The organism is Stenotrophomonas lactitubi (assembly GCF_002803515.1).
GTDB classification, from domain to species: Bacteria; Pseudomonadota; Gammaproteobacteria; order Xanthomonadales; family Xanthomonadaceae; genus Stenotrophomonas; species Stenotrophomonas lactitubi.
Map to the genome: position 1 here is coordinate 788,696 of NZ_PHQX01000001.1, position 113,407 is coordinate 902,102.

The window sequence follows — 113,407 nt, forward strand, 5'->3', positions numbered from 1 at the left end:
GGAACAGCACCTGTCCAGCCTGCACGCGATCGCCCTCGCGCACCTTCAGTTCGGCCACGCGCGCCGTGATCTTGGCCGACACGTTGAGGGTGTCGGCGTCGGCCATGCCCTGGATCTGGTCGGCGGGGCTGCGCCAGGCCAGCCACAGGCCCAGCACCACCGCCACCAGCAGCACCACCAGCAGAATCGGCCCCAGCCGGCGCTTGCCCGGGGGCGTCGTTGCTTCGTCGTGCAACACATCACTCATGATCGATCACCTCGTCTGCACGCCGCCGATAGTCTTCGAAGCGGTCCATCTGTCCACTCACCTCGAGCAACTGCGCCAAGGCGATATCGTATTGGTAGGCCGCCTGCGCACGTTCGACGCGGGCGCCGCCGAGGCCGAGCCGCGCATCGATCACGTCCAGCGAGGTGGCCTGGCCTTCGCGGAACGCCAGCTCCTGCAGGCGCAGGTTCTCGTCGGCCTGGGCGATGCTGCTGTCCAGCAGCACGAACTGCTGTCGCGCGGTTTCCAGCTCGTTCCAGGCCTTGCGCACACCCAGTGCCACCTGGTTCTCGGCCTCGCGCAGGCCTGCCTCGGCCTGCTCCTGCTGCGCGCGTGCGGCGCTGATCTGTGCCGGTCGCGAGTTCGGCGACAGGAAGGTGTACTTCAGGCCGATGCCGAACGCCCAGTCCGGATCGGTCAGCATTTCGTCGCGGCGCCGGAAGTCGTACTGGCCGAACAGGAATATCGTTGGCTTGAGCTTGGCCTGCTGCACGCGCACGCCCTGTTCGGCCTGCGCGACGATCGCCCGCAGGCGCGCGATCTGCGGCTGCCGTGCCTGCGCGGTGCGCTCGAAGCTGGTGACCGGTTCCAGCGCGGTGCGCTGCACGAACAGCGGAGACAATGGCTGCACATCGCCGCCGCTGCGCAGCAGGGTCGCCAGCGCAGCCTTCAGCGTGGCCAGATCATTGAGGGTCTTCTGGTATTCGCGCTCGGCCTTGTCGCGGGCGACGGTGGCCTGCAGGCGCTGCGCTCGGGTGGCGAAGCCTTCGCGTTCCAGCTTTTCGGCATCCGACAGGTGGCGATTGAGGCCATCGCGCACATCGCGCCGCACGACTACAGCCTGCTCGGCCAGGCGCTGGCCAAAGTAGGCCTGGGCCAGCTGCACGGTCAGTGACTGTCGCTGCGCTTCGCGCTCGGCGCTGGCCTGTTCGCTGGCCGCGCCGGCAGCACGCTGCGCGGCGGGAATCAGGCCGCCGGTGTACAGCGGCAGCACGGCGGTGACCACCGGCCGCGTGCGCCAGTCGCGTTCGGTGAACGACAGCGGCGAGTCGATGCCATAGGCCTCGGCCACCGGTGCCAGTGAGCCCAGCGGCAGGGTCAGGGTCTTCTGGAACTGCAGCCGGCGCACTTCGCCGGTGATCTCCGGCAGGCGCAGCAGGCGGGTGGCTTCCTGCAGTTCTTCCTTGTTGCGCACGCCGGCATCAGCAGCGGCCAGTGCGTCGGAGACCTGTTCCAGCCGCTGCCGCGCCTGTTCCCATTCCAGCGCTGGAGGCGCGCTGGTCTGTGCCGCTGCGGCCAGCGGCAGGCTTGCCAGCAAGGCCAGGCCGGCAGCGCCGAGCGCGCGGTGCATCCTTGTCCGTGGGCAGCTCAGGCGCATGCCGTTCCTGTAGTGAAGAAGTGGGCAAACGGTAGTGGTCCGCGCGTGAAGCCGGGGTCTGCGGTGGTCTGGATCATGCTCTTTTCAACGTAAGGTGTTGCCAGCGGCGGTGCGCAGCGCCTGGGTGATGTGCTGCAGCGTGCTCGAACGCACGGCGGCATGCTGCCAGAACAAGGGTACGTCGAGCCAGCGACGAGCTTCCAGCACCACCACCTGCCCGGCCTGTACCGCTGGCGTAACCAGGGCCTCCGGAGCAAGGCACCAGCCGAGTCCACGCGCGGCAGCATCGACGAAGCCGGTGGAGGAGGGCAGGTAGTGGACGGGCGGTTGCAGGCGTGCACGGGTCAGCCTGCGCAGGAAGCGCCATTGCAGTTCATCCTTGCGGTTGAACACGATCATCGGCGCCGACGCCAACGCGTCGGCCTGCATGCCCTTGCTGAAGTGGCGCCGCGCAAAGACCGGTGAGGCGATGGCGTGGTAACGCATCGCGCCCAGCGGATGCACGTTGCAGCCCTTCAGGGGGTTGCGTTCGGCGGTGACCGCGCCCAGCACGCTGCCGTTGCGCAGCAGTTCCAGGGTGTGGTCCTGGTCGTCCATGTGCAGGTCGAACAGGTAGCCGTGGCGCTGGTGCAGCTCTGCGATGGCGGCGACGAACCAGGTATCCAGCGAATCGTCGTTGACCGCCAGCGGGATCGGCGTGCGGGTGGCATCGCTGCCGCGTTCCGGCAGCAGTTCGGCCAGCGCTTCGGCCTGCAGGGCCTGCATCGGCCGCACCCGCCGCAGCAGCACTTCACCGGCAGCGGTAGGCCGGCACGGCGCCTGCCGCACCACCAGCACCTGGCCCAGCCGGTCCTCAAGCGCCTTGATCCGTTGCGACAACGCCGACGGGCTGATCGACAGGCGGCGTGCGGCGGCCTCGAAGCTGCCTTCTTCGAGCACCGCGGTGAAGGCGCTCAACTGCGGATGTACCAGGTCCACGCGATGCCTCTTCAGTTTTTCTGCACAGGATAAAGAAAAACCAGCTGGCCTTAACGGGTCCGTTGGTCGCACCCTGCGCCTCCTTTCACGGTGGAGAGCGTCGGATGTGGATTGCTGCGGCCTTGGCTGGCCTGTTTGCGGGTGCTGGCCTGATCATCGCCATCGGTGCGCAGAACGCCTTCGTGCTGCGGCAGGGGCTGCAGCGTCGCTACGTGGGCATGGTGGTGCTGGCCTGCATGGGCGCGGACATCGCGCTGATCCTGGCTGGCGTGGGCGGCATGGGTGCACTGGTGCTGCAATGGCCGCTGCTGTTGCAGGTGCTGCGCTTCGGCGGGGCCGCCTTCCTGCTGTGCTATGGCCTGCAGGCCGGGCTGCGCGCATGGCGAGGTGGCAGCGCGCTGGCCGCGGCCGATGCCAGTGGTGGCAGCCGGCGGCAGGTGCTGCTGGCCTGCCTGGCCTTCACCCTGCTCAACCCGCACGTCTACCTGGATACGATGGTGTTGCTGGGCAGCCTGTCCACGCGCTATCCGGGTGAGCTGCGCTGGGCGTTCGCGGCGGGCGCCTGCGTGGCCAGCGTGCTCTGGTTCTGCGGGCTGGGATTCGGCGCCCGGTTGCTGCAGCCGGTGTTCCGCAACGCGGCAGCGTGGCGGGTGCTGGATGCAGGCGTGTCGGCCTTCATGCTGTGCCTTGCGCTGCTGTTGCTGCTGCGTCCGCTCTAGGCCGCGTCCACTGCGCACAACGGGGTTTCATCGGGGCGCAGGGTCAGCACGCGCACACCGGTACGGGTCACGGCTACGGTGTGCTCGAACTGCGCTGACAGCTTGCCGTCGCGGGTGTACACCGGCCATTCGTCGGGCTGCTGGCGGATCGCAGGCTTGCCCTGGTTGAGCATCGGCTCGATGGTGAACACCATGCCTTCCTGCAGTTCCATGCCGGTGCCGGCATGGCCGTAGTGCAGGATCTGTGGCTCCTCGTGCATTTCCTGGCCGATACCGTGGCCGCAGTATTCCTTGACCACGCTGTAGCCGTGGCTGCGGGCATGGCGGGCGATGGCGTGGCCGATGTCGCCCAGGCGCGCGCCTGGCCGCACAGCGGCGATGCCCTTCCACATGGCCTGGTAGGTCACCTGCACCAGCTTGCGCGCGGCGTAGTCGACTTCACCCACCAGATACGTGGTGCTGGAATCGGCGATGTAGCCGTGCTTCTCCAGCGTGATGTCGAGGTTGACGATCTGGCCATTGCGCAGCACATCGTCGGCCGACGGCATGCCGTGGCAGATGACGTTGTCGATCGAGGCATTGAGCACGTACGGGAACCCGTACTGCCCTTTGCTGGCGGGCCGTGCCTGCAGGTCGTCGACGATCATGCGTTCGACGATGTCGTTGATCTCCAGCGTGCTGCGGCCCTGCAGCGGCAGCGCGTCAAGCATCGCGAAGACCTGCGCCAGCAGTCGTCCGGACTCGGCCAGGCGGTCGATCTCGTCGGGGCGCTTGATCATGGCCATCGGCTCAGGCCCGCCCGGGCGCAAGCAGCTGCGGCTGCACGCCGGCGGCGCGCAGTTCGCTGGCGACGACGTCCTGGAAGCTCAGGGTCGGGTTCATCTCGCACAGCATGCCGACCCGGATCCAGAACGTGGCCTGGGCATTGATCGAGCGGTTGGAGACGGTGCAGGCACGGCGCAGCTGGTCGTGCAGGGTGTCATCGATGTTGACGATGCCCATGGGAGTTCTCGACAGGGAATATACGAAGCGTATACGAAACGTATATCACCTCTCAAGCCCGTGGCATTCAGCCAGCATCCGTGGCGAAGCGCAGGCGGTTGCCGTCCGGATCGACGATCAGCATTTCGCGGCTTCCCCAGTCCGTATCGTGTGGCGGCTGCTCGATGGGTACCCCCGCAGCGCTGAAAGCACGATGCAGGGCATCGACGTCGTTGACGATGAAATACACCGCGCCGCCCACTTCGCAGTCGCCGGTGTGTTCGGTCAGGAAGATCGTCTGGCCCTCGCGGGTGAGCTGGGCGAACAGCGGGAAGCCGGGTTCGAAGCGGTGCTCCCAGTCGATGAGGAAGCCCAGGCCCTGTACGTAGAACGGCAGGCTGGTATCGGCATGGCGCATGCGCAGCTGCGGGATGACGGTCTGGGGCATGACGGCGGCTCCGGGGCGGGAGTCCAGTGTAGTGCCGAGCCATGCTCGGCTATCGCCATTTGTACAGTCGAGCCATGCTCGACTCAGGGGACCGCGAACAGCAGCCGAGCATGGCTCGGCTCTACAAAAAAGCGCTCAGCAGGCAGTCGGTACTGCGGCCATCGCCGCCAGCAGTTCGCGGTTCACCTGCTGGTGCTGCTGCTGCCATGCCGGCAGATCATCGGCGCTGATGTCTGGCTGGGCATCCAGCGACGACAACCAGCGCTTGAAACGGCTCTGGTAGCTGGGCAGCGACACCTCGCCGGTGATGTCGCTGCCCACCAGTCCACCGGTGCGCAGCGCCTCGATCACCATCAGCGCATGTTCAAGCTGGAAGCGGCCCTGGTCCCAGTTGCTGCGCGCTACCTCTTCAGCGAACACGTCCTTGTCGATCGACAGATAGGTGGGCCGCGGCGCCTGCGCCTGTTCGGCGGCGAACGCGGCAACCAGCGCCTCGGGATGTTCGAAGCGACGGAAGGCGCCTGCCATGCCCATGCGGCTGGCCCAGCCCACATCCACGTCCATGCACCAATAGGTCAGCCGTCGCCCCAGCAAGGGCCGCCAGTGGTTCTCCCACGCGTGGCCCACGCCGATATCGGTCGAGGTGATGCCCAGTACATGCACATGCGATACCTGCGGCAGCGCAGCGGCGGCATTCACCCAGGAACCGCAGTGCATGCCGAAGGGAAAGCGCATGTTGTCCGGATGGTTGTCCAGCACCACCAGCTGGAACGGGGCGCGCGTGTGCAGGCGCTGCAGCAGTGGCAGGCTGAGATGGTGGAAGTCGCCGCTGCCGAGCATCACCGTGCCGAGTTGTGCCGGCAACGGCAACAGAACGTCATTGGCGAAGCGCGACAGCGTGGTGTTGCGGCAGGCAAAACGCAGCGGGTCATGCCAGTGCTGCAGCGCGAGCGTGCGTGCCTGCGGCAACGGCAGTACGCCACCATCGAGGTCGAGGATCAGCGGGGGACGCAGCTGCATCGGTCAACCCCCTCCATCCGGCTCAGCCTGCAGGTGCGGGGCCAGCCTGCGCAGGGCGGCGCGCAGCAGCGGCGAACGCGCATGCACCGCATGCACAGTGGAAGTGAAGCGGGCACCCAGTTCGGCCTTGATGCGTGAATCGGTCCAGCCGGCGACGTAGTGGCTGAGGCCGTGTTGCATCGCGTACTCCAGGTTGTGCATCCAGCTGACCGAGTACAGGTTGTGGTCGCGCGACTGCGGATAGGACAGGCCGATGTACTTGTCCACCAGCTTGCCGGCGTGCACGTAGCACAGGTTCCAGCCGATCAGCTCGCCATTGTGGCGGTAGAGGAACAAGCGCCCCTGGCCCTGCGTGTCTGCCAGCAGGTGCTGGAAGAAGGGCAGGTCGAGCTGGTCGAAGTGCACGGCGCTTTGTGCATACACCTGCAGGTACAGCGCGTGCAGTTCGGCCTGCAGCCGTGGCTCGGCAAGGGCGGGGTCGCCGGTAGCGATGCAGTCGATCTGCAGGTGGGCACGCGAGCGCAGCTTGCGCCGGATGTTCTTGCGCCGCGCCGTGGACAGACGTGCCAGGTAGGTATCGATGCAGTCGAAATCGATCGCCACCCATGCCAGTGGCATGCCTTCCAGCTGGATGAAGCCGCGTTCCAGCAGCGCCTGCAGGAAAGCGTGGCTGTGCGCGTTGGCGGCATCGTCCAGCAAGGGGGAATCGATCGCCAGATCCTTGACCACCAGCAGCCGACTGTCACCGACGCCGTGACGCAGCACGTCGTCGGCCAGTGCCGCCGCCGACACATGTGCCGGCAACGGTGTGTACTCGGTGCTGGTGGCGCCGATGAACCGCGTCTGCCAGGTCAGCCACGGCTGCCACAGGCGCGACAGCGGCAGCCCCAGCAGGCGCGAGCGCAGTGCATCGTCCAGGGTCGTGGTCAGATCCAGCGGCGCACGGAAGCTGGGCAGGCCGCTGGGCAGGCGGCTGGCATCGAACCCCAGGGGCGGGTGGGCCAGGAAGCCCTCCAGCAGCGCGGCCGGCTCCAGCGCGGTGCTGGATACACGCGGAATCATGTCCATGCGGGGCACGGGAACCGGCAGCGCATTGCAGCTCAGCCCTTGGCCTTGGTCAGCAGCTGGTCCAGCAGGGTGATCGCCAGATCGATCTCTTCGTAGGTGATGTTCAACGAAGGCGCGAAGGTGATCACGTTCTTGTACCAGCCACCGACATCGAGCACGAGGCCCATGCGCTTGCCGTCGTGCAGCAGGTCACCGGCCAGGCCGATGTCGACCATGCGGTCCAGCAGCTCACGGTTCGGAGTGAAGCCATCGGCGGCGCAGATTTCCGCACGCAGGGCCAGGCCGAGGCCGTCGACATCACCGATTTCCGGATGGCGCTTCTGCAGGCCGCGCAGGCCGTCGAGGAAGTAGGCGCCCTTTTCCGGCACGGTACGCTCGTAGTCCATCTCCTTGCCCAGCTTCAGCACTTCCAGGCCCAGGCGCGTACCCAGCGGATTGGAGTTGAAGGTGGAGTGGGTGGAGCCCGGCGGGAACACGGTCGGGTTGATCAGCTCTTCGCGCGCCCACAGGCCCGACAACGGGTTGAGGCCGTTGGTCAGCGCCTTGCCGAACACCAGCACGTCCGGAGTGACATCGAAGTGCTCGATGGCCCACAGCTTGCCAGTGCGCCAGAAGCCCATCTGGATTTCATCGACGACCATCAGGATGCCGTACTTGTCCAGCACGCGCTTGAGGCCCTTGAAGAAGTTGCGCGGCGGAATGACATAGCCGCCGGTGCCCTGGATCGGCTCGACATAGAACGCGGCGTACTCGGCCTGGCCGACCTTGGGATCCCACACGCCGTTGTACTCGCTTTCGAACAGGCGCTCGAACTGGTGCACGCAGTGGTCGGAGTATTCGTCCGGGGTCATGCCCTTCGGGCGACGGAACGGATACGGGAACGGGATGAACATCGCGCGTTCGCCGAAGTGGCCGTAACGACGGCGGTAGCGGTAGCTGGATGTGATCGACGAGGCGCCGAGGGTTCGGCCGTGGTAACCGCCTTCAAACGCAAACATCAGGCTCTTGCCGTTGCGCGCGTTGCGGACGATCTTCAGCGAATCCTCCACCGCCTGCGCACCACCGACGTTGAAGTGCACGCGGCCATCGAGGCCGAACTTTTCGTGCATGTCTACCGCGATGGTCTTGGCCAGTTGCACACGCGTCGGGTGCAGATACTGGCTGGCGACCTGCGGCAGGGTGTCGATCTGGTCCTTCAGCGCATTGTTCAGCCGCTGGTTGGCGTAACCGAAGTTGCAGGCCGAGTACCACATCTGCAGATCGAGGTACGGGGTGCCGGCGGCGTCGAACATGTAGCTGCCTTCGCAGCGCTGGAAGATCTTCGGCGGATCGACGTAGTGCACGGTGTCGCCGAAGGAACTGTAGCGGGCTTCGTCTGCCAGCAACTGCGCATCGGTGATGGCGGCATCGGCGTTCTTGTCAAAAATATTCATCGGTTCGGTTCCGGAGAGGGCATTCGAAGGAAGCAACGGGCGGAGCGATCAGGCGGTGGCGAGCAGCCGCGGAAGCGAGGGCTGCAGCAGGCTGCCGTCGAGCAGGCGCGGCAGCAGCGCAGTAGCGTCGTGGAAGGTGTCGATGGCGGCGTGGGGAATGCCGGCGTCGGTGCAATGGGCAATGAGGCGACGCTTGGCGAATACGAAGTCGGCGTGTTCGGATACGCAGAAATCCGAGGCACCATCACCGATCATCAGCACGCGGGGTGCTTCGTCGGCACGTGCCTGCGCCGCGCAGGTGCACTTGCAGGTGCCGCTGCGGCAGCCTTCGGCCTGGTAGGGGGATTCCAGTTGCCAATGACCGTCACACCAGCGCAGGTGGTTGGCCACTACAGGCAGCGGTGGCAGGCCATGGTTGGCGAGGATGCGATGGATCGCGTAGTCCAGACCGTCGCTGACGATGCGCAGAGGCAGGCCCAACGCGTGTGCGCGATTGACGAAGGCGGCGAAGCCCGGATCGATGCGTACCTGGTCCAGGTGTGCATCGAGGGTGGCCGGATCCAGCTTCAGCAGGCGGACCTGGCCCTGCATGCATTCACGCGAGCCGATCTCACCCGAACGCCACTGATCTTCCAGCTGCTGCCAACCGGGCTGGCCGAATTTTTCCAACAGTGAATCGATGACGTCCTCGAGGCTGATGGTGCCATCGAAGTCACACAGGATGCTCCATTGCATGGGCAGCTCCGTCGATGAAGAGAGGCCTTGGCACGATGCCGGCGACGGGGCCAATGTAGGCAGGCCGTCTTTCTCGTTCCTTTCCGCCTGAAAGCTCGAATGGAGGCGCTCGGGAAGCGTTCAGCCAGTGACGCGGAGCAGGCCTCGCCTGGCTTCAGCGACTACTGGCGCGCCAGTACCTTCACGATCTCGCGGGTGTCTTCATGGCTCAGCCAGGGGCTGTTGCCCACGGTCAGGCAGCGGGCGGCGAAGTCGCGGGCATTGGGTACGGGCGCGTCTGCAACGATGCCTCGCAGATAGGCGTAGTCCGGCAGGGCATGGATGAACATGCGGCTGACACCCAGGCCGCGCTGCCACAGCGCGGACAGTGCTTTGTCACGTGCACGTTCGCTGGGCAGCATCAGCATCAGCATCGGCCAGGTGCCCTGGGTGCCTGGCATTCCGTCCACCACCTCAACGGCAGGCAGCGACTCCAGCTGCACGCGCAGCTGCAGCGCACGCAGGCGGGCTGCCTGCAGGAAGGCGGGCAGACGCTGCGCTGCGCGTGCACCGACGTTCTGCCGCCAGCGGCTGACGCGATGCTGCGGAATATCCAACGGAAACACATCACCCACCGCAGCTTCCAGGTCGCCGCTGCGCAGGGCACGCCGCAGCGGGTTTCCATACACCAGCGACAGCAGGGAAGGGCGGTAGCAGGCTGCCAGGCCCAACAGCTGCAGGCTGCGGGTCAGCTCCCAGCGCAGGCTGAAGGGCGTGTGTCCTGCGGCCTGCTCGATCATTGCCGTACGCAGTGCTTCGTCATGCGTCAGCAGCAGTCCGCCCTCATGCAGGCTCAGGCCTTTGCCGGCGGCCAGGCTGAAGAAACCGATGTCGCCGCGCAGGCCGACGCTGTTGCCGGCCACGCGTGCCCCCAGCGCCTGCGCAGCGTCCTCGATCACCCATGCACCGACGCGGTGCGCGATCGCACATGCGCGATCGACATCGGCGATGCGCCCGCCCAGATGTGTGGGAATGATCGCCAACGTGCGTGCATCGGCTGCGGCGTGCAGTGCTACCGGGTCGAAATCGAAGTGGTCGCGGCGGGTATCGCACAGCTGTATGCGCAGGCCGAGGCTGTGCACGGCAATCGGCACCAGTGGGCAGGTATAGGCCGGCAGGATCACCGTATCGCGGTACGGCGCGCGCCTGCGCAGGGTGCGCAGGGCGATCAGCAGGGCGTGGGTGCCCGAGCAGGTCAGCTGCAGTGGCGGCGTGCCCAACTGCTCGGCGAGAATCGCGCACAGGTCGCCGCCGCCGGGAAGGAAATCGCCGGCCTGCAGTGGCAGACCGGCGGTGGGCGGCAACTCGCGCGACAGCAGGCTCACGGGGATGGTTCAGTTGCAGCGTGCGGATCATCCGCTTCGGCACGACCCAGGCAGATGATGCCGGCCACGATCAGCACCGCACCGATCAGGTGATGCAGCGTCAACGGTTCGTGCAGCAGCCACGCTGACAGCAGCAGCACGCTGATCACTTCCAGGTGCGAGGCCGCGAACGCAGGGCCGATCGGCGCGTGCCGCAGCAGGCTCATCCAGGTGAAGAACGCGCCGACGTAACCGAGCATCGCGCCGTACACCCAGGGCTGCGACAGCACGCGCAGCAGCCACGCGGTGTTGGCCTCGACCGGCAGCGCGGCGTCGCCGGCATACTTGAAGCACAGCTGGGCCAAGGTGTCGAAGGCCATCAGCAGCGGAAAGCCGATCAGGTACAGCCGCCTCATGTTCCGGCTCCAACCACGGCAACGCCGGCGCTGACCAGCAGCATGCCGGTCACCCGCAACGGCGTCAGCCGCTCGCGGAACAGGAGGCGGCCGGCAACCATCAGCGCGACGATGTTGATCGAGCCGAGCAGCACGCCCTGCGACAACGGTACCAGCGACAGGAAGGCGATCCAGGCGACGAATTCAAGCACGTAGCAGGCGATGCCCAGCCACAGCCAGGGACGGCCGAACATGTGTTTCCAGCGCTGCAGGCCTTCGCCGTCCTGCGGGTCGCTGGCGGCGGCCTTGAAGGCCAGCTGGCCGCCGGTGTCGAGCACCACGTTGACCAGCCACAGCAGGGTGGCAAGCGATCCCATCTCAGGCGACCGCCTGCAGCACGCCCGCACGTTCGCCGATGTCGCTGAAGAAGCGCGCGCTGCGGCGGATCACCTCGCGCCGTTCGCGATCGATGGTGATCATGTGGTAGCTGTCTTCCAGCACCACCAGTTCGGTCGGTCCGCTGACGCGCGAGATCACCAGCTCGGCATTGCCCATGCTGGCCACGTCGTCCTCGCGGGCGTGCATCACCAGGCACGGTGCCGTGACCTGGTGCAGGTGACGGCGGGTCCAGGTGCTCAGTGCACGCATTTCGGCCAACGCATGCCACGGATTGCCCGGCAGGCCGGCAGCGGCACTGTCACCGGACAGCATGGCGGCGCTGACCTGCGCGCGCAGGCGCTCGTCGCGCAGGCCATACGGCGGCTCTTCCATGAACATGCGGTCGCGGCCGATGCCCAGGCGTTTGAACCACGGCAGCAGGAACGAGAAGCGCGCAACCGCCGGAATATTCCAGCCGTCGTAGCGGAAGGTGGCGCCGTACACGCCCACGCCGGAGACCCAGTCCGGCCGGCGCGCGGCCAGTGCCAGCGCCAGCACCGCACCCATCGACAGCCCGCCGACGAACAACTGGTCAACCTTGCCGCGCAGGTTCGCGGCCGCATCTTCCACGCCTTGGTACCACTCTTCCCAGCGGGTCTGCAGCAGGTCCTCGACGCTGCCGCAGTGGCCTGGCAGCTGCACACCGTGCACGCTGAAGCCGGCGTTGTTCAGCCCTTTGCCCAGCATGCGCATCTCGGCCGGCGTGCCGGTCAGGCCATGGATCAGCAGGACACCCTGCGGGCCACCGGGAAGAAAGAACTCATGGGATGCGGACACCAGTCGGCTCCAGCGCGGCAGTCGGGATGGCCAGCATCGCAAGCGCGATTTTCGGCAACCTTTCAGCGGACCGGCTGGATCAAGGGCCCTTCAGCAACGGTATGGTGATGGATACCTTCAGGCCGCCACCGGGACGGTTGAGGTAACCCAGGCGCCCGCCCAGATGCTCGACGGCCTCATGGGCGATGGCCAGGCCGAGGCCGGTGCCGCTGGCGGCAGTGCCGGGCGCGCGGAAGAAACGTTCCCCCAACCGCGACATCACGTCCTCGGGTACGCCCGGGCCGTTGTCTTCGACGTACAGCTCGACATCATTGTCGTCGAGGGTCTGCACGCCCACCGTGACGGTCGCATCCACGCCGGCGTAGCGCAGGGCGTTGTCGATCAGATTGTCCAGCGCCTCGTGCAGCAGGGCGCCGTTGCCCAGTATCCGCACCGGCTGCTGCGGACCCAGATAGCCCAGGTCGATGCCATCGCGGATCGCTTCGGGCACGCGCATGCCCACCCATTGCGGCACCAGCTCGGACAGGTCCAGCGCCTCCACCGTCTCCGGCACGGTCTGGGCACGGCTCAACGCCAGCAGCTGGGTGCTGACGCGGGCGGTTCGCTGGTTGAGCCGGCGGATGTTCTGCAGCGCTTCGCGCACGGTCTCAGGATCGCCGTGGGCCAGTGCCTGGTCCACGTGCAGTGCCATGCCCGCCAGTGGCGAGCGCAACTGGTGCGCGGCATCGGCAATGAAGCGGTTCTGCAGCGTGATCATTTCCGCCTGCCGCGCGAACAGGCCATCGATGGTGCTGATCAGGGGCTGGATTTCCTCGGGCACGTCGGCGTCGGAAATCGGTGCCAGCTCGCCGCGGCGCTGGGCCAGGCGGGAGGTCAGCGGCGTCAGAATACGCAGGCCGTGGGTGACGCCGAACCAGACCAGTGCCGCCATTCCCAGGGCCAGCATGGCCATCAGTGGAATGACGATCATCAGGATCTCGCGTGCACGCTGGCGGCGGTCGGCCATGCTTTCGGCCACGGTCACCGCCAGCTGGTCCTGTGGATCGTTCATCGCCTGGGTGCAGACCGTCGACATGCGCACCTGCTGGCCATTCAATTCACCTTCGTACAGTGCCGGGTGCATGCCGCTGCAGTCCTGCGACGGTGCATAGGCGCTGAAATCGGCGTTGCCGGCGATGGTGCCCAGGCGGCTGCTGTCGACGTTGAAGTAGCGATGACCATCGGGGTCGTACTCGATGAGAAAGCGTGCCTGCGGGGACAGGTCGCTGCTGACCGGCATGGTGCTGAGCATCTGTGCGAACGATACGGTGTCGTCGGTCAGGTTGCGGTCGTGGATGCGGTTGGAGTAGTCCAGCGCCACGTAGTACGCCAGCAGCGTGTTGAAGGTCAGCAGGCCCAGCATCGGCAGCGCCAGGAAGGCGAGCAGACGCCGTCGCAGGCTGGGCGGTCCGCTGATCACGCGCCGGCGTCTTCCAGCATGTAGCCCAGCCCGCGCACCGTGCGGATGCCCATGCCGCCCGGCTGCAGCTTGCGGCGCAGGCGATGCAGGGCGATGTCCAGGCCATTGTCGGTCAGGTCCTGGCCCCAGTCGCACAGGGCCTCCACCAGCTGCGCACGGGAGACGATGCGCTCGGCACGCACCGCCAGGGCGGACAGCAGGCCGAATTCGCGCGCGGTCAGCTCCAGCGTCTGCTCGTCTATCCACACCCGGTGCCCGGTCAGGTCCAGGCGCAGCCGGCCGATGCGCAGGTCGGGGTTGCCGTTGCTGGTGACCCGGCGCAGCTGCGCGCGCACGCGCGCTTCGAATTCGTCCAGCGCAAAGGGTTTGACCAGGTAGTCGTCGGCCCCCAGGTCGAGCACGCGCACGCGCTCGGCCAGGCCATCGCGTGCGGTGACCACCAGCACGGCCAGGCCATCGCCGCGCTGGCGCAGCCGTTGCAGCACGTCACGGCCATCCAGCTGGGGCAGGCCAAGATCCAGCACCAGCAGTGCGTACTGGGTGGAATTCAGTGCGGCATCGGCATGCGCGCCGTTGTCCACGTGGTCGACCACGTGGCCCTGCCGGCGCATCGAGGCGCACAGGCCGGAGGCGATGTCGGGGTCGTCTTCTGCGATGAGAACGCGCATGCGCGGGGCTCCTGGGGGCGGATGGGCCGCCCGCTGGACAGGGCGGGCCTCTCGGCTGCCGAGGGTAGCGGCAAACCGGGTGCAGGTGGCGGGCGTGGGGGACCTGGGCCGGCCCGGCGCTGGCCCTTCGTTCAGTCCTGCAGGCCGGGCTCGCCCTTGGCCAGTGGCACCCGCGAACCGTCCAACAGGCCGCGGCTGAGCTTGCCGCCCTCGATGAACAGCAGCTCGCCGTTCTCGCCATTCTTGATGCTGCTGTCGATGGCGATCACGCGGCCGTCGTGGAAGCTGCTGACATGTGGCATGGAGGTGTGGCCGACCACGATGCGCTTGAGCTGGAGGCGGTCGAGCACCGCCTGCACGCCCGGGGTGTCCAGGCGTCCGTCGAAGTAGCCGCGGTACCAGATCGGGCTGGTCTTGCCGTCGTACAGCGGTGCAGTGGCGGGGTCTGCCTTCACCTCGGCCTTGGGGATGCCCAGCGAGGCCTGGTAGGCGGCGTTGGTGCGGGCCGGGTCCAATGCCATCTGCACGGCATCGGGCGAGATGCCGCCGTGCAGGAACAGGGTATCGCCGATCTGCAGCAGCACCGGGCGCGTGCGCAGCCACTGGCCGATCACCGAGTCGGCACCATACAGCTGCGGATAGCTGCGGCCGAGCAGCTGCGCGCTGCGCAGGTACTTCGGGTTGACGTAGCGCAGGTCGTCGTAGAGCACCATGGTCTCGTGGTTGCCGAGCACGAAATGCACCGCGCCACCGGCCGCCGCCGCCTGCTGCTGCAGGCCGTACAGCAGCCAGAACGCTTCGGTCACCTGTGGGCCGCGATCGAACACGTCGCCCGCGATCACCAGCGTGTCCGTGCCCAGTGCCCAGCGGTCCTGCGCGTCGATCACCCGGTTGGCGCGCAGCAGGCGGACCAGCAGCTTGTACTGGCCGTGGATGTCGGACACGGCGACGATGCGCGGCACGGCGGGCAGCACGGATACCGACGGCGCATTCGGCGGCAGCACATGCACCGCATGCGGGTAGCCGCAGTGCGCGGCAACATCCGCGCCTGCGGTGCCGGCGCGCACGGTATGGGTTTCCACCTGGTCCTGGCAGATCCACTGCGCTTTCAGTTGCGCGCCTTCACGGAACACATAAGGACCATCGGTGTCCACGTGTTCTGCAGGTGCTGCCACGTCGCGGGCCGAGGCCAGTGGTGCGGCCAGCAGCAGGGCCAGCGGCAGCAGGATCGAAACGGTTCTGGCGTAGTTCGGCATCGGCGGCATTCAGCGGCAGGAGACCAGCGATGCTAACTGCCCGGGGACGTCGCCGGTGTGCGTGAACGGGCGGATCAGGCCCGGCTGTCTCCTTCCTTGAGCTTGCGTACGCGGGTATCGGCGGCGTGCAGGGGCTGGCCATCGCGTCCGTGCGGTTGCATGTAGGGCAGCGGCCGGCGGCTGCTGGATTCGATCAGCTGCGAGTGTGCCTCGCCAGCAGCGAAGCGATGCCGTTCTCCCCATTGCCGCAGGGCGACCAGCAGCGGGAACAGGTCCTGGCCGGCCGCGGTCAGTACATAGTCCTGGTACGCGCTGCCATCGGCGGCAGGCTGCTGCACCAGCAGCCCCGCCTCGACCAGTCGCCGCAGGCGGTCGCTGAGGATGTTGCGCGCCGCGCCCAGGCTGCGCTGGAAATCGCCGAAGCGGCTGATGCCATCGAAGGCATCGCGGATGATCAGCAACGCCCAGCGGTCGCCAAGCAGATCGGCGCTGCGGGCCACGGGGCAGGGGCTGTTGGCGTGCATGGGGAATGTCCTCGATTGTGGTTGCAGTTTAAAACCAGTGGCGCTATCGTGCACGTAGTTTCAAATTGCAACCACCATGATGATGCCTTCGCTGTCCCGCCCGTTGTTGGGCCTGCTCGCCATTGCTGCCGGTGCCAGCGTGGCCAACGTCTACTTCGCGCAGCCGCTGCTGGAGCGCCTGGCCCACGATTTCGCCCTTGATGCCGCGGTGGCCGGTGCACTGCTGGCTGCCACCCAGGCTGGCAGCGTGCTGGCCCTGCTCGGATTGCTGCCGCTGGCCGACCGTGGCGACCGTCGCCGACTGCTGCGGGTGCAATTGCTGGCGCTGGTGGTGGCGCTGCTGTGGCTGGCCGCCGCCCGCAGCACCGTGTGGTTGTTGTCGGGCATGCTGCTGGCGGGGTTGTTGGGTACGGCGCTGACCCAAGGGTTGATCGCCTACGCCGCCAACCTCGCTGCACCGGAGCAACGCGGGCGGGTGGTGGGCATGGTCCAGGGCGGCGTGTTCATCGGCCTGCTGTCGGCACGCGTGGTGTCCGGCGCGGTCGCCGCCGTGGCGGGATGGCGCGCGGTATACCTGCTGTCGGCACTGTTGATGGCAGCGCTGGCGCTGCTGCTGTGGCGGCGGCTGCCGCACGTGCCGGTGCCTGCAAGGCCGCCGGCGTGGCGCGAGCTGCTGCGTTCCATGGTCCAGATGCTGCTGCAGGATCGGGCACTGCGCGAACGTGGGCCTTTGGCACTGCTGTTGTTTGCCGGTCTCAATGTGTTCTGGGCGGCGGTGCCACTGCCGTTGTCGGCGCCGCCCCTGAGCTGGTCGACCGCTGGCATCGGCGCGCTGGGCCTGGCTGGCATCATCGGCGCGCTGCTGGCGGCGCGGGTCGGGCACTGGATGGATCGTGGCTTTGCCCATCGGGTGAGCCTGGGCGCGCTGCTGTTGATGCTGGTCGCCTGGGCGCCGCTGCTGGGCCTGCCGCAGTCGCTGGCGCTGTTGCTGCTGGGCGTGGTGGTGCTGGACCTGGGCGGGCAGGCATTGCATGTGTCCAACCAGGCACTGCTGCTGCGCGCACCGGCCGAACAGCATGGGCGCCTGGTGGCGCTGTACATGCTGTTCTATGCGGTGGGCAGCGGTGTGGGCGCTGCCGCAGGCACCTGGATGCAGGCGCGCTACGGGTGGCCGGCGGTGTGCGCGCTGGGAACGGGAATCGCCCTGCTGGGCTTGGCGTGGTGGGCGGCGTGGCGTATTCCGCGCAAGGCCGCCCGGTAGCGCCGACGCTGTTCGACGCCCTACCGCGCGCGCTGCAGGCTCAACGTTGCAGCGCGCGTCGCCCGGGTGCCTCGGGCAGTGCTTCGTCGGCCACCACCACACGGTTGCGGCCTTGTCGCTTGGCGGCATACATCGCCGCATCGGCGCGCGCCATCAGCCGCTCGTAATCGGGATGCCCATCGTGTCCGGCCACGCCGATGCTGGCGGTCAGGCCCAACGTCTGTCCATTCGGGAGAGAGATCGGCAATTGTGCGATCTGCCGACGCAGGCTTTCCGCGATCACCTCCGCCTGCGACTCGCTCGCCGCCACCAGCACCACCACGAACTCCTCGCCGCCATAGCGGAACAGGTAGTCGCTGCCTCGGGTCTGCTGGCCGAGCAGGGCGGCAACGTGCTGCAGGGCGCGGTCGCCAGCGTCGTGGCCGTGGCCATCGTTGATCGCCTTGAAATGATCCAGGTCCAGCAACAGCAGCGAGAATGGCGTGTGGTTGCGCGTGGACAATTCGATCTCACGGCGCAGCACGGTCGGCAGGAAGCGCCGGTTGAGCAGGTTGGTCAACGCATCGCTGCCCGCATCCAGTTCGCCGATGCGTTCGAACAGCAGGGTCATCAGGTTGCGGATGGTGGCGAGGTCTTCGCGGATCGCCGGCAGGGCCGCCAGTCGCCGTGCCGGATCTTCATCCGTGGCGCGCTGCAGGTTGCTGTCGATGCGTGCCATCAGCTGGGCGACCTGCTGTGTCTCGCTGCTTTCGCCGAAGCTGGGAATACCCTTGTGGGTGAACCACAGGCCGAATTCCGAGGTCGCCAGACTGGCGTTGTCGGCGCCTGTCGCATGGCCAGCGAGCGTGTACAGCAGGCTGTTTTCCCAATCCAGCAGCAGGGCGCGCTGGCGCTCGCGCTCGGTGCTGACGTTCTGCACCAGCGAGAACAGCCGGTACGCTGCATCGGTGCGCGACGAGCGCTCACGTGCATGCGTATAGGCCAGGGTCATGCCCTCCATGGCGATGTCCATGATCGCGCTGAGGCAATCGATGGCGGCGAAAGCGGTGTCGCTGTCATCGGCGTCGGCGCGCAGGCGCACGAACAGTTCGTGCTTGAGTACGCGTGCACCGCGTGCCACCAGGTCAACCGGAATACCGACCCGTGCATGCACATCGCCGATCACCCGCTGTGCGGCGACCGTAGCGGCAATTCCATCCGCATCGGTGGTCAGCAGCTGGGCCAGCCAACGCTGCATCGCCGGTTGCAGGCGTTGCTTGACCTGTTCATGGGACAGGAAGCGGCGCGCACGCGTGTCCTGCAGCAGCACCTCGTAGAAGCGCTGCGCCAGCATTGGCGGTGCGTCGGCGGCCACGGCATGCAGCAGTGCGGCGGCGGCGGGGCCGGCCTGCAGCAGGCACTGCTGCCAGGCCTGAGCCAGCGGTTGGCTGGCTTCGTCCAGTTGGGGTGTATCCACGTCGATCTCTAGCGGCGCACAACAGACCACGGTATCGGCCGCAGCTGTCGACGGTTGATGGCAGGTAAGCCGTCCAGTTTAAGCGCCATGCAGGCCGAAAAACCCGGGCAGAGCACATGCCGGCCGATGCCGCAATGCGTTGACGCATTTGAGAATCACTCGCATTTATGAAAAAATGACGTCAGGAACCGACCTGCGGGCATCCCGCAGCGATCGTTCCGCCTCCCCCGTCGCCGCCTCGTGCCCTATGCCAGAGGCTTCCGCTGCCCTGCCAGAAGGTCCAGAACATGCCTGCAAACACTCTTTCACCGCGCCCGCTGGCGCTCGCCGTCGCCGCGCTGCTGGCCGGCGCTGCGGTTACCGCGCATGCGGAAACCGATGCCACCGATATCGATACCGTGCATGTCACCGCCTCGCAGATCGCGCGGCAGGCGCTGGGCACTTCCACCATCACCGCTGAAGACATCGCCAAGCGACCGCCGGTCAACGACATCGCCGAACTGCTGCGTACGATGCCCGGCGTCAATCTGACCGGCAACAGTGCGTCGGGCCAGTACGGCAACAACCGGCAGATCGATCTGCGCGGCATGGGCCCGGAAAATACCCTGATCCTGATCGACGGCAAGCGCGTGGGTGCACGCGACGCGGTGCGCATGGGTCGCAGTGGCGAGCGCAACACGCGCGGCGATACCAACTGGGTGCCGGCGGAAATGATCGAACGCATCGAAGTGCTGCGCGGCCCGGCGGCGGCGCGCTATGGCTCGGGTGCATCCGGTGGCGTGGTCAACATCATCACCAAGCGCCCCACTGGCGACCTGACCGGTGCGGTTGATCTGTACGGCCTGGTGCCCGAACACAGTGCCGAAGGTGGCAGCGAGCGCGTCGGCCTGCAGCTGAGCGGGCCGATGACCGACACGCTGTCGTTCCGGCTGTACGGCAACCTCAACAAGACCGATGCCGATTCGCTGGATCTCAACCGCAACTTCGCCACCGGCGCCAATGCGGTACCGCCGGCGGGCCGCGAAGGCGTCAAGAACCGCGATGTCAACGCACTGCTGCGTTGGGACGTGACCGCCAACCAGGTGGTCGAATTCGAGGCCGGCACCAGCCGCCAAGGCAACATCTATGCCGGCGACCGTGCGGTCAGCAACACAGGCACCTCCACCGGCGTTGATCTCGGTGCGCTGGCCGAGCAGCAGGCCGAGACCAACCGCATGTACCGCAGCACCGGCGCGATCACCCATCGCGGACGCTGGGGCGATGTCAGCTCGCGGCTGACCGCAGCGGTGGAAGGGGTCAACAATTCGCGCATCAACGAGGGCCTGGCCGGTGGCCCGGAAGGCAGCTTCAATGGTGCTGACTGGTCGACCTCGCGCCTGCGCAACTACCAGTTGGACGGCGAGGTCAGCTTCCCGACCACCCTCGGCGGCGCCGAGAACGTGTGGACGCTGGGCTTCGAATACCTCGACAGCCGGCTGACCGATCCGTATTCCATGAGCCAGTCGAGCAGCAGCGGTGGCGGCATTCCGGGCCTTTCGGCCGACCGCGCACGCGGCAAGTCCGATGCACAGACCACCGCCGTCTACGTGGAAGACAACATCTACCTGGGTGAGCGCTGGATCGTGACCCCGGGCCTGCGCTTCGACCATCACAGCCAGTTCGGCAACAACACCAGCCCGAGCCTCAACGCGCAGTTCCGGCTCAACAGTGATTGGGTGGTGAAGGGCGGCATCGCACGCGCGTTCAAGGCGCCGAACCTGTACCAGTCCAACCCGGACTATCTGTATTACACCCGTGGCAATGGCTGCCCGAACGCATTGCCGAGCCCGGGTGCCGGTTGCTACATGCAGGGCAATGCGGATCTGAAGGCAGAGACCAGTTTGAACAAGGAACTGGGCGTGGAGTGGGCACCGCAGAGCGGCTGGCAGGCCTCGTTGACCTACTTCCACAACGACTACAAGGACAAGATCCAGGCCGGTTACACCCAGATCGGCCTGACGGCCGACAGCAAGGGCCGCATCTTCCGCTGGGAGAACGCACCCAAGGCCATCGTGCAGGGGCTCGAGGGCAACCTGGTGATTCCGCTGCTGGGCGAGCAGGGCGACCGCCTGAAGTGGAGCAACAACTTCACCTACATGGTGGAGAACGAAAACAAGAGCACCGGCCAGCCGCTGTCGGTGATTCCCAAGTACACCGTCAACACCATGCTGGACTGGCAGGCCACCGAGCAGTTGTCGCTGCTGCTGACCGGCACCTTCTACGGCAAGCAGGAGCCGGCCACGGCCAACATCAACAACGATCCGCGCTGCACGGCCAACTGCGATGCGTCCACGGTGCTGCAGACCCGCGGCGCGTACAACGTCTGGGGCGTGAGCGCGCGCTACAAGGTGACCGATACGGTCAGCGTGGGCTTCGGCGTCAACAACCTGGCCGACAAGCGCCTGTTCCGCGAGGCCAACAGTAGCGATGCCGGTGCGGCGACGTACAACGAACCAGGCCGCGCGTACTGGGCCAGTCTGCGTTTCGGGTTCTGATCGTCAGGCGGTAGTGCCGGCCGTTGGTCGGCACCCTCCTCGTTTGCGCCGGCCGGGCAGGCCGTGCAGGCCTGAAATGTTATAAACACCGTGATAGTTTCCCAACGCCCGCCGGCGTAGCCTGCCTCCATCGCAAAGGAGCTGTTGCCATGGGTCACGACCACGATCACCTGCCATCCGAGATCCGCCACGAGAAACCCTTGTGGTGGGCGCTCGGCCTGACCTCCACCTTCCTCGTGGTGGAGGTGGTCGGTGCGTTCTGGACCAACAGCCTGGCGCTGCTGTCCGATGCCGCGCACATGGCCACCGACACCCTGGCGCTGATGATCGCGCTGGTTGCCGTGCGGCTGAGCCGGCGTCCGCCGGATGCGCGCCGCACCTACGGCTATGCACGCCTTGAGGCACTGGGTGCGATGATCAACGGCGCCATGCTGTTCGTGGTCGCCGGCTACATCCTGTGGGAAGCCATCGGTCGCTTCCGCCAACCTCAGGAGATCGCCTCCACCGGCATGCTGGTGATCGCCGCGGCCGGGTTGGTGATCAACATGATTTCCATGCGCCTGCTGCAGGCCGGCAGCGGCGAGAGCCTCAACGTGAAGGGGGCCTACCTGGAAGTGTGGGCCGACATGCTCGGCTCGGTGGCGGTGATTGCCGGCGCGCTGCTGATCCAATGGACCGGTTGGAAGCCGATCGACCCGATCCTGGCTGTGCTGATCGGTCTGTGGGTGCTGCCACGCACGTATGTGCTGATGCGCGAAGCGGTAAACGTGTTGCTGGAAGGCGTGCCCAAGGGCATGGACGTGGCCAAGGTACGCGACCGCCTGTTCCGACCATGACGCGGTGCTGGACGTGCATGACCTGCACGTATGGGCGCTGGCGTCCAGCACGCCGGCACTGACCGCACACATCGTGATGCGCGAAGGCGACGATGCCGATCGCCTTCGTCGCGAACTCGGTGATCGCCTGCACGATGATTTCGGCATCGAACACGTGACCCTGCAGATCGAGGCCGACCATTGCGGCGAAGCCTGTGGCCAGCCGTCAGCGGCCAAGGACGACGATCACGCCGGGCACGATCATGCAGCGACCGATGCGCAGGGCCATCGCGGTCACGTGCATCGCTGAGCGGGTGTGCCGGGCTGTGCCCGGCGTCACTGCTGCTCGTCGCGCCGCGAGGCCAGCCGATCCGCCAACCGGGTCGGCTCGGGCAGGCGATAGCCGCGCAGCGTGCGCTGCACCCAGGCCAGCGCGGTATCGGCGCTGACCCGATGTCCGCCGGCGACGAACAGCGGCTTGCAGCGCAGCTTGCTGCGCAGCACCCAGCCGAGCTGTTCGCTGCCATCCAGCAACGGCGTATGCGCGCCTGCCTCGGCGCCCGGCTCGATGAAGCGGCCAACCAGCTTCGACTTGGCCACGCCGATGCTCGGCAGGTCGGTCACCACGCCCAGGTGTGCGGCAATGCCCAGGCGGCGCGGATGGCTGATGCCGTGGCCATCGACGAACACCAGATCCGGCGTTCGCGGCAGCAGTGCCAATGCCGCCAGCAGCGCCGGCAGTTCGCGGAAGCTGAGCAGGCCCGGGATATAGGGCATGACGGTCGGGATGCGGGCGATTTCCTGCGCCACCGGCTGCAGGCTCTCCGCGTCGAGGAGTACCGCCGCAGCGCGGGTGATCGCACCGTCTTCCTCGAAGCCGACATCCAGTCCCGCCAGCCAGCGCACGGTGGCGGGCAGCCGGTCCTGGCGCTGCACGCGGGTGGCCAGCTGCTTCTGCTGCTCGCGTGCGGCACTGACGCTGCCTTCCCAGCGCCCGGGGTCGATCACGGTATTCATCGGCCACAGGATGACATCCGCACCGCCACGGCGCGGTGAGCGGGCGCCGGGGCTACAATGGCCGCCTGCCTTTCCTCGCGTTGGAGACCCTGCAGTGACCCGTAAACTCGTACTGTTGCGCCATGGCCAGAGCCAGTGGAACCTGGACAACCGCTTCACCGGCTGGGTCGATGTCGACCTGACCGAGCAGGGGCGCCGGGAAGCGGCTGCCGCCGGCCGCCTGATGCGCGAGGAAGGCCTGCAGTTCGACGTCGCCCACACCTCCGTGCTCAAGCGCGCCATCCACACCCTGCAGGGTGCGCTGGCCGAGCTTGATCAGGATTGGCTGCCGGTGAACAAGTCCTGGCGCCTCAACGAGCGCCACTACGGCGGCCTGCAGGGCCTGGACAAGGCCGAGACCGCCGCCAAGCACGGCGAAGACCAGGTCAAGGTGTGGCGTCGTTCGTACGACATCCCGCCGCCGGCGATGGACCTGGAAGATCCGGGCCATCCGATCCATGACCGTCGCTACGCCGGCCTGGACCGCAACGCGCTGCCGGGTACCGAATCGCTGGCCACCACCCTGGACCGCGTGCTGCCGTACTGGCACGACGCCATCGCGCCGCAGCTGAAGGACGGCAAGACGGTGCTGGTCACCGCCCACGGCAATTCGCTGCGCGCGCTGTACAAGTACCTCAACAACGTGTCGCGCGAGGAAATCCTCGAGCTGAACATCCCGACCGGCATCCCGCTGCTGTTCGAGTTGAATGACGACCTCACCGTGAAGTCGTTCCGCTACCTGGGTGACCCGGAGGCGGCGCGCAAGGCCGCTGAAGCCGTGGCCAACCAGGGCAAGGCGAAGTAAGAACGAAGGGCCGGCGCACGCCGGCCTTCGCTTTTGTAGAGCCGAGCCCACGCTCGGCTGATGCATTGCCGACGTTTTCAGAAAGCAGCCGAGCATGGGCTCGGCTCTACAGGCGCACTCCTGTGACCTTTGGCCGGTCCCCACCATCGCTGCAGCGGCTACGCTGGACGATTCGCCGTTGGAGACACGCCATGAACGTCCGCAATCTGGTCCCGCTGGGCCTGACCATCGCCATCGCCGCCTCGCTCGCCGCCTGTGGCAAGAACGAGACCGCGCCCGCTGCCGACGCTGCCAAGCCGGCGTTCGACCAGTCGCAGATCAAGACCGCGCTGATTAGCCTCAACAGTGCCGATCTGGATCCGTCCATTGCTGCATGCACCGACCTCAACGGCTTCGTCAACAGCAAGTGGCTGAAGGCCAACCCGGTGCCGGGCGACCAGACCACCTGGGGCAGCTTCGAGATCCTGCGTGAGCGCTCGCTGGAAGTGCAGCACGCGCTGGTGCAGCAGGCCGCCGCCAGCCAGGCCAAGGCCGGCTCGGTGGAAGCCAAGATCGGCGACATCTGGAAGACCGGCAACGACGAAGCGAAGATCGAGGCCGCCGGCCTGGCGCCGCTGCAGCCGACGCTGGACAAGATCACCGCGCTGAACGACACCGCCGCCATCACCCAGTACCTGCGCGACAGCCAGGCGCAGGGCCAGGGCGTGCTGTTCTCGCTGTTCGCCAATGCCGACTACAAGGATTCGGCGAACGTCATCGCCTACGTCGGCCAGGGCGGCCTCGGCCTGCCGGAGAAGGGCTATTACTTCGACGAGTCGCAGGCCAAGATCCGCGACGCCTACGTTGCCTATATCGCGCAGGTGCTGACGCTGTCCGGCGTGGACGCCGCGCAGGCTGCCGAACAGGCCAAGGCGGTGATGGCGTTCGAGACCCGCCTGGCCAAGGCCTCGATGTCGCGCATCGAGATGCGTGACCCGGCCAAGCGCTACAACCCGCTCAGCGCCGCCGACGCGGACAAGCTGACCCCGAACTTCAGCTGGACCGCGCTGTTCGACTCCCTGAAGGTGCCGGCCGCACAGAAGTTCTCGCTGGCCCAGCCGGGCTTCTTCAGCGAGATGGACAAGATGCTGGCCGACGTGCCGGCCGCCACCTGGCAGTCCTACCTGCGCTTCCACACCATTGATGATGCCTCGCCGTACCTGAGCAGCCAGTTCGAGAAGGCCAACTTCGAGTTCTATGGCAAGACCCTGCGCGGCCAGCAGGAAATGCAGCCGCGCTGGAAGCGCGTGCTGGAGTCGGTCAACGGTGGCATGGGCGAAGCGCTCGGCCAGCTGTATGTCGATGCGGTGTTCCCGGCCGAATCCAAGGAGGCCATGCAGCACCTGGTGCAGAACCTGTCGGTGGCGCTGAAGGCTCGCCTCGAGCAGCTGCCGTGGATGGGCGAGGAAACCAAGAAGAAGGCGCTGGAGAAGTGGGCCAGCTTCACCCCGAAGATCGGTTACCCGGACAAGTGGCGCGAGTGGACGGGCCTGCAGACCAACGGTGACAGCTACCTGGGCAACATGCAGGCCGCGCGCGCGTTCAACTACCGCTACATGCTGGACAAGGTCGGCAAGCCGGTGGACAAGACCGAGTGGGGCATGACCCCGCAGACGGTCAATGCCTACTACAACGCCACCAAGAACGAGATCGTGTTCCCGGCGGCGATCCTGCAGGCGCCGTTCTTCGACGCCAAGGCCGATCCGGCGCTGAACTACGGTGGCATCGGTGCGGTCATCGGCCACGAGATGATGCACGGCTACGATGACTCGGGCAGCCAGTTCGCCGCCAACGGCAACTTCGACAACTGGTGGACCGACAGCGACCGCAAGGCCTTCACCGAGCGCACCGATCAGCTGGTCGCACAGTTCGACGGCTACGAGTCGGTGCCGGGCGTGTTCGTGAAGGGCAAGCTGACGCTGGGCGAGAACATCGGTGATCTGGGTGGCCTGACCGTTGCCTACGATGCACTGCAGATGGCGCTGAAGGAGAATCCGAAGGCGAACGTCGAAGTCGACGGCCACAGCCAGGACCAGCGCTTCTTCATGAACTGGGCCACCGTGTGGCGTCGCAATTTCACCGACGGTGAGCTGCGCGTGCGCCTGAACACCGATCCGCACGCACCGGCGAACTTCCGTGCCAACGGTGCGCCGTCGAACATGCCGTCCTATGCCGCTGCGTTCCAGTGCAAGGCCGGTGATGCGATGGTGCGCGCAGACGACAAGCGCGTGGTGATCTGGTAACCGATTGCCCGCAACGTGCAAAGCAGAAGGCCCGGCGCAAGCCGGGCCTTTTCATTGGCAACCACTACAACCGGCTGAGGCTCAGCCCGGGCATTTCAGGTACTGCGACAACGTCGCCTGCCACGCGCTGGCCGGGTCGAAGCCTGGCACCAGACCGCCACCCGTGCCGGTGAAGTTGGACATGCCATGGGCCAGCATGTAGGTGGGGGTATACGAGGGCGGCCCCACGCGCTTGCTGAAGGTGCAGATGCCAGCGACATAGGCGGGTGCCTTGTCGGGGGTCAGCTGCGCCTTCAATGCGCTGTCGAAGCGGCCGAGATTGTCCTCGCCCATGGCCGAACCCGCCATCGACTTCAGCGCGTTGTAGGCACTGTGTCCGGTCTCGTCAGCGACCCGCTGGCGATCGAAATGGGCGAATACGCCGGCGATGTTGTAGAGATCGATGGCGTCCTGCATGCGCCCATCCTGCACGCAGCGGGGCAGGGCGTTCATCAGGGCGGCGGGCGAGGTGCCGGCGGTGATCTGGCTGCGCGACAGGCAGGCGGCAGCGGGCGCGTTGCTCTCCTGCTGGGCCTGCGCGAACGGCGCCAGGGCCAACAGCAACAGTCCCAGCGGTGCGGCGATGCGGGTGTTTCCTTTCATGGGTGGTACTCCTCGTAAGCAGGCGACCGTCTTTGGCCGACCATCAGCTTGCGAGGATTGCCGTGGCTGCGCAAGCAAGGCGCAGCCCAGCATGTGAATGCTCAGGCCAGCGCCGGCTCGTGCTTGAGCATGCCGTGGAAACGCTGCAGCACGTATGGATCGATCAGGCCACCGGCCTGCTCATCGAGTATCCGCAGCACCGTCTCATGCTCCATCGCCGCGCGATAGGGGCGTGCACTGGTCATCGCATCATAGGCATCGACGATGGTGACGATGCGTGCGCCCAGCGGGATGTTCTCGCCCTGCAGGCCATCGGGATAGCCGCTGCCGTCGAACGCTTCATGGTGGGCGCGGATCAGGCGCGCGACCGGCGCCGCATCGCTGCGACCAGTGGCCAGGAAGATATGTTCGCCACGTACCGGATGCTCGCGCATGATCGCGCGCTCCTCATCGCTGTGCCGGCGTGGGCTCAGCAGTACGTCGTCGGGAATGCCGATCTTGCCGATATCGTGGAAGCGTGCGGCCAGGGCGACCTGCGCGCAGGCTTCCTCATCCAGGTCGCAATGCAGGGCAAGGTGCTGCGCAAGAAGGCCCACGCGGTCGCAGTGGTGGCGGGTATAGGCATCACGCATCTGCAGCGACATCGACAGGGCGTCGATCAGGCAGGCCTGCGCGTGCAGGAGGTCGGGAGGTCTGGGCAGGGGCATCGGAACTGGCGGCGCGGCGAAGCCGCGCAGGAAACGGAAAGGCCCGCAAGAGCGGGCCGGGGCGGCGCATAGGGTACCCGCATCGGTGTTGCGCGGGGCGCATCGACGGTATCGCGTGGGGCCGTGCGTTCAGTCGTGTACAGCGTGTCATCGCCCCGGCCGCATCGGCAACCGGGGCGGCGTGGCTCAGCCGGTGGTCTGCAGGTGGATGCGATGGGCTTTGGCGAAGGCATCCTGCGCGTCGCTCAGGGTCTGCATGTCTTCGTCCATTTTGGTCACGGCTTCATCCAGCGTCTGCAGCAGCGGGGTGACCTGTTCTTCGCTGTAGCCATCGGGCAGGGCAGCCAGCTGTTCCATCACCGCGAACATCTGTTCGGTGCTCTTCAGGGAGTCGAGCAGGTTCTGGTGCAGTGCATCGGCGTCCTTGCCATGGGTGAACTGCTGGACGAAGACCAGCCGGTCGGCGATCTCCTTGTGCGCGTTCTTCAGGCCGAAGCGATGCTGCTGCATGCTCTTGCCATCCTGCAGCGACGCATGGAAGGACTCGCCGTTCGGGCCGTTGGTCCATTGCTCGACCATGCTGACCGTGCCGTTCCAGCTGGCGACATTCTCAAGCAGGTAATCACGGTTGCTCATGCCGTTGTGGCAGGCGGCCAGCAGGCCCAGGCTGGTGGCGAGCAGAAGGGGGGCGAAACGATTCACGGCAACACTCCTTGTCGCGGGCGCAGTAAACGGAAAGGGCACCGGTCTGCCGCCCGCGGCGGACCGGCGCCTTGGAGATCGATCAGCGCAGGGCCAGGGTCAGCAGCAGCGCGCGTGCGGCATTGAAGCGGTCTTCGGGCAGCGGCAGCGGATGCTTGACGCGCAGCTTGTCCGGACCGTCCATGGCATAGAGGTTCGGTTGTTTCTGGATCAGCTGGATCACCGCCATCGGGTCGATGTTCGGCTTGGATTCGAACACGATGCGGCCACCATTCTCGCCCAGGTCCAGCTTGCGGATGCCCAGCGTGCTGGCCTGCAGCTTCAGCTCGGCGATGGCGAACAGGTTCTTGGCCGCATCCGGCAGCAGGCCGAAGCGGTCGATCATCTCCACCTGCAGCTCGCGGAGCGCATCGCTGTCGCGCGCGCTGGAAATGCGCTTGTACAACGTCAGGCGGGTGTGCACGTCCGGCAGGTAGTCGTCCGGAATCAGCGCCGGCACATGCAGTTCGACCTCGGCGCCACGCGCTTCTTCGCCGGCATCGATGTCGGGCAGATGGCCCTGCTTGATGCTGCGCACGGCACGTTCCAGCAGCTCGGTATACAGGCTGAAGCCCACTTCGGCCATCTGCCCGCTCTGGTCTTCGCCGAGCAGTTCACCGGCACCGCGGATTTCCAGATCGTGCGTGGCCAAGGTGAAGCCGGCACCCAGTTCGTCCATCGAGGCGATTGCTTCCAGGCGCTTTTCCGCGTCGGGCGTGATCGAGCGACGGTCCGGTACAACCAGGTAGGCATAGGCGCGGTGGTGCGAACGACCGACGCGGCCACGCAGCTGATGCAGCTGGGCCAGGCCGAAGCGGTCGGCACGGTTGATGATGATGGTGTTGGCGTTGGGGATGTCGATGCCCGATTCGATGATCGTGGTCGACAGCAGCACGTTGAAGCGCTGCTTCTGGAAGTCCAGCATCACCTTTTCCAGCTCGCGCTCTGGCATCTGCCCATGGGCGATGCCGATGCGCGCTTCGGGCACCAGCTCGGACAGCTCGCGTTGCATGCGGCCGATGCTTTCCACGTCGTTGTGCAGGAAATACAGCTGGCCACCGCGTGCCAGCTCGCGTTGGAAGGCTTCGCGCAGCAGCGCGTTGTCCCACTGGGTGATGAAGGTCTGCACCGCCAGCCGGTTCGGCGGCGGGGTGGCGATGATCGACAGGTCGCGCAGGCCGGCCATGGCCATGTTCAACGTACGCGGGATCGGCGTGGCGGTCAGGGTCAGCAGGTGCACGTTGGCGCGCAGTGCCTTCAGCGCCTCCTTCTGGCGCACGCCGAAGCGCTGCTCCTCGTCGACGACGACCATGCCCAGATCCTTGAACTTCACGTCCGGCTGCAGCAGGCGATGGGTGCCGACGATGACGTCGATGGTGCCAGCGGCGACCTTCTCCAGCTCGGCCTTGATCTCCTTGGTGCTCTTGAAGCGCGACAGCACTTCGACCTTCATCGGATAGTCGGCGAAGCGGTCGCGGAAGTTGCGGTAATGCTGTTCGGCCAGCAGCGTGGTCGGCACCAGCACCGCCACCTGCTTGCCGGCGCTGGCGGCGGCGAATGCGGCACGCACCGCGACTTCGGTCTTGCCGAAGCCCACATCGCCACAGACCACGCGGTCCATCGGCTGGCTGCTGGCCAGGTCACGCAGGGTGGCGTCGATGGCGGCCAGCTGGTCCGGGGTTTCCTCGAACGGGAAACCGGCGGCGAACGGCTCGTACATCGCGCGGTCCACCTGCAGTGCCAGTCCGGCACGCGCCTGGCGGCGGGCCTGGATCTCCAGCAGTTCAGCGGCCACATCGCGGACCTTCTCGGCAGCCTTGCGCTTGGCCTTGCTCCACTGCTCGCCACCCAGCGAATGCAGGGGTGCGGTCTCGGCCGAGGCGCCGGAATAGCGGCTGATCAGATGCAGCTGCGCGACCGGCACGTACAGCCGGTCGCCCTTGGCGTATTCGATTTCCAGGAATTCGCCGGGCATGCCACCGACGTCCATCGCGATCAGTCCGCGATAGCGGCCGACACCATGGTCCTCGTGCACGATCGGCGCGCCTTCGGTCAGCTCGCCGAGATCGCGGATGATCGCTTCCGGCTCACGTCCGGCGCGGCGCGTGCGGCGTGTGCTGCCGGCGCGCTCGGGGAACAGCTGGCGTTCGGTCAGCACCGCGATGTGCGGCGCATCCAATGCGAAGCCGTCTTCCAGCGGCGCCACGGCAATGGCGAAGCGTTCGTCGCTGGCCAGGAAGGACAGCAGGTCGGCCACCACCGGCGGCTTCAGCTCGGCCGCCTGCAGCACTTCCAGCAGGGCCTCACGGCGGCCGGGTGAATCGGCGGCAATCAGCACACGGCCAGGGTAATGGCCGAGGAAGGATTTCAGTGCGTCACCGGCCGGTGCCTCGCGTGCGGCCACCGGCAGCGGCGGCAACGGCTGGTCGCCCAGCGCATGCGCCTCGGCAATGCGCGCGTGATCGGCAGCCCATACCTCGATGCGCGGTGCGTCGTTCAGCCGCTCGCGCAGCAGGTCCGGCGACAGGTACAGCGCCGACGGTGGCAGCAGCGGCCGTTCAACATCATGGCGGCGTTGCTCGTAGCGCTCGCCGGTCTGCGTCCAGAAGGTCTCTGCCGCTTCAGCGGCACCGACGCAGACCACCGGCAGGCTGCCGGCAGGCAGGTAGTCGAACAGGGTGGCGGTGCGCTCGAAGAACAGCGGCAGGTAGTACTCGATGCCAGCCGGCGCCAGGCCCGATTTCAGATCCTGGTACAGCGAACTGCGACGGGTATCGACGTCGAAGCGCTCGCGCAGGGTGGCCAGCACCCGCGCGATGCTGGCGTCGTCCATCGGCACTTCGCGACCGGGCAGCATGTGCACCGCCTCGACCTTGTCCAGCGAGCGCTGGCTTTCCGGATCGAATGCACGGATCGAATCGATGTCTTCGTCCAGCAGCTCCACCCGCAGCGGCTCGTCGGCGCCCATCGGGTAGACGTCAAGCAGGCCACCGCGCACGGCGAAGTCACCCGGGTCCATCACCTGCGGCACGTTGCGGTAACCGGCGCTTTCGAGGCGACGCTTCTCCGCTTCCAGGTCCAGGCGCTGGCCGACTTCAAGGTTGAAGCTGCCGCCGATGACGTAGCTGCGGGGTGCCAGCTGCTGCAGAAGGGTCTGCACCGGTACCACCACCAGGCCACGCTTCAGCGTGGGCAGGCGGTGCAGGGCCGACAGGCGCTGCGAAATGATGTCCGGGTGCGGGCTGAAGCGGTCGTAGGGCAGCGTTTCCCAGTCCGGGAACGCCACCACCGGCAGGCTCGGGTCGCCTCCCAGCAGGGTATGCAGATCCGCTTCGATCTGGTTGGCACCGTGGTTGTCACGGGCCACCACCAGTACCGGGGCATCATGCGTGCGCGCTGCCTGGGCCAGATACCAAGCCAGGGCAGTGGGCGAGGCGGGGGCGCGCCACCAGGCGCGGAGCTGGCCGGCACGTGGCAACGGCGGGGCGGGGAATGGAGTACGCGACATGAACCGCGGATTTTAGCAGAAGCCCCCGCCGGGCCCATGATCGTTACGTGACCGGGGTAGCGCCGGGCCATGCCCGGCGAGCGCAGCGGTCGGATCAACATCGCCGGGCAGGGCCCGGCGCTACCGTCAGTTGTCCAGTTCCAGCACCATCCGCACCAGGCCTTCGGCCCCGTTCGGGTGTGGTACCGGCTTGAAGCCCAGCGAGGCGGCCAGCTGCTTCATCGGCTCGTTCTCGGCGGCAACATCGCCGTACAGGCGGTCCAGATACTTGCCGCGGCCCCATTTCACCAGCTTGCGCATCAGCTGGCGGCCCAGGCCCTGACCGATCAGGAACCGGCTGATCAGGATCGCGTACTCGGCTTCACGGGTACCGGGGATGATCGAGGCACGGGCCACCGCGCCGACCACGGCCTCACCGGCCGGCAGCGACTCGGCGGCGACCAGGGTGATCTCGGTCTTCGGATTGGGGTGGGTCAGGCGCTGGGTGGTTTCCGGCGACAGCTCGGTCACCGACTGCAGGAAGCGGTCGCGGATTTCTTCCGGCCCGAACAGGCTGAAGGCGGCCTGCAGCGGCGCGCCATCTTCCGGGCGGATGGGGCGGATCAGCAGCTCGTGGCCGCTGGGAGCCTTGAAGATCTCATGCCAGGGCGGCATGCGGTTGCGAGTGGCCATACCGGGTGATTCCTTGGTGGTCCATCGATTGTGTCATCACCGGGGCTGCATTCCGTGAACGAAAGGCTCACGGTCGTACAGCCTCGTGAAGGCCCTTATTCGGCCGTCTTCAGCCAGTCCAGGCGGGTGCTGGCACCGGGTTCGCCCAGATGCTGGCGCAGCGCCGGCAGGGCCGGGCCGACCACGCGGTCGAACTGCCAGGGTGCATTGAGCACCAGCATGCCACTGCCGTTGAGGCGCAGCGGCGAGTCGTCCGGGCGCACCAGGAACTCGATGGTCACGGCCGACTTCACCGGCAGTGCGGCGGCCTTGCGCAGGAAATGCAGGATGGTGCGGCGCTGCTTGATCGGGAACCAGACCGCACAGGTGGCCTGCGGCCAGCGCGCCAGGGTCTCGGCCAGCGCAGCGAGGACCGCCTGGTACTCGGCGTCCTGGGCCTCGTAGGGCGGGTCGATCAGGACCAGGCCGCGGCCGATCTTGGCGCCGTTGGCCTTGGGCGGCAGCAGCGAACGCAGCAGCGCGTAGCCGTCACCGGGGTGTACGCCGACGCGGCTGTCATGGGCGAACAGGGTCTTCAGCGAGGCGGCTTCGTCCTCCTGCAGCTCGCACACCGCCATGCGGTCCTGCGGGCGCATGGCCTGCGCGCTCAGCAGCGGCGAGCCTGGGTAGGAGATCATCGCGCCGACCGGATTGTCGGCCTGTACCGCCTTCAGGTAGCGCTCGACCACCTCCGGCAGTTTGGGCTGGGCCATCAGCCGCATGACCCCGGATTCGGCCTCAAGGGTCTTGCGGCTTTCTTCGCTGGCCAGCAGGTAGCGGCCGGCACCGCCGTGGGTGTCGAGCACGAAGAACGGGCTGTCCTTGCGCTTGAAGCTGTCGATCAGGGCCAGCTGCACGATGTGCTTGAGGACATCGGCGTGGTTGCCGGCGTGGAAGGCGTGGCGATAGTTCATGGGCGGCAGTGTACGGGGCGAGGGCCGCAGCGGCTATGCTGCGCGCCATGACAGCGCCTGTTACCCATGTCCTGGTGGTTGAAGACGAAGCGGCCATCGCCGAAACCGTGCTCTATGCGCTGCGCAGCGAAGGCTATGCGGCCAGCCACAGCCTGCTGGGCGGGCAAGCCCTGCAGCAGCTGCAGGCCGGCGATATCGACCTGGTGGTGCTGGATGTCGGCCTGCCAGACCTCAGTGGTTTCGAGGTCTGTCGCCGGCTGCGCGCCCTGCCGGGGCCGGTGGCGCAGGTGCCGGTGATCTTCCTGACCGCACGCAACGACGAACTCGACCGCGTGCTGGGCCTGGAGCTGGGGGCCGACGACTACATGGCCAAGCCGTTCTCGCCGCGCGAGCTGGTAGCGCGGGTGCGTGCCCGGCTGCGGCGTGCCACGCCCGCTCCGGCCGCCTCGGGTGCCGAGACCGGCTGGCAGGAACATGGTGCCTTCGCCATCGATCGTGAAGGCCGCCGCATCCGCTTCCAGGGCCACGCGCTGGACCTGACCCGCTATGAATATGCCCTGCTGGAAGCGCTGCTGCAGCGCCCCGGCGCGATCCTCAGCCGCGCCCAGTTGATGGACCGTGGCTGGGACAGCGCCGCCGACAGCGCTGACCGCACCGTCGACACCCACGTCAAGACGTTGCGCGCCAAGCTGCGGGCGGCCGGCGCCAGCGGTGAGCCGATCCGCACCCATCGCGGCCTCGGCTACGCCCTGGAGGTCTGACGGGTGCGTCTGGTCCTGAAACTGTTCCTGGGCTTCTTCCTGATCGTGGGCATCGCCGCGTTCTTCGTGATGCGCGTGTTCGTCAATGAAGTGAAGCCGGGCGTGCGCCAGGCGATGGAATCGACCCTGGTGGATGCGGCCAACGTGCTGGCGGAGATGGCCGCCGCCGACGTCAAGGCCGGCACCATCCGCAACGGCAGCTTCACCCGCAACCTGGCCAAGGCCCGGCAGCGCGACCTGAAGGCGATGGTCTGGCGCTTCCCCAAGCGTGCGCTGGACTACCGGGTGACGATCACCGACGCCAAGGGCATCGTGATCTACGACTCGTTGGGCCGCGACGTGGGGCGCGACAATTCGCGCTGGAACGATGTCTATCGCACCCTGCGCGGCGAGTACGGCGCGCGCTCCAGCCCAGAAACGCCGGGCGATGACAGCAACACGGTGATGCACGTGGCCGCGCCGGTGTACGACCCGGTCGATGGCAATACCCTGATCGGCGTGCTCAGCCTGGCCCAGCCCAACCGCAGCATCGATCCGTTCATTGCCGCCAGCCAGCGCGCCATCATCGAACGCGGCGCGTGGCTGATCGGCCTGTCGGCGCTGGTGGGTGTGCTGGTGACGATGTGGCTGACCAACGGCCTGGGCCAGCTCAGTCGCTACGCGCGGGCAGTCAGCGCCGGCGAACCGGTGCCGCCGCCGAAGCGCCGCAACGATGAGATCGGCGAGCTTGGCCAGGCGCTGGAGACGATGCGGCGCAAGCTGGAAGGCAAGGCGTACGTCGAACAGTACGTGCAATCGCTGACCCACGAGATGAAGAGTCCGTTGGCGGCGATCCGCGGTGCGGCCGAACTGCTGCAGGAGCCGATGGCCGACGCCGACCGCGCGCATTTCGCACGCAGCATCGTCGACCAGCAGGAGCGGCTGACCGAAACCATCGACAAGCTGTTGGCGCTGGCCGAGGTCGAGCAGCACGGCTGGTTGCAGACCCGTGATCCGATTGCCTTGCCCGCGCTGCTGCAGGAAGCCGCAACGGCAGCGCAGGTACGCGCGCAGGCCGCCGGTGTCGAGCTGCATATCGAGCAGGTGCCCGACCTGCGCGTGCAGGGCGATGGCTATCTGCTGCGGCAAGCCCTGCACAACCTGATCGACAACGCCATTGCGTTCTCGCCGCCCGGGACACAGGTGCAGTTGGATGCACAGCTGGACGGGCAGGGCGTACGCCTGCAGGTTGCCGACCGTGGCGCGGGCATTCCCGATTACGCGCGCGAGCGCGTGTTTGAACGCTTCTATTCGCTGGCCCGACCCGGCACCGGCCGCCGCAGTTCCGGCCTCGGCCTGCCCTTCGTGCAGGAAGTCGCGCGCCTGCATGACGGCCGCGCCAGCCTGCAGCCGCGCGAAGCAGGCGGCACCGTGGCCAGCCTGTGGCTGCCGCTGGCGATACCAGGGCAGCGTCCGCGGCGCTGACTTCACACTCGCTTCAAATTCGCCACAAACCCTGCTCACCGCAGCGATCCATCCTGCAGTCCTCTCCAACGAGGACGGACGATGAAATCCCTGAAGATGCTGCTGCGGTTCGCCATTGTCGGCGGCCTGATCCTGCTGCTGCTGATCCCGCTGTTCCTGATCCGCAGCGTCATCACCGAGCGCAGCGCCTATCGCGAAGAGGCCTATTCGCGGGTGGCCGAAAGCCGTGCCGGTACCCAGCGCGTGGTCGGGCCGGTGCGCGTGGTGCCGTGGTCCAAGCGCGAGCTTGTGGAAGTGGTCGATGCGCAGGGCAACAAGAAGACCGAGCTGCAGACCACCCAGGGCTACTGGTTGCAGCCGCCGGCCACCCTGCAGATCAGCGGCGAGCTGCTGCCAAGCCAGCGTTCGGTCGGCCTGTTCAAGGTGCCGGTGTACAGCTGGAATGGCCAGCTCAAGGCGACCTTCAGCGAGGATGACTACCCGGAGCACGATGGCACGACCTATGGCGAGGCGTACATCGCGCTGGGTGTGTCCGACGCGCGCGGCCTGGTCGGTACGCCGAATCTTCGGGTTGATGGGCAGCAGGTCAAGCTGCTGCCGGGCGTGGCCGGCGCTTCCGCACTGGGCCGTGGGCTGCATGCACCGATCGCCGGCGTCGCCCGCAGCGGAGGCACCCTGGCGGCCAGCAGCGTGGAACTGGAGCTGCAGCTCGATGGCAGCCGCTCGCTGTCGGTGGTGCCGGTGGGCGATGACAACCAGATCGCGCTGCGTTCCAGCTGGCCGCACCCGTCGTTTGCCGGTGCGTTCCTGCCGAACGAGCGGCGTGTGGATGCGCAGGGCTTCGATGCACGCTGGGCCGTGTCCTCGCTGGCATCGGACGCACAGCAGCGACTGCGCGAGGGCGATGACCTGGACGCGCAGGCGGTGCAGGTTTCGCTGGTCGACCCGGTCGATACCTATACCCAGGCCGATCGCGCTTCCAAGTACGGCGTGCTGTTCGTGGTGCTGACGTTCGTTGGTTTCATCCTGTTCGAGCTGATCAAGTCGCTGCGCATCCATCCGCTGCAGTACCTGATGGTCGGCCTGGCGCTGGCGATCTTCTTCCTGCTGCTGATCAGCCTGTCCGAGCACATCGCCTTCTGGCAGGCCTACCTGGTCTCCGCGCTGGCCTGTATCGGCCTGCAGGCGGTGTACCTGGCCAATGTGCTGGGGCACTGGAAGCGGGGCCTGGGCTTCGCCGCGATGCTGACGGTGCTGTACGGCGCGCTGTATGGGCTGCTGGTGTCGGAGAACAATGCGCTGCTGATGGGCTCGCTGCTGCTGTTCGTCATCCTCGCGCTGGCGATGTGGGTGACCCGTCGGGTCGACTGGTACGCCCTGGCCGAGCAGAAGTAAGGAGCACGCCATGGGTTGGCGCCAAGGATTGCAGCAACGGGCACGACAGGGCATTCCCGCTCTGCTGGAAGTGGATGCGCTGCTGCAGGCGCATGGCGTTTTGGCGGCGTTGCCGGGGGCACGGATCGCGCCCGGCCTGGTCCGCTTCCAGCTGGCCGCCATCACCTGCGAGGGACTGCAGCGGCGTGGGCTGGACTGGCTGCGGGAGGCGCGGCACGGACGCGGCGCGCTCGCGGGCAAGGTGCCCCGTTACCGGCCATGGAAGGCCGGGGCGGCGGCATTGTCGGAGATCGGCATCGACGGGCTGCCCGCGGACTGGCCGGAACATGCTGCCGTGTTCGGCTGCAGCAGCATCGACCAGCGGCATTGGCTGCTGCTGTTGCCGGAGCGCGCGCAGCTGTGGCTGGGGTGGAAGGGGTGACAGCCGCGCGAGACCCCATCCACGCATGGCGTGGATCTACCAGATGCCCATGACCGATGGGACGGGGGCCAGGCGCACTGGCTGGCTAGACTCGACCGGTTGATGATCGAGCCGAAGGGCAGGAGTGCGATGTGCTGAAGTGGGGCGTGCTGGCAGTAGCGCTGGCGATGGGTGGCAATGCGGTGGCGCAGCAGCGCGAGCCGGTGGACCTGGACATGGTCGGCAAGATCCGCCAGCAGGCGTTCCACAAATCGCAGGTGATGGACACCTTCAGCTACCTCACCGAACGCATCGGGCCGCGCCTGACCAATTCGCCGGCGATGGGCCGCGCCAACGCCTGGACCCGCGGCAAGTTCAGCGAATGGAAGCTGGACAATGTCCACGACGAAGCCTTCGACGAATTCGGCCGTGGCTGGGAGTTCACTTCGGCCAGTGTGGAGATGCTGGGCGATCGCGTGCAGCCACTGCATGCCCTGCCCAAGGCGTGGACGCCGGGCACCAGGGGCCCGGTCGAGGGCGAGCTGCTGCAGGTGGACATCAAGAAGCCTGAGGACATCGAGAAATATCGCGGCAAGCTGCGGGGTAAGATCCTGCTGCTTGGCGAAGCACGCGAATACAAGCGTGGAACCGATGCCGATTCGCACCGGCACGACGCCACCTCGCTGGAAGGCCTGCAGGAGTTCACCCTGCCCAAGGACAAGGACGTGGCCGCCGACCGCGCCAAACGGGTCAAGGAATACCAGGAGAAGCAGGCGCTGGCGGCGAAGGTCAACGCGTTCTTCGTCGAAGAAGGCGCGCTGGCCTCGATCAGCATCAGCAGCTGGGACAACGGCATCATCCGCGTGGCCGGTGGTGGCTCGCGCAAAGCTGGCGAGTCGGTCGGCATTCCCGAACTGGCGATGATCGCCGAGCACTTCAATCCGCTGGTGCGCGCGTTGGAAGCCAAGCAGAGCGTGCGCCTGCGCGTGGATGTGGCCGCTCGCTTCACCGATGAAGCGGACCAGCCCGGCTACAACACGCTGGCCGAGATCCGTGGCAGCAGCAGGCCCGATGAAGTGGTGATGATCGGTGCGCACCTGGATTCCTGGCACAGCGGCACCGGTGCAGCCGACAACGCTGCCGGCGTGGCGGTGATGATGGAGGCCATGCGCATCCTCAAGGCCAGCGGCGCCAAGCCCAAGCGCACCATCCGGGTTGCGCTGTGGAGTGGCGAGGAGCAGGGGCTGATCGGTTCGCAGGCATACGTGGCCAAGCACTTCGGTCGATTCCCCGAGCCGACCGACCCGGCGCAGAAGGCGCTGCCAGCCTCGCTGCGCGAACCGACCGGTGCCCTGCAGAAGACCCGTGACTACGGCAAGTTCCAGGTCTACTTCAACATGGACAACGGCTCGGGCCGTTTCCGTGGCATCTACGCACAGGAAAACCTGGCGGCCATGCCGATCTTCGAAGCCTGGCTGGCCCCGTTCCATGACGTGGGCGCGACCACCGTGGCCACCCGCAACACCGGCAGCACCGACCACATCAGCTTCGACCGCATCGGCCTGCCGGGCTTCCAGTTCATCCAGGACAAGCTGGACTATTTCAGCAACGTCCACCACAGCCACCTGGACACCTGGGACCACGCGGAACCGGAAGACCTGAAGCAGGCCGCCGCCATCGTCGCCTCCTTCGCCTACCACGCCGCCATGCGCGAGCAGCCCTTCCCGCGCAAGCCCGAGCCCTGAAAAGGGGACGGAGGGGATTAAGTCGCATTTCCCCTCCGTTGCCCGCGCATCCCCGCAGGAGCGGGGGAATAGCGACTTAATCCCCTCCGTCCCCTTTTTCCGCAGGGGGCGGAGGGCTGGTAAAATCGGGGGATACCCGTTCCTCGAGCCCTCCATGACCTGCCGCACCCGCTTCGCCCCCAGTCCCACCGGCTACCTGCATATCGGTGGCGCCCGCACCGCGCTGTACTGCTGGCTGGAGGCCCGCCACCGTGGCGGCGAGTTCGTGCTGCGCATCGAGGACACCGACCGTGAACGCAGCACCCAGGGCGCGATCGACGCCATCCTGGAGGCGATGGAGTGGCTGGGCCTGGGCTACGACGAAGGTCCGTTCTACCAGACCGAGCGCGTCGCCCGGTACAAGGAAGTGGCCGAGCAGCTGATCGCCGACGGCAAGGCGTACTACGCCTATGAAACCCGCGAAGAGCTGGATGCCATGCGCGAGGCCGCGATGGCCAAGCAGGAAAAGCCGCGCTACAACGGCGCCGCGCGCGAGCAGGGGCTGCCGTACCGGGACGACCCGAACCGCGTCATCCGCTTCAAGAATCCGCTTGAAGGTACGGTGGTGTTCGATGATCTGATCAAGGGCCGCATCGAGATCGCCAACAGCGAACTGGATGACATGGTCATCTTCCGTCCGGACGGCTACCCCACCTACAACTTCGCGGTGGTGGTGGACGACTGGGACATGAAGATCTCCGAAGTCATCCGTGGCGACGACCACATCAACAACACCCCGCGCCAGATCAACCTGTACGAAGGCATCGGCGCGCCGGTGCCGAAGTTCGGCCACATGCCGATGATCCTGGACGAGCAGGGTGCCAAGCTGTCCAAGCGCACCGGCGCGGCCGACGTGATGCAGTACAAGGACGCCGGTTACCTGCCCGACGCGCTGCTGAGCTACCTGGCCCGGCTGGGCTGGTCGCATGGCGACCAGGAACTGTTCAGCCGCCAGGAGCTGATCGACCTGTTCGACGTGAAGGACTGCAATTCCAAAGCCTCGCGCCTGGACATGGCCAAGCTGGGCTGGGTCAACCAGCACTTCCTGAAGACCGAGGAACCGGCCGCGATCGCGCCGCACCTGGTCTACCAGCTGCAGAAGCTGGGCCTGGACGTGGGCGCTGGCCCGGCGCCGGTGGACGTGGTGATCGCCCTGCGCGAGCGCGTGCAGACCCTGAAGGAAATGGCCGAGAAGGCCGTGGTCTGGTACCAGCCGCTGAACGAGTACGATGAAGCGGCCGTGGCCAAGCACTTCAAGGCCGGTGCGGAACTGCCGCTGGGCAAGGCCCGCGAGCTGCTGGCAGCCCTGCCGGAGTGGACCGCCGAGGCTGTTGGCGTGGCCCTGCACGATGCAGCTGCGGCGCTGGAAATGGGCATGGGCAAGGTCGCCCAGCCGCTGCGCGTGGCCATCACCGGCACCCAGGTCAGCCCTGACATTTCCCATACCGTGTACCTGGCTGGCCGCGAGCAGGCCTTGAAACGCATCGATGTGGCCATCACCAAGGTAGCAACGGCCTGAGCCCACCGGCCCACGCCCGAACTGGAGAACGCGCATGTCCGCCAAAACCGCCTGTACGGCCCCGCACCATCATGTCCACGACGCTTCGGATTTCGTGGCGGTGGTCGAGCGTGTCTCGCGTGAGCGCGGGCTGCGCCTGACCCCGATCCGCGCCAACGTGCTCAAGCTCATCGCCGAGGCCGGCAAGCCGGTCAAGGCCTACGAGTTGCTGGAGTGGGTTCGCAACGGCAAGGGTGTGGGCGCTGATGCCCCGCCTACCGTGTACCGCGCGCTGGATTTCCTGATGGCCAATGGCTTCGTGCACAAGCTGGAATCGGTCAATGCCTTCGTGGCCTGCCACCATCCCAGCAGTGCGGCCCATTCGGTGCCGTTCCTGATCTGCAACAGCTGCCACAGCGCAGTGGAACTGGAAGACCGCGAGATCGTGACCCAGCTGGAGAAGCGGGCCAAGGAACTGGGCTTCCAGCCGCAGGCACAGACGCTGGAAGTGCACGGCCTGTGCGCACGCTGCGCCGGCTGACGGAACGGTAGTGCCGGCCGCTGGCCGGCATCCTCGCGATTGGGGTCAGATCCCTTTGCCAGTGGCAAAGGGATCTGACCCCATTTCACGGCTGCTTGCGCAGATGCTTCAGCACTGCCTTGCGTGCGGCGATCAACTCCGCATCCTCAAGCACCAGCGACTGCACCCAGTCCAACGCTTCGGCCACGCGTGCGCCGCGCACGGCATATAGGGCCAAGCACTGGCGTTGCGGCGTCGGCGCTTGGCTCCACGCGCGCTGCACCCGCTGCAGCAATGTCTGTTGGATATCCGTAGACACCGCCACACCCTTGTCGAACGACAGCAGCACGTTCAGCGCAGCCAACGCCCGCCACGGCGCTGACCTTGGATCATCCTGGCTGAAATCGGCCTGTCCGCAGAACGCCAGCAGGGCCGCAACCGAAGCCTCGCTGCGCACCTCTTCCAGCACCCCGATCACATAGGTCGCCATGCGCGGCTGATCCAGCAGCGGCGGCATCGCCGCCACGCCGCCATGGCCGAAAGCCGCACAGGCCCTTGCCCACGGCGCCATCGGCGCGAAATGCGTGCCATCGCCGTTGTACTGGAACTCCTCGCGCCAGCCATGCAGCGCGCACAGACGTTCAATCTCGGCCGCACCTTCGACACCATGCTCAAGCACGAAGCCGATCAGGTCTTCCACCTCGACCGCACCGCCATGCTCCAGCGGCGCAGGACCTTTGGCCGCCTTACGGGCCAGTGCGTTGAACTTCATCGTTGTCGTCTGTTCCTGCAGCAAAGCAGTCGAGCATGGCTCAACACTACAAAAAAGCGGAGCCGCGCGCTTTTGCTTTTGATTTTCATCCTTTGATTCACGTGGCTGACGCGCACGGAACCTGTCCGTGGCCGGGTGGGTGGGGTAGGCGGGACCGCAGGCGCCATGGATGGCGCCTACGAGTCCCCAGGGATGGGTTCACGGCGTGTCCCGCCTGCCTCACCCACCCGGCCAATCCCGCCAATCCAACCGCAACGATCAGCCACGAGGGGCTCCGCCGTTCGCTGTCTTCGACGAAGCCGCGCAGTCAAGCAGGCCCGCGCCTAGTCCATCGGCTTCGTCGCAGTATCCACCCGCACGATCACCGACATGCCCGGCCGCAACCGCGCCGCCAGCTGCTGCTCCCCGTTGATCGAGATCCGCACCGGCAACCGCTGCACCACCTTGGTGAAATTACCGCTGGCATTGTCCGGTCGCAGCACGCTGAACTCCGATCCGGTGGCCGGCGCGATCTGCTCCACCCGTCCGCGCAGCACCTGGCCCTGGAACGCATCCACCGAGAACGATGCCGGCTGCCCGATCGCCATCTGCCAGGTCTGGCCTTCCTTGTAATTGGCCACCACCCACAATGCATCGGGCACCAGGAACAGCAGCTGCGAACCGGCCGCCACGTACTGGCCCACGCGCACGCTGGCTTCGCTGATCTGGCCATCGCGCGGCGCATGGATCACCGTGTTGGCCAGGTCGATGCGTGCCAGTTCCAGCTGCGCCTGCGCACTTTCCACCTGCGCCTCCAGGCTCTTGCGCGAGACCTGGGTGGAGACCAGGGTCTCCTCGGAGATGCGGATCTGCGCCTGCGACTGCTGCACGCTGGCCTGTGCAGAGGCTTGGCTGGTGCGGAACTTGTCGCGGTCGTTGATCGACACCAGCTGCTGCGCCGCCAGCTCCTCGTAGCGCTTGGCCTCATTGCGGGAGCGCTGCAGCTCAGCCTGTCCCGCCGACAGCGTGGCCTGCGCCGAAGCGATCTGCGCGCGGTTCTGCGCCTGTGACTGGTCCGAATTGGCCAGCGCCGCGCGCGCGCTGTCCAGCGTCGCCTGGGCCTGCGCCACCCGCTGCGCATAGATACGGTCGTCGATGCGCAGCAGCGGCTCGCCCTGCTTCACGTGCTGGAAATCCTTCACCAGCACATCGGTCACGTAACCGTTGACCTGCGGCGCCATCACCGTGATCTGCCCGCGCACATAGGCGTTGTCGGTCACCATCACGCTGCTGGTGAAGGGCCACAGATGCCAGGCGCGCAGGATCAGCGCGATGCCCAGCAACGCCACCACGACCATCACCACCACGCTGCGCGAACTCGGTTTCAGGTACTTCGGTGCGGCGGCCGGCGCGGCTGGCGTCGCCGCAGGCGCCGCATCGGTGGGCGGTGGCGGGGTGACGTTCTCGGCGGCGTCGGTGTCGTCTGGACGGGGCGGGACGGGAGGCATGGCGATGGACTCAGCGCGGTGCCGCGGTCGCAGCCGCAGCGGGGGAGGAAGGATGGCGCTTGCGCCATTGTTTGCGCACGGCGGTACGCAGCGACAGCAGCAGCAACCAGCACAGGAAACCGATCGCCAGCCAGCCGCTCAGGGTGAACACATCATTGAAGCCACGCACGTTGGCTTCGCGTCGGGTGGTCTGCGCCAGCTGCGCGCTGCCCTGTGCGCTGCGCAGCACCGGGTCGGTGATCTGCGCTGCGTACAGCTGCTGCTGGATGCGCAGGCGCTGCGCCACCACCGGGTCGGCGGGATCGAGCTGGCTGGTCAAGGCGCTGGAATACAGCTGTTCGCGATGCAGCTGGAACGTTCCCAGCACGGCCGAGCCGGCCAGTCCGCCCAGCGTCTGGGTGATCGACAAGGTCACCAGGAAGGTGATCATGTGGTCCACACCCTGTTTCAGCGCGGCGGAAATGCCGAGCATGATCAGCGGGCCCATGAACATGCCGGCGCCCACCGAGGCCAGGAACTGGCTGACGTAGAAGTCGTGTGGTCGATCCATGCTGGTGCGGTGCTGGTCGAAGAACGCGGCTGCACCCAGCAGCAGGATCGCCATCAGCAGCTGCGCGATCAGCCGCTTCGGGCCGAAGGTGATCGCCGCGCCGGCGATGCCGGTCACCACGCCGGCCAGGATCACCACGAACAACGGCCGCATCTGGTCCGGCCCCATGCCCAGGGTGCGCATCAGGTTGACCACGCCGTAGGACTGTTCGGTGGTCAGGAAGCGGATCAGGAAGGCGCCAACGATGAAGTGCATCACCGGCAGGGTCGACAGCCAGCGGATCTGCAGCAGCGGATTGCGCCGGTAGTGTTCGATGATCAGCGCGGTGGTGGTCAGCGCGATGGAGGCGATCAGCGCCCAGCCCAGCCACGGCGTGTTCAACCACCAGCGCGTGTAGCCCTGCGCGAGCACGATCACCAGCAGGGCGACGGCAGGCGCGAGCAGGGCGAAGGTGAGGAAGTCCAGAGGTTCGAAGGCCTTGACCTGGATGCCGGGCGGCAGCTTCAGCACCACCACGGCAGCAAACGCGCACAGCGCCAGCCCTGCTTCGAACGAATACAGCTGGTGCCATTGACCGGTATCGACCAGGCCCGGCGAGACGATCCAGGCAATCGGCACCGCCAGCTGCGACAGGCCAACGCCGACCACCAGCAGGTTGCCGGTGAAACGCCGCGGCAGTGCCTGCAGCATGTACAGCGTACCCAGCGTCGAACATGCCGCGCCGGCGAAACCGCTGGCGGCGCGGGTCAGCATGGTGGTCTCGAAGCTGCCGACGAACAGGTGCAGCACCGCCAGCGCCGCATACAGCCCCAGGCCGATCTCGGCGAACAGGCGGATGCCGTACTGCTGGCGGAACTTGAAGGCCAGCAGGTTGGCGGTCACGTTCACCATGGCGTAGGCGGCGACCAGCCAGCTGCCCTGGGTGGGAGTGAGTGCCAGTTGTCCCTGCAGGAAGGGCAGGTTGGCCGTTACCAGCGCGTTGCCAAGGCCGCCGGTGATGGCCACCAGCAGCGACACCAGCGCATAGGCTGCACGCCGATAGGGTGGGTGCCACGGCATCGACGCCGAACCGGGCATGGTCGGCTTCTCGTGCTCCTCCCAATCCGGCACCGGCTTGAGGTACGGCTGCACCATCAGCGTTCCCCGCTGGCTGCTCCCTGGAGTCCCCCGCGCAGCAGCTGCAGGGCACGCCCGGCCAGCTGGGCACGCTCATCGCGGGTCTTGCCGCGCAGGGCCGCACCCAGCATGCCCGAGATCAGTGAAATATCCGTCTTCTCCAGATCGGGCCGGCACAGGCCAGCGGCTTTGGCACGGGCGATAGGCGCTTCCAGCAGGTCGCGCACGGTCTCGCGTGCGGTGCGCATGGCCGGAACATCCGAATCGACCGCGCGCCAATAATCGGCCAGCGCAGGCGAATCGACGATGCGCTGGGCCATGCCTTCGAACACCTCGAACAGGGCGTCGTCGCGGTCGCCAAGCTGCTCGACCTGGCGGCGGATGCGGTCGACCGTGCGCTGCAGCAGCGCCTGGATCAGCGCGGTACGGTCGGGGAAATTGCGGTACAGGGTGGCGCGACCGACTTCGGCACGCTCCACCACCAGGTCCAGCGGCGCGGTAACGCCATGTTGGCCGAACACATGGTCGGCGGCATCGAGGATGAGGGCTCGGCGGGCAGCAGCATCGGCACGTTGGGTGGTCATGGCTTCATTTTCGGACAAACATGTCCGGATGGCGAGAGACGAATGGCGACGGGATTGTCCGCTTGTTGTCGTACGCACATCTTTGTGACGCCTGTGTGAGGGGCGGCTGGGAGCGTAAAAAAAACGGGGGGCCACCTGGCCCCCCGGGAGAGAACGACAGCACGTAGCCATCAAAGTCGGTAGCTCCACGCCATGCGTGGATGCACTTACCCTTAGATCCACGCCATGCGTGGATCCATTTCCAGTAGATCCACGCCATGCGTGGATGCCCCATCAGAAGAACGCGCGGATCCCGAAAGCGACACCACGGCCCGGCAGCGGCGAGTAATCCTTCAACAGCGAGGTGTGCGGACGCACTTCGCGGTTGGTCAGGTTGCTGCCGTCCAGGAACAGCTCGTAGCTGTTGCTGTCGCTGCGGTCCCAGCGGTAGGCCAGGTGCGCATCGACCAGGGTGTAGCCGTTGCTCGGCGCCTCGTTCTGCGCCACGTCCTTCTGCCGGCTGTAACGCACCGCGCCCACCGAGGCACGCCAGCCATCCTTCGCCCAGCGCAGGTCGGCGCCGACACGGGCCGGTGCGATGCGCGGCAGGTAACCGGTGTTGGCCAGTTCCACGCTGTAGTTGTGGTTGTGGTCACCGTGCGGCACGGCGATGTCGAGGGTGCGGCTGCCGTTGCCGTCCAGCTTGGCCTGCACGTAGTCGCCGAATACGCGCAGGTCCCAATCGCCGGCACCGCCTTCGAACAGGTGCACCAGCGCTTCGGCCTCGGCGCCCTTGAACACCGCGTCCTGCTGGGTCCAGGCACGCACCGGCAGGCTCTCGGTCACGCCGGTGTCAGCCAGGTAGATGAAGTCCTTGAACTTGGTCTGATAGATCGCGGCGGAGAAATCGAGGCGTTCGCTGTGGGTGTGGATGCCCAGTTCGATGCGCTGGCCGCGCTCGGTCTTCAGGTTGGCATCACCGATTTCCAGCGAGCGGGTGGCGATGTGTGCGCCAGCGGCGTACAGCTCTTCATTGGTCGGCGCGCGCTCGGAACTGTCCACGCCGATGCGCAGGTCGACGGCATCGTTGAGCTTCCAGATGCCGGCGGCCGACAGGTTGGTCGCATCGAACTTGCGGCGCTGGTAGTCGCCGGTCGGGTCCAGCTTGACCTGGTCGTGGCGGCCGCCCAGTTCCAGCTTGAACGGACCGAACTGCTTTTCCTGCAGCACGAACACGCCGATGTTCTTGGTGCCGGTATCCGGCACGAAGGCTTCTTCGCCCTTCGCGCCGAAATCGCTGTTGCCGACCTGCAGGCCGAAGGCGCCGTCCCAGCCGCCGATCTGCTGCTGCACCGCTTCCAGGCGGCCTTCGATGCCGCGGTTGGTGAAGCGGGTGGACGGCGTGCCGGCTTCCAGTTCCACGTGCTCGTAGTCGGTGTAGGCCACACGCGCGTTGATGTTCTTCAGGAACGACACCGGGTTGTAGATGCCGGCCTTGGTCTCGAAGCGGTTCTGCACCATGTCGATGCGCACGTCATGCTCTTCACCTTCCTCCTCCTCGCCATGGTCGTGGTCGTGACCATGGTCGTGGTCATCGCCGTCGGCATGCACATGGGCGCCGTTGGGAATGCCGTAGTTGGTCCGGTAGGTGCTGGCAGAGACGCCGAAGTAGCCGCCTTCACCCAGCCAGGTGGCGCCGACACCGCCGGCGCGGGTGCGGATGGAGCTGTTGTCCAGGCGGCCGCGACGCGGCTCTTCGCCTTCCTCGCCTGCGTGGTCGTGGTCATCGTGGTGGTCTTCCAGGCCGTCGATCACCGCGTAGCCGGGAATGCGGAAGTCGTCGCCATTGCGCACCAGGCCATCCACGTGCAGCACGACATTGCCGCTCACGCCGTCAAGGCGGAACATGCCGCTGCGCTCGTCGTTGACCGAGTTGCCGCGCAGTTCGGCGCGGCCGCTGAGCGGACGGTCCGGCAGTTCGCGCGCGATGCGGCCATCGACCACGTTCACCGCGCCGCCGATCGCGCCGCTGCCGAACAGCAGGGTCGCGGGGCCTTTCAGCACTTCGATCTGGTCGGCCAGGAACGGCTCGATGCTGGTGGCGTGGTCGGCGCTGACGGTGGAGGCGTCCATGTTGCCCATGCCGTTGGACAGCACGGCCACGCGCGGGCCTTCCTGGCCGCGGATGATCGGGCGGCCGACACCGGGGCCGAAGAAGGTGCTCTGCACGCCGGGCAGCTTGGCCACGGTGTCGCCGAGGGTGCCGGCCTTCTGCTCGTCCAGGCGCTCACCGGCCAGCACTTCAACCGGGCGTGCCAGCGATTCGGCATCACCCTGCAGCGGCGACGCGGTGACCTGTACCGAGGACAGTTCGGTCAGGTGGCGGTCACGATGCGAATCATCGTCGGAGGCCGCAAAGGCGACGGACGGCAGCAGCGCAGCGAGCGCCAGGGCCAGGGAATGCGGCTTGAAACGAGGGTGGTGGGAGGGCATGGGCGGTCCTTTGTTACAATGTATCAATCGGGTGGCGCACGAATCCCGTCGGCGGGACAGGGGCAGGGAAACCGTGCGGGTCGGGGATCGATGTTATATTATTCCATAACGATTCGCCGCCCTGCTGGAAGTCATGCCTTTGCCCTCACGCCTGCGCCACCTGCTCGATCGCTTCGGCGCCACCGGTTCGATGCTGTGCGCGGTGCATTGCGCGGTGATTCCGCTGCTGCTGGCAGCGGCGCCCTCGCTGGGCCTGTCTTTCTGGCTCAGTGATGGCGTGGAAAAAGCGCTGGTGGTGTTCGTGACCCTGCTGGGCTTGTTCAGCCTGGTCTGGGGCTATCGGCGCCACGGCGCGCTGCGTGCGCTGGCGTTCCTGATTCCCGGCCTGGTCGCTTTGTGGGCCGGTGTGCTGTACGACCCGCTGCACCACAACGCGGTGCCGCACGCAGTGGTGATGACGCTGGGCGGGCTGCTGGTCGGCATCGCGCATCTGGTCAATCTGCGCCTGAATCACGGGCACGTGCACGACGCAAGCTGCGCGCACTAGGCCCGGCGTGCTAGGATTTCCGATCGTGCGCGGGGGCGTCCAGCAAGACGGTCCCGCCAAACCCGTGTCAGAACGGGGTAACCAGATTTCATACTTGAGGAGTTGATGACATGGGTAAGGGTGACCGCAAGACCGCCAAGGGCAAGCGCTACAACGCCAGCTACGGCAACGCCCGTTCGCACACCGCGAGCAAGGTCGCTGTAGGCACCGCCGCCCCGGTTGCCAAGAAGACCGTGGCCAAGGCTCCGGCGAAGAAGGCTGTGGCCAAGAAGGCAGTGGCCAAGGCCGGCTGATCCGCCGACCGACCGGTCCAAAGAAAACGCGGCGCTCGGCGCCGCGTTTTTTTTTGCTCATTTTTGTAGAGCCGAGCCCAGGCTCGGCTGGCGCAATGCAGCCGAGCATGGGCTCGGCTCTACAACGTATTCAACGCAGGGTCTGCTTCAGCGTTTCCGGATTGCCATCGTTCGCCGCTTCCGGCACCTGCAGCAGGTGCGCCAGCAGCGGATAGAGATCGACGTTGTCGAAACCGTCGATCACCAGGCCTTGCCGGAATGAAGGGCCACGAGCCACGAACACGGCGCGCATCGACGGCAACGCGTTGTCGTAGCCATGCGAGCCGCGATCGGCGTGCTCGCGCTTGGCGATCTTTTCGCGCGTCAGTGCGTCCCAGCCCTCATCCATCTGGCAGACGATCGCCGGCACGCGCGGATGGCTGCCGTAGTGCCAGCGCGCCGGCAGGTTTTCCTTCTTCCAGCATTCGTAGTGGGCATGACGGCCGAGCAGGGCGCGCTCGGCCTCTGCCTCATGTCCCGCCACCGGCGCGAAGCCGACCGACTGGCCCGGGCTGACGTTGCGCGCGATGCTGGGATCAACCATCGATTCGAGGGCGATCACCTGGCCCTCCGGCACCGACGCCATGCCATGGTCGGAGACCACGATCACGTTGGTGGTATCGGTCAGGCCGTGCTGCTGCAGGCCATCGAGCACCTGGCCGACGATCCGGTCGGCCTGCACGATGGCATCGGTGTATTGCCTGGATTCCGGCCCAAAGTTGTGGCCGGCCTTGTCCACATGTTCCATGTACAGCGTCGTCAGGCGCGGGGCATCGGCATCGGTCTGCGACAGCCAGTCGAGCACGGTCTGCGCACGCTGTTGCAGGGGCTCCTTGGCGTTGTAGATGCGCCACTGGCTGGGGCGCGTGCCCTGGATCTCGGCTTCGCTGCCTGGCCATGAAGTGGTGGCGGTGCGCACACCGACTTTCTCGGCACCCACCCAGATCGGTTCGCCGCCCCACCATCCGCTGTTGGTCACCGCGGTGCGGTCGTGCAGCGCGAAGCGCCCCAACGCAGCGTCGTCCATGCTGTTGTTGATGATGCCGTGGTGGTCCGGGCGCAGGCCGGTGACCAGCGTGTAGTGATTGGGGAAGGTGAGTGACGGATAGGAAGGCGTCATCCAGCGCGCACGCACACCACCGTCGATGATCCGCTGCAGGTTCGGGGTGAGACCGCGATCCAGCGCATCGGCGCGCAGGCCGTCGATGGAGATCAGCAGCAGCTTCGGCGGCGTGGCCGGGGTCGCATTCGTGCCGCTTGCCGCAGCGATTGTCGAAGGCGAAGGCGTGGTGGTGCAGGCGGCCAAGGGCAGCAGCAGCGCCAGCGTGCAGGTCAGGCGTACGGATGTCATCCGCCCATGATAATCCGCGGCAATGACGTACCAAAGACACGTGGCGCTCTTGGGCGGCGCGTGTCCACGCATTTTTCCTGTTCCCCGTGCCTGTCGGCAGACAGATTGCGGATGCTTCCATCCACGCATGGCGTGGATCTACCGTCACCGGGAACCTGTCAGGGGTGGGATGGATCGGGTATGCAGGACCGTTGGCGCCATGGATGGCGCCATCGAGCCCCCACGGACGGGTTTACGGCGTGTCCTGCATACCCGATCCATCCCACCAACTCTCAGGCAATCCAGAGCCGGCTGTTGCTTCGGCGGTTGCTGTTGCTCCGGCCTCGGCGGGTGCCGGGCGCAGCCCGGCCAGCAAACCTCATGCAAACAACGGCGCCTGTCGCTGCTCCAGCCGCAGCAACGCCGCCTTGGTTTCAAGCCCGCCACCGAAGCCCGTCAACGTGCCGTTGCTGCCGATCACGCGATGGCAGGGCAGCACGATCGGCAACGGATTGCGGCCATTGGCCGCGCCAACCGCACGGGTCGCGGTGGGCTGGCCCAGCTGCTGCGCCAGCTGCAGGTAGCTCCAGGTCTGGCCGAAGGGAATCAACGCCAGCGCATGCCAGACGCGCAGCTGGAACGGCGTGCCATGCGGTGCCAGCACCAGGTCGAAATCACTGCGCTCACCATGCAGGTACTGCAGCAACTGTTCGCGCGCCTCCGGCAATGCACCCGGCGCGTAATGCCAGTGCTCGCGGCCGCGCGCAGGATGGCGGTTTTCCGGGAACAGAACGTGGGCCAGGCCATTGTCATCCCCGGCGATGGTCAGTTCACCGATCGGCGTGTCGAAGCGATCGAACAACAGGTTCATGAGGGTTCTCCAACGAAAGTGCCGGACAGGTGCCACAGATGCAGCACGGCATAGGCGCGCCATGGGCGCCACGATTGCGAACGCGCTTCGGTGGCGCGTTCGCTGAGGCGCTGGCCCTGTGCGTGGCCCAGCACCTGCTGCAGCACCAGATCACCGGCCGGGAAGGCATCAGGCTGGCCGAGCCCGCGCAGGGCAATGTACTGCGCTGTCCACGGGCCGATGCCGGGCAGTGCCACGCAGCGGGCGACGAAATCTTCCAGTGCCTGGCCCGGCCCGAAATCGAGCTCGCCGGTGGCGCAGGCCGCGGCGAGGGCGCGCACGGTGGCCGTGCGGCTGCGTGGCAGACCGATCGATTCCAATGGTGCTTCGGCAAGCACGTCCGGCGCCGGAAATTGACGGTCGAATTCAGACGGCATGCCGGGCAGGTGCGCACCGTAGGCATCGACCAGCCGCCGCGCGAACGTGGTTGCCGCCGCCACGCTTACCTGCTGGCCCAGCACCGCGCGTACGCCCACCTCGAAGCCGTCCCAGCCGCCCGGTACGCGCAGGCCGGGGCGCTCGTCGATGCCTCGTGCCAGCAACGGCTCGTCGCCCAGTGCTGCGTGCACCTGCTGCAGGTCGGCGTCCAGGTCGAACACGCGACGCACGCGGCGCACGATGTCCGGAATCAGGCGCGGGTCGACCGCGCCCAGCTGCAGGCGCAGCTCGGGCCGCTTCGGATCGGCGGTGACGCGCAGCAGGGTGGGGCGCTCGGCCGTGCCGAGTACGCGCTGGTAACTGTCTTCACCGATCAGCTCGATGCCGGGCAGGCTGCGCTTGCGCAGGAACGACAGCATCCGCGGGAAATCCAGCGGCGGTCGATAGCCCAGGCGCAGTACCAGCCCGCCATCGTCGGCGGCCAGTGGATGGTGTTGGCGGCGCAGTGCGGTGGGCGCCATGCCGCAGCCCTGCAGGAATGCCGTATTGAAGCGGCGCAGGCTGTTGTAACCGGCTGCCAGCGCCACGTCGGTCACCGGCAGCGTGGTTTCGGTCAGCAGCTGCTTGGCCAGCAGCAGGCGATGGGTCGCGTGGATCTGCCCTGGCGTTGCGCCCAGCCGTTCGACGAACAGGCGTTGCAGCTGGCGCGCGCTGAGGCCGATCTTCCCGGCCAGGTCGGCCACCGGCTGGTCCTGCAGGAAGCCCGCATGGATCAGCGCAAGGGCGCGTTGCACGGCCTGTCCGGCCAGCGCCTGTTGTGCCAGCGGGGCCAGTTCGGGGCGGCAGCGCAGGCAGGGACGATAGCCGGCCGAGGCGGCGGCAGCAGCCGTGGGGTAATAGGTGATGTTGCGCGGCTTCGGCGGCGGCGCCGGGCACACCGGGCGGCAGTAGATGCCGGTGCTGCGGACGGCGGTGAAGAACACGCCGTCGAAGCGCGCATCACGGGCCAGGCGGGCGCGGTCGCAGGCGGCGGTGTCGAGGGCGAGTGCGGTATCCATGGCGCCAGTCTAGGCGTGTCCGGGGGACAGTACTCGCCATATTCGGACATGGATGCTGGGGGAGGTCGGCCGGGCTGCGCCCGGCACCCGCGGGGGGGCAACGGCGACGTCAACAGCAACAGCAACGTCAAAAACCTGCATTCCTTGGGATGGCGGGGTGGGTCCGGTTGCGGGGGACGCCGTAAACCCGTCCATGGGGGCTTGGCCGCGGCATCCATGCCGCGGACACCCCCGTAACCGGACCCACCCCGCCTTCGACAGTTGGCCGCGATCTGTTGGAACGGCGTTCTGTGCTGCTGGTAGGTGTCGACCTTGGTCGATGCGTAGATCCACGCCATGCGTGGATGGGAAGGTGGAAGACACTGGAACGGGAAATGACAGGGCCTGAGGGTCAGAGGAGGTTCAGTGGCGCGCGCTGAATGCGCGCCATGGGCAGGTAGACTGTGGTTCTTATCTGTCCGAATTCCGGTTGCCCGATGTCCGCCAAACTCCGCTGGTTGCCCTTGTTGTGCCTGGCCCTGGCGGGCTGCAGTCAGTTGGAGAATCCCGGCAACGTCACTGCCGCCGACAAGGCCACGCGTGCCCCGGCCAGCGATGGCGAGAACATGGTGTCGATCAATGCCGCCGATGCGCCGGCGCCACCGCCGCAGGCGCGCAGCAGGGCCGACCGGCCCTGGCCGCAGACCCAGCTGGACAATGGCAAGGCGTGGATCAGCTGCAGCACCGACTACGCCGGCGAGGGCGGCGATGGCCTTGAGCTGGAAGGCCTGCAGCGCGAACAGCTGAAGCAGGCGCTGGCGCCGTGTGCCGAGCGTGGGCTGCTGCGCGTGCGCTACAACGGCAAGATCAATCCCGGGTTTGCCGAGATGATGTGGCGGCTGGCGGTGGTTGCCGACGAACTGCAGATCCACAAGCGCATCCTCGACCTGGATTCCAGTGGCGGCCAGGTGGAATCGGCGATCGTTGCCGGTGACAGCATCGGTGAATCCGGCTGGACCATCTGGGTGCGCGAGGGCTCGATCTGCCACAGCGCCTGCGTGTTCGTACTGGCTGCCGGCGACAACCGCCTGCTGACCGGCAAGGTCGGCATCCACCGCATGATGCGCATCAGTTCCAAGGCCACGTCGCGCGCGGAACTCAACCGCGAGCTGCACGAGGTCTATGACAACGTGAAGGACTACCTGCAGCGCAATGGCGTGGCGGTGGGCGTGGCCGACCTGATGATGACCGTGCCCAACCGCAGCCTGCGCCTGCTGACGGCCGAAGAGCTTCGCCAGTACGGCCTGGACGGAACCAACGCGGTGCAGGATGACCTTGAGCGTATCAAGCAGATGCGCGCCTGCGGCGACGATTTCGTGCAACGCAAGGATGCGTTCCTGGTGGCCTTCGACCAGCAGTGCAAGCGCGATGGCGCCGACATGGAATCGATCAACAGCTGTGGCCAGTCGCTGAAGCAACGCTTCGGCTTCCCCGATCCGGTGTGCCCGGAGGAAAGCCCGCTGTCGGAGATCGACGTGGCCACGCTGCCACCGGCACCGCCGGAGCAGCCGCCGGTGGCCGAGCAGGTGCCGGCGACATCGGCTGCACCGGCGGCGCAGGCCGACGCAGGCGCGGTGGAAGGCAGCGTCCAGGCGCGCTGACGGGCCACTCACTGCGCTGGCGTAGACTGCGGTTCTTTCCATCGAACCGGCGGTGTCCATGAAGCGCGTGCTCCTGCTGCTGTCCCTGTTGCCCCTGGCTGCACTGGCGCAAACGCCTGCACCGGCCACGCCCGCGCCGGCCCCGGCGCGCCCCGCGGCGAGCGCCCCGGCCGCCGCGAAACCGGCGACTGCTGCCACGCCGGTGCTGAGCCCGGCGCAGCAGGCGCAGGTGCAGAAACAGGACGCGGAAATGGGCAGCGCCGCATTGAAGGCCGCGCAACTGGTCGACGCCAATCGGGCGGGTGAGTTGTGGGACGGCGCCTCGGCTGTCGCTCGCCGCGCGGTGCCCAAGGCCGCCTTCGTCAGCCAGCTTGCAGCAGACCGCACGCGCCTGGGCGCGATGGCCGGCCGTGGCCAGCCGACCATCACCCGGGTCAAGTACGCTGCCGGCGCCGCCGTGCCCGAAGGGCTGTACATCAACGTCAGCTTCCCGACCCGCTTCGCCAACAGCGCGCAGCCGGTGCGCGAGCTGGTGTCGTTCCGCTTCGATGAAGACCAGACCTGGCGCCTGGCCGGTTACAGCCTGCGCGCATCCAGCCCCTGACGGAGATCGACGATGGCCACCGAACTGACGATGCTGGCGTGGGCGATGCTGCTGGGTTTCGTCTACATCTTCGCCGCCTCCACCGTGGTCACCCGCGAGCGCGGGATGAAATGGAACGCCTCTGCACGCGACGACTCGTCCAAGCCGCTGAGCCCGCTGGCAGGCAGGCTGCAGCGGGCGCAAGCCAACTTCTTCGAGACCTTCCCGTTCTTCGCTGCCGCTGCGATCGCGGTGGTGGTGGCCGGGCGTGGCAGCGATACCACTGCCTTGGTCGCGCAGGTCTACTTCTGGGCGCGTGTGGTGTACCTGCCGCTGTACGCGGCCGGCATTCCCTATGTGCGCAGCCTGGTCTGGCTGGTATCGATCGTGGCAATCCTGGCACTGGTCTGCGCGCTGCTGTGAAGTGCAGCTGATCCAGATCAAGGCCGGTCAGGCACGCGGCGCTATGCTGGCCGCGACTGGATCAACGGCAGGAGGCGCGCATGCGCAGGATGGACGTGGTGGTGGTCGGCGCCGGACCGGCCGGGTTGTGCTTTGCGCGCGCCCTGGCTGGTACTGGCTTGCAGGTGGGACTGGTCGAAGCGCAGCCGCGCCAGGCCTTGGCCGATGCCGCCTTCGATGGCCGTGAAATCGCCCTGACCCATGCGTCGCGGCAGAGCCTGGAACAACTGGGCCTGTGGCAACGCCTGCCCGAGACCGAGATTGCCGAGCTGCGCGACGCGCGGGTGATGAACGGCGGGTCGCCATTCGCGCTGACCTTCGCCAGCAGCCAGATCGATGGCCAGCCGCTGGGCTGGCTGGTGCCCAACCATCTGATCCGCCGCGCGGCCTGGCAGGCGGTGCAGGGCCAGGACGGGCTGGAGCTGTTCGATGGCCGCAAAGTGCAGGCGGTGCGCGCCGACAGCCAGGGCCACGTGGTGCGCCTGGATGATGGCAGCGAACTGCACGCGCGCCTGCTGGTGTGCGCCGACAGCCGCTTCTCCGGCACCCGCCGCATGCTCGGCATCGGTGCGCAGATGCGTGACTTCGGCAAATCGATGCTGGTCTGCAGGATGCAGGTCGAGCGCGATCATCACCACACGGCGTGGGAGTGGTTCGGCTATGGCCGCACGATGGCACTGCTGCCGCTCAACGAAGGCCAGGCATCGGCGGTGATCACCCTGCCACCGCGGCAGATCGAAGAACTGCTGGCGATGGATGAGATCGCGTTCGGGGACGCCATCAGCGGCTTCTTCGAGCACCGCCTGGGACGCATGCAGCCGGTAGCGACGCCGCAGGCCTATCCTCTGGTCGGGGTGTATGCGCAGCGCTTCGTCGGCGAACGTTCGGCGTTGATCGGTGATGCCGCGGTGGGCATGCACCCGGTCACCGCACATGGTTTCAACCTGGGCCTGGCCAGTGCGCAGCGGTTGGCGCAGGGCATCGCCGAGCAGCAGCGGCGCGGGGCGGACATCGCCGCCGCCGGCATGCTGGGCAGCTACCAGCGCGGGCATCGGCTGGCGGCGCGGCCGCTGTATGAGGCGACCAATGCGATTGCCAGCCTGTATACCGATGACCGCCGGCCGGCGCGCCTGTTACGCGCAGCGGGGTTGCGGGTAGCGCAGGGGGTGGCGCCGTTCCGGCAGCTGATTGCCGCCCACCTGACCCAGCGCGTGGCCTGACGGCCGCGCGGTGACTCAAGCGGCGGCCAGCACCCGGATCTGGCTGTCGTTGAACTCGACCACCTGGCCTGCGCGGATCTTGCAGGCCTTGCGCAGCTCGACCTCGCCATCGACCAGCACCAGGCCTTCGCTGATGACCATCTTGGCTTCGCCACCGCTGGTGACCAGGTCGGCCAGCTTGAGCAACTGCTTGAGTTCGACGTAGTCGCCGTCGAGGTCGAATTCGAGGATCTGCATGGAACGGGGTTTCCTGGGGCAGGCGCTGCAGGACAGGGCCCGCAGCGGTAAAATGGGCGCCTATTGTGCGCCACGGCGGGCCGTAACGGCATGCCGGTGGTTTCCTGTACACCTTGTTCAGGAACAGTGCGGTATCATTCCGCTCTGAGCGAGTGAAACCTCAGCTTCAACCGAGCAGCGCCAGGGCACGCGATAAGAAGGGCGCCCAAAGCGCGGAATCCCCCTTTTTTTCGCCTGCCATGCTCGTGGCAGTGCCTTCGGAGTTCCCCATGTCCCAAGAAACCCAAGCGCAGCTGCAGTTCGCGCAGCTCGGCCTGTCCGATTCTGTCATGCAGGCTGTCACTGCCATCGGCTACGAAACGCCGTCGCCGATCCAGGCCGCCACCATCCCGGCGATGCTGGAAGGCCGCGACGTGCTGGGCCAGGCCCAGACCGGTACCGGCAAGACCGCAGCCTTCGCGCTGCCGGTGCTGTCCAACATCGACCTGCAGCAGATCAAGCCGCAGGCCCTGGTGCTGGCCCCGACCCGCGAGCTGGCCATCCAGGTTGCCGAGGCGTTCCAGTCCTATTCCTCGAAGATTCCCGGCTTCCGCGTGCTGCCGGTGTACGGCGGCCAGCCTTACGGCCAGCAGCTGACGGCCCTGCGCCGCGGCGTGCACATCGTGGTCGGTACCCCCGGCCGCGTCATCGACCATCTGAACCGCAGCACGCTGGACCTGTCCGAGCTGAAGACGCTGGTGTTGGACGAAGCCGATGAAATGCTGCGCATGGGCTTCATCGACGACGTCGAAGCGGTGCTGAAGAAGCTGCCGGAGAAGCGCCAGGTGGCGCTGTTCTCGGCCACCATGCCGCCGGCCATCCGTCGTATCGCGCAGACCTACCTGAAGGACCCGGTCGAAGTCACCATCGCGACCAAGACCACCACCTCGGCCAACATCCGCCAGCGCTACTGGTGGGTGAGCGGCATGCACAAGCTGGACGCGCTGACCCGCATCCTGGAAGTCGAGCCGTTCGACGCGATGATCGTCTTCGCGCGCACCAAGGCCGGCACCGAGGAACTGGCCAGCAAGCTGCAGGCCCGTGGCCTGGCCGCTGCCGCCATCAACGGTGACATGCAGCAGGCCCAGCGTGAACGCACCATCGCCATGCTGAAGGAAGGCAAGCTGGACATCCTGGTCGCCACCGACGTGGCCGCCCGTGGCCTGGACGTGGAACGCATCAGCCACGTGCTGAACTACGACATCCCGTACGACACCGAAAGCTACGTGCACCGTATCGGCCGTACCGGCCGTGCCGGCCGCAGCGGTGAAGCGATCCTGTTCGCTACCCCGCGCGAGAAGGGCATGCTGCGCCAGATCGAGCGTGCGACCCGTCAGCCGATCGAAGAAATGCAGCTGCCGAGCGTGGAAGCGGTCAACGACAACCGCATCAACAAGTTCACCTCGCGCATCACCGAAACGCTGGGCCAGGGCGGCCTGGACTTCTACCGCCAGCTGCTGGAGCGTTTCGAATCCGAGCAGAACGTGCCGGCCATCGAAGTGGCCGCCGCACTGGCGAAGATGATGCAGGGTGATACCCCGTTCCTGCTGCAGCCGCCGGTGCGCGCCCCGCGCGAAGAACGTGCCCCGCGTGAGCGTTTCGAGCGCACTGAGCGCCCGGAACGTGGCGACCGCAACGAGCGCGGCCCGCGCTTCGAGCGTGGTCCGCGTCGTGACGATGCCGAGGGTGGCTTCGAGCAGCGTCCGCGCCGTGACGTGCCGCCGCGCGGCGCACCGGAGCAGGGCATGGAGACCTACCGCATCTCGGTCGGCCACCAGCACGGCGTGAAGCCGGCCAACATCGTCGGTGCCATCGCCAATGAAGCCGGCCTGGAAAGCCGCTTCATCGGTCGTATCGACATCCACGACGACTTCTCGCTGCTGGATCTGCCGGCACAGATGCCGTCGGACGTGCTGACCCACCTGCAGAAGGTGTGGGTGTCCGGCCAGCAGCTGCAGATGCGCCCGTTGGCGGCCGGTGAAGAAGTCAATCCGGCGCCGCGTCCGTTCAAGCCGCGCTTCGACAAGCGTGGTCCGGGCGGTCCGGGTGGCCCGGGTGCTCCGCGTCGCAGTGGTCCGGGTGGTCCCGGCGGCGACCGCGACAGCCGTCCGCCGCGTCGTGATGGCTTCAACAAGCCGCGCGGCCCGCGCAGCTTCTAAGCCGCACTGAAGTAGATCAACAACGCCAGCCTCCGGGCTGGCGTTGTTGTTTGTATGGGGGCAGGCCGGCTCGGCCGCCGCTGCCGATCACCGGCCGGGTCCGGTTTCGCATGGCCCACACATCCCCGGTTCTAGGCTGGCCCGGTTCCGTAGGAGATTGTCACCGCAGCACATTCGGGGGATCCAGGATGGGTAGAAGTGGCATGGACCAACAGCGCCGACGGGTACCGATGACCCGCGGGCTGGGGCTGCGATTTGCGCTGTTGACGGGCATGGCGATCGGACTGGTCGCGCTGTCGGCCGTGATCCAGGAGCTGCAGGCGGCATCGACCGCGTGGATCGCAGGGCAGGGCTACTGGTCGCGGGGGCAGCAGGACGCCACCGCAGCGCTCAGCCGTTACCTGGCTCGTGGGCACCTGCTGGATCTGCAGGATGCCCAACGGGCATTGCAGGTTCCGCTGGGTGACCTGCAGGCTCGCAAGGCGCTGGAGCAATCCGAACCGGACGAGGCGACAGCCCGGGCCGGTTTCCTGCGTGGGGGCAACGCCCGCGCCGACATTCCGCGGCTGATCTTCTCGTTCCGCCACGCGCGCAATGTCGGTGCCTTCCGCGAGGCCACCTGGTTGTGGCGGCAGACCGACGCGGACCTGCTGGCCCTGCAGGCATTGTCGGAGGAGCTGCAACGCCGCCATGGCGCGGGACCATTGGACGAGGCGACCGTGGATGAGTACCTGCACCGGCTGCGGGGCATCGACCACCAGCTGCGCGCACAGGCGCAGGCGTTCTCGCAGGCGCTGCTGCGCATGGCCCGCGCGGTGCGCATCGCAACCCTGGCCGTCGGCGGCCTGTCGGTCCTGTTGATCAGCCTGATGGCAGTGGCCCTGGCCCGCCGGGTCGGCAAGGACCTGACCGAGCACGAGAGCCGCTTCCGGGCGGCCTTCTACCAGGCCAACGTCGGCATGCTCAAGCTGGATGCCAGCGGCCGGGTGGTGGAGGCCAACCAGGCGATGGCCGACATCCTCGACCATCGCCGCGACGTGCTGCTGCAGATGTCGCTGGCTGATCTGCTGATGGAGGGCGAGCTGGTCATCGATGGGGGTGGCCGCATCGACTGGGATCGCCAGCTGCGACCGGGCGAACTGCGCTTCCGGCGTCGTGATGGCAGCCTGGTATGGGGACGCTGGAGTGGTACCGGCGTGCGCACCGCCAGCGGTGGCCTGTCGGTGTTCGCCATCGTTGAGGATGTCAGCCAGAACCATGCCCTGGCACGCGAGATCGAGCACCATGCCAGCCACGATCCACTGACCGGCCTGATCAATCGCCGCGAGATCGAGCGCCTGCTGGAGAAGTCGCTGCTGCAGGTCCGCTCCGACGGTGGAACCCACGCACTGGGCTACATCAACCTGGATCACTTCAAGCTGGTCAACGACAGCTTCGGCCACGCGGCCGGCGACCAGATGCTGCGCAGCTTCGCCGAGTACCTGGTCGGCGCGGTGCGTGATGGCGACTGGGTGGGCCGCCTGGGCGCGGATGAGTTCGCGGTGTTCCTCGCCCGCGCCAACCAGGATGAAGCCAAGCGCGTATTGCAGCGGTTGATCCGCAACCTGGGCCAGGCCACGTTCCCGATCAGCGAAGGCAGTCCGCAGCTGAGCTGCAGCGTGGGCGTGGTCGAAGTGACGGCCGAGGCACCGGACGCGAACTGGTTGATGAGCGCCGCCGACAGTGCCTGCTATGCAGCCAAGCAGGCCGGCCGCAACCGCGTGCATTGCTTCAACGAAAACCGGCTGGCCCTGGAAGAACGACGGCTGGAAGCCGAACGCCTGCAGCGGGTCAGCCGTGCCATGGCCGAGAACCGCATGCTGTTGTATGCGCAGCGCATCGCCAAGGTAGGTGATCCGTCCTACCTGCACTACGAAGTGCTGGTGCGCATGCGTGACAGCGACGGCGTGCTGCACCTGCCGGGCCAGTTCATGCCGGCGGTGGAGCGCTACGGCATGGCGGTGGTGCTGGACCGGCACGTGCTCGGCCTGCTGTTCCGCCACCTGCAGGTGTGTCCGGCGCACGTACGCCAGCTCGGCCTGTGCAACGTCAATGTGTCGGCCCAGTCGATCGCCGAGCCGGGATTCCTGGCGTTCGTCTGCGACCTGCTGGAGCGCAACCGCGCACTGGCGTCCAAGCTCTGCTTCGAGATCACCGAAACCGCGGCGATCGGCAACCTGAGCCAGGCACGAGCCTTCATCGACGCGTTCAAGGCGCGCGGATGCCGGGTGGCGCTGGATGATTTCGGCTCGGGCCTGTCCTCGTTCGGCTATCTGCGGCAGCTGCCGGCGGACATGCTGAAGATCGATGGTGCCTTCGTGCGTGACATGGATACCGATCCGGTCAGCCGTGCCAGCGTGCGTGCGATCAGCGAGCTGGGCCGCGAACTGCAGATGGAGGTGGTGGCCGAGTGGGTGGAGACCATTGAAGTGGCCGAGGCGCTGGCCGGGATGGGGGTGCAGGGCCTGCAGGGCTATGCCATTGAACGGCCGCAGCCACTGGAGCGGCTGACCCTGGCTGACCTGCGGCCAATGCGTTTGGCCGGCACGCAGGGGCCATCGGCTGCCGGCTGAAGGTGCTGCGGCCGGGCTGCGCCCGGAACCCGCGGTAGTGCCGGCCGCTGGCCGGCAACCTCAACAGCAACAGCAACAGCGGGGTTCTGGGGGATGGCGGGGTGGGTCCGGTTGCGGGGGACGCCGTAAACCCATCCATGGGGGCTTGGCCGCGGCATCCATGCCGCGGACACCCCCGCAACCGGACCCACCCCGCCTTCGACAGGTTCACGCGGCTGTTGGTGGGTGTCGACCTTGGTCGACGCGTAGATCCACGCCATGCGTGGATGACATCCAATCCATTCAATGATTTCGAAATCGGTATGAACATCCATCCACGCACGGCGTGGATCTACCAGATGGCGGGACACTGTCAGGGGTGGGGCGGTATGGGCGGGCAGGACCGTTGGCGCCATGGATGGCGCCATCGAGCCCCCATGGATGGGTTTACGGCGTGTCCTGCCTGCCCATACCGCCCCGCCCACCTCGGTAGCCCGCTTTCGCTGTTGCTTCGGCTCCGGCCTCTGTGGGTGCCGGGCGGCAGCCCGGCCAGCACCCCCACCACTTTGGTCTACACATCGGCGTTGCCTTCGACTGCGATAATGCCGCCAGGGGCGACGCGCAGTGGGCGCGGACGTAAGCAGTAACAGGACGTGGCGTGGGCGGCAGGCAGGTGCGTTTCGAAACAGGGGCGGTGCTTGTCCTGCTGCTGGTGTGGTTGGCGTTGCCGTGGCTGGGCCATGCGCGCAGCGTCGACGCCGGCCGCGATTACCTTCTGGTCGGCACCGCGACGGCCGAACCTACGCCCCATCGCGCGTGCACGCCGGAGATGCTGGCCGGGCCGCGCCAGCAGACACGGGTGAATGCACCGCCAGAAGGCTGGTCCGGCGAGCCGCAGGCGCTGGATGTCTTCAATGTCTTTGCCGGCGAAGTGCGGCTGCAGCACGGTGACCGCGAGATCTGCGGCAACATGCAGGACGCGCGCACCCGCGATTCACGCTTCCGTGCGGGCATCGGCATGGTGGCGGTACCCGCTGCCGGCAGCCACGAACCCTTCCTGGTCTCCTGGCAGACGCCGCTGAAGGCACGCTGGGTGCCGACACTGCAACTGGGCGCGCCCAGCCCGGTACAGCAGAACGACACTGCCCGGCTGCTGGTGCGCGCCGCCTGCATCGCCGTGGCAATCGCGCTGGCGCTGTCGGCGCTGATGGCCTATCTGACCACCCGCGACCGTAGTTTCCTGATGTACATCGGTGCCACCCTGGTGCTGGTGCTGTGGCAGTCGATCCTCGGTGGTCTCAGCGGCTATCCCGAACCCTGGCTGCGCGTCGGCGGGCGCGGTGACTGGTGGCTGCTGGCGCTGACGGCAGCGACCCAGGCACTGGTGTTGCCGGCGATGTGGCGCCTGAACGGCGGTGACCGCGTGCTGCCACGTTCGCGCGTGGGCCAGCAGTCGGTGCTGTGGTCCCTGCTCACGCTGGCGGCACTGGTGCCGTGGTTGCAGCGCGATGGACTGGGCGTGGTCGCGCAGGTCCTGCAGGGGACCTTCATCGTCGGCTGCGCACTGTCGTTGGCGATGGGCATCTGGGCCCGCCTGCGCGGCGATGTCTGGTCGCTGGCGGGGCTGGCCGCACTGGCTCCGATGCTGGTGCTGATCGTGGCCGACGCCGCCAGTGCGCACTGGCTGATGGAGTACCGGGTGGAGGCCCTGCAGCTGGCAGTCACCTGGCTGCTGATGATGGCGGCCTACGCGCTCAACCTGCGCCTTGGCCGGCTGCGCCAGCAGCGTGATGAAATGCGACAGCTCGCCGAGACCGACATGCTGACCGGCCTGCCCAACCGCCGTGCCGGCCTGCACCAGCTGGCCCAGCATCTGCAGGGCGGCGAGCGTGAGAGGGGCCCGCTGGTGATCGGCTTCCTCGATATCGATCTGTTCAAGGACATCAACGATCGCCATGGCCATGAGATCGGTGACCAGGTGCTGGTGGCCGTGGCGCGCGCGCTTCGCGCCGCTGTCCGCAGCGAGGACCAGGTGGTGCGGATGGGGGGCGAGGAGTTCCTGCTGCTGTTGCCGGGCATGCCGCGGGAGATCGCGGCCGCCCGCCTGGAACGCCTGCGCCAGCGCATCACCGAGGCCTGCCGGGACCTGCAGGTGCCCGGTCTGGAGGTGACCGCGAGCATCGGCCTGGCACAGTGGCGGCCGGCCGAAGATGACCTGGCCGCGCTGCTGCGGCGCGCCGACCACGCCATGTACGTGGCCAAGCGCAGTGGCCGCAACCGGGTGTTCGATGGCGAGACCGAAGATCCATTGACCACGGCATGAGGCGGGAAGGGCGGCGATGCCGGATAATGGGGCGATGACCAGCCGACTCAACAAATACATCGCCGACACCGGCTTCTGCTCCCGTCGCGAGGCCGATCGCCTGATCGCCGCCCGCCGCGTCACCGTCAATGGCCATGCCGCCGGCACCGGCGCAGTGGTCGGCGAGGAGGACAAGGTGCTGGTCGACGGCCAGCCGTTGCGCGTTCGCACTGCCCGCAAGCCAGGCGCCCGCCGCCACGTGTACATCGTGCTGAACAAGCCGGTGGGCGTGACCTGCACCACCGAAAGCACGGTGAAGGGCAACATCGTCGACTTCGTCGGCCATGAACAGCGCATCTTCCCGATCGGCCGCCTGGACAAGGAATCGGAAGGCCTGATCCTGATGACCAGCAACGGCGACATCGTCAACCAGATCCTGCGCGCTGAAAACGGCCACCAGAAGGAATACCTGGTGGCGGTGAACAAGCCGGTCACCGACGAATTCCTGCGCGCGATGGCCCGCGGCGTGCGCATTCATGACCAGATGACGCTGCCGTGCAAGACCTCGCGGATCGCCAAGTTCGGTTTCCGCATCACCCTGCAGCAGGGCCTGAACCGGCAGATCCGGTTGATGTCGGCCGAGTTCGGCTATCGCGTGACGCAGCTGCGCCGCGTGCGCATCGACAACATCAAGATCGGTGCGCTGAAGCCCGGCCAGTGGCGCAACCTGACCGAGCAGGAGCTGCACGGCCTGTTGCCGCAGCAGCAGGACTGGTAAACGACGTGTGTAGAGCCGAGCCTATGCTCGGCTGCCGTTGCCCGGGTGCAGTCGAGCATGGGTGCGGCTCTACATCAGCTAGACTTTGCGGCGACCTGCCGGAACGTGACGCTGCATGATCAAGCCCGACAAGCCCGCCAACGAAGCGCTGCGCCTGGAGGCGCTGTACCGCTACCGGATCCTCGATTCCGAACGGGAACGCTCGTTCGATGATCTGGTCGCCATTGCCAAGGCGGTATGCGGCACGACGATGGCGGCCGTGACCCTGATCGACGTCGAGCGGCAGTGGTTCAAGTCGATACAGGGCATCGATGCGGCCGAGACCCTGCGCAGTGATTCGATGTGTGGCCATGCCATCCTGCAACCGCAGGAGATCATGGTGGTCGAGGACGCGCTGCAGGATGTGCGCTTCCACGACAACCCTGTAGTAACTGGCGACCCGCACGTGCGTTTCTATGCCGGTGCACCGCTGATCAGCAGTGACGGCCTGCCGTTGGGCACGCTGTGCGTGTTCGACGCGCGCCCGCAGCACCTGGCAAGCGACAAGGCCGAAGCGCTGGCCGCGCTGTCGCGGCAGGTGATGCTGGTGATGGAGCTGCGCCGCTTCGCGCTGGACATCCAGAAGCACATGCTCGAGCGCGACGACTACGAGCGGCTGCTGTCGGACTACCACGACCTGCTGCTGGCACAGAATGCCGACCTGGCCGAACAGAGCCGGACCGATGCGCTGACCGGCCTGCCCAACCGCCGCGCACTGGCAGCAGCGCTGGGTGAAGCCGTGGTCGCCGTTGATGGGCAGGCGCGGCAGGCCTGTGTGGCGCTGGTGGACATCGACCATTTCAAGCACATCAATGATTTCCAGGGCCATGCGACCGGCGACCGGGTGCTGGCCGAACTGGGGGCGCTGCTGCGCTCGCACTTCGCCGGGCGCGGCATGGCCGCACGCTACGGCGGTGAGGAGTTCGTCGCACTGATGCCGGACGTGGATCTGCGTACCGCCGAGCTGCAATGCGAGTTCCTGCGCGTGGCGGTGTCCAACCTGCCGCTGGGCTTCCCGGTGACGATCAGCATCGGCGTGGCGCAGCACCGGCCTGGTGAAACCTCCGAGCAGACCCTGGCCCGTGCCGATGCCGCGCTGTACCGGGCCAAGGGCGCCGGCCGCAACCGGGTGGAAGTAGCGCCTTGACCGCCGGGGTGGCTGCGGTGGCTTCACGCGATGCGTGGATGCACCAGTAGATCCACGCCACGCGTGGATGACCGGAGCGTTTCCGGACAGTCGCAACCACTGCGATCCCCGTAGGGCACCCTCAACGTCTCACTGCAAGGACGTCGACCATGCTGCAGACCCTGGCCATCGCCAACTACCGATCACTGCATGCGCTGGTGCTGCCGATGCAGCAGCTCAACGTCGTCACCGGCGACAACGGCAGTGGCAAATCCAGCCTGTACCGCGCGCTGCGCCTGCTGGCGGAAACCGCGCAGGGGGGAGTTGCAGCGGTACTCGCCCGGGAGGGTGGATTGGGTTCGGCGCTGTGGGCCGGTCCGGAAAAGATCGACCGCCGCGTGCTGACCGGCGAGATCCCGCTACAGGGCGGGGCGCGGCAGGAATCGGTGGGGCTCAAGCTGGGCTTCGCCACCGATGAATTCGGCTACGCCATCGACCTCGGCTATCCGCCGCCGAGTCGATCGGCCTTCGCGCTGGATCCGCAGATCAAGGCCGAATCAATCTGGGCGGGACCGTTCCTGCGCAGCGCCAACCTGCTGGTCGACCGCCGCGGTGCGCTGGTGCGGCAGCGGCACCCGCGCGGCTGGGACCTGGTGGACGACCGACTGTCCCTGTTCGACAGCCTGTTCACCCAGGTGGGCGATCCGCAGCGCATGCCGGAAGCCATCACCTTGCGCGAGTACATCCGCCGTTGGCGCTTCTACGACCACTTCCGCAGCGATGCCGATGCACCGGCGCGACAACCGGCGATGGCGACCCGTACCCCGGTGCTGCACCATGACGGCCGCGACCTCGCCGCCGCCTGGGTGACGATTCTGGAAATCGGCGATCCGCAGGCGCTGGCGCGCAGTGTCGAGGATGCATTCCCGGGGGCGACGGTCAGCTTCGGGGAACTGGATGGCCGGCTCGCGCTGCGCTTCCACCAGCCCGGGCTGCTGCGGCCACTGTCGATGGCCGAACTGTCCGACGGCACGCTGCGTTTCCTGTTGCTGGCAGCGGCGCTGCACACGCCTCGGCCGCCGCCGCTGCTGGTGCTCAACGAGCCCGAGACCAGCCTGCATCCGGATCTGCTGCCGGCGCTGGCACGCTTGATCATCGCCGCAAGTGCGCGCAGCCAGGTCTGGGTGGTATCGCATGCCACGCGCTTGATCGCCGCGCTGGAGCAGGCACCGCACTGCCATTCGATGCACCTGTACAAGGAGCATGGGCGGACGCTGCTGGGCGGGCAGGGCCTGCTGGATGCACCGGCCTGGCATTGGCCGCAGCGCTGAGACGGGTACCGGGAAGATCCGCGCAATGCGCGGACACACTCAATCGGCGATGTTGCGCGCTTCGGATGTGCCGAGGATCTCCGGATGCTGCACGCGCTTGCGGCGGTTCAGCAGCGGATGCAGGAACACGGCACCGACGATGATCGCCACGCCCAGATAGAACCACGGGGTGACTTCATGCTGCTCGCGCAGCAGCACCACGGCCAGCAACACGGCGTAGACCGGCTCCAGGTTGGTGACCAGCTGCACGGTGTAGGCGCTGAGGTGGCGCAGCGCGACCAGGGCCAGGGCGAACGGCAGCAGCGTGCAGACCCCGGCCAGCACCAGCAGCAGGATGCCGTCGTGCAGGTCGGGAACGATCCACAACGGGCTGGCCAGCGCCGGCAGCAGGTACGGCATCAGCGGTGCCAGCAGGGTCAGGGTGATGGTGCCGGCGCCCAGCTCCAGCGCAGTTACCGTCAGCGGATCGGCATGGCTGACCATGCGCTTGTTGAGCGAGCCGAACACTGCCACCAGCAGGGCCGAGAGCGCGCCGATCAACACGCCCATGCGCATGCCGTCGGGCACGCCGCCCACCACCAGCGCCACACCGGGCAGCACGGCCAGGCCGAAGGCCAGCTCGCGCATCTGGAACGGGCGTTTGGCCACCCACGGTTCGATGATCGAAGTGAACACCGGTGCCAGGGCGATGCAGGTCGCAGCAACCGAGGCATTGGCCAGCTTCACCGCGCCATAGAACGTCAGCCAATGCAGCGCAACCAGCGCGCCGATGCCGGCATAGCCGGCGACCAGCCGCAGCGGCAACGTACGCAGCCCGCGCCAGACCCGCGGCAGCAGTGCCAGCATCGCCACCACCAGCAGCATCCGCCACCACACCAGCGGCAGCGCGGGCAGGGTGATCAACTTGCCGAGGATGGCGGTGACGCCCCACAGCAGGACACAGAAGTGGATCTGCCAAAGCGCTTTGCGGGTGTCGGGTGTGCTCATCGCCCTATTGTGAGGCAAGGCGCATCGGCGGGCGATGCCTGTGGCATGCTCGCGGCGTTGCCACGAGGGAGCCGTGCATGCCCGCTGCCAGTTTTCTTCTGCTGCGCGGCTGGGCGCTGTTGACCGCGCTGGTCGCGGCAGCATCGCTGCTGCTGCAGTTCGCCCTGCTGATGCGCGGCATCGGCGCCAGCCTGGGCCCCGGCGTGGCGAGTCTGCGCTTCTTCAGCTACTTCACCATCCTCAGCAATCTGGCCGTGTGCCTGGGCTGCGTCCGGCTCTGCCGCGGCCGCGCCCTGCGACCGACGGTGGCCGCCACCCTGGCACTGTGCATCGGCGTCACCGGCCTGATCTATCTGCTGGCGCTGCAGGGGCTGTGGCAGCCAACTGGCCTGCAGTGGTGGGCCGATGTCGGTCTGCACTACGTGGTGCCGCTGCTGTATCTGGCCGGTTGGGCGGGGCTGCTGCCTCATGGTGACCTGCGCTGGCGCGCGTTGGGCGCGGTCCTGCTGGTGCCGCTGGCCTACCTGGGCTGGGCGATGCTCACGGCCTCGTGGCTGGGCAGCGCACCGTATCCGTTCCTGGAAGTGCAGCGGATCGGTTCGCGTGCATTCGGCCTCAGCCTACTGCGCGTCGGCGGGGTGTTCGTGCTGGGCTGGACACTGCTATGGGCCGTGGATCGCTGGCGCCGTCGATGAGCCGCTGCAACGCCATCGCCGCCGCCGGATTGCGTGCCTTGCCGGCGCCGATGCACAGCAGGTAGACCTCGCGCGGCGCGGCCGCGGCCGGTGGGGCCAGGCAGGGCAGGTCGTCCACTATCTCGCCTCCGGCCCAGCACCGCGCGCGCCCGGCCCAGCGCTGCTGCATCGGCAGGGGCAGACCTTCGCTCAGCCTGGCCTGGCTGCGTTTGATCCGTGCATAGACGAAGCCGGCGGTGATGTCACCGTGCAACGGTGACTCGTCGCTGTCTTCGATCACCAGGGCCACGCCATGCCGGCGCGCCGCTTCGACCAGTTCGCTTCCATGGACGCTGGCGTTGCGCACCTCCAGTGCATGCTGCAACACCGTTCCATCCAGCCGCTTTGGCAACTGTGCCATGAAGGTGTCCAGCGCCTCGGCATCGGCCGGGTGCTGCGGGTCGAACTGCCAGAGCAACGGGCCAAGCCGGTCGCCGAGAGCGATGGCTGCCTGCAGGAACGAGCCAGCTGCCTCGACCGTGGACGATAGATCTCGCCGCTGCACAAGATGGCGCGGCGCTTTCATCGAGAAGCGGAAGCCGTCCGGCGTCTGCGCGGCCCATTGCGCACACTGGGTCGCTGTCGGGGTGCGGTAGAAGGTGCCGTTGATTTCGATGCAGCGCAACGCGCGGCTGGCGTAGGCCAGCTCTTCGCGCTGGATCAACCCTTGTGGATAGAAGGCGCCGCCACGCCACTGCGGGTACACCCAGCCGCCGATACCGCAGCGGACCGGCGCCGCAGACGCTGATCGTGCCGTCATTGCGTGTGTTCCGCCCGCCACGGATCGTAACTGCCGAACCACCACAGGTAGCCTTCCGGGTCTGCGCAGGCATAGCCACGCCCACCGTAGGCCTGGTCGGCGATGTCGATGACGATGCGCGCACCGGCGGCCTTGGCCCGTGCATAGTGGGCGTCGGCGTCGGTAACGATCACGCAGGCGCTCTGGGTCTGCCGGCCGTCGACTTCATCGGGCATCACCGCCAGCTTGGCCCATTCGCCGCTGTTGCTGGCAGATCCGAGCATGATCATGCCCTGGCCGAACACCAGCTGTGCGTGGTGCACGGTATCGCCGTCGGCATACACGGCCTGCGCGTGAAAACCGAACGCGCGCTGCAGCCAGTCGATGGCCGCCAGCGCATCGCGGTAGCGCAGGCACGGAATGATGGTGGAGCCGTTGCTGCTCTGGCCGTTCGCACCCATGACACCCCTCCTATGGCACAGGGCAGGCTGCACCCGGGACCGTTACCATCGCGCGAAACCCCGGTGACGGCGTGCACATGGCCGCTACCCCTGTTCGGAGATGGTGCTGGATGAATACCTGGATCGGAGGAGCCGTGCTGCTTGCGTGCACGACCATGGCCAATGCGGCGACGCCGCAGCAGCTGCAGGACCTGGATGCGACCGTCGAGCGCGTGCGCGCGCAGTTCGACGTACCCGGTATCGCCGTGGCCGTGGTCAAGGACGGGCAGGTGGTGCTGGAGCGCGGCTGGGGCGTGCGTGAACTGGGCAAGCCGGCGCCGGTCGAGGCCGACACCCTGTTCGCCATCGCCTCCAACACCAAGGCCTTCACTGCCACCTCGCTGAATCTGCTGGCCGAGGACGGCAAGCTGAAGATGGACGACAAGGTGATCGACCACCTGCCATCGTTCCGCATGTCCGATCCGTTCGTGACCGGGCAGATGACGATCCGCGACCTGCTTTCGCACCGCAGTGGCCTGAGCCTGGGCGCGGGCGACCTGCTGTTCTGGCCGACCACGTCCTACAGCAATGCCGAAGTCGTGCAGCGCCTTGGCCAGGTGCCGCTGAAAGGTGGTTTCCGCGAGCGCTATGCCTACGACAACATCCTGTATGCGGTCGCCCAGCAGGTGGTCGAGCACGTCTCGGGCATGAGCTACCAGCAGTTCCTGCAGACGCGCATCTTCGACAAGGTCGGCATGGCCGGCACGCGTTACAACGCCGATCACCTCAGGGCTGGCGACAACGCTGCGGTCGGTCACGCCAAGTACGATTTCAAGGATCTGCGTACCGTTGCGCCGTTGACCTGGTCGAACAACGCCGGGGCCGGTGGCATCTATTCCAGTGCCCACGACATGGCACGCTGGATGCAGGTGCAGCTGGCCGAAGGCAAGCTGGCCGATGGCACGCCGCTGTTCACTGCCAAGAGCCAGCAGCAGATGTGGCAGATGATCACGCCGCAGACGATTCCGGCGCCGAGCGTGCCGGAGCTGGCGCCGGCGCGGGCCAACTTCGCCGGCTATGGCGAGGGCTGGAGCCTGAGCGACTATCGCGGCCAGAAGCTGGTCTGGCACACCGGTGGCTGGCCGGGCATGGTTTCGCGGCTGACGCTGGTGCCGGGCGAGAAGCTGGGCGTGGTGGTGCTGACCAACCAGGAAGTGGGTGCGGCATTCAATGCGATCACGCTGAGCGTGCTTGATGCCTACCTGGGCGGTGAAAAGCACGACTGGGTGGATGCCTATGCGAAGGGCGTGGCCAAGGGCCAGGACAAGGCCGACGAAGCGTGGGCCAAGCACCAGGCGGAGCGTGACAAGGGCAGCAGGCCGTCATTGCCGCTGGCCGGGTATGCGGCCACCTACCGCGACCGCTGGTATGGCGACATGGTCATCCGCGCGGAAGGCAAGGACCTTCGGCTGCGCTTCGCAAAGACGGCACAGTTGAGCGGCCGCCTGGAACACTGGCAGCACGACACCTTCATCGTGCGCTGGGACGATCGCTCGCTCAATGCCGATGCGTTCGTGAATTTCAGCCTGGACCCGGATGGAAACGTGCGCGAGGTGCGCATGCAGCCGATCTCCGACCTGACCGATTTCAGCTTCGATTTCCAGGATCTGCTGTTCACCCCGGTGAAATAACGCCGCCGGGCGTGGCGCTACTGTTTGGCCGAGCGGATTGGTAGCGCCGGACCACGTCCGGCGAGCGCGTAGCGCGGTTGCAGGGGCCGCCGGGCATGGCCCGGCGCTACCCGGAACCGGGGGCGGTCGTCGGCCGGCGTACACACGCGGCGTGGGATACTCCGTCGGCTATCGATGGCGAGGGAATGCGATGTTCCGTTGGTTTGAATCCCTGATTCCGGTGTTTCCGCCCATTGACGGGCGCATGCCGCCGCGCACCGTGGTGCCGTTCTACCTGCACTACCTGCGACCGGTGTGGCCGGTGCTGCTGGCCACCCTGATCGCCGGCCTGCTGCTGGCGCTGGTGGAAGTGGCGATGTTCGATTTCCTCGGCCGCATCGTCGACATGGTTGCCGAGCAGCCGGGCGCGGGTTTCTTCCAGCGCCACGCCGATACCCTCGGCTGGATGCTGTTCATCACCGTCATCGCGCGCCCGATCCTGGTCGGTCTGCACAATCTGCTGGTCAACCAGGCCATCGTGCCGGGCCTGAGCAATCGCTCGCGCTGGTTGATGCACAACTACGTGGTGCGGCAGAGCCTGAGCTTCTTCCAGAACGACTTCGCCGGCAGCATGGCCAACCGGGTGATGCAGACCGGTACCTCGCTGCGCGAGTCGGCGGTGCAGATGGTCGATTCGCTGTGGTACATCGTGGTCTACACCGGTACCGCGCTGTACCTGTTCGCGCAGGCCGACTGGCGGTTGATGGTGCCGCTGATCCTGTGGCTGCTGGCCTACGTGGTGATCATGATCTACTTCGTGCCGCGCGCGAAGGAACGGGCCTGGATCGCGTCGGAGGCGCGCTCCAAGGCGATGGGACGCATTGTCGACGGCTACACCAACATTCCCACGCTGAAGCTGTTCGCCCATGGCGGCCGCGAGCAGGCCTATGTCGCCGATTCGATCCAGGAACTGGCGGTCAAGCACCGCGCGCAGACCCGGATCACCACCGGCATGGACCTGACCATCGCCATCGTCAACGGGTTCCTCATCGCCGGAACCTGTGGTCTTGCGCTGTGGCTGTGGAACGGCGGACACATCACTGTCGGCGCGATCACCCTGGCGACCGGCCTGGTGATCCGCATCCACAACATGTCCGGCTGGATCATGTGGACCATCAACGGCATCTTCGAGGACATTGGCACCGTGCAGGATGGCATTACCACCATCGCCCAGCCGCTGACCGTGCAGGACCGTGAGGATGCTGTACCGCTGCGTGTGACCCGTGGCGGCGTGCACTTCCAGGATGTCCATTTCCACTACGGCAAGAAGGGTGGCGTGATCGCTGGCCTTGAGCTGGTGGTGAAGCCGGGCGAGAAGATCGGCCTGGTCGGCCCGTCCGGTGCCGGCAAGTCGACGCTGGTGAACGTACTGCTGCGGCTGTACGACCTGGAAAGCGGTCGCATCCTGATCGACGACCAGGACATCGCCTACGTCACCCAGGAAAGCCTGCGCCAGCAGATCGGTGTGGTGACCCAGGACACCTCGCTGCTGCACCGTTCGATCCGCGACAACCTGCTGTACGGCCGCCCGGATGCCAGCGACGAGCAGCTGCGCGCGGCCGTGGCCAAGGCGCGCGCAGAGGCCTTCATCGATACGCTGGTCGACGGCGAAGGGCGTCGTGGCTACGACGCGCATGTCGGCGAGCGTGGCGTGAAGCTGTCCGGTGGCCAGCGCCAGCGCATCGCCATTGCCCGCGTGCTGCTGAAGGATGCGCCGATCCTGGTGCTGGACGAGGCCACCTCGGCGCTGGACTCGGAAGTGGAAGCGGCGATCCAGGACAACCTGGACGAACTGATGGGTGGCAAGACGGTGATCGCGATCGCCCACCGCCTGTCGACCATCGCGCGGATGGACCGGCTGGTGGTGATGGACCAGGGCCGCATCGTCGAGACCGGTACCCATGCCGAGCTGATCGAGGCCGGTGGCCTGTATGCGCGCTTGTGGGCGCGGCAGACCGGTGGGTTTGTTGCTGCCGAGGAGTAGATCCACGCCATGCGTGGATGCACCGCTCGGAAGGCAATGCTCCACAGGGTTGGTTGAAAGGAAACTGGGCTGATTTCTTGCTGCCAAGACCAGGAAAAGGTGCGCCTTGAACATTACCGACTTTCTGCTGATGGACTATGAGGGTGATGAAATCGAAGCGGATGCGCATGGCAGCAACATCGCATTCCTCTGCTTCGACTGCGGGCATCCAGTCCTGGCCAGCGCGTTGGATGAGCAGCGGGGCAGCGACGAGGAGCATCCGTCCAAATGCCGTGGCTGCGGTGCAGAGTATTTTCTCGATGTCCGGCCACACGCGGAAAAACTCTACATCCACATGCTCTGAACCGACGAGCATCCACGCATGGCGTGGATCTACTGCAGGATCCGGGTGGATGGGATGCGCCTGCACACATGGAAATGAAAACGGCCCGGGTCTCCCCGGGCCGTTTGCGTTCAACTCACACCCGACCGATCACTCGATCGGCTGGTCCAGCATCAGCTGGCGCGCGAAGCGCACCGGCGGGGCGCCGTAGGACAGCATCTGGTCGTGGTAGGCCTTCAGGTTGAACTTGTCGCCCAGCTTGTCCTGCATCGCCTTGCGGGTGTCGAAGTGTTCCTGTGCACCGACGAAGTAGGTCGGCAGCTGTGCCGAGGTCAGCTGCGCACGCACCCACTTGCCCGAGGCTTCGCTTTCCTGCTGGAAGGCGTCGTGGGTCATCAGGTGCATCGCCTTCTCGCGATCCCAGTTGTCCACGTGCACGCCCTGGTCGAGGATCGCGTTGGAGATGGTGCGCAGGTAGAACTTCAACTGCACCAGGTGGAACAGCGGGTCGTTGTTGAGGTAACCCTGCTCCTGCATCATGCGCTCGGTGTAGACCGCCCAGCCTTCGGCGAACAGGCCCGAGCGCAGCACGGCGCGCAGGGTGGAGGGGAACTTGGCCGAGTGCCAGCCTTCCAGGTAGTGGCCCGGGGTGCCTTCGTGGATGCTCAGCAGGTGGATCATGCGCGAGTTGTACTCACGCAGGAACGAGTCAACCTGCTTGTCGTTCCAGTCGTCCGGAATCGGCGAAACGGCGTAGAACGTCTTCAGGTTCTTGTCCAGCGGGCCCGGCGAATCGCAGTACGCCACGGCCACGCCACGCTGGAATTCCGGCATCAGGATGATGTCCACCGGCGCGTCGGGCAGGGTCATCAGGTCGTGCTCGCGGACGAACGCGGTGGACTGCTCCAGTGCGGCCTTGGCATCGTCGACAACCTTGTCGCGCGCCGGCTTGTCAGCGTAGGCCAGCTCCAGCGCGGCCTCGATCGCCTTCTGCTGCTGTTCGTCGCTCGGCTGCGCCGGCATTTCCGGTGCGCCCGGCTTGTCCTTCAGCACGGTCTGCGCGATGCCGTACATGTCCTCGCGCACGCGCTTCAGTTCGGCGCGCGCACGCTCACCGATCTCCTGCCGCGACAGCGAGGAATTCAGCGCGAACTTCAGCTTCTGGTCGTACTTTTCCGCACCGATGCGGAAGTCACCCTTGGCGTTCGGCACCAGGGTCTTGTCCAGCCAGGTCTGCTGCTCGTCCACGGCCTTCTTCAGGCCGTCGATGGCGGCCTGCAGGCGCTGCTGGTCGGCCTGCGGCAACTCGCCGATGTGCGGGGTGATGAAGGTATCGACGATGCTGAGGATGCCCTTGTTCTGCTTGGCCACGGTCTCGGCATGGATCTTCGGCACGCGTGCCGGATCCAGGTTCTCGCGGGCCTGGGCGAAGATCGCCGGCAGCTTTTCCATGCGCGCGGTGGCCGACTTCAGGCGCTCCGGCAGCGGCGCGAACTCGCGCGCCATCAGGCCGTAGATCGCGCTGCCGGCAACGCCGTTGTACAGCTGCGGGTCCCACTTGCCGGACTGCATCACCTCGGCATTCCAGATTTCCGACTGCAGCTGGTTGCGCAGGATCGCGGCATCCACCTGATTCTCGCGGCCCAGCTTGGCCACCTCGATCTTGTCCAGTTCGCCAAGCAGGCCCTTGTAGGCGTCCACGGTCTTCTGCTGGCCGGCCGCGCTCAGGTCGTCGATCTCGCTGTCATAGCGGTGGTCGCCGATCTGGGTGGCGCTGACCGGGGACAGCTGCATCCAGGTGTCCAGGGCACGCTTGGACAGGTCGGCGAAGGCGGCATCGACCGCCGCATCACCAGCCTGCTGGCTGGCGGCCGGGGTGGAACCGTTGGTCGGGGCATCGGCCGGCTGGCAACCGGCGAGGGCGGCGACGAGGGCGAGGGCAAGAAGATGCGGGCGCATCGGCATTCCTGTACGGGGTCAATCCCCGAGCATAGGCCCCCGGGGCTGCTTTGTCCCCGTGCCATAGGATTACCATGGGCGCACACAAGGACCCTCCAGCGGAGCGCAGGACATGGAATACCAGGGAAGCTGCCATTGCGGCAGGATCGCATTCACCGTGCAGGCTGATGCACCCATCAAGGACGTCATCGACTGCAACTGCTCGATGTGCCGCCGCCGCGGCAGCCTGCTCTGGTTCGCCCCGCGCGAGGCGTTCCAGCTGGGCACCGACATCGCCGACGTGGCGACCTACCAGTTCAACACCCACAACATCGATCACCATCACTGCCGCGCGTGCGGCACCGCGCCCTACAGCGAGGCGGTGGACCCGCGCAGTGGCCTGCCGATGGTGGCGATCAACGTGCGCTGCCTGCCGCAGGTAGAGCTGGGTGGATTGTCGATCACCTCGTTCGACGGAGCCTCGCGATGACGGCGCCTCGCGTGTGGACGCGTGTGGTTATCGTGCCGGCATTGCTGCTGGCGCTGGCGGCCTGTGCCAAGAACGGTGAGCGAGCGCAGGAGTCCGGCGCAGTCGCTGCCGATGCCGATGCCGCTGTCGCTTCGCCGGAAGGCGCTTTCCTGGCCTACGAGCACGATGTGCAGGTGCAGCTGGAAGCGGCGCAGATCGCGCCGCGCATCCAGCAGGTCGCACAGGCCTGCCAGAACGCGAAGTTCGGAGAGTGCGCGGTGCTGCAGGTGGATCAGCGCAGTGGCGAACAGCCCAGTGGCGAAGTCAAGGTACGCATCGCGCCGAAGGGTGTGGAATCGCTGATCGGCCTGGCCGGCGAAGGCGGCAAGCTGCAGGCGCGCAATACGCGTGCCGAGGACCTGGCCCAGCAGGTGGCCGACACCGCGCTGACCAAGGCACGCCTGGAGAAGGAGCACGCGCGGCTGCTGTCCTACCAGGACCGCGGCGATCTGAAGATCGAGGATCTGATGGCGATCACTACGCGCCTGTCGGAGATCGAGGCGGGTGTGGAGCAGGCCACCAAGGACGCCGCCCAGCAGCGCAGGCGCATCGATACCCAGCTGGTGACGATGCATTTCGACACCACCTCCGGCCAGCGTAGCCGCAGCGAGATCGGCGAAGCACTGAGCGAGTCGGGCAGCATTCTCAGCACCAGCGTGGCATTCCTGATCCGAGCTGCGGCGGCATTGCTGCCGGTGGGTCTGGTGGCGCTGGTGATGGCCTGGATCGTCCGTGCGCTGATCCGTCGTCGCCGCCGCAAAGCCTGATCGATACCGCGCGATGCGCTCGCCGGGCATGGCCCGGCGCTACCGGAATGTGCAGAAGGTAGCGCCGGGCCATGCCCGGCGGCTGTTCACCCTTCGTCGGTCTCGTATTCGACGAACACATCCAGTTCCAGCGCCAGTTCCTGCACCGCATCGCGCACCTTCTGCGCGGTGCTCTCGTTGCCTACTTCCACTTCCAGTTCGTGGGTACCCGGGCCGATGTCGTCGGACAGGCCGGCCGAACTGGAATCATCGTCATCCATGTGCGGCATCAGGTCGTCGGTCTCTTCGACGTGTTCGATGCCTTCCAGGCCGAGCAGCAGGTCGCTGATCGCACGGGCATCGTCTTCAGTTCCGGTAATTCGCAGTCGCAGCAGGGCCATGGCGGAAGCACGTTGTGGGGTTCGCCTGCAGCCTAGCCAGCGCCGGGCAAAGATCGGGTGAGGGCGCAGTCAGCCGGGTGTGCTCGGGCGCCCCAGCAGGCTGTCGGGCAACGCGGGAATAGGCGTGCGTTCGTCCTGCGCCTGGCTCAGCAACCAGTCGATGAACAGCCGCGCGGCGGGGCTGGGCGGCCGCCCTTCGGCATGCACCACGTAATAGGCATAGCGTGCCTTCATTGCAGGACCTGGCAGGCGCACCAGCTCATAGCGCTGCAGATAAGGCTGGGCGACGTGGGTGCGTGCCAGCACCGCGCCCATGCCATACACCGCCGCGCGCATCGCGTCGGTACTGTCGGCGAAGGTGTGCATCGCCGGCAACGGCGACGGCGGGCGCACGCCGGCGTGGCGGAACCAGTCGCGCCAGCCCTGTGGTGACAGATCACTGAGCAGCGGCAACTCAGCAATGCGTGCCGGGTCTTCCAGTACTTCGACACCGGACAATGCCGGGGACGCGACGGGAAAGAGGTTGTCGTCCATCAGGTGCTGCGCGTGCAGTCCGGGCCACTGGCCCAGTCCATAACGGATGCCCACCTCCGGGCCGTTTTCGTCGTAGCGGTCCAGGCCACTACCCGTGTGCAGCTCGATGCGGATGTGTGGATGGGCCTGGGTGAAACGGGGTAGACGTGGCAACAGCCAGCAATACGACAATGAGCGCAGCGTAGCGATCCGCAGCGGCACGCTGTCCGCGTCCGGCTGCAGATGGTGGGCGACGGCGGCCACATCGGTGAACGCGGCGCTGGCGGCGTCGGCCAGCTGCCGGCCTTCGGCCGTCAGTCGTACACCGCGAGCATGGCGCAGGAACAAGCGCGTGGCCAGCACCTCTTCCAGGCGACGCACATGGTGACTGACCGCGCTGGCGGTCAGATGCAGTTCCTGCGCCGCCTGGGCGAAGTTCTGATGGCGCGCGGCGACCGCGAAAACGGCCAGCGCAGGAAGCAGGGAAGGGCGTAGCAGCATGTCCAGCCTCAAGCCATATTTGTGGCTGGCAGCGATACTACGCGCTTGTGCAGCGGGCGTCTGCGGCCGATCCTGTGTGGCCAGACCAGCGCCACGTTGACGGACGGACACAGAAGATGAATGCGATACCCCAGGCGACCGAGCGTGATTGGCGCACACCGCTGGAACTGACCCTGCTCGGCGCGATCTGGGGCTGCTCGTTCCTGTTCATGCGGGTGGCGGTGCCCTCGTTCGGTCCGTTCGCCCTGGTCGAGGTGCGGCTGGTGCTGGGCGCGCTGGTGCTGCTGCCGTTCCTGTGGCGCGCCCGCGCGCAGTTCCCACCGCGCCGGTGGCTGTGGCTGGCACCGATCGGCCTGGTCAATTCGGCGTTGCCGTTCGTGCTGTTCGCGTACGCCGCAGAGCGTGCGCCGGCCGCCATCGGTGCGATCTGCAATGCGATGACCGTGCTGTTTGCCGCGTTGATTGCGTTCCTGTTCTTCGGCGAGAAGATCGGTGTGCGCCGCGCGGGCGCGCTGCTGGTCGGTTTTGCCGGCGTGGTGGTGCTGGCCACGGCCAAGATCTCGGGGTTGAGCATCGGTACGGCCGTGCTGGCCGGTGCGGCAGCCTCGCTGCTGTACGGACTGGGCGTGAACCTGGTGAAGCGGCACATGACCGGTCTGCCCTCGGCTGCGGCCGCCGCTGCCACGTTGTCGTGCGCCTCATTGTGGTTGTTGCCGATGGCGCTCACGCATCTGCCGCAGGGCCCGATTCCGGGCAAGGCCTGGGGCGCGGCGATCGCGCTGGGCGTGGTCTGCACCGGATTCGCCTTCCTGATGTTCTATCGCCTGATCGGCCGCATCGGCCCGTCGCGTGCGTCAACGGTGACCTACCTGGTTCCGTTGTTCGGTGCTGCGTTTGCCTGGCTGTTCCTGGGCGAAGCGGTGACGGTGCAGATGTTGATTGCGGGTGCGTTGATTCTGGGCAGCGTGGCGGTCAGCCAGAAGGGCTGAGGCTCATTGGCGCCCACGCATCGGTAGCGCCGGGCCATGCCCGGCGAGCCCTTTTCCGCGGCTGCGGGGAGGTGTCACTTTCTTTGCTCGTGCAAAGAAAGTAACCAAAGAAACACGCCGCCAAACCGCGAGCCGCCGTGCTTCGCACGTCGGTACCCTGCGCTCCTCGGTCCGCCGAGGGACGACGCGGGAACTCGCTGCGCTCAGACACCCGCGCCTCTTTGCCCTCGCCGGACCTGCGGTGCTCGGCTCGCTCAAGGCGGACCCAGACCAAAGGCTACAGCTGCACCCAGTAGATCCACGCCATGCGTGGATGCATTTGCTGTTGATCTTGCCCTTTCAGTCCGCCTTGAGCGAGCCGAGCATCGCAGGGGACCGACGTGCGAAGCACGGCGGCTCGCGGTTTTGCGGCGCGTTTCTTCTGGTTACTTTTCTTTTCGCGCGAAAAGAAAAGTAACGCCCATGAACAATGAAGCATCTTCAGCACGCGTCATGTGCAGGAAGCCAAGCCACTACCGCACCGGCACCGGGATATTGCACAGGTCGATATGTCCCGCCGGGCGCTTGTAGAAATCATCCACGCGGTTGCGCCGCGCTTCGACCGTATCGGCGAAGGTCTTCGAGTCGGTGCGCAGCACCTGGATCGGCGTGCGCTCGGCCGCGGGTACGTCGCTGACGCGACGGATCGACACGATCGGCGTGCGCAGCTTCGGGTCGGCGTAGAAGCCCATCGGTGCCGGTCCGCGCGGGGTCGCGCTGAGCAGTTCCATGCCCTTCAGCACGCGGCCGACCAGGGTGATGTTGCGGTCCAGCTGGCGCGGCGATTGGCCAGTCACCACGTAGAGTTCTGCACCGATGCTGCTGTCTTCCTCGTTGCTGCGGCCCGCACCCAGCATGCCGTAGCAGTGCGCCAGCCAGGCCTTGCCGGCCTGCGGGTCCTGACCGACCGGGAAGCCGTCGACGAAGCCGGTCTGCGCTGCCCAGCCATCGCGATCCGGCAGCACGCTCACCTTCAAACCGCTGTTGGCACGCTCGAATTCGGCCGGCAGCTTGCGCTGTGCGCTGCCGAACGGTTTGGCCTTGGCGGCATCGTCGGCGTCGGCATCGCCGAACTGCACCACGAAGTTGTCCTGCGAGCGGTAGATGCTGGTGCCGTCCCAGAAGTGCTCGTGGGCGAAGGTCTGGATGTTGCCGACATGGCGCGGGGCGAACTGCGGCGCCAGCTCGATGATCACCCGCCCGGCCGGCAGGTCCATGTACAGCAGGTTGGCCGGGTCCGGCGTGCGCCAGTCGCTGGCCGTGGAGGCATCCAGGATCTGCTGCGGGCTGCGGTAGGGCGTGGCCGCGCTGGCGAGTGCGGGCAGCAGGCAGGCCAAGGCCAGGGTGGACAGGGCAAGACGGCGACGGTGCGGCATGGGATCCCCGGGGCATGAACGAGGCTTCGATTCTGCGCGAGTCGCTGCTGTTGCGCCAATCCTGCAGACTGGCTGTCGCGCCGCCCCTGCGGCACGATGTGCTTCCTTTGCATGGACGCACGAAATGCCAATGCTGGATCCAGGGGCCAAACTGCAGGCGATGGTCGATGGCTATCTGAAAGGCAATATCGATGAAGGCGAAGACGGTGTCTGCTGGCTGCATGCACAGTCGCCACGGATGCTGGTCGATATCGATGGCCGCCGGCGCAGTTGGTGGGCGCCGCGGAACAGTGAGCTGCTCGACTGCCTTCAGGTCAGTCCGCAGGCACCAGCCGCAGTGCAGGCGGCTGCGTTGTTTCTCGCCGGCGCGGACGGCAATGGTCACACGCGTCAGGCGGCGCTGCAGCGGATGGGCGCCCTTGCAGGACGTCTGACGCTTTCCAGTGCGTTGCTGCGCTGCAATGACTGGGTCCCTGAGGTGCGGGTTGTAGCCCAGCAGGTGGTGGAAGTTCTGCTGTCCCGCTGCAGCATCGACGACGTGCTGGCAGCGTGGCCGCTGGCGGTTCGCTTGCAGGATGCGCAACGGGTGGATGCCGATTGGCGCAGGGATACGCTGGAGGGCTGGCTATCGGCGCCCTCGCAGCGGGCAGTGCTGGGTGGCCTGCTCGTCCATCGTGACTCACGTACGCGGCTGAGCGCCCATGCGATCGCCTTCGATGTCCACCCGGAGCGTGTGGCGATCCGTGCGCGCGCGCTGCGGGACAGCGATCCGCGCATTGCACGCATGGCCTTCCAGGACCTTCTCGATGAGGGCGACCCATCGCAGGTGCTGGAGCAGTGCAGCATCGCGCTGACAGCTCCCTCCAGCCAAGTGCGCGCGTCGGCCCTGCGGACGTTGGTGGCGCATGAGGTGGAAGGGATCGACGTGTTTGTCGAGGATGCACTGTTCGACCGTGCACGGGCCGTCCGCAGTCTGGCGGCATTCCTGGTGCGGCAGCGCCACGCAACGCCGGCCATCGAGTTGTGGCGCAGCGCATTGGCGCAGCAGACAGCGGGGCGCTGGCGCGTGGCGCTGGAAGCGCTGGCCGACCATGCCGTCGCTGAGGACGTTGCACTGTTGCGGTCGCTTTATCCACGGGTGACGGCGCGCCATCGGCGCAATTGCGTACGAGGCTGGATACGGGCCGAGGGCGGCGCAGGGCTGGCGTTGCTGCGCGTTGCGCTGGAGGAGCCGGGGCGAAGCATCCACGAACTGTTGACCCACGCGCAGGCGGACTGGGTAGCCGAACTGGACGCCCCCCGGCTGCTGGCGTTCTGCCACGACGGTCCTTCCCCGGTGGCTCAGACCGGACTGCTTCGGCTGCTGCCCCACATGCCGTTGTGGCAGCATCTGGAACTTCTGCTGGATGCGGTCCCGCAGAGGCAGGACGAACGTGCATGGCATCTGCGCCTGGTGGAGAACTGGCTTCGCGTGAGCGAGGGTTACTCACCGCTGTCGGCAGCGCGCCGACAAGCCCTGCTGACCCGCCTTGAACACGGTGGGCATGACCTCTCCAATGCAATGGCACAGCGGCTGGCTGAGGCGGTCCGCCAAGCCTGATGTGGCCGGTGCCCAACCGGCAGAGTGACTAACGACACATTCGCTATACCGAACTTCGCACTACTGTTGACTTCAACGTAGTGGAGGGCCGGTCATGTCCGAAGACGATGTCCACCTGAAGAAGTTCCAGAAGGAGCTCAGCGCCGGCACGGTCTCGTTGGCCCTGCTGGCGGTGCTGGCCCGCGCCGGTGAGCCGCTGTACGGCTACCTGATCGCCAAAGAGCTGGAGCGTGTGGGCGAGGGCGTGCTCAGCGGCAAGCAGAGCGCGCTGTACCCGGTGCTGCGCAACCTGGAGGGCGCCGGCCTGCTGGAGAGCCATGTGGAGCCGTCCAGCAGCGGGCCGCCGCGCCGCTACTACCGCATCAACGCGCGTGGCCGGGAGGTGCTGGAGCAATGGCGCCAGGCCTGGCGTGACACCCGTGATTCCGTCGATTCCGTGTTGGAGGGGATACCGCAATGAACGACCTGAACCTGGCAGGCAACAGTCTGCCCAGCACCATTCCGCAGTACCTGGCGCAGTTGCGTGCGGCACTGGACGGTGCCGATCCGGCGATGGTGCAGGACGCCCTGTACGACGCCGAGGAATACCTGCGCTCTGAACTGGCAGCGCAACCCGGCCGCAGCGAAGCCGAGGTCATCGCCGATGTCGCCGGCAGCTACGGTGCACCGGACGAGGTGGCGGAGATCTATCGCGAAACCGAGCTCACGGTGAACCGCGCGCTGCGTACGCCGCGGGCCGACACGGGCCCGGTGCTGCGTGCAGCGGCCGAGGCCAGCGGTGCTGCACCGGCGGCGCAGCCGGCAGTCCCCGCGCAGCGTTCGCTGCTGGCGCGCTTCTTCGGCGTGGTGACCGACCCGCACACCTACGGCGCGCTGTTCTACATGCTGTTGTCGCTGGCCACCGGCATCTTCTTCTTCACCTGGGTGGTCACCGGCCTGTCGTTGTCGCTGGGCCTGCTGATCCTGATCATCGGCGTCCCGTTGACCGTGCTGTTCTTCGGCTCGGTGCGTGGGCTGGCGTTGCTGGAAGGGCGGCTGGTGGAAGCGCTGCTGGGTGAGCGCATGCCGCGCCGGCCGCAGTACACCGACCGCAGCCGCAGCTGGCTGCAGCGTATCGGCGACATGTTCACCGATGGCCGCACCTGGCTGACCCTGCTGTACTTCGTGCTGATGCTGCCGCTGGGCATCATCTACTTCACGATCGCGGTGACCCTGCTGTCGCTGTCGCTGGGTTTGATCTGGGCGCCGGTGGCGGCGATCTTCAGTGGCGATATCCCCGGCATCTACATCAACGACGTGAACGTTCTGCCTATGGCGGCCTCGCCGCTGGTGGCCATCGGGGTTGCAGCGGTGGGCGTGTTGCTGCTGCTGCTGACGATGCACCTGGCACGCGGCATCGGCAAGCTGCACGGCATGCTGGCCAAGAACCTGCTGGTGCGGTTGTAAAGCGGGAATCCACGCTTGGGTAGGTGCCAACCTTGGTTGGCACGATGCCGCCGGCATCGGGATTCACGGCAGAGCGCCAACCAAGGTTGGCATCTACCGGAAGCAGGGCGGGTTACCCCGCCTTGCGGCGCAGCGGGGTGACGTTGCTCTTCTTCTTCGTCGCCTTCGCTGCCGGGGCTTCGGCATGCGCGGCGAAGAAGTCACGCACCTTCGGGTAGACCACTTCGCGCCAGCGGCGGCCGCTGAAGATGCCGTAGTGGCCCGCGCCTTCGACGATGAAATGCTCGCGGCGGTCAGCAGCAATGCCGGTGCACAGCGACTGCGCCGCTTCGGTCTGGCCGAGGCCGGCGATATCGTCCAATTCGCCTTCGATGCTCAGCAGTGCGGTATCGCGGATCGCCGACGGATCGACCTTTTCGCCGTTGACCACCCACTCGCCACGCGGCAGCAGGAAGTCCTGGAACACCACGGAAATGGTGTCCAGGTAGTACTTGGCCGGCATGTCCAGCACGGCGTTGTACTCGTCGTAGAAATTGCGATGCGCGTCGGCATCCTCCAGGTCGCCCTTCACCAGGTCGGTGTAGAAATCCCAGTGCGAACTGAAGTGGCGGCTGGGATTCATCGACAGGAAGCCTGCGTGCTGCAGGAAGCCGGGATACACGCGGCGACCGGCACCGGGATAGCTGGCCGGCACGGTGTGGATGACATTGTTCTCGAACCACGACAGCGGGTTCTGCGTCGCCAGGTTGTTGACCGCGGTCGGGCTGCAGCGCGCATCGATCGGGCCGCCCATCATCACCAGCGTGCGCGGCGTCGGTTCACCGCGGCTGGCCATCAATGACACCGCGGCCAGCACCGGTACGGTCGGCTGGCAGACACTGACCACGTGCAGGCGCTCGACGCCGAGATGGCGGATGAACTCCTGGATGTAGGCGATGTAATCGTCCAGCCCGAACTCGCCTTCGCTGCCGGGCACCATGCGCGCGTCGACCCAGTCGGTCACGTACACACGGTGGTCGCGCAGCAGCGTGCGCACGGTATCGCGCAGCAGCGTGGCGTGATGGCCCGACAATGGCGCCACCACCAGCACGAACGGCTGGTTGAGCATGGTGTGCAGCTGGTCGGCTTCATTGCTGTGGCGCTTGAAGCGCAGCAGCTTGCAGAACGGCTTGCTGAGTTCCTCGTGCACCACGATCGGCACGCGCTCGCCCTCGACTTCGATTTCGTTGATGCCCCACTCGGGCTTCTCGTAATCCTTGCCGATGCGGTGGAACAGCTCATTGACCGCCGCCAGGCGATCAGCGCCGGGCATCTGCGACCACCAGTGTCCCTGGTTGGCGAAGAACTTGGCGTTGGCCTGGGCCTGGTGCACCCAGGGGGCGAGCAGGTTGCGGGTCAGTTCGTGCAGTTGATAGAGCATGCCGACCGAATATGTATGGTCTTATGTTGCCGCGCAGCATAGCGCATCCAACTGTCCCGGACGTTAAGCGCACTCAATGGGCGGTATTCAGCGGGCGGCCTGCTCCAGCGCGGCTGCTTCACCGGCCAGTGCTGGTCCCAGCCAGAGGTGGGACCCGACCGCCTGCAGGCCTTGGCGCGTCAGCTCGCGCCGGTACCAGCGGGCCGGACGCGACTGGAAGCCGTCATGGTCGCCCTCGAATTCATCTTCGGCGGCGAAGGTCTCCAGGAACGCCACGCCTGCGGTCAGCTCGGCGACACCGGCCAGGCCCGCGCGCAGTTCGCGGTTGGGCACGTAGTGCATCACGTCCGAACAGACCAGCAGATCGACCGGGGCGCAGGGCCGCAGCCAGGCGAAATCACCAAAGCTGGCCAAGTGCAGGTTGCGGGTCCGGCCGTAGCGGCGCACAGCGTACTCGCTGCTGTCGAAACCGAGGTATTCGACCTTCGGACGCAGTTTCAGCAGCGGCGCGCGCCAGGCGCCTTCGCCGCAGCCGATGTCCAGCACGCTGCGGATCGGTCGTTCCAGGTAGTACTCGGCCGTGGCCACGGCGAGGGCGACCTTGCGCGCCAGGCGTGCACTGCCACCGATATCGGCGCGGCGGTACCAGCGTTGGAAGTAGGCGGCGTCGTAGGTCTTGTCCATGGCGGTCCGGTGCAGTCGTGAAATCGGCGCCTATCGTACGGTGTTGCAGCACACCATGCGTCGATGTGTCGCGGCGGTTGCACGTGGGGTGGCCTCGCCACGACATGCGAGAATGACGGACATCCACGCCAGCCGCCGGAGCGAGCGCATGCAGAGCTACTACTGGGTCAAGACCTTCCACATCGTGTTCGTGGTGGCGTGGATGGCCACGGTGTTCTACCTGCCGCGCATCCTGGTGAACCTGTCCGAGACGGCAGGGCAGCCGGCGGTGGTCGAGCGCCTGCAGCTGATGGGCATGCGCCTGTACCGCTTCGGCCATTCGATGTTCGGCCTGGCGTTCGTGCTCGGCCTGGTGTTGTGGCTGGGCTACAAGGTGATTCCGGATTTCCCGACCATGGTCGCCCCGGGCGGCGCGGGCTGGCTGCATGCCAAGCTGGGCCTGGTGGTGGTGCTGCTGGCGTACTTCATCTGGATCGGGCGCCTGCTCAAGGGTGTGGCCAAGGGCAGGGCGCTGCCATCCTCGCGCGCGCTGCGCTGGATCAACGAGATTCCGTTGCTGGCGTTCATTCCGATCGTGTGGCTGGTGCTGGCCAAGCCGTTCTGAGGGGCGTCACTTGGACCCGGTAGATCCACGCCATGCGTGGATGCTGTGCGAGGTACAAACAAGAAGAGCCGGGCATCTGCCCGGCTCTTTCGTTTCTGCAATCCCCTGCATGTTGCCGGCCAGCGGCCGGCACTACCAAGCTTGTCTAGCGGCCGGCAGCACCGGGCTTACGCCGCTTCGTACGTGCCGTAGCTGCGCAGGCGCTTGTAGCGCTGGTCCAGCAGTTCCTGGGTGGACAGCGCATCCAGCGCTTCCAGCTCATTCAGCAGCACGGCCTTCAGGCGCTTGGCCATCTGCGTCGGGTTGCGGTGGGCGCCGCCGGTCGGCTCGCGCACGACCTTGTCGACCAGGCCCAGGCCCTTCAGGCGCGGCGCGGTCAGGCCCAGCTGCTCGGCAGCATCCTTGGCCTTGCCGGCGTCCTTCCACAGGATCGAGGCGCAGCCTTCCGGGGTGATGGTCGAGTACACCGCGTATTCCAGCATCACGGTGCGGTCGCCCACGCCCAGCGCCAGCGCGCCGCCGGAGCCGCCTTCACCGATCACGGTGCAGATGATCGGTACCTTCAGCTCGGCCATCTCGATCAGGTTGCGCGCGATCGCTTCGGACTGGCCGCGCGACTCGGCGTCGATGCCCGGCCAGGCGCCGGCGGTATCGATCAGGGTCAGCACCGGCAGGCCGAAGCGCTCGGCCATCTTCATCAGGCGCAGCGCCTTGCGGTAGCCCTCGGGCTTGGGCATGCCGAAGTTGCGCTTGATCTTTTCCTTGGTGTCGCGGCCCTTCTGGTGGCCGATGACCATCACCGAGCGACCATTGATGCGGGCCAGGCCGCCCATGATCGCCTTGTCGTCAGCAAAGGCCCGGTCGCCGGCCAGTTCCTGGAACTCATCGCAGATGATGCGGATGTAGTCGGCGGTGTACGGGCGCGACGGGTGGCGTGCCAGCTGCAGCACCTGCCACGAGGTCAGGTTGCGGAAGATCTGTGCGGTACGCACGCGCAGCTTGTCCTGCAGCGCATGCACTTCGGCCTCGACATTGACCGCCGGCCCGGCACTGGCGTTGCGCAGTTCCTGGATCTTGGCTTCCAGGTCGGCGATGGGTTGCTCGAAGTCGAGGTAGTTCGGATTCATCGGAAGCCGTCGTGTAAAGAAGAGGGGAATTCTAGCCGAATGCGCAGGAACGGCCCGTACGCCTTCGTCTGGAAACCGACGGTAGCGCAGTGGGGGCCAGCGGCGCCAGTCGGCCGCCGGCCGCCGGTTCAGGGCAGGACCAGCGCGCTGCGGGCCATTTCGGTGCTGCGGATCGTCACGAAGTCGTTGTAGGCCCGGTTGGCCGCCACCGGCAGTTTCGCGCCCAGCGTCATGGTGGCGCGGGTGAAGGCCATCTGCGCCTGGAAGTCTTCCTTGCGCAGGGCCTTCTGCTCGCTGGCCGTGGTGGCCTTCAGCCAGCGCGCATAGATATCGCGCACGGGACCGGCATGGGCCTCGAAGGCCGGGTCCAGGGCGGGCAGCGCGGGCGCCGGTTGCAGCGTGTAGGCGGGCGCCACGTAGCCGGCGGGCTGCTCGCGCTTGTAGGCACCGGGTTCGCCCATGCCGTCCTCGACATAGGCGATGAAGTCCGGCGCGGTGAAGATCTTGGTGCTGATCCTGCCGCCGGTCGAATCGACGTGGGCAACCACCTGCTCCTCGGGGAACGGCTCGCGCACGCCGAAGTTCCAGGTCTTGTCGATGAACAGGCCGTGGTGCTTTTCGAACGGTCCCTTGAACTCGACCCCACCCAGCTCGATGCCCGGGCCGCTGACGCCGAAGTTTTTCAGCTTGTCCTCGCCGGTCACATAGATCTCGCGCGCGGTCACGTATTCGCTGAGGCTGGGGTTGATCAGGCCGCCGCGGCCGTCGGCGTAGACGATGAAGCGCACGTCGCCCAAGCGGTCGGTATGCAGCTGATGCTCACCGGCAGCCAGGCTGATCGGCCGCGACGCGTGCGCGGCCACCGGCAGTTCCTTGCCATCGATGCTGATCGCCAGCGGTGCATCGGTCGGGTTGTCGATCTCGAAATCGACCTTGGAGGAACAGCCGGCCAGCGCAAGCGCGGCCATCATCGGCAACAACAGGTTCTTCATTGCGGGCAATCGTCCTTGACGTATGCAGCGGGAAAACAACAACGGATCCGGGGCCAGCCTCAGCTGGCCCAGGGCGGGCTGTAGCGCACCTTCAGCGTGCGCACGGCCGGTTCGGCGCGCAGCGCCTCCATCAGCTTGGAATCGACACGCACCGCGCTCTGCCCGGAGACATCGAGCATGCCGGCGATGCCGCCATCGGGGCCCTTCAGCAGCAGGTCCAAGCGCAGGGGCGTGCGGCCGGGGCGGTGGCGGTCGAGCAGGGCGTCGATGCGTTCCCACACCGGTCGCTGCTGGCGCAGGTCCAGCCGCAGTGACAGGCGCGTGGCGTAGTTCGCACAGACCTCGTCGAAGTCCCAGCACTGGCGGATCCGCAACGCGAAGCCGCCATTGAATTCGTCTTCGCGCAGGCCGCCCTTGACCACCAGGATGCGGTCCTTGGTCATCAGGTGGCCGAACTCGGCCATGGCATCGGAGAACGCGCTGCATTCGACGCGGCCCCGACCATCTTCCAGCTGGATGAAGATCTGGCTCTCGCCCTTGCGGCGCACGCCGACCACCTGGCCGGCAAGCACGGTCTGCACTTCCGGGCGCCAGCGCTTCTCGCCGCCGCCACTGTTGCTGTTGGCACTCCAGATCTTTTCCACCGAGCCAAGGTCGGTACCGACCAGGTCGCGCACATCATCGCGCCAGGGATCGAAGGGGTGGCCGCTGAGATAGAAGCCCAGCGTGTCGCGCTCGCCGTTTAGGCGCTGCAGCAACGGCCATTCGTCGGTTTCCTGCAGCTCCAGGTGGATGGCCTGCACGCCCGGCTCGGGGCCGCCGAACAGCGAGTTCTGGCCGGACGCGCGCTCGCGCGCCATCTGTTCGGTGGCCTTGATCACTTCCGGCAGCTGCAGCATCAGCGAGGCACGGTTGTGACCCAGCTCATCCAGCGCACCGCAGTTGATCATGGCTTCCAGCGTGCGCCGGTTGAGCTTGGCCGAACCGATGCGCGTGCAGAAGTCGAGCAGATCGGTGTAGTCGCCGCCGCGCAGGCGCTCGTCCACCACCGCTTCGCAGGCCCCCTGGCCGACGCCCTTGATCGCACCCAGGCCGTACTGGATCGTGTCCGGCGTGGCCGCTTCAAACATGAAGGCGGACTGGTTCACCTTCGGCGGCAGCACGGTCAGGCCGAGGTTGCGCACCTCGTCCAGGAAGCCGACCACCTTTTCGGTGTTGTCCATGTCCGAAGACAGCGTCGCGGCCATGAACTCGGCCGGATAATGGCGCTTGAGCCAGGCGGTCTGGTAACTCACCAGGGCGTAGGCGGCGGCGTGCGACTTGTTGAAGCCGTAGCCGGCGAACTTCTCCATCAGGTCGAAGATCGCATCGGCCTTGGCTTCGCCGACGCCGTCCTTGGCCGCACCTTCGCGGAAGATCTCGCGGTGCTTGGCCATTTCCGCCGGCACCTTCTTGCCCATCGCACGGCGCAGCAGGTCGGCGCCGCCCAGCGAGTAGCCGCCGACGATCTGCGCCATCTGCATCACCTGCTCCTGGTACACCATGATGCCGTAGGTGTCGCGCAGGATGCGCTCGGTGCGCGGATCGGGATACTCCACGTCTTCGCGCCCGTGCTTGCGGTCGACGAAGGAGGGAATCAGGTCCATCGGGCCGGGGCGATACAGCGACACCAGCGCGATCAGGTCTTCGAAACGGTCGGGCTTGGCGTCCTTCAGCAGGCGGCGCATGCCCGAGGATTCGAACTGGAACACCGCACCGGTATTGCCCGAGGCGAAGATGTCCTTGTAGGTGGGCGCATCGTCCAGCGGCAGCTGGGTGATGTCCACCGGCGGAATGCCGGCGCGCTCGTGGCGCTTGTTGATCGCCTTCACCGCCCAGTCGATGATCGTCAGCGTGCGCAGGCCGAGGAAGTCGAACTTCACCAGGCCGACTTCTTCAACGTCGTTCTTGTCGAACTGGGTGACCGGATTCTTGCCGCGGCCCTCTTCATCGTGTTCGGCGAACAGCGGGCAGAACTCGCTCAGCGGCTCGGGCGCGATCACCACGCCGCCGGCGTGCTTGCCTGCGTTGCGGGTGAGGTCTTCCAGCTGCCGCGCCAGGTCGATCAGGTCGCGGACATCGTCCTCGCTCTGGTAGCGCTGGATCAGCTCGGGCGAGGCCATCTCGCTGTCCTTGCCCTCACCCATCGCATCTTTCAGCGAGATGCCGAGGATGTTCGGGATCAGCTTGGCGACACCGTCGACCAGGCCATAGGGGAAGCCGAGCACGCGGCCGGAGTCGCGCACCACCGCCTTGGCCGCCATGGTGCCGTAGGTGATGATCTGGCTGACCCGCTCGCGGCCATATTTGCGTGCGACGTAGTCGATGACTTCGTCGCGACGGTCCATGCAGAAGTCGATGTCGAAGTCGGGCATCGACACGCGTTCGGGGTTGAGGAAGCGCTCGAACAGCAGGTTGTACGGCAGAGGGTCCAGATCGGTGATCTGCAGCGCCCACGCCACCAGCGAGCCGGCACCGGAACCACGGCCTGGACCGATCGGGATGCCCTGCGCTTTGCCCCACTGGATGAAGTCGGCCACGATCAGGAAGTAGCCGGGGAAGCCCATCTTGATGATGGTGTCCAGCTCGAACTCGAGGCGGTCGCTGTAATCCTGCGCGGTCATGCCGGGCGCGATGGGATTCTTTTCCAGGCGCGCGGCCAGGCCCTTGCGCGATTCGCTGCGGATCCAACTGTCCAGCGTCTCCTCGTCGGGCACCGGATAGTCGGGCAGGAAGTAGGTGCCCAGGCGCATCTCGATGTTGCAGCGCTCGGCCAGCGCCAGCGTGTTGTCGATCGCATCGGGGATGTCGGCAAACAGCGCGCACATCTCCTCGGCCGACTTCAGGTACTGCTGGTCGCTGTACTCGCGTGGGCGCTTGGGGTCATCCAGCACGCGGCCGGTGGAGATGCACACGCGTGCTTCGTGCGCGCTGAAATCGGATGGCGACAGGAAGCGTACGTCGTTGCTGGCGACCACCGGCAGGCCGCGCTGGCCGGCGGCCATCAGCGCGAACTGGTTGAAGCTTTCTTCGCCGTCGCGACCGGTGCGGGTCAGCTCCAGGTGCAGGCCGTCGCCGAACACGCGCTGCCAGTCGGCCAGCTGCTGTTCGGCCAGGTCATGCTTGCCATCCAGCGCCAGGCGCCCGGCCAGGCTGTCACGGCCGGCCAGGGCGAACAGGCTGGCGTTGCCGGCCTTCAGCCAGTCCGGGTGCACGGCCACGCCGCCCTCGGGGCGATGGCCTTCCATCCAGGCGCGGGTCAGCAGCCGCGACAGGCTCAGATAGCCCTCGCGGTCGCGGCACAGCAGCGTCATCCGCCACGGGTCCTGGCCTTCCTCGGCGATCATCACGTCGGCGCCGGCGATGGGCTTGATGCCCACGCCTTCGGCAGCCTTGTAGAACTTGACCAGGGCGAACAGGTTGTTGAGGTCGGTCACCGCCAGCGCAGGCAGGCCGAGTTCGACCGAACGTGACAGCAGGTTGGCCTGCTTGGCCTTCTTCGGGTCAGCCTGGTCCGGCTTGGCCGGCACGCGGATGGTCGAGTCCGCCAGCGAGAACTCGGTGTGGACGTGGAGATGTACGAAGCGGGAGTTGGACATGCCGGACCAGGTTGGAGCGCGCAGGCCCCGGGTGCAGACGCGGGAATCGTCGCCGGGGTCGGGAAGCGCTGGAGTGCCCGGTCAGGGTAGCGAGGGCAGGGGGTGGCGACAAGCTCTTGACATGCCCGGGAAGACGGCCGGGTTCAGGCGTGCGGGAGGCCGCCTTCTGTAGAGCCGAGCCCATGCTCGGCTGCTGTGGACAGCCGAGCATGGGCTCGGCTCTGCAACTCCAGCAGGCTCAGGCGATGGTCGCGACAGCGGGCGCTTCCAGGCACTCGCGCACCGGGGCGAAACTGCGCCGGTGCTCCGCGCACGGCCCGTGTTCACGCAGGGCGGCCAGATGTGCCGGGGTGCCGTAGCCCTTGTGCTGGTCGAAGCCGTACTGCGGGTGGCGAGCGTGCAGGTCCAGCATGTAGCGGTCGCGCGAGACCTTGGCCAGGATCGAGGCCGCCATGATCGCGCGGTCGATGCCATCGCCGCCGACCAGCGCCTGCGCCGGCAGCACCAATCCCTTGGGTACTACGTTGCCATCGATGCGGGCGAAGCCGGCCACATGGGCCACCGCCGCGACGACATCGCGCATGCCCTGCAGCGTGGCTTGATAGATGTTCAGGCGATCGATGGCTTCCACGTCCACCAGCACCACGTGCCAGGCCAGGGCGCGGTCGAGGATGCGGTCATGCAGCTGCTCGCGGCGGGCCGCGGTCAGCTGCTTGGAATCATCCAGACCATTCAGTCGTGGCCGCTGCGGATCGAACACCACCGCTGCCACCGCGACGGGGCCAGCCAGCGGTCCCCGACCCGCTTCGTCGACACCGGCGATGCGGTGGCCGGGGTCGATCACCGCGGCGCCATCAAACAGGGCCAGGCTGGCCGCTGCGGCATGGCGACGGCTCATGCTTTTTCCTGGCCGCGGACCAGTAGCTCGCCAACGGCATCGGCTGCACGCGCCGAGGCATTGCGGCGCAGGCGTTCATGCAGGCGCGCGTAGATACCGTGCAGGTCTGCGATCCGCTGCGGGTGGTCAAACCACTGCTGGACGGCCGCCGCCAGTTTCTCCGGCGTGCAGTCGTGCTGCATCAGCTCCGGCGCCAGGTCCTGACCGGCAAGGATGTTGGGCAGGGCGAAGCGGTCGACCTTGATCAACCCCAGCGCCTTCACCAGGCGGTACGTCAGTTCGTTGACCCGGTAGCCGACGACCATCGGCCGCTTCACCAGCATCGCTTCCAGGGTCGCGGTGCCGGAGGCCAGCACCACCACGTCGGCGGCGATCATCGCGCTGCGCGCCTGGCCGTCCAGTACATGCGAATAGGCCACCGGCAGTGCCGAGCGTGACAGCTGTTCTTCGATCAGGCGGCGGCAGGCCGCGTTGGCCGCAGGGACCACCACGTGCAGGCCGGGAATGCGCTCGGACACCTGCCAGGCGGCCTCGAAAAAGGCTTCGCCGAGCTTGGAGATCTCGCCCAGGCGGCTGCCGGGAAGCACGGCCAGCACCTTGGCCGAGGCGGGCAGGCCGAGTTCGATCCGGGCCGCTTCACGGTCGACGTGCAGCGGGATGTCATCGGCCATCGGATGGCCGACGAAGCGCGCGTCGATGCCGTGCTTGGCGTAGATCGGTGGTTCCATCGGGAACAGGCACAGTACCAGGTCGGCGCTGCTGCCGATCTTCTCGGCGCGCTTCTCGCGCCATGCCCATACCGAAGGGCTGACGTAGTGCACGGTGCGCACGCCACGCTGTTTCAGCCAGCGTTCGATGCCCAGATTGAAGTCCGGAGCATCGATGCCGATGAACACATCCGGCTGCCACTCCAGCGCACGCTGGCGGAACGCCGAACGCAGCTTGAGCAGGCGCGGCAGATGGCGCAGCACTTCGGTCAGGCCCATCACCGCCAGTTCGCTGGCATCGTGCCAGGTCTGGCAACCGGCGCTGCGCATCGCATCGCCGCCGATGCCGGCGAATTCGGCATGCGGGAAGCGGGCTTTCAGTTCGCGTATCAGGCCCGCACCGAGCAGGTCGCCGGAGGCTTCACCGGCGACCAGCGCGATCCGCAACGGGCGATCACTCAGCACCCGGTGTGCAGGCACGCTGCCGGCCATCGAGGCCAGCGAAATCACCTCGGCGCCGGCCGGCGCCTGGCCGGTCGCGCTGCTCATCGCAGCAGGTGCCTCTCGGTGTGTTCGATGAAGTCCAGCATCGACTTGACGTCGTCGCTGTCGCGCGCTTGCTCGGCCAGCTGCGCCTTGGCTTCGGCCAGCGGCAGGCCCGCCACGTACAGCGTGCGGTAGGCGCGCTTGATGGCGGTGATGCGTTCGGGGTCGAATCCGCGGCGCTTCAGGCCCTCGCTGTTGATGCCGCGCGGGCGGCCCAGCGAGTCGGTGCCGACCATGGTGAACGGGGGCACGTCGCCATTGGTCAGCGCGCCCATGCCGAGGAAGGCATGCGCACCGATGCGGCAGAACTGATGCGCGCCGGCGAAGCCGCTGATGATCACGTAGTCACCCACGGTCACGTGGCCGGCCAGCGTGGTGTTGTTGGAGAACACGCAGAAGTTGCCGACGTGGCAATCGTGGGCCACGTGCGTGTAGGCCAGCATCCAGTTGTCATCGCCGATGGTGGTGATGCCGCCGCCGCCGCCGGTGCCACGGTTGAGGGTGACGAACTCGCGGAACACGTTGCGGTCGCCGATCACCAGTTCGGTGCGTTCACCGGCGTACTTCTTGTCCTGCGGCTCGCCGCCGACCGCGACGTGGCCGATGAAACGGTTGTCGCGGCCGATCCGGGTCGGGCCGTGCACGCTGCAGTGCGGGCCGACCTGGGTGCCGGCACCGATTTCGACTTCCGGGCCGATGATCGTGAACGCGCCCACGCGGACATCGTCGGCCAGGCGCGCCGACGGATCGATCACGGCGGTGGGATGGATCAGGGGGGCGTTGTCGCTCATCTCGGGCCTCCAGCCAGGGTCATTCGCGGGTGCCGGCGCACAGCACCTCGGCGCAGGCGACGACTTCGCCGTCGACCTTGGCCACGCAGTCGTACACGGCCATGTTGCGGATTACGCGCTTGATCTCGACGTGCATTTCCAGCACGTCACCCGGCACCACCTGCTTGGTGAAGCGGGCCTTGTCGACCTTGACCATGTAGAACAGCTTGGACTGCGCATCGCGGCCCAGCGTCAACTGGGTCAGCACGCCACCGGCCTGGGCCATGGCTTCGATGATCAGCACGCCGGGCATGATCGGCTGGCCCGGGAAGTGGCCCTGGAAGAACGGCTCGTTGATGCTGACGTTCTTGGTCGCGACGATCGTGCGCTTCTCGTAGTCGATCGACACCACCTTGTCCACCAGCAGGAACGGGTAGCGGTGCGGAAGCAGCGTCTGGATCTGCGCCATGTCCGGCAGGGTCTGGGGCTGGCTCATTCTTTCTCCTTGCTCACAGACAGGATGCGACGGGCCAGTGCATCGAGCTGCTTGAAGCGCGCGGCGTTTTTGCGCCACGTGCGGTTGTCGGTCAGGGGCGTGCCGGAGGAATACTCGCCCGGCTCGGTGATGGAGTTGCGGACCACCGATTTGCCGGTGATCACGACCTTGTCGCAGATTTCGAGATGACCGACGACGCCAACGGCGCCGCCGAGCAGGCAGTAACGGCCGATCTTGGCGCTGCCGGCAATACCGGTGCAGCCTGCGATGGCCGAGTGGGCGCCGATCTGCACGTTGTGTGCGATCTGTACCAGGTTGTCCAGGCGGACGTCCTCGGCCAGCACGGTGTCTTCCAGCGCGCCACGGTCAACACAGGTGTTGGCGCCGATCTCGCAGTCGTCGCCGATGCGCACGCCGCCAAGCTGCGGCACCTTGATCCATTTGCCGGCATCCATTGCCAGGCCGAAGCCGTCGGCGCCCAGCACGGCGCCGGGATGGATGCGCACGCGCTTGCCCAGCTTGACGCGGGTGACCAGGGTGACGCGGGCGATCAGCTCGCAGCCGCTGTCGAGGGTGCAGTCTTCGCCGATGATGCTGCCGGCGCCGATGATGCAGTTCTCGCCGATGACGCTGCGTGCGCCGATGGTGACGAACGGGCCGACGTAGGCGCTGGCGGCGACCTGCGCCTGCGGATCGATCACCGCGCTGGGGTGGATGCCGGGCGGGCGGGTCGGGGCGATGTCGAACAGCGCGCCGATCTTGGCAAAGGTGGTGTAGGGATCCTTGGCAACCAGCGCGGTGCCGGGAGCTGCGTCGGCATCCTCGGCGCGCAGGACCACGATGCCGGCCTGGCTGTCGGCCAGCTGGGCGCGGTAGCGCGGGTTGGCGAGGAAGGTCAGCTGGCCGGCACCGGCATGGGCGAGGGTGGCCACGCCATGGATGGCGGTGCTCGGGTCGCCATGGACCTGCAGGCCGAACTGATCGGCGAGTTGCTGGGCGGTGTAGGTAGGAGTATTCACGGCGGGAGTTTAACGTGTGACGCCATTGCGGTCATGCGGGAGCAAAAGCCGGCGCCGGGTTGATCCGTGGGGCGATGGCGCAGGGGACTGCCCAGGACACGCCGTAAACCCGTCCCTGGGGGCTCGATGGCGCCATCCATGGCGCCAACGGTCCTGGTCAGCCCCCTGCGCCATCACCGGATGGTCTCCCGCGCGCGAGCGGATCCAACGTCCACAGTCGCCTGCAGCCCCGAGCCATACTCGGCTCACAGCGCGTCAGCGTGCGCTTCAATAACGAAAACGCCGGGCAATGCCCGGCGATTCGAGACCCGTCTGGTGGAGAGCCCCCCTTCTGTTAAGGGGGGCGCGCCAGCGGCGCGGGGGATAGGTGAAATGCGCGGGCAATTCACCGGAGGTGGATCAGTTCCGAGGAACGTCGTTCCTCAGAACTGGCCACCGAACGTGAACTGCAGGCGTTCGATCTCGTCGCCGTCCTTCTTCTTCAGCGGGAACGCGTAGCTGATCGAGATCGGGCCGACCGGGGCGCGCCACAGCAGGGCCACACCGGTGGACACGCGCAGCTCGTTGGCCTTGAAGTTGTCGGTGCCGTTGTAGACGTTGCCGAAGTCGACGAAGGCCGATACGCGGGCCGACGGGCTGTCGAACAGACGCGGGAAGTAGGCTTCGACCGAACCGACGGTCTTCAGCGAGCCACCCAGCGGCTGGCCGTTCGGGTAACCGCTGGTGACTTCACGCGGGCCGAGGGTGTTGTCCTCGAAACCACGCACCGAGTTGGTACCACCGGCGTAGAAGTTCTCGTAGAACGGCAGGCCCGACGCGGTGACGGTACGGGTGGTGCCGTCGCCGTTGTCGATCACGCGGGTCTTGTCGTTGCCGTAGGAATCACCGTAGCCGATTTCGGCGCGGGTGTTGATCACCAGCGAGGGGATGATCGGCCAGTACTTGCTGATCTGGTAGTTCAGCTTGTAGTACTCGATGGTCGAACCCGGCAGCGTGGTTTCCAGGCCCACGCGCTGGTAGGTACCGCGGGTCGGCATGAAGTAGTCGTTGCGGGAGTCGCGCGCCCAGCCCAGCTCCGTGCGCCATGCATGGAAGGTGCGGCTGCCGACGGCATCGATGTAGTCGATGATCGACTTCGGAGTCGAGCCCGCATACGTGGTGATCTGGTTGCTGTCGATGCCGAACATCAGCGAGACGGTGTCGGTCTCGGTGATCGGCACGCCGAACACCACCTGCGCCGAACCGTTGGTGCTGTTGTACTGCGCGGTGTTGAAGTCGGAGTAGTCCAGCTCGCGCCAGGACAGGTTGTAGCCCAGCGAGACGCCGTCATCGGTGAAGTACGGATTGGTGTAGCTGAAGCCGTAGCGCTGCAGGTAGCTGCTGCGCGAGGCTTCGACCGACACGCGGTTGCCGCCGCCCAGGAAGTTGTTCTGCGACAGCTGCACCGAGGTGGTCATGCCGTAGGACTGCGAATAGCCCAGGCCGAACACGAAGCTGCCCGAGGTGGTTTCCTTGACGTTGTAGACGACGTCGACCTGGTCGTTGCTGCCGCTGACGGCCGGGGTTTCCACTTCGACGCCTTCGAAGTAGCCCAGGCGCTGCAGGCGGATCTTGGAACGGTCGATCGCGGCCTGCGAGTACCAGCTGTTCTCGAACTGGCGCATTTCGCGGCGCATCACCTCGTCGGAGGTGCGGGTGTTGCCCTTGAAGATGATGCGGCGAACGGTCACGCGCGGGCCGGGCACGACCTGCATGTTCACCGCCACGGTCTGCTCGGCGCGGTTGGTGGTCGGAATCGGGTTCACCTTGGCGAAGGCGTAACCGATGTTGGACAGCGAGTTGGTGATCGAGTCGGAGCTGAATTCCAGCAGCGCACGCGAGAACGTGTCGCCGGACTTCTGCACGACCATGCGCTCGACGTCTTCCTGCGGCAGGATCGTATCGCCGCTGACCTTGATCTCGGAGATCTTGTACTGGTCACCTTCGGTCACGCCGGCGGTGATGAACATGTCGCGCTTGTCGGGGCTGATCGACACCTGCGTCGAGTCGATGCTGAAGTCGACATAGCCGCGGTCCAGGTACCAGGAATTCAGCTTCTCCAGGTCGCCGGAAAGCTTTTCCTTGGAGTACTGGTCGTCACGGCGGTACCACGACGCCCAGTTGTGTTCCTTGGACTCCCAGTACTCCAGGATGTCCTTGCTGTCGTACTTCTCGGTGCCGACGATGTTGACGTGGCGGATCTTGGCCGCCTTGCCTTCCTTGATCGCGATGGCGATGTCGACGCGGTTGCGATCCAGCGGGCTCACCGTCGGGGTGATGTCGACGGTGTATTTGCCACGGTCGTTGTACTGGCGGCGAAGTTCCTGGGTCACGCGGTCCAGGCTCAGGCGATCGAAGGTGCCGCCTTCGGTCAGGCCGATGTCGGACAGGCCCTTGAGCAGCTGGTCGGACTTGATGTCCTTGTTGCCGGTGACGGTCAGCTTGTTGATCGCCGGACGCTCCTTGACGGTCACCACCAGGATGCTGCCCTGGCGATCCAGCTGCACGTCTTCGAAGAAGCCGGTCTTGTACAGGGCGCGGATGGTCTCGCCGACCTTGCTGTCGGTGACGGTCTCGCCACGCTCGACCGGCAGGTAGGTGAACACCGTACCGGAGCTGATGCGCTGCAGGCCGTCGACGCGGATGTCGCTGACAGTGAAGGGCTCGGCTGCCTGGGCCAGGGCGGGAGCGCCGGTGACGGCGGCGAGGGCGAGGGCCAGCAGGCGGCGATTGGGGAGTCGCGTCATGTCACGTCCGGTAGGAAGGTCGATTTCATTGGTAAGGGATGCCGACGCTGTAGACGGCAAAAACATGGAAAAGTTCATCGCGGGACCAGGCCGAGGATGTCGTTGTAGAACGCCAATCCCATCAGCCCGGCCAGCAACGCCAGGCCGATGTATTGGCCGGCGGCGACGGCACGCTCGCTCAGCGGGCTGCCCTTGACCAACTCGATAAGGTAATACAGCAGGTGGCCGCCGTCCAAGATGGGGATCGGCAGCAGGTTGATGATGCACAGGCTCAGCGACAGCAGGGCGAGGAACTGGATGAACCAATCCACGCCACGTTTGGCCGAAATATTGGCGACCCGGGCAATGGTGACCGGGCCGGAAACGTTCTGCAGCGAGGCTTTGCCGGTGACGATCCGGCCCATCATGGCCAATGAATCGGCGGCCATCCTGCCGGTTTCACGCACCGCCACCGTCACCGACTGCAGCGGGCCGAACTTGAGCAGGGTGTCGTAGGCGGGGCTGTAGCTCTGGGCAAAGCCGGCGCCGATCTGCCAGGTGGGTTGGCCCTTGCCGTCCTTGCCCTGGCGCGGGGTGATCTCCAGCGCCAGGCGCTCGCCGCCACGCAACACCTCGATCATCGCCGGGCCACCGCGGCGGCCGAGGCTGCCCACTTCGCTGATGGCCTGCTCGACGCTGTCGATGCGCTGGCCGTCGATCGCCACGATCAGGTCGCCGGTCTGCAGGTGACCTTCCGCCGCCGAACCCTTCACGATGTTGTCCACCAGCGGCGGCTGCAGCCACGCACGCCAGTACACGCCGGCCAGGATCGGAACCCGGCGTTCATCGAAACCGGCCGGCAGCTGCGACAGCGGCAGGGTGCGCGAGCGCAGCTGGTCTGCAGGGTCCAGAACTTCAAGGGTCACATCGCGACGGTCCATCGCCGCCGCGGTCAGGGCCATGCTGGCCTCACCCAGGGTGATCACATCACGGCCGTCCACGCTCAGCAGGCGGTCACCACTGCCGAGCCCGGCCGTGGCGGCCATGCCCGTAGCGCGGCCCACGGTTGCGGAATAGTCCTGCTTGCCGATCACGAACATCGCCCACAGCAGCAGGATGCACAGCAGCAGGTTGGCGATCGGGCCGGCGGCGACAATGGCGATGCGCTGCCATACGGTCTTGTGATTGAAGGCCTGGCCGCGCTCGTGCGGGTGGACCTCGACTTCGCGTTCGTCGAGGAATTTCACATAGCCGCCCAGCGGAATGGCGGCGATGGCGAACTCGGTGCCATGGCGGTCGCGACGCGACCACAGCGGACGGCCGAAGCCGACCGAGAAGCGCAGTACCTTGACCCCGCACAGGCGCCCGACCCAGTAATGCCCGAATTCGTGGAAGGTGACCAGCAGCCCAAGGCTCACGATCATCCACCAGACCGATCCGATGAAGTCAGTCATGCAGGTTCACATTGGCGGACACGGGCGGCGGCGTCATACGGGATGGGTGCGCTGTTCAGGTGGCGGCGATGGCGTTCAGGGTCAGCTGGCGGGCCCGCTGGTCGGCGGACAACAGAACCTCAAGTGTATCGGCTGGTTCGGTCGGCAGTGTTGAAAGAGCGTTAGCAACCAGCGTCGGAATGGTCAGGAAGCCTATGCGGCCCTGAAGAAACGCTGAAACAGCCTCTTCGTTGGCGGCGTTCAGCACCGCCGGGGCGGTACCACCGGCGCGCATCGCCTGCCATGCAAGGGCCAGACAGGGGAAGGCGTCGGTGTCGGGGGCCTCGAAATCCAGCCGGCCCTGGGTCAGCAGGTCCAGCCCGGACACGCCCGATTCGATCCGTTGCGGCCAGCCCAGGCCCACCGCCAGGGTGGTGCGCATGTCTGGCAGGCCCATCTGCGCCAAGGTGGAGCCGTCAACGAACTCCACCAGCGAATGCACCAGGCTCTGCGGGTGCACCAGCACCTCGATGCGCTCGCCGGGGATGCCGAACAGATGGTGGGCCTCGATCACTTCCAGGCCTTTGTTCATCAACGTCGCCGAATCGACCGAGATCTTCGGCCCCATCGACCACTTCGGGTGCGCCACGGCCTGGGCCGGGGTGACCTGCGCCAGTTCGGCGCGGCTGCGCCCGCGGAACGGTCCGCCCGAGGCGGTCAGCAGGATGCGGCGCACGCCGGCACCGTCGAGGCTGGCATCACGTGAACGCAGGCACTGGAAGATCGCGCTGTGCTCGCTGTCGATCGGAATGATCTCGGCGCCGGCACGTTCGGCGGTACGGGTCAGCAGTTCGCCGGCCAGTACCAGGGATTCCTTGTTCGCCAGCAGGATGCGCTTGCCGGCCGCAGCGGCGGCCAGGGTCGAGGACAGGCCGGCGGCGCCGACGATCGCGGCAACCACGGTATCGCAGGCGTCACTGGCGGCCAGCTGGTCCAGCGCGGCATGGCCGGCGTGGGCCTGGGTGGCCAGGCCGGCATCGCGCAGGCCGTCACGCAGTTCGGCATACAGGGTTTCGTCGGCGATCACCGCATGCGCGGGCCGGTGCTGCCGGCACAGGGCCAGCAGCGCCTGTACCTGGCGGCCGGCGGCGAGCACGGTGGCCTGGTAACGCAGCGGGTGGCGGGCGATCACGTCAAGCGTGGAGGCACCAATCGAGCCGGTGGCGCCGAACACGGCGACCCGGCGCAGGTCTGCAGCAGCATCCATGGTCAGAACCCGAAGATTTCCTTGCCCAGTGCGAACACCGGGATGGCCGCCAGCACGCCGTCGACGCGGTCGAGCACGCCGCCGTGGCCGGGGATCAGGTGGCCTGAATCCTTGGCGCCGGCATGGCGCTTGATCAGGCTTTCAAACAGGTCGCCCAGTACCGAGGCGAATACGGCCACCACCGAGGTGACCAGCAGGCCCGGCAGGTGCGCGGCATCGATGCCGGCCAGCCAGCCCAGGCCGACGGCCACCGCAACACCGGCGATCAGCCCACCGACGAGGCCTTCCCAGGTCTTGTTCGGGCTGATCCGCGGTGCCAGCTTGCGCTTGCCGAAGTGACGGCCGGCGAAGTAGGCGCCCGAATCAGCGGCCCAGACCAGCGCCAGCGCGGCCAGCAGCCACAGGTGGCCCTGATGGCCCGGCGGGTCGCCGCCGGCATGGATCAGTACCAGCGCCGCCCACGCCGGCACGATCGCCAGGGTGCCGGCCAGCAGCTTGAGGATGCGCGCCGGACTGCCGGGTTGCGCGCCGAAGTTGAAGAAGCGCAGCCACACCAGCGCGCCCAGCCACCAGGCCACGCCCACCAGCGTCGCGATCTGGAACAGCACCAGGGTGCCGGCATCGGCCCACACCAGCAGCACCATCAACACAAGGTTGAGGACCAGCAGCACGGTGCGGGCGAGGGTGTCTTCGACATCGGCCAGTTTCAGCCATTCCCACAGGCCGATCAGCAGCACGGCAGCAGCGGCGGCGGCCAGCCATTGCGTGGGCAGCAACAGGATCGCAGCAATGGCGACCGGCGCCATGATCAGCGCGGCGAGGACTCGGGTCTTGGTCATGGGCTGGACGTCTCGGTGGCCAGGGCGGCGATCTGGGCGCTGGTCAGGCCGAAGCGGCGCTCACGACTGGCGTAGGCATCCAGCGCCAGCTGCAGCTGCGCGGCGTCGAAATCCGGCCACAGCGCTTCGGTGAACCACAGCTCGGTATACGCCAGCTGCCACAGCAGGAAATTGCTGATGCGGGTATCGCCGCCGGTGCGGATGAACAGGTCCGGTGGCGGCAGGTCGGCCAGAGCCACCTGTCGCCCCAGCAGGGATTCGTCGATCTGCTCGGGAAGCAGGCGGCCGGCGGCCACTTCAACGGCCAGCGCGCGTGCGGCACGGGCGATGTCCTGGCGGCCACCATAGCTGGCGGCGATCGACAGGGTCAGGGCACTGTTGTCGGCGGTGCGCTGTTCGGCCAGCTGCATGCGGCTGACCAGCCCGGCGCCGAAGCGCTCACGTTCGCCGATGAAGCGCACACGCACGCCGCGCCGATGCAACTCGTCCACTTCGCGATCGAGCGCGCCGAGGAACAGCTTCATCAACGCATCGACTTCTTCCTGCGGCCGGCCCCAGTTCTCGCTGGAAAACGCGAACAGGGTCAGCGCCGGAATGCCCAGTTCCAGGCAGCGCTCGATGGTACGGTTGACCGCACGCGCACCGGCCCGATGGCCGATGACGCGGGGGCGACGGCGCTGCTGTGCCCAACGCCCGTTGCCATCCATGATGATGGCAACGTGGCGCGGCAGGGCGGCCGGCAGAGGAGGCGGGACTGAAGGCATCGACTTCAGACCGACATCAGTTCCTTTTCCTTGTCGGCGACGACCTTGTCGATGTCCTTGATGTTGGCGTCGGTCAACTTCTGGATATCGTCTTCGCCGCGCTTCTTCTCGTCTTCGCTGATGACCTTGTCCTTCAGCAGCTTGGCGACTTCCTTGTTCGCATCCTGGCGGATGTTGCGCACGGCGATCTTGGCGCCTTCGCCTTCCTTCTGTACCTGCTTGGTCAGTTCCTTGCGGCGCTCTTCGGTCGGCGGCGGCAGGTTGACGCGGATCGAGGTGCCGATGGTGTTCGGGGTCAGCTCGATGTTGTACAGGCCCTTCTCGATCTCCTTGATCATGCTCTTGTCGAAGGGCGTGACCAGCAGGGAGTGGGCGTCGGGGTTGGAAATGGACGCGACCTGGTTCAGCGGCGTGCTGGCGTTGCCGTAAGCATTGACCGTGACGCGGTCCAGCAGGGCCGGCGTTGCGCGACCGGTGCGGATCGAGGTGAGGGTGTGCTTAAGAGCGTCGATGCTCTTGGCCATGCGCGTCTGCGCGTTGTTCTTGATGTCGTTGAGCATCGCCAGGGTCCTGGATGTAACTGGAATCGGGCGATTATAGGCGAATACGGGACGCCGCCGGGCCTGAATCGGCCCGGAGGTCGCCTTGCGCTCAGCCTCAGGCCGGGTCGCGGCCCTGGACGAGGGTGCCGATGTTCTCGCCGTGCAGGATCTTCAGCAGCTCGCCCGGCTGTCCCATGTCGAACACGCGCATCGGCAGGTCGCTGTCACGGGCCAGGGCGAAGGCGGCGGTATCCATCACTTCCAGGCCACGACGGATCACTTCGTCGTAGCTCAGGCTGTCGAAACGGACGGCGTCGCTGTACTTGTTCGGATCCTTGTCGTACACGCCATCGACCTTGGTGGCCTTCAGCAGCAGGTCGGCGCCGATCTCGATGGCGCGCAGGGCTGCGCCCGAGTCGGTGGTGAAGAACGGGCTGCCGACGCCTGCGGCGAAGATCACCAGGCGGCCCTTTTCCAGATGGCGGATGGCGCGGCGGCGGATGTAGTCCTCGCACACGTCGTTGATCTTGATCGCGCTCATCACGCGGGCCTTGGCGCCCACTTTTTCCAGCGCATCCTGCATGGCCAGCGCGTTGATGACCGTGGCCAGCATGCCCATCTGGTCGCCGGTGACGCGGTCCATGCCGCCAGCGGCCAGGCCTGCACCGCGGAAGATGTTGCCACCACCGATGACCAAGGCGACTTCGGCGCCGGCCTGCTGGGCTTCGACGACTTCACGGGCCAGGCGATTGATGATCTTGGGGTCGATGCCGTAGTCCTCATCTCCCATCAGCGCCTCCCCGGAAAGTTTCAACAGGATGCGGCGATAGGCGAGCTTGGACATAGGGACCTCGGGTGCGTGGAAATCGCGGGCGATTCTACGCGCAAGCGGCGCGCGGCCAAAGCGTTTTGTGCACTGCGGCGCAAAATACCGGTGTGCCCCGTACATCCGGGGCGCACCATTCAGCCCAGCTCGGCGCCCGCAGTGGCAGACAGTTCATCATGCCCGAGTTCGCCGGGAGAGCGTGCAATGACCCGGTTGCGGCCCAGATTCTTGGAGCGGTAAAGCACGTCATCTGCAGCGCGCAGGAGGTCCTGCACGCCGGCAAAACGCTCGTAGCCGCCCTGGGTGGCTACACCGGCCGAGAAGGTGATGAACAGCGGACCGCCTTCCAGTTCCGCCATCGGGGTGGCGACGATGTTGGCCAGTACCCGGCGGATAACGTCCAAAGCCACCGATTCGCTGGTGTTGGGCAGCAGGGCGACGAACTCCTCGCCGCCGAAGCGGGCCACGGTGTCGCTGTTGCGCAGCTGCCCCTGCAGCTTGCCGGCAAAGACGCGCAGCACCTCGTCACCGGTCAGGTGGCCGTGGGCGTCGTTGATTTTCTTGAAATCATCCAGGTCGATGAAGGCCACCGACAACGGCCAGCCATGGCGGCCGGCACGCAGGAATTCCTGTTCAAGCACGGCTTCGAGCTGGCGGCGGTTGAGCACGCCGGTCAAGGCGTCGCGATGGGCCTGGTCGGCCAGGCGCTTGGCACGGGCCTCGAATTCATCGGCGCGCCGGCGGGCCTGGTCGGCATCCTGCAGCTCGCGCAGGTTGCGCAGGGTTGCGAGCTCCTGGGCGTGGTCGATCAGCTCGCGCACGCGGGCCGGCGAATTCAGGCCGTTCTCGAACAGGCTGGCGATGTCCGGCAGCGCTTCGCTGATCCGGGCCAGGACCTGGTCGAAGCGGGCACTGTCCAGCTCCAGCCGGTCGTGGACCTGCTGCAGGGCGCGCTCGCGGGCGGCATCGGCGTCTTCATCCAGCCAGATGTCGGCAACGGCGCCAGACAGCTGTACGCAGGCCTGGAATGGATTCTCGGCGGCACCTTCGTCTTCGCTGTGGCGGATGCTGTCGACCAGGTAACGCGGCAGGCCCCACTCCTCGGCTACCCATGCACCGACGTCGGCGTGGCTGCAGCCGAGTTCCTGGCGCTCGCGCGCGATCAGGTCGGGGTTGTCGCGCGCTTCGCGCAGCAGCGGCAGGTAGCGTTCGGATTCGGCCTGGGCCAGGCACAGTACGCCCATGTCCTGCAGCAGCCCGGCCAGCATCAGCTCCTCCAGCCGGCGCAGGCCGCGGGCCTGGCCGAGCTGGCTGGCCGCCAGCGCGCTGAGGATGCTGCGCTTCCAGGCGCGTTGGCGCAGGTCGTGGTCGGCGCCGCCTTTGCCGGTCAGGCCCTGGGTGACGGTGAAGCCCAGGGCGAGGCTGATCGTAGCGTTCAGCCCGAGCATGGTCAGCGCCTGGCCGAGGTTCTCGATCCGGCGCCGGCTGGCGTACAGCGGCGAATTGGCGATACGCAGCATGCGGGCACTCAACGCCATGTCGATGGCGATGATGTCCGCAGCGGTTGCGATGTCCGCTTCCGGGTCCTGGGCCAGTTCGATGATGCGCAGGGCAATACCGGGCGGCGAGGGGAGGTTGCGGCAAAGCGCCAGTGCAGCTGTCAGCTCGGGAGGCATGTCGGGTCGTTCAATTCCATTAGGACAAGAATACCTAGGAATGCATCACAGTCCGCGACTTTCGTTCCTGTTATGTGACTGCAGGTTCCCTTTGCCGAGTATCGGCTTGATTCGCACGCAACGCAAAGACCCGGGGTTCGGGTGTGCGCACCAACGGTGCACACCCGCAGAAAGGGCGCCCACCGCGGGGGCAGGCACAAAAAAAGAGCCGCGGTCTCCCGCGGCTCCTTCTGGTTTCATTACAGCCGGGAGGCTGGAATCAGACCTGCATCGCCTTGGCAACTTCAGCGGCGTAGTCTTCCACCACCTTCTCGATGCCTTCGCCAACGACCAGCAGCTGGAAGCCAGCCACGTCGGCGCCGGCAGCCTTGACCACCTGCTCGACGGACTTGTCGCCGTCCAGCACGTAGCTCTGGCCGTACAGGGTCACTTCGCTGACGATCTTGTTGATCTTGCCGCTGATGATCTTTTCCAGGATGTCGGCCGGCTTGGACTTGTCCTTCTCGGACATCTTGGCCAGTTCGATTTCCTTTTCCTTTTCCACGAACTCGGCCGGCACATCGGCAGCCTTGTTGTGCGGCGGCTTCAGCGCAGCCACGTGCATGGCCAGGCCGCGAGCCAGTTCGGCGTCGCCACCGATCAGGTCGATCAGCACGCCGACCTTGCCGTTGGTGTGGACGTAGGAACCCACGTTGCCGGTGGTGTCCAGCTTGACCAGGCGACGGATGAGGATGTTCTCGCCCAGCTTCTGGATGGCGGTGGCGCGGGCTTCTTCGACGGTTTCGCCGGTGGCCAGCTTGGCGCTCTTCAGCACTTCCACGTCGGTGGCGCCCGATGCCAGGGCAGCGGCAGCGACGGAATCGACGAAGTTCTTGAAGTTGATGTCGTTGGCGACGAAGTCGGTTTCCGAGTTGATCTCGACCAGCACGGCCTTGCCGCCGTCCTGGGCCAGGCCCAGACGACCTTCGGCGGCCACGCGGTCAGCCTTCTTGTCGGCCTTGGCAGCGCCGGACTTGCGCAGCGCTTCAGCAGCGGCGTCGATGTTGCCGCCGGCCTCGGTGAGCGCCTTCTTGCATTCCATCATGCCGGCGCCGGTGCGCTCGCGCAGTTCCTTGACCAGGGAAGCAGTGATTTCCACGGGATTACCTCACGAAAGAAAGGGGTTGGGCCGGCATGGTGGCCGGCCCGTGTGACAGTTTCCTGTCGTCGCGCCATCGGCAGCGGACAGGAAAGGTGGGCGCGTGGCGCCCACCAGGGCCTGGATCAGGCCTGGGCTTCGCCCTTGTCGGCAGCAACGGCCTTCTTGGCCGGAGCGCGGCGAACCGGCTTGCCTTCTTCGGCCGGAGCGTCGGCGAACTCTTCTTCACGGACGGTGGCGGCGTGCGGTGCAGCAGCCTTGCCTTCCAGCACGGCGTCAGCAGCAGCGCGTGCGTACAGCTGCACGGCACGGATGGCGTCGTCGTTGCCCGGGATCGCGTAATCCACCAGCTCCGGGTTGTAGTTGGTATCGACGACAGCGATCACCGGGATGCCGAGCTTCTTGGCTTCCTTGATGGCGATGTCTTCGTGGCCGATATCGATGACGAAGATCGCGTCCGGCAGACGGTTCATGTCCTTGATGCCGCCCAGCGAGGCTTCCAGCTTGTCGCGCTCGCGACGCAGGCCCAGCACTTCGTGCTTGACCAGCTTCTCGAAGGTGCCGTCGGACTCACCGGCTTCCAGTTCCTTCAGGCGGGCAACCGACTGCTTCACGGTACGGAAGTTGGTCAGGGTGCCGCCCAGCCAACGCTGGTTCATGAACGGCATGCCGCAACGCTCGGCTTCTTCGCGGATCGACTCACGCGCGCTGCGCTTGGTGCCCAGGAACAGGATGGTGCCGCGCTTCTGGGCAACCGACGAGATGAAGTTCATCGCGTCGTTGAACAGCGGGACGGTCTTTTCCAGGTTGATGATGTGGATCTTGCCGCGGGCGCCGAAGATGTACGGAGCCATTTTCGGGTTCCAGTAGCGGGTCTGGTGGCCGAAGTGGACGCCGGCTTCCAGCATCTGACGCATGGTGACCTGGGGCATTGCAATACTCCTGATGGGGAACCGGCGATTCCGCCCGCGGGATAGGTATGCGGGACGCGTGGAAGCGCTGAAGGTTCCGGGGTTGGGCTTCCCTGTTGCCTCCGTGGCCGAACTCCTTGCGGAGCACCCCGGCACGGATGGGGGCAGCAGGTGTGGATTCACCGGTGACGTCCGGTGTGGACGGCGTCCTGCGCACAGGGCGGCAGGACATCCCGGCGATTATAGCCTGCTTGGCGGGCGGGCTGCAATTGCGGGCGTCGGCGCGGCCAGGATCACCTCTGCGCCGTCCTGCAGGCGGGCGTGGAACCTGCCGCCGGCATAGCCATCGGCGCGTGGCGGCAGCTGCCACGCGCGCTGGCGCGCCGCCAGTACGTAGCCGGCAAGACCGGGCAGCAGCAGGCTGCGGTGGCCGCCGACTGCCTCATAGGAAAGGTCGCTCAGGCGCGCGTGCCCGATGCCACTGTTCAGAAGTCGCAGCATGAGTTGCGACCCGTTGAGCACCACCTCTGCCTGCAGGCAGGGGGACGCTGGGCCAACCGGTTCGCCGCGGAACAGGGGCAGTGAATAGCGTGGCATGGCCGGTTCTGCCGGTGCCAGGATGATACGGAATGCCTGTTCGGCGGCCACAGGCGCGGACGACGCCGGAAGCAACCAGACGCGCTGGCGCGCACCGGCAGGTACATCCAGCAGGGTTGGGCTGGCCAGCACCTGCGCGCTGCGTTGCAGGTGTTCGGCACCCGGTTGCTGGTCCCACGCCCAGATCTGCACCTGGCCGCGCCAGTGCCCAGGGCCGGGATTGTGCAGCCACAGCTCGGACCGCCCCTGTGCGGCCGGCAGGCGCAGGGTGGTCGGCATCAGATCCAGCGCCTGCACGGGCATGGGCAGCAGTGCCAGCAACAGGGGCAGCAGCCGGCGCATCAGTAGTAGGTGGTTGGCGGTTCAGATGCGGCACGCCCTTGCTCGTCCTGCGCTGGCGGGGCCAGTTCACGGATCTGTGGCGGCAGGTGCAGGGTGTCGCTGTGCTGCTGTGGCACCGGGCAACGGGGGCCGCCCTCCGTGCCGGCGCAGCCTTCAACCACGGTCAGGCGGATCTGCAACGGAGCGGGCGCCGGGTCGGCCCACGCTGTCGTGCTGGCAATGGACATCGCTCCGATCAGTACTGCCCGAACCACCTGCCATCCACCCTGTTGTCGACCTGATGCGCGGTATCGGCCGACATGGGGGATTCTGTAGTGCGGGGCGTCACTCAGTAGGTGATCGTTACCTGTACCAGGTCGTTGTAGGTGCCGGCCGGCGGTTGGTCACTCACCGGCGGTACCCGGCCGTAGATGGTCAAGGGTTGCGCGCTGCCAGTGCCGACACCGCTGAAGGTGTCCACGTTGAGCGTATTGCCCCAGCGCTGGCTGCGCGCAGCATCCCGGTACAGCTCATAGGTCAGGTAATAGTTGTTGCTGCCGATGGTGGTGCGCATGCGCCGGGTACTGCTCAGTGCAGGGTTGTTCTGGCCATTGTCGAGGCTGACCTGGAACGCGGTGCGCTTGAGGCAGGTCAGGGTGAGGGTGGCGGTCTGGTCGATATTGGCGGGAATGCCGCCGGTGACGTTGCCGAAATTCATGGTGGTGGTGAGGTAGCTGCCGCATTGCGGCAGCACGGTGGCAGTGGCATTGAAGGTGAAGGCATTGCTGGCGGTGTTGGTGCCGGTCGCGCCGCCATTGCAGGTGGCTGGCACGGTGGCGGTGCCCAGCAGCACCTCGTTCCAGGCCCAGGTGAGCACCACGCTGGCACCGGTGAAGGTGCTGCTGTAGTTGCCGGAGGCCAGCACCTGGTTGGCCGGGATCTGTGCGAACAACTGCGTGGTACGGCTGCCGGAGCCGCCGATCAGCGGCACGCTGTAGGTCATCGTCAGTTCCTGTGCGGGCGGTGTGCCGCGCGGTGCCAGGCCGGTGACTTCGCTGTAGTTGGCGACGTTGTATATCTGGAAATTGAGCGGATCACTGCTGCCGTTGACCATTGTCCGCCACGGCGAAGTACTGGTGCCGCCGGTGCCATTGCCCAGGCCGATGCAGACGCGGATGCCGGTGGTGGCGATAAGGCTGAGCGCGGCGGTGGAGCAGTTCACGGCAATGTTCAAGGTGCCGGGGGTGGCACCTGCGGCGCCGCTGCTGACGTTGCCGAAGGGCAGCAGCGCGTCGGCGGTGGCGGTGCAGGTGGCGGCCGCGCGCGTCGGTGCACTGGCGATCAGGCCTGCAAGCAGCAGCAGGCCGAGCAGCAGCGGGCGCAGGCTCACGGCGCCACCTCCGGCACGCATTGCAGGGGCGCCGGACGAGGCCGCGCACCTGCGGCGACCACCTGCGGCGATGCCGGTACCCGCGTACGGCACTGCCCCCTGCTGGTGGTGATGTACAGCACGGTGCCAGCGGCCACGTCTTCCAGGTACAGCAGTCCGTCGTAACCGACCGAGGCCTGGCGGCCATCCGCCAGTTGCACCTCGCTGCCTGCTTCCAGCGGCTGCCCCGCCATGTCCTGCACGGTGAGGGTCAACGACGGCCGCGAGCGCAGGTTGAAGGTCAGGCCGGTGCCGGCACGCTGGCGCGGTGTTACCCAGTCCTCGATGCGATCGGCGCGCATGTCCGCCGGCAGGTCCAGGGTGTCGATGGAGACGCGGTTGCGCTGCCAGGACAGCAGTGGGCTGATCAGCAGCAGGCCACGATCGTCGGTGACACCGATCAGGCGGTTCTCAAGCCGCACGGGAACACCGCCAATGCCATTCGTGCTGACCACCGCGAAGGCATCGGCGACTTCGCGGGCGGCGAAGGTGTGCCCGGCCATCCACACCAGGCTGCCGCTGGCGCTGCCATAGGCGTAGTTGAGGCCGGCCTGGCGCGAGGCACCGAAGGCGTAGCGACCGACATCGTTGAGGATGCCGACTTCGGCCAGGCCGCCGCTGCCGTCGTCGCCGTGGCGGACCTGTGCGCGCCAACCGATCCCCCCGGCACTGCCGTCACCCGGGACTGGCTGGGTGACATCGGCGACCCAGCTCTGGCGGTCGCCGTTGCGCTGGGTGGACAGGCTGGCCTGGCGGTTGTTGCCCAGGCTCGCGGTCAGCGACAGGTAGACACTGCGGTCATCGCTGTTGTCCAGGTTCTGGTTGACCGACAGGTAGGCCGACCAGCGCTGGCGCCAGCTGCGTGACCAGAACAGGCTGGCATAGCGGTTGTCCTCGCCATCGGGATAGCGCAGGCGCAGGTAGCTGGCGCTCAGGGAGCCCAGGCGCAGCAGGTCCAGGCCGACCGTGGCCTGCTCGCTGATGCTGGGCGGCAGGTTGGCCTGCAGCGCGCCCAGGTCGCGGTAGTCGCCGTGGCTGCGCACGCTGCGCAGATTGACGTTGAAACGACGGTTGTTCCAGCTGTACCCCAGCGCCCACTGGCCGCCCTGCAGGCCCTGGTAGCGGCTGTGGGCGTACGCGGCATTGACCACGCCCGCGCCGCCCAGCAGCCACCAGCCGCCCACGCCGGCCTGTGCCAGGCCGCCGCCACCTTCGGCGTGTGCTTCGCCGGTGAATGTGTCGCTGACGCCGCCGCGCCAGCTGGCGCTTGCCACGGTACGGTCGTCGTAGGCGAAGGAGCGCTCGCCGAACTGCTCGCGCAGCTGGCCGACGCCGAGCGACCAGTCCGACAGGCCCTTGGCCAGCAGTTGCTGGGTGCCGTAGAAGCTGAAATCCAGGGTCTGCATGCGGCCGAACGCATCGGTGACCACGACCTGCGCGCTGCCGTTGCCGCTGATGCCCGGTTGCGCCGCCAGCTGGAATGGTCCGACCGGCACCTGGCCGCTGTACTGGCGCAGGCCATCGACATACAGCTCGACCGTGGATGGCACCACCGCCTGGCCGAGGAAGGCCGGCGTCGGGGTAAGCACACGGTACGGCTGCAATCCGTAATTGCGGCCGATCTGCAGGCCGCCCAGGCGTACCGGCCGGCTCCAGTCGACGAAGCCGCTGTAGAAGTCGCCCACCTCCAGAGTCAGCGCCCTGTCCGGGAAATCCAGGGTCCAGCGCGTGTCCAGGCGTACGCTGTCGCTGCGCCAGTGGCGGTCTCCGGTCTGGTAGCGACGGCTGACCGCGGTGTTCTC

General features: G+C 66.8%; 101 protein-coding genes and 1 pseudogene (2 of these 102 cut by a window edge). 36 read left to right on the forward strand and 66 right to left on the reverse strand.

Annotated elements, in window-relative coordinates:
• The 3 genes from CR156_RS03740 to CR156_RS03750 all read right to left on the reverse strand — a co-directional run.
• Window positions 1–247 carry the start of an HlyD family secretion protein gene (locus CR156_RS03740; protein WP_100551950.1) on the reverse strand. 767 nt of this gene lie to the left of the window's left edge, so the window shows 247 of its 1,014 coding nt (coding positions 1–247); it begins with the start codon at window positions 245–247; the stop codon falls past the left edge of the window.
• Entirely contained in the window at window positions 240–1,616 is a 1,377-nt protein-coding gene (locus tag CR156_RS03745; protein WP_191077506.1) for a TolC family protein, read from the reverse strand. The genes CR156_RS03740 and CR156_RS03745 overlap by 8 nt, the downstream gene beginning before the upstream one ends.
• A 111-nt stretch (window positions 1,617–1,727) precedes the next feature.
• Entirely contained in the window at window positions 1,728–2,621 is an 894-nt protein-coding gene (locus CR156_RS03750) for a LysR family transcriptional regulator ArgP (RefSeq protein WP_100551952.1), read from the reverse strand.
• A gap of 104 nt (window positions 2,622–2,725) precedes the next feature.
• On the opposite strand from CR156_RS03750, the gene CR156_RS03755 reads away from it, so the two are divergent.
• Entirely contained in the window at window positions 2,726–3,340 is a 615-nt protein-coding gene (locus tag CR156_RS03755; RefSeq protein WP_100551953.1) for a LysE/ArgO family amino acid transporter, read from the forward strand.
• On the opposite strand, the gene map is transcribed toward CR156_RS03755, so the two are convergent.
• The 15 genes from map to CR156_RS03830 all read right to left on the reverse strand — a co-directional run bounded on the left by map (window position 3,337) and on the right by CR156_RS03830 (window position 15,885).
• The gene (map, locus tag CR156_RS03760; RefSeq protein ID WP_100554073.1) at window positions 3,337–4,119 is read right to left on the reverse strand and encodes a type I methionyl aminopeptidase; all 783 of its coding nucleotides are present in this window, start codon (window positions 4,117–4,119) and stop codon (window positions 3,337–3,339) included. The genes CR156_RS03755 and map overlap by 4 nt on opposite strands.
• A 10-nt stretch (window positions 4,120–4,129) precedes the next feature.
• On the reverse strand, window positions 4,130–4,342 hold the full coding sequence (locus CR156_RS03765; protein ID WP_025873788.1) for a ParD-like family protein: 213 nt from the start codon (window positions 4,340–4,342) through the stop codon (window positions 4,130–4,132).
• A 67-nt stretch (window positions 4,343–4,409) separates the two neighbouring features.
• Entirely contained in the window at window positions 4,410–4,769 is a 360-nt protein-coding gene (locus tag CR156_RS03770; protein WP_100551954.1) for a bleomycin resistance protein, read from the reverse strand.
• A gap of 135 nt (window positions 4,770–4,904) precedes the next feature.
• A complete protein-coding gene (locus tag CR156_RS03775) occupies window positions 4,905–5,789 on the reverse strand; it encodes an arginase family protein (RefSeq protein ID WP_100551955.1) in 885 nt (294 codons plus the stop codon).
• Between the two features lie 3 nt (window positions 5,790–5,792).
• Complete coding sequence (locus tag CR156_RS03780; RefSeq protein ID WP_100551956.1) at window positions 5,793–6,857, reverse strand: GNAT family N-acetyltransferase; 1,065 nt, start codon at window positions 6,855–6,857, stop codon at window positions 5,793–5,795.
• 32 nt (window positions 6,858–6,889) lie between these two features.
• Window positions 6,890–8,290: an aspartate aminotransferase family protein gene (locus tag CR156_RS03785; RefSeq protein WP_089239694.1), complete on the reverse strand. Its 1,401-nt coding sequence runs from the start codon at window positions 8,288–8,290 to the stop codon at window positions 6,890–6,892.
• A 48-nt stretch (window positions 8,291–8,338) separates the two neighbouring features.
• A complete protein-coding gene (locus CR156_RS03790) occupies window positions 8,339–9,025 on the reverse strand; it encodes an MtnX-like HAD-IB family phosphatase (RefSeq protein WP_100551957.1) in 687 nt (228 codons plus the stop codon).
• A 161-nt stretch (window positions 9,026–9,186) separates the two neighbouring features.
• Window positions 9,187–10,389, reverse strand: a complete 1,203-nt coding sequence (locus CR156_RS03795) for a DegT/DnrJ/EryC1/StrS family aminotransferase (protein WP_100551958.1) — start codon at window positions 10,387–10,389, stop codon at window positions 9,187–9,189.
• Window positions 10,386–10,784, reverse strand: coding sequence for a DMT family transporter (locus tag CR156_RS03800; RefSeq protein ID WP_100551959.1), 399 nt, complete (start codon window positions 10,782–10,784; stop codon window positions 10,386–10,388). Before CR156_RS03800 ends, CR156_RS03795 begins: the two co-directional genes overlap by 4 nt.
• On the reverse strand, window positions 10,781–11,140 hold the full coding sequence (locus CR156_RS03805; RefSeq protein WP_089239702.1) for an EamA family transporter: 360 nt from the start codon (window positions 11,138–11,140) through the stop codon (window positions 10,781–10,783). Before CR156_RS03805 ends, CR156_RS03800 begins: the two co-directional genes overlap by 4 nt.
• Window position 11,141: 1 nt before the next feature.
• The gene (locus CR156_RS03810; protein WP_100551960.1) at window positions 11,142–11,978 is read right to left on the reverse strand and encodes an alpha/beta hydrolase; all 837 of its coding nucleotides are present in this window, start codon (window positions 11,976–11,978) and stop codon (window positions 11,142–11,144) included.
• Window positions 11,979–12,057: 79 nt separating this feature from the next.
• A complete protein-coding gene (locus tag CR156_RS03815; RefSeq protein ID WP_100551961.1) occupies window positions 12,058–13,437 on the reverse strand; it encodes a sensor histidine kinase in 1,380 nt (459 codons plus the stop codon).
• The gene (locus CR156_RS03820; RefSeq protein ID WP_100464099.1) at window positions 13,434–14,105 is read right to left on the reverse strand and encodes a response regulator; all 672 of its coding nucleotides are present in this window, start codon (window positions 14,103–14,105) and stop codon (window positions 13,434–13,436) included. The genes CR156_RS03815 and CR156_RS03820 overlap by 4 nt, the downstream gene beginning before the upstream one ends.
• A 131-nt stretch (window positions 14,106–14,236) precedes the next feature.
• Window positions 14,237–15,370, reverse strand: coding sequence for a metallophosphoesterase (locus tag CR156_RS03825; RefSeq protein WP_100551962.1), 1,134 nt, complete (start codon window positions 15,368–15,370; stop codon window positions 14,237–14,239).
• A 65-nt stretch (window positions 15,371–15,435) separates the two neighbouring features.
• Window positions 15,436–15,885: a winged helix-turn-helix transcriptional regulator gene (locus CR156_RS03830; protein WP_100551963.1), complete on the reverse strand. Its 450-nt coding sequence runs from the start codon at window positions 15,883–15,885 to the stop codon at window positions 15,436–15,438.
• A 76-nt stretch (window positions 15,886–15,961) separates the two neighbouring features.
• Here CR156_RS03830 and CR156_RS03835 point away from each other — a divergent pair, with 76 nt between their 5' ends.
• The gene (locus tag CR156_RS03835; RefSeq protein ID WP_100551964.1) at window positions 15,962–17,146 is read left to right on the forward strand and encodes an MFS transporter; all 1,185 of its coding nucleotides are present in this window, start codon (window positions 15,962–15,964) and stop codon (window positions 17,144–17,146) included.
• A gap of 40 nt (window positions 17,147–17,186) precedes the next feature.
• Here CR156_RS03835 and CR156_RS03840 read toward each other — a convergent pair whose 3' ends face one another.
• Window positions 17,187–18,602, reverse strand: a complete 1,416-nt coding sequence (locus tag CR156_RS03840; protein ID WP_100551965.1) for a GGDEF domain-containing protein — start codon at window positions 18,600–18,602, stop codon at window positions 17,187–17,189.
• Between the two features lie 287 nt (window positions 18,603–18,889).
• Here CR156_RS03840 and CR156_RS03845 point away from each other — a divergent pair, with 287 nt between their 5' ends.
• On the forward strand, window positions 18,890–21,136 hold the full coding sequence (locus CR156_RS03845; protein ID WP_100551966.1) for a TonB-dependent siderophore receptor: 2,247 nt from the start codon (window positions 18,890–18,892) through the stop codon (window positions 21,134–21,136).
• A 149-nt stretch (window positions 21,137–21,285) separates the two neighbouring features.
• Window positions 21,286–22,261 (forward strand): annotated as a pseudogene (locus tag CR156_RS03850) (cation diffusion facilitator family transporter).
• Window positions 22,262–22,287: 26 nt separating this feature from the next.
• Here CR156_RS03850 and nfi read toward each other — a convergent pair.
• Complete coding sequence (gene nfi / locus CR156_RS03855; RefSeq protein WP_100551967.1) at window positions 22,288–22,968, reverse strand: deoxyribonuclease V; 681 nt, start codon at window positions 22,966–22,968, stop codon at window positions 22,288–22,290.
• Window positions 22,969–23,062: 94 nt separating this feature from the next.
• Here nfi and gpmA point away from each other — a divergent pair, with 94 nt between their 5' ends.
• Entirely contained in the window at window positions 23,063–23,812 is a 750-nt protein-coding gene (gene gpmA, locus CR156_RS03860; RefSeq protein WP_100551968.1) for a 2,3-diphosphoglycerate-dependent phosphoglycerate mutase, read from the forward strand.
• A gap of 191 nt (window positions 23,813–24,003) precedes the next feature.
• Window positions 24,004–26,094, forward strand: coding sequence for a M13 family metallopeptidase (locus CR156_RS03865; RefSeq protein WP_100551969.1), 2,091 nt, complete (start codon window positions 24,004–24,006; stop codon window positions 26,092–26,094).
• 81 nt (window positions 26,095–26,175) lie between these two features.
• On the opposite strand, the gene CR156_RS03870 is transcribed toward CR156_RS03865, so the two are convergent.
• The 6 genes from CR156_RS03870 to CR156_RS03895 all read right to left on the reverse strand — a co-directional run bounded on the left by CR156_RS03870 (window position 26,176) and on the right by CR156_RS03895 (window position 33,317).
• Window positions 26,176–26,736 (reverse strand): hypothetical protein, encoded by a 561-nt coding sequence (locus CR156_RS03870; RefSeq protein ID WP_100551970.1) that lies wholly within the window; start codon window positions 26,734–26,736, stop codon window positions 26,176–26,178.
• A gap of 101 nt (window positions 26,737–26,837) precedes the next feature.
• Window positions 26,838–27,443, reverse strand: a complete 606-nt coding sequence (locus CR156_RS03875) for an HD-GYP domain-containing protein (RefSeq protein ID WP_100551971.1) — start codon at window positions 27,441–27,443, stop codon at window positions 26,838–26,840.
• A gap of 186 nt (window positions 27,444–27,629) precedes the next feature.
• On the reverse strand, window positions 27,630–28,145 hold the full coding sequence (locus CR156_RS03880) for a hypothetical protein (RefSeq protein WP_100551972.1): 516 nt from the start codon (window positions 28,143–28,145) through the stop codon (window positions 27,630–27,632).
• An 82-nt stretch (window positions 28,146–28,227) separates the two neighbouring features.
• Window positions 28,228–31,692, reverse strand: a complete 3,465-nt coding sequence (gene mfd, locus CR156_RS03885) for a transcription-repair coupling factor (protein WP_100551973.1) — start codon at window positions 31,690–31,692, stop codon at window positions 28,228–28,230.
• Window positions 31,693–31,818: 126 nt separating this feature from the next.
• The gene (locus CR156_RS03890) at window positions 31,819–32,364 is read right to left on the reverse strand and encodes a GNAT family N-acetyltransferase (protein ID WP_025879325.1); all 546 of its coding nucleotides are present in this window, start codon (window positions 32,362–32,364) and stop codon (window positions 31,819–31,821) included.
• A gap of 95 nt (window positions 32,365–32,459) precedes the next feature.
• On the reverse strand, window positions 32,460–33,317 hold the full coding sequence (locus CR156_RS03895) for a 23S rRNA (adenine(2030)-N(6))-methyltransferase RlmJ (protein WP_100551974.1): 858 nt from the start codon (window positions 33,315–33,317) through the stop codon (window positions 32,460–32,462).
• A 35-nt stretch (window positions 33,318–33,352) separates the two neighbouring features.
• On the opposite strand from CR156_RS03895, the gene creB reads away from it, so the two are divergent.
• The 7 genes from creB to CR156_RS03930 all read left to right on the forward strand — a co-directional run bounded on the left by creB (window position 33,353) and on the right by CR156_RS03930 (window position 41,160).
• Window positions 33,353–34,078 (forward strand): two-component system response regulator CreB, encoded by a 726-nt coding sequence (creB, locus tag CR156_RS03900; RefSeq protein WP_100551975.1) that lies wholly within the window; start codon window positions 33,353–33,355, stop codon window positions 34,076–34,078.
• A gap of 3 nt (window positions 34,079–34,081) precedes the next feature.
• Window positions 34,082–35,542, forward strand: a complete 1,461-nt coding sequence (gene creC / locus CR156_RS03905; RefSeq protein WP_100551976.1) for a two-component system sensor histidine kinase CreC — start codon at window positions 34,082–34,084, stop codon at window positions 35,540–35,542.
• A gap of 81 nt (window positions 35,543–35,623) precedes the next feature.
• Window positions 35,624–36,937, forward strand: coding sequence for a cell envelope integrity protein CreD (creD, locus tag CR156_RS03910; protein WP_100551977.1), 1,314 nt, complete (start codon window positions 35,624–35,626; stop codon window positions 36,935–36,937).
• 10 nt (window positions 36,938–36,947) lie between these two features.
• Window positions 36,948–37,358 (forward strand): hypothetical protein, encoded by a 411-nt coding sequence (locus CR156_RS03915; RefSeq protein WP_099783339.1) that lies wholly within the window; start codon window positions 36,948–36,950, stop codon window positions 37,356–37,358.
• Between the two features lie 131 nt (window positions 37,359–37,489).
• Window positions 37,490–39,082: a M28 family metallopeptidase gene (locus tag CR156_RS03920; RefSeq protein ID WP_100551978.1), complete on the forward strand. Its 1,593-nt coding sequence runs from the start codon at window positions 37,490–37,492 to the stop codon at window positions 39,080–39,082.
• 154 nt (window positions 39,083–39,236) lie between these two features.
• The gene (gene gltX, locus CR156_RS03925) at window positions 39,237–40,640 is read left to right on the forward strand and encodes a glutamate--tRNA ligase (RefSeq protein ID WP_100551979.1); all 1,404 of its coding nucleotides are present in this window, start codon (window positions 39,237–39,239) and stop codon (window positions 40,638–40,640) included.
• Between the two features lie 34 nt (window positions 40,641–40,674).
• The gene (locus tag CR156_RS03930; RefSeq protein ID WP_025879333.1) at window positions 40,675–41,160 is read left to right on the forward strand and encodes a Fur family transcriptional regulator; all 486 of its coding nucleotides are present in this window, start codon (window positions 40,675–40,677) and stop codon (window positions 41,158–41,160) included.
• An 85-nt stretch (window positions 41,161–41,245) separates the two neighbouring features.
• Here CR156_RS03930 and CR156_RS03935 read toward each other — a convergent pair whose 3' ends face one another.
• The 5 genes from CR156_RS03935 to CR156_RS03955 form a co-directional block, all read right to left on the reverse strand.
• A complete protein-coding gene (locus CR156_RS03935; protein WP_100551980.1) occupies window positions 41,246–41,911 on the reverse strand; it encodes a hypothetical protein in 666 nt (221 codons plus the stop codon).
• 323 nt (window positions 41,912–42,234) lie between these two features.
• Window positions 42,235–43,398 carry an HlyD family secretion protein gene (locus CR156_RS03940; RefSeq protein WP_100551981.1) on the reverse strand — a complete coding sequence of 388 codons (1,164 nt, stop codon included), beginning with the start codon at window positions 43,396–43,398 and terminating at the stop codon, window positions 42,235–42,237.
• A gap of 10 nt (window positions 43,399–43,408) precedes the next feature.
• Window positions 43,409–45,082, reverse strand: coding sequence for an MFS transporter (locus tag CR156_RS03945; protein WP_100551982.1), 1,674 nt, complete (start codon window positions 45,080–45,082; stop codon window positions 43,409–43,411).
• On the reverse strand, window positions 45,082–45,648 hold the full coding sequence (locus CR156_RS03950; protein ID WP_025879336.1) for a TetR/AcrR family transcriptional regulator: 567 nt from the start codon (window positions 45,646–45,648) through the stop codon (window positions 45,082–45,084). The genes CR156_RS03945 and CR156_RS03950 overlap by 1 nt, the downstream gene beginning before the upstream one ends.
• 273 nt (window positions 45,649–45,921) lie before the next feature.
• Window positions 45,922–48,120, reverse strand: a complete 2,199-nt coding sequence (locus tag CR156_RS03955) for a TonB-dependent receptor (RefSeq protein ID WP_100551983.1) — start codon at window positions 48,118–48,120, stop codon at window positions 45,922–45,924.
• A gap of 133 nt (window positions 48,121–48,253) precedes the next feature.
• Between CR156_RS03955 and CR156_RS03960 the strand changes: the two genes are divergently transcribed.
• Entirely contained in the window at window positions 48,254–48,667 is a 414-nt protein-coding gene (locus CR156_RS03960; protein ID WP_025879338.1) for a MerC domain-containing protein, read from the forward strand.
• 110 nt (window positions 48,668–48,777) lie between these two features.
• Complete coding sequence (locus tag CR156_RS03965; protein ID WP_100551984.1) at window positions 48,778–48,960, forward strand: 30S ribosomal protein THX; 183 nt, start codon at window positions 48,778–48,780, stop codon at window positions 48,958–48,960.
• Window positions 48,961–49,090: 130 nt separating this feature from the next.
• Here CR156_RS03965 and CR156_RS03970 read toward each other — a convergent pair whose 3' ends face one another.
• The 3 genes from CR156_RS03970 to CR156_RS03980 form a co-directional block, all read right to left on the reverse strand.
• On the reverse strand, window positions 49,091–50,350 hold the full coding sequence (locus CR156_RS03970; protein ID WP_100551985.1) for an alkaline phosphatase family protein: 1,260 nt from the start codon (window positions 50,348–50,350) through the stop codon (window positions 49,091–49,093).
• Between the two features lie 358 nt (window positions 50,351–50,708).
• A complete protein-coding gene (locus CR156_RS03975) occupies window positions 50,709–51,200 on the reverse strand; it encodes a methylated-DNA--[protein]-cysteine S-methyltransferase (RefSeq protein WP_100551986.1) in 492 nt (163 codons plus the stop codon).
• A complete protein-coding gene (locus CR156_RS03980; protein WP_100551987.1) occupies window positions 51,197–52,675 on the reverse strand; it encodes a DNA-3-methyladenine glycosylase 2 family protein in 1,479 nt (492 codons plus the stop codon). The genes CR156_RS03975 and CR156_RS03980 overlap by 4 nt, the downstream gene beginning before the upstream one ends.
• Window positions 52,676–53,151: 476 nt before the next feature.
• Between CR156_RS03980 and CR156_RS03990 the strand changes: the two genes are divergently transcribed.
• The 4 genes from CR156_RS03990 (at window position 53,152) to ubiM (ending at window position 56,580) form a co-directional block, all read left to right on the forward strand.
• Window positions 53,152–54,315 (forward strand): COG3904 family protein, encoded by a 1,164-nt coding sequence (locus CR156_RS03990; RefSeq protein WP_100551988.1) that lies wholly within the window; start codon window positions 53,152–53,154, stop codon window positions 54,313–54,315.
• 58 nt (window positions 54,316–54,373) lie between these two features.
• Window positions 54,374–54,919 (forward strand): DUF4019 domain-containing protein, encoded by a 546-nt coding sequence (locus tag CR156_RS03995; protein ID WP_100551989.1) that lies wholly within the window; start codon window positions 54,374–54,376, stop codon window positions 54,917–54,919.
• 12 nt (window positions 54,920–54,931) lie between these two features.
• A complete protein-coding gene (locus tag CR156_RS04000) occupies window positions 54,932–55,321 on the forward strand; it encodes an MAPEG family protein (RefSeq protein WP_100551990.1) in 390 nt (129 codons plus the stop codon).
• Between the two features lie 80 nt (window positions 55,322–55,401).
• Complete coding sequence (gene ubiM / locus CR156_RS04005) at window positions 55,402–56,580, forward strand: 5-demethoxyubiquinol-8 5-hydroxylase UbiM (RefSeq protein WP_100551991.1); 1,179 nt, start codon at window positions 55,402–55,404, stop codon at window positions 56,578–56,580.
• Window positions 56,581–56,595: 15 nt separating this feature from the next.
• Here ubiM and CR156_RS04010 read toward each other — a convergent pair whose 3' ends face one another.
• Complete coding sequence (locus CR156_RS04010; RefSeq protein WP_025877723.1) at window positions 56,596–56,817, reverse strand: RNA-binding S4 domain-containing protein; 222 nt, start codon at window positions 56,815–56,817, stop codon at window positions 56,596–56,598.
• Window positions 56,818–57,086: 269 nt separating this feature from the next.
• Here CR156_RS04010 and CR156_RS04015 point away from each other — a divergent pair, with 269 nt between their 5' ends.
• The 6 genes from CR156_RS04015 to CR156_RS04040 all read left to right on the forward strand — a co-directional run bounded on the left by CR156_RS04015 (window position 57,087) and on the right by CR156_RS04040 (window position 67,182).
• On the forward strand, window positions 57,087–59,015 hold the full coding sequence (locus tag CR156_RS04015; RefSeq protein WP_025877722.1) for a DEAD/DEAH box helicase: 1,929 nt from the start codon (window positions 57,087–57,089) through the stop codon (window positions 59,013–59,015).
• Between the two features lie 188 nt (window positions 59,016–59,203).
• Window positions 59,204–61,627, forward strand: coding sequence for a putative bifunctional diguanylate cyclase/phosphodiesterase (locus CR156_RS04020; protein ID WP_100551992.1), 2,424 nt, complete (start codon window positions 59,204–59,206; stop codon window positions 61,625–61,627).
• Window positions 61,628–62,264: 637 nt separating this feature from the next.
• Window positions 62,265–63,929: a sensor domain-containing diguanylate cyclase gene (locus CR156_RS04025; protein ID WP_100551993.1), complete on the forward strand. Its 1,665-nt coding sequence runs from the start codon at window positions 62,265–62,267 to the stop codon at window positions 63,927–63,929.
• Between the two features lie 34 nt (window positions 63,930–63,963).
• Window positions 63,964–64,686, forward strand: coding sequence for a pseudouridine synthase (locus CR156_RS04030; RefSeq protein WP_099821461.1), 723 nt, complete (start codon window positions 63,964–63,966; stop codon window positions 64,684–64,686).
• A gap of 115 nt (window positions 64,687–64,801) precedes the next feature.
• A complete protein-coding gene (locus CR156_RS04035) occupies window positions 64,802–65,872 on the forward strand; it encodes a sensor domain-containing diguanylate cyclase (RefSeq protein WP_100551994.1) in 1,071 nt (356 codons plus the stop codon).
• A gap of 149 nt (window positions 65,873–66,021) precedes the next feature.
• A complete protein-coding gene (locus CR156_RS04040; protein ID WP_100551995.1) occupies window positions 66,022–67,182 on the forward strand; it encodes an AAA family ATPase in 1,161 nt (386 codons plus the stop codon).
• Window positions 67,183–67,221: 39 nt separating this feature from the next.
• Here CR156_RS04040 and CR156_RS04045 read toward each other — a convergent pair whose 3' ends face one another.
• Window positions 67,222–68,169 (reverse strand): DMT family transporter, encoded by a 948-nt coding sequence (locus tag CR156_RS04045; RefSeq protein WP_100464207.1) that lies wholly within the window; start codon window positions 68,167–68,169, stop codon window positions 67,222–67,224.
• A 77-nt stretch (window positions 68,170–68,246) separates the two neighbouring features.
• Here CR156_RS04045 and CR156_RS04050 point away from each other — a divergent pair, with 77 nt between their 5' ends.
• Window positions 68,247–68,864, forward strand: coding sequence for a Pr6Pr family membrane protein (locus tag CR156_RS04050; protein WP_100551996.1), 618 nt, complete (start codon window positions 68,247–68,249; stop codon window positions 68,862–68,864).
• On the opposite strand, the gene CR156_RS04055 is transcribed toward CR156_RS04050, so the two are convergent.
• Both CR156_RS04055 and CR156_RS04060 read right to left on the reverse strand, forming a co-directional pair.
• Window positions 68,785–69,663 carry a DUF72 domain-containing protein gene (locus CR156_RS04055; RefSeq protein ID WP_100551997.1) on the reverse strand — a complete coding sequence of 293 codons (879 nt, stop codon included), beginning with the start codon at window positions 69,661–69,663 and terminating at the stop codon, window positions 68,785–68,787. The genes CR156_RS04050 and CR156_RS04055 overlap by 80 nt on opposite strands.
• Entirely contained in the window at window positions 69,660–70,103 is a 444-nt protein-coding gene (locus tag CR156_RS04060; RefSeq protein ID WP_100551998.1) for a VOC family protein, read from the reverse strand. The genes CR156_RS04055 and CR156_RS04060 overlap by 4 nt, the downstream gene beginning before the upstream one ends.
• Before the next feature lie 110 nt (window positions 70,104–70,213).
• Between CR156_RS04060 and CR156_RS04065 the strand changes: the two genes are divergently transcribed.
• The 3 genes from CR156_RS04065 to CR156_RS04075 all read left to right on the forward strand — a co-directional run bounded on the left by CR156_RS04065 (window position 70,214) and on the right by CR156_RS04075 (window position 74,139).
• Complete coding sequence (locus CR156_RS04065; RefSeq protein ID WP_100551999.1) at window positions 70,214–71,773, forward strand: serine hydrolase; 1,560 nt, start codon at window positions 70,214–70,216, stop codon at window positions 71,771–71,773.
• A gap of 190 nt (window positions 71,774–71,963) precedes the next feature.
• On the forward strand, window positions 71,964–73,796 hold the full coding sequence (smrA, locus tag CR156_RS04070; protein WP_100552000.1) for a multidrug efflux ABC transporter SmrA: 1,833 nt from the start codon (window positions 71,964–71,966) through the stop codon (window positions 73,794–73,796).
• A gap of 106 nt (window positions 73,797–73,902) precedes the next feature.
• The gene (locus CR156_RS04075) at window positions 73,903–74,139 is read left to right on the forward strand and encodes a hypothetical protein (protein WP_100552001.1); all 237 of its coding nucleotides are present in this window, start codon (window positions 73,903–73,905) and stop codon (window positions 74,137–74,139) included.
• A gap of 129 nt (window positions 74,140–74,268) precedes the next feature.
• Here the strand turns inward: CR156_RS04075 and CR156_RS04080 are convergent, their stop codons facing one another.
• On the reverse strand, window positions 74,269–76,077 hold the full coding sequence (locus tag CR156_RS04080; protein WP_100552002.1) for a DUF885 domain-containing protein: 1,809 nt from the start codon (window positions 76,075–76,077) through the stop codon (window positions 74,269–74,271).
• A gap of 112 nt (window positions 76,078–76,189) precedes the next feature.
• Here CR156_RS04080 and CR156_RS04085 point away from each other — a divergent pair, with 112 nt between their 5' ends.
• Together CR156_RS04085 and CR156_RS04090 are read left to right on the forward strand one after the other, a co-directional pair.
• The gene (locus tag CR156_RS04085) at window positions 76,190–76,546 is read left to right on the forward strand and encodes a GFA family protein (RefSeq protein WP_089239800.1); all 357 of its coding nucleotides are present in this window, start codon (window positions 76,190–76,192) and stop codon (window positions 76,544–76,546) included.
• The gene (locus CR156_RS04090; RefSeq protein WP_100552003.1) at window positions 76,543–77,352 is read left to right on the forward strand and encodes a DUF4349 domain-containing protein; all 810 of its coding nucleotides are present in this window, start codon (window positions 76,543–76,545) and stop codon (window positions 77,350–77,352) included. The genes CR156_RS04085 and CR156_RS04090 overlap by 4 nt, the downstream gene beginning before the upstream one ends.
• A gap of 86 nt (window positions 77,353–77,438) precedes the next feature.
• Here the strand turns inward: CR156_RS04090 and CR156_RS04095 are convergent, their stop codons facing one another.
• Window positions 77,439–77,732: a hypothetical protein gene (locus tag CR156_RS04095; protein ID WP_025877698.1), complete on the reverse strand. Its 294-nt coding sequence runs from the start codon at window positions 77,730–77,732 to the stop codon at window positions 77,439–77,441.
• Window positions 77,733–77,801: 69 nt separating this feature from the next.
• Window positions 77,802–78,746: a LysR substrate-binding domain-containing protein gene (locus CR156_RS04100; protein ID WP_100552004.1), complete on the reverse strand. Its 945-nt coding sequence runs from the start codon at window positions 78,744–78,746 to the stop codon at window positions 77,802–77,804.
• Between the two features lie 116 nt (window positions 78,747–78,862).
• On the opposite strand from CR156_RS04100, the gene CR156_RS04105 reads away from it, so the two are divergent.
• Window positions 78,863–79,735: a DMT family transporter gene (locus CR156_RS04105; protein WP_089239805.1), complete on the forward strand. Its 873-nt coding sequence runs from the start codon at window positions 78,863–78,865 to the stop codon at window positions 79,733–79,735.
• 512 nt (window positions 79,736–80,247) lie between these two features.
• Here CR156_RS04105 and CR156_RS04110 read toward each other — a convergent pair.
• Window positions 80,248–81,150 carry a peptidylprolyl isomerase gene (locus CR156_RS04110; protein WP_100552005.1) on the reverse strand — a complete coding sequence of 301 codons (903 nt, stop codon included), beginning with the start codon at window positions 81,148–81,150 and terminating at the stop codon, window positions 80,248–80,250.
• A 130-nt stretch (window positions 81,151–81,280) separates the two neighbouring features.
• Between CR156_RS04110 and CR156_RS04115 the strand changes: the two genes are divergently transcribed.
• The 3 genes from CR156_RS04115 to CR156_RS04125 all read left to right on the forward strand — a co-directional run bounded on the left by CR156_RS04115 (window position 81,281) and on the right by CR156_RS04125 (window position 84,196).
• Window positions 81,281–82,750 carry a hypothetical protein gene (locus tag CR156_RS04115; RefSeq protein ID WP_100552006.1) on the forward strand — a complete coding sequence of 490 codons (1,470 nt, stop codon included), beginning with the start codon at window positions 81,281–81,283 and terminating at the stop codon, window positions 82,748–82,750.
• Window positions 82,751–82,844: 94 nt separating this feature from the next.
• Complete coding sequence (locus tag CR156_RS04120) at window positions 82,845–83,210, forward strand: PadR family transcriptional regulator (protein ID WP_089239815.1); 366 nt, start codon at window positions 82,845–82,847, stop codon at window positions 83,208–83,210.
• Window positions 83,207–84,196, forward strand: a complete 990-nt coding sequence (locus CR156_RS04125; protein WP_100552007.1) for a sensor domain-containing protein — start codon at window positions 83,207–83,209, stop codon at window positions 84,194–84,196. Before CR156_RS04120 ends, CR156_RS04125 begins: the two co-directional genes overlap by 4 nt.
• Window positions 84,197–84,308: 112 nt before the next feature.
• Here the strand turns inward: CR156_RS04125 and CR156_RS04130 are convergent, their stop codons facing one another.
• Together CR156_RS04130 and CR156_RS04135 are read right to left on the reverse strand one after the other, a co-directional pair.
• Window positions 84,309–85,616 (reverse strand): polyhydroxyalkanoate depolymerase, encoded by a 1,308-nt coding sequence (locus tag CR156_RS04130; protein WP_100464249.1) that lies wholly within the window; start codon window positions 85,614–85,616, stop codon window positions 84,309–84,311.
• An 87-nt stretch (window positions 85,617–85,703) separates the two neighbouring features.
• Complete coding sequence (locus CR156_RS04135) at window positions 85,704–86,300, reverse strand: class I SAM-dependent DNA methyltransferase (RefSeq protein WP_089239821.1); 597 nt, start codon at window positions 86,298–86,300, stop codon at window positions 85,704–85,706.
• Window positions 86,301–86,448: 148 nt separating this feature from the next.
• Between CR156_RS04135 and CR156_RS04140 the strand changes: the two genes are divergently transcribed.
• A complete protein-coding gene (locus CR156_RS04140; RefSeq protein ID WP_025877688.1) occupies window positions 86,449–86,904 on the forward strand; it encodes a CopD family protein in 456 nt (151 codons plus the stop codon).
• Window positions 86,905–87,071: 167 nt separating this feature from the next.
• Here CR156_RS04140 and CR156_RS04145 read toward each other — a convergent pair whose 3' ends face one another.
• From CR156_RS04145 to CR156_RS04250, 22 genes are all read right to left on the reverse strand, one after another.
• The gene (locus CR156_RS04145; RefSeq protein ID WP_049465344.1) at window positions 87,072–88,031 is read right to left on the reverse strand and encodes an acetyl-CoA carboxylase carboxyltransferase subunit alpha; all 960 of its coding nucleotides are present in this window, start codon (window positions 88,029–88,031) and stop codon (window positions 87,072–87,074) included.
• A gap of 128 nt (window positions 88,032–88,159) precedes the next feature.
• Window positions 88,160–89,023 (reverse strand): hypothetical protein, encoded by an 864-nt coding sequence (locus CR156_RS04150; RefSeq protein ID WP_100552008.1) that lies wholly within the window; start codon window positions 89,021–89,023, stop codon window positions 88,160–88,162.
• Between the two features lie 59 nt (window positions 89,024–89,082).
• Window positions 89,083–92,661 carry a DNA polymerase III subunit alpha gene (dnaE, locus tag CR156_RS04155; RefSeq protein WP_100552009.1) on the reverse strand — a complete coding sequence of 1,193 codons (3,579 nt, stop codon included), beginning with the start codon at window positions 92,659–92,661 and terminating at the stop codon, window positions 89,083–89,085.
• Window positions 92,662–92,899: 238 nt separating this feature from the next.
• The gene (locus CR156_RS04160; protein WP_100552010.1) at window positions 92,900–93,559 is read right to left on the reverse strand and encodes a ribonuclease HII; all 660 of its coding nucleotides are present in this window, start codon (window positions 93,557–93,559) and stop codon (window positions 92,900–92,902) included.
• Window positions 93,556–94,758, reverse strand: a complete 1,203-nt coding sequence (gene lpxB, locus CR156_RS04165; RefSeq protein ID WP_243381944.1) for a lipid-A-disaccharide synthase — start codon at window positions 94,756–94,758, stop codon at window positions 93,556–93,558. The genes CR156_RS04160 and lpxB overlap by 4 nt, the downstream gene beginning before the upstream one ends.
• Window positions 94,759–94,811: 53 nt before the next feature.
• Window positions 94,812–95,603, reverse strand: a complete 792-nt coding sequence (lpxA, locus tag CR156_RS04170; RefSeq protein ID WP_100552012.1) for an acyl-ACP--UDP-N-acetylglucosamine O-acyltransferase — start codon at window positions 95,601–95,603, stop codon at window positions 94,812–94,814.
• 19 nt (window positions 95,604–95,622) lie between these two features.
• Window positions 95,623–96,078 (reverse strand): 3-hydroxyacyl-ACP dehydratase FabZ, encoded by a 456-nt coding sequence (gene fabZ, locus CR156_RS04175; protein ID WP_089239833.1) that lies wholly within the window; start codon window positions 96,076–96,078, stop codon window positions 95,623–95,625.
• On the reverse strand, window positions 96,075–97,097 hold the full coding sequence (gene lpxD, locus CR156_RS04180) for a UDP-3-O-(3-hydroxymyristoyl)glucosamine N-acyltransferase (RefSeq protein ID WP_100552013.1): 1,023 nt from the start codon (window positions 97,095–97,097) through the stop codon (window positions 96,075–96,077). Before lpxD ends, fabZ begins: the two co-directional genes overlap by 4 nt.
• A 422-nt stretch (window positions 97,098–97,519) precedes the next feature.
• Entirely contained in the window at window positions 97,520–99,883 is a 2,364-nt protein-coding gene (bamA, locus tag CR156_RS04185) for an outer membrane protein assembly factor BamA (protein WP_089239837.1), read from the reverse strand.
• Between the two features lie 74 nt (window positions 99,884–99,957).
• On the reverse strand, window positions 99,958–101,316 hold the full coding sequence (gene rseP / locus CR156_RS04190; RefSeq protein WP_100552014.1) for an RIP metalloprotease RseP: 1,359 nt from the start codon (window positions 101,314–101,316) through the stop codon (window positions 99,958–99,960).
• 55 nt (window positions 101,317–101,371) lie between these two features.
• Window positions 101,372–102,562: a 1-deoxy-D-xylulose-5-phosphate reductoisomerase gene (locus tag CR156_RS04195; RefSeq protein WP_089239841.1), complete on the reverse strand. Its 1,191-nt coding sequence runs from the start codon at window positions 102,560–102,562 to the stop codon at window positions 101,372–101,374.
• A gap of 2 nt (window positions 102,563–102,564) precedes the next feature.
• Window positions 102,565–103,401, reverse strand: a complete 837-nt coding sequence (locus CR156_RS04200; protein WP_100552015.1) for a phosphatidate cytidylyltransferase — start codon at window positions 103,399–103,401, stop codon at window positions 102,565–102,567.
• On the reverse strand, window positions 103,398–104,165 hold the full coding sequence (gene uppS / locus CR156_RS04205; protein WP_100464280.1) for a polyprenyl diphosphate synthase: 768 nt from the start codon (window positions 104,163–104,165) through the stop codon (window positions 103,398–103,400). Before uppS ends, CR156_RS04200 begins: the two co-directional genes overlap by 4 nt.
• Window positions 104,166–104,170: 5 nt before the next feature.
• A complete protein-coding gene (frr, locus tag CR156_RS04210; RefSeq protein ID WP_089239845.1) occupies window positions 104,171–104,725 on the reverse strand; it encodes a ribosome recycling factor in 555 nt (184 codons plus the stop codon).
• A gap of 97 nt (window positions 104,726–104,822) precedes the next feature.
• On the reverse strand, window positions 104,823–105,551 hold the full coding sequence (pyrH, locus tag CR156_RS04215) for a UMP kinase (protein ID WP_025877663.1): 729 nt from the start codon (window positions 105,549–105,551) through the stop codon (window positions 104,823–104,825).
• A 119-nt stretch (window positions 105,552–105,670) separates the two neighbouring features.
• Window positions 105,671–107,209, reverse strand: a complete 1,539-nt coding sequence (locus tag CR156_RS04220; RefSeq protein ID WP_100552016.1) for a sensor domain-containing diguanylate cyclase — start codon at window positions 107,207–107,209, stop codon at window positions 105,671–105,673.
• Window positions 107,210–107,468: 259 nt separating this feature from the next.
• Window positions 107,469–108,347, reverse strand: coding sequence for a translation elongation factor Ts (gene tsf / locus CR156_RS04225; RefSeq protein WP_089239849.1), 879 nt, complete (start codon window positions 108,345–108,347; stop codon window positions 107,469–107,471).
• Between the two features lie 125 nt (window positions 108,348–108,472).
• Window positions 108,473–109,279, reverse strand: a complete 807-nt coding sequence (rpsB, locus tag CR156_RS04230; protein ID WP_089239851.1) for a 30S ribosomal protein S2 — start codon at window positions 109,277–109,279, stop codon at window positions 108,473–108,475.
• 219 nt (window positions 109,280–109,498) lie between these two features.
• Entirely contained in the window at window positions 109,499–110,197 is a 699-nt protein-coding gene (locus tag CR156_RS04235; protein ID WP_100552017.1) for a fimbrial biogenesis chaperone, read from the reverse strand.
• Entirely contained in the window at window positions 110,197–110,424 is a 228-nt protein-coding gene (locus CR156_RS04240; RefSeq protein WP_100552018.1) for a hypothetical protein, read from the reverse strand. The genes CR156_RS04235 and CR156_RS04240 overlap by 1 nt, the downstream gene beginning before the upstream one ends.
• 101 nt (window positions 110,425–110,525) lie before the next feature.
• The gene (locus CR156_RS04245) at window positions 110,526–111,560 is read right to left on the reverse strand and encodes a Csu type fimbrial protein (protein WP_100554074.1); all 1,035 of its coding nucleotides are present in this window, start codon (window positions 111,558–111,560) and stop codon (window positions 110,526–110,528) included.
• 2 nt (window positions 111,561–111,562) lie between these two features.
• Window positions 111,563–113,407 carry the 3' portion of a fimbria/pilus outer membrane usher protein gene (locus CR156_RS04250; RefSeq protein ID WP_100552019.1) on the reverse strand. The gene runs 498 nt beyond the window's last position, so the window shows 1,845 of its 2,343 coding nt (coding positions 499–2,343); its start codon lies beyond the right edge, outside the window; the stop codon is at window positions 111,563–111,565.

Excerpts from the sequence above, each read along its gene's own strand:
- CR156_RS03745 (WP_191077506.1), bottom strand. The coding sequence starts at position 1,616 with ATGCACCGCGCGCTCGGCGCTGCCGGCCTGGCCTTGCTGGCAAGCCTG.
- CR156_RS03755 (WP_100551953.1), top strand. The coding sequence starts at position 2,726 with ATGTGGATTGCTGCGGCCTTGGCTGGCCTGTTTGCGGGTGCTGGCCTG.
- map (WP_100554073.1), bottom strand. The coding sequence starts at position 4,119 with ATGATCAAGCGCCCCGACGAGATCGACCGCCTGGCCGAGTCCGGACGA.
- CR156_RS03765 (WP_025873788.1), bottom strand. The coding sequence starts at position 4,342 with ATGGGCATCGTCAACATCGATGACACCCTGCACGACCAGCTGCGCCGT.
- CR156_RS03770 (WP_100551954.1), bottom strand. The coding sequence starts at position 4,769 with ATGCCCCAGACCGTCATCCCGCAGCTGCGCATGCGCCATGCCGATACC.
- CR156_RS03775 (WP_100551955.1), bottom strand. The coding sequence starts at position 5,789 with ATGCAGCTGCGTCCCCCGCTGATCCTCGACCTCGATGGTGGCGTACTG.
- CR156_RS03780 (WP_100551956.1), bottom strand. The coding sequence starts at position 6,857 with ATGGACATGATTCCGCGTGTATCCAGCACCGCGCTGGAGCCGGCCGCG.
- CR156_RS03785 (WP_089239694.1), bottom strand. The coding sequence starts at position 8,290 with ATGAATATTTTTGACAAGAACGCCGATGCCGCCATCACCGATGCGCAG.
- CR156_RS03790 (WP_100551957.1), bottom strand. The coding sequence starts at position 9,025 with ATGCAATGGAGCATCCTGTGTGACTTCGATGGCACCATCAGCCTCGAG.
- CR156_RS03800 (WP_100551959.1), bottom strand. The coding sequence starts at position 10,784 with ATGAGGCGGCTGTACCTGATCGGCTTTCCGCTGCTGATGGCCTTCGAC.
- CR156_RS03805 (WP_089239702.1), bottom strand. The coding sequence starts at position 11,140 with ATGGGATCGCTTGCCACCCTGCTGTGGCTGGTCAACGTGGTGCTCGAC.
- CR156_RS03820 (WP_100464099.1), bottom strand. The coding sequence starts at position 14,105 with ATGCGCGTTCTCATCGCAGAAGACGACCCCGACATCGCCTCCGGCCTG.
- CR156_RS03825 (WP_100551962.1), bottom strand. The coding sequence starts at position 15,370 with ATGCCGCCGATGCCGAACTACGCCAGAACCGTTTCGATCCTGCTGCCG.
- CR156_RS03830 (WP_100551963.1), bottom strand. The coding sequence starts at position 15,885 with ATGCACGCCAACAGCCCCTGCCCCGTGGCCCGCAGCGCCGATCTGCTT.
- CR156_RS03835 (WP_100551964.1), top strand. The coding sequence starts at position 15,962 with ATGATGATGCCTTCGCTGTCCCGCCCGTTGTTGGGCCTGCTCGCCATT.
- CR156_RS03845 (WP_100551966.1), top strand. The coding sequence starts at position 18,890 with ATGCCTGCAAACACTCTTTCACCGCGCCCGCTGGCGCTCGCCGTCGCC.
- nfi (WP_100551967.1), bottom strand. The coding sequence starts at position 22,968 with ATGAATACCGTGATCGACCCCGGGCGCTGGGAAGGCAGCGTCAGTGCC.
- CR156_RS03865 (WP_100551969.1), top strand. The coding sequence starts at position 24,004 with ATGAACGTCCGCAATCTGGTCCCGCTGGGCCTGACCATCGCCATCGCC.
- CR156_RS03870 (WP_100551970.1), bottom strand. The coding sequence starts at position 26,736 with ATGAAAGGAAACACCCGCATCGCCGCACCGCTGGGACTGTTGCTGTTG.
- CR156_RS03875 (WP_100551971.1), bottom strand. The coding sequence starts at position 27,443 with ATGCCCCTGCCCAGACCTCCCGACCTCCTGCACGCGCAGGCCTGCCTG.
- mfd (WP_100551973.1), bottom strand. The coding sequence starts at position 31,692 with ATGTCGCGTACTCCATTCCCCGCCCCGCCGTTGCCACGTGCCGGCCAG.
- CR156_RS03890 (WP_025879325.1), bottom strand. The coding sequence starts at position 32,364 with ATGGCCACTCGCAACCGCATGCCGCCCTGGCATGAGATCTTCAAGGCT.
- CR156_RS03895 (WP_100551974.1), bottom strand. The coding sequence starts at position 33,317 with ATGAACTATCGCCACGCCTTCCACGCCGGCAACCACGCCGATGTCCTC.
- creB (WP_100551975.1), top strand. The coding sequence starts at position 33,353 with ATGCTGCGCGCCATGACAGCGCCTGTTACCCATGTCCTGGTGGTTGAA.
- creD (WP_100551977.1), top strand. The coding sequence starts at position 35,624 with ATGAAATCCCTGAAGATGCTGCTGCGGTTCGCCATTGTCGGCGGCCTG.
- CR156_RS03915 (WP_099783339.1), top strand. The coding sequence starts at position 36,948 with ATGGGTTGGCGCCAAGGATTGCAGCAACGGGCACGACAGGGCATTCCC.
- gltX (WP_100551979.1), top strand. The coding sequence starts at position 39,237 with ATGACCTGCCGCACCCGCTTCGCCCCCAGTCCCACCGGCTACCTGCAT.
- CR156_RS03930 (WP_025879333.1), top strand. The coding sequence starts at position 40,675 with ATGTCCGCCAAAACCGCCTGTACGGCCCCGCACCATCATGTCCACGAC.
- CR156_RS03935 (WP_100551980.1), bottom strand. The coding sequence starts at position 41,911 with ATGAAGTTCAACGCACTGGCCCGTAAGGCGGCCAAAGGTCCTGCGCCG.
- CR156_RS03940 (WP_100551981.1), bottom strand. The coding sequence starts at position 43,398 with ATGCCTCCCGTCCCGCCCCGTCCAGACGACACCGACGCCGCCGAGAAC.
- CR156_RS03945 (WP_100551982.1), bottom strand. The coding sequence starts at position 45,082 with ATGGTGCAGCCGTACCTCAAGCCGGTGCCGGATTGGGAGGAGCACGAG.
- CR156_RS03950 (WP_025879336.1), bottom strand. The coding sequence starts at position 45,648 with ATGACCACCCAACGTGCCGATGCTGCTGCCCGCCGAGCCCTCATCCTC.
- CR156_RS03955 (WP_100551983.1), bottom strand. The coding sequence starts at position 48,120 with ATGCCCTCCCACCACCCTCGTTTCAAGCCGCATTCCCTGGCCCTGGCG.
- CR156_RS03960 (WP_025879338.1), top strand. The coding sequence starts at position 48,254 with ATGCCTTTGCCCTCACGCCTGCGCCACCTGCTCGATCGCTTCGGCGCC.
- CR156_RS03965 (WP_100551984.1), top strand. The coding sequence starts at position 48,778 with ATGGGTAAGGGTGACCGCAAGACCGCCAAGGGCAAGCGCTACAACGCC.
- CR156_RS03970 (WP_100551985.1), bottom strand. The coding sequence starts at position 50,350 with ATGACATCCGTACGCCTGACCTGCACGCTGGCGCTGCTGCTGCCCTTG.
- CR156_RS03975 (WP_100551986.1), bottom strand. The coding sequence starts at position 51,200 with ATGAACCTGTTGTTCGATCGCTTCGACACGCCGATCGGTGAACTGACC.
- CR156_RS03980 (WP_100551987.1), bottom strand. The coding sequence starts at position 52,675 with ATGGATACCGCACTCGCCCTCGACACCGCCGCCTGCGACCGCGCCCGC.
- CR156_RS03990 (WP_100551988.1), top strand. The coding sequence starts at position 53,152 with ATGTCCGCCAAACTCCGCTGGTTGCCCTTGTTGTGCCTGGCCCTGGCG.
- CR156_RS03995 (WP_100551989.1), top strand. The coding sequence starts at position 54,374 with ATGAAGCGCGTGCTCCTGCTGCTGTCCCTGTTGCCCCTGGCTGCACTG.
- CR156_RS04000 (WP_100551990.1), top strand. The coding sequence starts at position 54,932 with ATGGCCACCGAACTGACGATGCTGGCGTGGGCGATGCTGCTGGGTTTC.
- ubiM (WP_100551991.1), top strand. The coding sequence starts at position 55,402 with ATGCGCAGGATGGACGTGGTGGTGGTCGGCGCCGGACCGGCCGGGTTG.
- CR156_RS04010 (WP_025877723.1), bottom strand. The coding sequence starts at position 56,817 with ATGCAGATCCTCGAATTCGACCTCGACGGCGACTACGTCGAACTCAAG.
- CR156_RS04015 (WP_025877722.1), top strand. The coding sequence starts at position 57,087 with ATGTCCCAAGAAACCCAAGCGCAGCTGCAGTTCGCGCAGCTCGGCCTG.
- CR156_RS04020 (WP_100551992.1), top strand. The coding sequence starts at position 59,204 with ATGGGTAGAAGTGGCATGGACCAACAGCGCCGACGGGTACCGATGACC.
- CR156_RS04030 (WP_099821461.1), top strand. The coding sequence starts at position 63,964 with ATGACCAGCCGACTCAACAAATACATCGCCGACACCGGCTTCTGCTCC.
- CR156_RS04035 (WP_100551994.1), top strand. The coding sequence starts at position 64,802 with ATGATCAAGCCCGACAAGCCCGCCAACGAAGCGCTGCGCCTGGAGGCG.
- CR156_RS04040 (WP_100551995.1), top strand. The coding sequence starts at position 66,022 with ATGCTGCAGACCCTGGCCATCGCCAACTACCGATCACTGCATGCGCTG.
- CR156_RS04045 (WP_100464207.1), bottom strand. The coding sequence starts at position 68,169 with ATGAGCACACCCGACACCCGCAAAGCGCTTTGGCAGATCCACTTCTGT.
- CR156_RS04050 (WP_100551996.1), top strand. The coding sequence starts at position 68,247 with ATGCCCGCTGCCAGTTTTCTTCTGCTGCGCGGCTGGGCGCTGTTGACC.
- CR156_RS04055 (WP_100551997.1), bottom strand. The coding sequence starts at position 69,663 with ATGACGGCACGATCAGCGTCTGCGGCGCCGGTCCGCTGCGGTATCGGC.
- CR156_RS04060 (WP_100551998.1), bottom strand. The coding sequence starts at position 70,103 with ATGGGTGCGAACGGCCAGAGCAGCAACGGCTCCACCATCATTCCGTGC.
- CR156_RS04065 (WP_100551999.1), top strand. The coding sequence starts at position 70,214 with ATGAATACCTGGATCGGAGGAGCCGTGCTGCTTGCGTGCACGACCATG.
- smrA (WP_100552000.1), top strand. The coding sequence starts at position 71,964 with ATGTTCCGTTGGTTTGAATCCCTGATTCCGGTGTTTCCGCCCATTGAC.
- CR156_RS04080 (WP_100552002.1), bottom strand. The coding sequence starts at position 76,077 with ATGCGCCCGCATCTTCTTGCCCTCGCCCTCGTCGCCGCCCTCGCCGGT.
- CR156_RS04085 (WP_089239800.1), top strand. The coding sequence starts at position 76,190 with ATGGAATACCAGGGAAGCTGCCATTGCGGCAGGATCGCATTCACCGTG.
- CR156_RS04090 (WP_100552003.1), top strand. The coding sequence starts at position 76,543 with ATGACGGCGCCTCGCGTGTGGACGCGTGTGGTTATCGTGCCGGCATTG.
- CR156_RS04095 (WP_025877698.1), bottom strand. The coding sequence starts at position 77,732 with ATGGCCCTGCTGCGACTGCGAATTACCGGAACTGAAGACGATGCCCGT.
- CR156_RS04100 (WP_100552004.1), bottom strand. The coding sequence starts at position 78,746 with ATGCTGCTACGCCCTTCCCTGCTTCCTGCGCTGGCCGTTTTCGCGGTC.
- CR156_RS04105 (WP_089239805.1), top strand. The coding sequence starts at position 78,863 with ATGAATGCGATACCCCAGGCGACCGAGCGTGATTGGCGCACACCGCTG.
- CR156_RS04110 (WP_100552005.1), bottom strand. The coding sequence starts at position 81,150 with ATGCCGCACCGTCGCCGTCTTGCCCTGTCCACCCTGGCCTTGGCCTGC.
- CR156_RS04115 (WP_100552006.1), top strand. The coding sequence starts at position 81,281 with ATGCTGGATCCAGGGGCCAAACTGCAGGCGATGGTCGATGGCTATCTG.
- CR156_RS04120 (WP_089239815.1), top strand. The coding sequence starts at position 82,845 with ATGTCCGAAGACGATGTCCACCTGAAGAAGTTCCAGAAGGAGCTCAGC.
- CR156_RS04125 (WP_100552007.1), top strand. The coding sequence starts at position 83,207 with ATGAACGACCTGAACCTGGCAGGCAACAGTCTGCCCAGCACCATTCCG.
- CR156_RS04130 (WP_100464249.1), bottom strand. The coding sequence starts at position 85,616 with ATGCTCTATCAACTGCACGAACTGACCCGCAACCTGCTCGCCCCCTGG.
- CR156_RS04135 (WP_089239821.1), bottom strand. The coding sequence starts at position 86,300 with ATGGACAAGACCTACGACGCCGCCTACTTCCAACGCTGGTACCGCCGC.
- CR156_RS04140 (WP_025877688.1), top strand. The coding sequence starts at position 86,449 with ATGCAGAGCTACTACTGGGTCAAGACCTTCCACATCGTGTTCGTGGTG.
- CR156_RS04145 (WP_049465344.1), bottom strand. The coding sequence starts at position 88,031 with ATGAATCCGAACTACCTCGACTTCGAGCAACCCATCGCCGACCTGGAA.
- CR156_RS04150 (WP_100552008.1), bottom strand. The coding sequence starts at position 89,023 with ATGAAGAACCTGTTGTTGCCGATGATGGCCGCGCTTGCGCTGGCCGGC.
- dnaE (WP_100552009.1), bottom strand. The coding sequence starts at position 92,661 with ATGTCCAACTCCCGCTTCGTACATCTCCACGTCCACACCGAGTTCTCG.
- CR156_RS04160 (WP_100552010.1), bottom strand. The coding sequence starts at position 93,559 with ATGAGCCGTCGCCATGCCGCAGCGGCCAGCCTGGCCCTGTTTGATGGC.
- lpxB (WP_243381944.1), bottom strand. The coding sequence starts at position 94,758 with ATGGCCGGCAGCGTGCCTGCACACCGGGTGCTGAGTGATCGCCCGTTG.
- lpxA (WP_100552012.1), bottom strand. The coding sequence starts at position 95,603 with ATGAGCGACAACGCCCCCCTGATCCATCCCACCGCCGTGATCGATCCG.
- fabZ (WP_089239833.1), bottom strand. The coding sequence starts at position 96,078 with ATGAGCCAGCCCCAGACCCTGCCGGACATGGCGCAGATCCAGACGCTG.
- bamA (WP_089239837.1), bottom strand. The coding sequence starts at position 99,883 with ATGACGCGACTCCCCAATCGCCGCCTGCTGGCCCTCGCCCTCGCCGCC.
- rseP (WP_100552014.1), bottom strand. The coding sequence starts at position 101,316 with ATGACTGACTTCATCGGATCGGTCTGGTGGATGATCGTGAGCCTTGGG.
- CR156_RS04195 (WP_089239841.1), bottom strand. The coding sequence starts at position 102,562 with ATGGATGCTGCTGCAGACCTGCGCCGGGTCGCCGTGTTCGGCGCCACC.
- CR156_RS04200 (WP_100552015.1), bottom strand. The coding sequence starts at position 103,401 with ATGACCAAGACCCGAGTCCTCGCCGCGCTGATCATGGCGCCGGTCGCC.
- uppS (WP_100464280.1), bottom strand. The coding sequence starts at position 104,165 with ATGCCTTCAGTCCCGCCTCCTCTGCCGGCCGCCCTGCCGCGCCACGTT.
- frr (WP_089239845.1), bottom strand. The coding sequence starts at position 104,725 with ATGCTCAACGACATCAAGAACAACGCGCAGACGCGCATGGCCAAGAGC.
- pyrH (WP_025877663.1), bottom strand. The coding sequence starts at position 105,551 with ATGTCCAAGCTCGCCTATCGCCGCATCCTGTTGAAACTTTCCGGGGAG.
- CR156_RS04220 (WP_100552016.1), bottom strand. The coding sequence starts at position 107,209 with ATGCCTCCCGAGCTGACAGCTGCACTGGCGCTTTGCCGCAACCTCCCC.
- rpsB (WP_089239851.1), bottom strand. The coding sequence starts at position 109,279 with ATGCCCCAGGTCACCATGCGTCAGATGCTGGAAGCCGGCGTCCACTTC.
- CR156_RS04235 (WP_100552017.1), bottom strand. The coding sequence starts at position 110,197 with ATGCGCCGGCTGCTGCCCCTGTTGCTGGCACTGCTGCCCATGCCCGTG.
- CR156_RS04240 (WP_100552018.1), bottom strand. The coding sequence starts at position 110,424 with ATGTCCATTGCCAGCACGACAGCGTGGGCCGACCCGGCGCCCGCTCCG.